The organism is Paraferrimonas sedimenticola (assembly GCF_002282855.1).
GTDB lineage: Bacteria > Pseudomonadota > Gammaproteobacteria > Enterobacterales > Shewanellaceae > Paraferrimonas > Paraferrimonas sedimenticola.
The window spans coordinates 288,358-403,700 of sequence record NZ_NRIR01000002.1 but is presented as its reverse complement, the minus strand read 5'-3'; the positions used below and the strand labels follow the sequence as shown (position 1 = coordinate 403,700).

Here is a 115,343-nt window from a genome sequence, read left to right as displayed (position 1 = left end):
AAACTGCACAAGATGCTGCACAGTATTGAAAACAAAAGCAAACCTTTACAGGCGGTGCGTTCGGGCCAACATTGGCAGGCACTGGTAGCAGAAGACAACGATATTAATCAGCAGGTCATCGAGGAGCTACTGCGGCGCTGGGGCATAGAAGCTCACCTGTGCAGCGATGGTCAGCAGGCCCTCAGTGCGATTCAAGAACAAGCGTTTGATCTGGTGCTAATGGACGTCGACATGCCCAAGCTCAACGGCCTGCAAGCCACTCAAGCGATTCGAGCATTACCGCAGGACAGTTATCGTACTATTCCGATCATCGCCATGACTGGTCACACCCAAGCCGACGACATCCACGCCAGTTTGGAAGCCGGAATGAATGCCCACGTCAGTAAACCCATAGACCCCCTGTTGCTAAAGAACACCTTAGAGCATTGGCTAGATACCTCGTTTGACGCCCAAACTCAGGTAGAGCAAGACACTTCGGATTGGCTCAGCCGGCTCGATGGCATCGACCTTTCTCGAAGTCTGGAGCGACTGGCCAACAATCGTCAATTGTTGGGACGCCTGTTGCGCCAGTTTGCCAGCAATTACAACTTATCCAAAGACGACCAGACCCAAATTATTAGTTCAGCCAACTCATCCCAACACAGTTGGCTACATACCTTAAAGGGCACGTCTGCCAACGTGGGCCTGCAAGCCGTTAGCGAGCAAGCACAGCGCCTTGAAAGCAAGCTTCAACAATCCCAATTAACCGAGTCTGATTGGACGCCACTTTGGCAAAGCCTCGAACGAGCTAGAACTCAAATACTGAGCTTGGCCCCGCCCCTAAACGAGATTAGCGACGTCCCCCTTGCAAGCGATGCTGAACAGCATTTACAGCGCCTAATCCATCTATTAGACGAAGACCTAGGCGAGGCTCAACAAGTGTTACAGCAATTGCCTCAGATAGCTCAGCGAGATCAAATTCAGTCTGCCCTCGATGAATTTGACGTCGAGAGCGCCCAAGTCCAGGCCAGCAGTTGGCTCGCCGAGATTAAGGACAGCTGATGCAAATTCGCACCAAGCTAATTGGACTGCTACTTTGCCTGAGTCTGTTACCTTTGGTGATTGTCGGTGCCACCTTGGTGCACCGCGCCCAAGAGGCCTTGGCTCGCACTGCCTTTACCCACCTTGAGTACGTGCGCGATAGCAAGAAAAAACGAGTACTGCGCTACTTTAATCGACTCGAATCAGAAGCCAGAGTGATTGCCAATAGCCAAGCTGTGGCGATACGCCTGCAGGCATTCGACCAAATCATGCAAAAAGGCGGCACTCAGACTCAGGAGTATCAAGAGCTAGACGCTCAAATTCGCTTTGTGTACGAGCAATTTCTGACCGAGTTTGGCTACCACGACCTGATGTTGATTAACCCCGCCGGCACCATCATCTACTCCACACGAGCCGATGAGAATTTAGGCGCCAATCTGCTGTCCAGCCCTCACCCGGACAACATCCTCGGCCAATCGCTGCCACAGGCGCTCAATAGCATAGTGATCACTGACTTCGGCTTCTACCCCGTGGGTTCGAATCAATTGCTCGGTTTTGTCATAGCCCCAATCAAACGCCAACAAGGCTATTTAGGGAGCCTGGTACTTAAGTTTACCCCGGACGATCTCAACGAAATCATGCAAGAGCGCACCTCTGCAATGGCCAGCCAAGAGGTCTATTTGGTGGGGCCGGACAAGCGCATGCGTAGCGACAGCTATCTCGACCCCTACAACCGCAGCGTGCGCGCTTCCTTTAGCGAGCCGCAAGCGGGTATCGTTGACACTCTCGCCAGTCAAAAGGCCCTAGCTGGAGAAACCGGTGAGTCCACAATCTTGGACTACCGCAATATTCCGGTGCTATCCGCTTACACACCAGTGCCTGTTGAGCAACAAACCTGGGCGTTAATCGCCGAAGTGGATGAAGATGAGGCCTATGCGGGCATCACTCGACTGGTCAACTTAATGCTGATGATTGGCGGCAGTGTGCTGGTCGTGGTGGTGCTGATATCGCCTTTTATAGCCACCGTCATTACCCGCCCTGTGACTTCGCTAACCCAATCCTCAATCGATATCGCTAAGGGCAATTTGGATGCCGAGGTCGAGCAACACTGGCGCGACGAATTTGGCATTCTCGCCAAAAACTTCAACGAAATGCGCGAGTCGATCAAAGAGCAAATTCAAACCATTCGCAGCCAAAAAGCTGAGCTCGATAAGGTCAACGAGGGGCTTGAGTCGCAAGTGCTGTTGCGCACCGCCGAGCTGGAGAAAAGCATTGAAGAGGTGCAAGCCGCGACTCAAGCCAAGTCAGAATTTTTGGCCAACATGAGCCACGAGATTCGAACCCCGATGAACGCCATTTTGGGAATGGCACACTTAGCGTTGCAAACCAAGCTAGATGACCGCCAGTACAACTACATCACCAAAATTCATCACAGCGCTAAGTTGCTGTTGGGGATCATCAACGACGTATTGGACTTTTCCAAAATCGAAGCGGGCAAGCTGACTTTAGAAGCGGTCCCCTTTCGCTTAGCCGATGTCATGGACAACCTGGCCAATTTGCTCGAAGCCAATTTGGCCGGACGCCCGATTCAGCTTGAGTTTGACGTGGCCAATAACTTGCCGCCAGTGCTTATCGGCGATGAACTGCGACTGACCCAAGTGCTAACCAACATAGGTGGCAACGCGGTTAAATTCACCCAACAAGGGAAAATCCAGATTCACGCGCAAATGTATCAAGACGATGGCGACACCGCTTTGCTGCACTTTAGCGTCAAGGATTCTGGGGTCGGAATGACAGATGCGCAAATGGGCAAGCTGTTTCGCTCCTTTTCTCAAGCAGACGCCTCAACCACCCGTAAGTACGGTGGCACAGGTTTGGGTTTGGCCATTTGCCAACATCTCACAGGGCTAATGGGAGGCGAGATTTGGGTGCGCAGTCGTCCCAACAAAGGCTCGACGTTTCACTTTACCGCCCGCTTTGGGGTGGCCAACCAAACACAGGCCCCGGTGGTTGAAGCCAGCGAACCCAGTGTGGATTTAACCGGCGCACGAGTACTGTTGGTGGAAGATAACGCCATCAACCAAGAATTGGCCCGCGAGTTACTCGAACAAAAAGGCGTGCAAGTAGTCGGGGCTGAACACGGCGGTCGAGCGTTAGAAGCGGTCAGAAATCAAGAGTATGATTTGATCTTAATGGACTGCCAAATGCCGCAAATGGACGGCTACCAAGCTACGCGCGCCATTCGTGAAATGCCAGGAATGGCCGACATTCCGATTATAGCTATGACTGCAAACGCCATGGTTGCCGATAGGGATAAGGCGTTTTCTGCGGGCATGAACGACTACATCACCAAACCTTTGGACGTCAATCAACTGTTTAGCTGCTTGGGCAAGTGGTTTTCGAGATACCGTCCAAGCGGTGTGCCACAGCCGCAAGCCCCTAGCTTAGATGTAGCACAGGGCCTGAGCCTGTTCGGCGGCAATCAAAGCTTGTATCAAGACTCATGTCAGCGCTTCACAGCTGAATTCGCCCCGTTAATTCAGGGAGATGTGCAACGAAATAGCGAACAGTTGCTATCTGCCGAGGAGCGCAATCGAATGCAAGCCATGGCCAGCGCCATTGGCGCAAAACACTTAGTAAAGGAATTACAACAAGGGGAACAGAGTCGAATAGTTGAGGCCTTAAGTCTCACACTTAAGGCCATTGAAAGCCAAATTAGCCAGCCTGAATAAAATCTTGCACTTGACCAATCATAGCGGCGTACAAAGCGCCGCCATCACGTTCGCGCAGCGCCTCGGCAGCCGAGGCTAACCAATCCCCCGCAAAGTGTTGCAAGAAACCTTTTGCCACTGCAACGTCGTGCTGTGCCAGTAACGCTGAGATCTCCAGCAATTCAGGCAAACTGCCCAGCATAGGCTCAAACTCATCGTCCTGACTCAAGCCCAACTTTTCGCAAATTTGCGCCAGTTGTTGTTGCTTGTCCGCCGCTTGCTCGCCGTCTAAGTAATCGCTCATATTCAGCGAAACACCGCTGTCACTGGCTTCAAACAAAGCGCGATAAGCAGCAACCGTTTCCACTGAGTAACCTGCATATTCAGCTTTTAAGCGCGAGCCTTGAATGGCGTCGATGGCTTGCAGCAAGTCGACGGTCTGCGGGTCCGGCAAAGCGAAGCACTCGGATAGGGCTTGCAACCAATCACTGTAGTCTTGAGTTTCCATTCTAACTCCTGCGCCTTATTGAGCTTTAAGCGCGTGTAGGCGAGCTAACTCGTCGCGCAGCTTGCCAAGCTGAGGCTTGTGCTCACAAATCTCTTCAACGGTTAGGCCCTGTAGCTCATGGGGGAATACCAACCACTGATCGGTTTCTTCCACGTAAAAGTCTGGATTGCGCTGAGTTTTGTTGTTGCTCGGCTTGAAGTAAGGGGTGGCAATTTTGATGTCGGGAGTGTTCTTACGACAATCGGCGTGCAAGTCTTGTATGACTTGGGCAATGCTCAAACCCGAGTCGTAGACGTCGTCCACAATCAGCAAGCTGTCTTCGGCATTCACTTGTTTTTCTATGTAGCGCAAGCCGTGAACCTTCACTTGCTTGCCCCGCTGGCCAATGCCAATGTAGCTACTGGTGCGAATGGCAATGTGGTCGGACTCTACACCTAACACATCCAACACTTCTTGAACGGCGATACCAACCGGTGCGCCGCCGCGCCAGACACCAACGATGAAATCAGGGCGATAGCCAGATTCAAAGATTTGAACGCCAAGCTTAAATGACACATCAAGCAATTCTTGCGCTGAAATAAAGTACTTTTCCACTACCGACCTCTACCGATTCTTGTGTTCAAGGATTCAATGGCGCGCAAGATTACCACAAAAGCCGCCGAGTTTTTGTTGTTTTCGGCGACCTTTAAGTGTTTTTTGGAACGAGCTAGGCTTGTTTCTGTCGGGCCGCGTAGGCTTCCAGCGCCAATACTAGCCCGATGGCGGCTAGCATGGCCAAAATCGCACTCATGGTTTGTGGGTCCTGAGCCAACTTGTCAGCGAACTCCCAAGGCAACAGGTTTTGCTCGGTCAAGGGTACTTGCTCGCCTTTGGAGTTGGTACGCCAAGTCAGGACTTCCTTCCAAGGCCACACCTTGCCCAAGGTGCCAATCATCAAACCGGTTAAGAAAATCAAGGTTAGATCACGAGCGCGCTTTAGCAACCAGGATAGCAGATGAGAGAAGGTCAGCAGGCCCGTCAATCCACCCACGGCAAAGGTCGCTATCACGACAAGGTCTAGCGATTTCACCGCACCGAGTACCACAGGATAGAGACCCAACAACAGCAAAATGAAGCTGCCCGAAATGCCCGGCAGAATCATCGCGCAAATCGCGATTGCACCGCCGATAAATATCGTAGGCAGTGAACCCGACAGTTGAATCGGATGAATAACGGTAATGCCGTACGCCAACACGGCGCCAGCAAGGCCAAACAGTGCGCTGTGCCACTGCCAGTTTTCGATTTGACGCAATATGTGCCAAACCGACACCAAAATCAGGCCAAAGAAAAAGCTCCAAATCAGAATCGGCTGAGTCACCAGTAAATGGCTAATGATTTTGGCAAAGGTAAAAATCGAGGTCAGGATCCCAGTGACTAACACAATCAAAAAGGTGCCATTGACGTGCTGATAACTGTCCACCAGCCCTTTGTCACGCAAGCGCCCTATCAGGCTCGGATTAATTCGGCGAATACTTTCAAGCAAAGTGTCATAGATGCCGCTGATAAACGCGATAGTTCCGCCAGAGACACCCGGTACCACGTCCGCCGCTCCCATTGCCATTCCCTTGAGATAGGTCGCAAACCATTTGCGAATAAATTGCATAACAAGTCCAGTGATCAAAAACTAATTTGTCGAGTATTATACGGAGCTAATTCGAAATCGCACCTTTGCAGGCGCGGTGACAGATGCATTGCTTTATAGCGTGGATCACGAAAAAACCGGCAATTTGCTACTGGCATGTGAGCTGGGCAATATTAACCCCTACTGATTTATCGTAGACTTACTGGCTAAATCGTTAAGAATTTAAAGGATGCGTCACCAATGACCGAACAAACCGCGACCGAGCAAAACCAAGAGCCAACCATGTACCAATTGGCTGACGAATTCATTGCTCTGGCTAACAAGCTGTCTCAACAACACAAAGACCTGGGTAAAACTGGTGCCGCGCTGCGCTTTGCCGCTGCTCGCTTCAACGCCTTTGAAGCCTCAGTAAAAACTCAAGAACTAGAAAAAGAAAAAGAGCACGCGCTAGAGTGGTTCTCAAACGAGTTCAAGCAAATGCTAGAAGTTAACTTGGACGACCACATTGCCATGGCCAAACGCCAGCAAGAAGAAGGCAACAAGTAAGTCCTTGGGAATGCCCAAATAGACATAAGCCGCTCGACTGAGCGGCTTTTTTAGGTCTGGGCTTTACTCAACCAGAAACAAAGCCCCAAACCACTTTGAGCGCTAGCCCAATCAATATCACACCAGAGATTCTATCCAACCAATGGGCCTGTCGGCGCAATCGCTCCAACACAGCACCGTGGGACAAGCCCAAAGCCACTAACGAGTACCACAGGCCGTCTACCACCAATGGAGTGGCTATCAAGGTCATTTGCTGCCCGGTGTGCAGACTGGCTTGCACGAAAGGGCCGAACAAGGCTACGAAGAAAAGTAATATTTTGGGATTGAGTACGGCGATAGCAAAACCATCGCGCGCGGCTTCCATTCGACTGGCGGACTCCCCAGAAGCCAGCTTGGCCGCGATCCCTTGCTTGGCACTTAAGGCTTGAAATCCTAGCCAGGCCAAGTAGGCCGCACCTGCTAGGCTTATCCCCTGAAACACCAGTGGTTGTTGCTGAATCATCCAACTTAAGCCCGCCACCGTTAGCGCCGCGTAAATGCCGATACCTAAGGCGTGGGTCCAAGCCGCAATTAATCCACTGTCTCTGCCGCCGGCCAAGGTGTGTCGCAGCACCATGGCAAGGCTCGGACCTGGGGACATAGCCCCTAGTGCACACACCATTAACAGCGGTAACCAATCAGTAAAACTCACGACTTCCCCTATTTCTTGTTATTGTTTTGCTGATCCTGATTGCGCGCCCAGGCGAAAAACAGCATCACTGGATAGGGAGCCATCATAAGCAAACCAATAGCAATTGCGCTAGCTATGATTAGCAGTCCGCCGATGGCCTGCCCCCAGTCCGTATACCAATAGCTAGCAAAGCCGGCCACCACCATGACCAAGCCACCCCAATGCACCAAATGTGCTAACTTTATCCACTTTGGCCAATTCACAGCTAACCTTACTCGACGATTTTCGCTAAACTAGCAAATTATCTAGCTTTGCCCATTGGGATTCCAGCACTAATGAAACGCCTAACGATTACCGCGCTATTACTCAGCAGTTTATTTGGTTGCGCCAGCCAATCCGATTCTGCTACTGAAGCTAAAACCCTTGATTTGCAGGGCAATTGGCATATCGAGTACATAGGAGACATGCCGGTTATCGATTACTCACCGGCAAAGGTGATGTTTCAGGAAGAAGGTAAACTCAGCGGCAATACCAGCTGCAACCAGTTCTTTGGTAGCTACCAGCAGCAAGGGGAAAGCCTAACTATCTCTCCGGCAGGCACCACCATGAAAGCCTGCGTCGATGCCTTGATGGAGCAAGAGCAGCGCACCATGCAAGCCTTGTCAAAAGTAACCCAAGCGCGCATGAACAAAGGTCGTCTAGAATTTTTGGATCAAGCCTCAGGTGTGGTGATGATCCTGACCAAAATGGATTAATCTCGCCTTTTAGGCCAAGAATTGCCCCTTGCCAGAGCGTGCTGAATTGGCATTAGCTCGCTCTCGAGGGCGCTCTCTTCGAAGCAAAAATCCCCAATACGCCTTGCCCACTCTATCGCTCCAATCCTGATCCGCCGAGCGCCCACAGCGAACGCATTCACCGGCCTGGCTGACCAGGTAAGCCCATACAAATAACCAGGCCCCCAAAGTCAGCACAGATAACAGTAAATGCAGTTTGTGCTTGTGCTCCAAACCTCGATGATGAGTGACCTGACGGCAGTGATTACAGTAACTTGAATGGCGGCGTTGATGAGACGTTTTTTTCATGACGGGCATACCCCAAAATTGCCTTGGGTTAAGTTTAGCAAAGCCCTGTGATAGAGTGCTGGCAAACGTCATTTACCAATTATTTTATGCTTACTGTCCGTCCTGCTACCCCAAAAGACCTCGCCGCACTTGTTGCTTTCAATCAGGCCATGGCCGCAGAGACCGAAGGCCGCCAACTACCCACTGAGGTATTGGAGAAAGGGGTTGGCACTCTGCTCAACGAACCTCAGCGAGGCTTTTATTTGGTGGCCCAGCGCGACAGCCAAGTACTAGGCTCGCTAATGGTCACCTTTGAGTGGAGTGACTGGCAGGCCAAAGACTATTGGTGGATCCAAAGCGTTTACGTGGCACCTCAAGCCAGACGACAAGGAATCTATCGCGCCCTCTACGACCAAGTGAAACAGCTGGCACAATCGCAAGCCGCCAGCTTTAGACTGTACGTAGAGCGGGACAATCTTGCCGCACAACAAACCTATCAAGCACTGGGCATGGAGCCTTGCCAATACCTGATGTACGAACAGAAGTCGGACCTTAGCTAAGAATTAGGATCCGGCTCGCAAAAACCTACTGTCGGTTTTGCGAGCAGCGCAAGTTTGGGGCTAAATCAAGCTCATACAATCCAGAAATTTTGATACAAGGTGTCACCTTCATACTATGTCGCAACAGCCGATCCTGACCATTAGAGTCGCCTCGCTTAACCCAGTTAAAATCGCCGCAGCCGAGCAAGCGTTTCGCCAGTTGTTTCCTGACAGTGTGCTGCACTGCCAAGGGCTCGCCACCGAATCCGGTGTCAGCGATCAACCCATGGACCAAGCGGAAACTCGCCAAGGTGCCCTCAACCGCATCGAAGCGCTGCAACAAGCGGCACCAGGGGTAGACTACACGGTGGCAATGGAAGGCGGTGTGGATGTGCTCGACGGCCAAGCTTGCACCTTTGCCTATATCGCGGTGGCCAAAGGTGAGCGCGTCAGTTGCACTCGCACCAGTGCCCTACCACTGCCCCAGGTCGCCTTTGACGCTTTGACTCAAGGTGAAGAGCTTGGCGATGTGATGGACAAACTGTTTAACGACCACAATATCAAGCAAAAAGGCGGCGCTATCGGCGTGTTAACCCAAGGGCAAACCAGCCGTCAAAGCGTCTATCAGCAAGCCTTGTTGATGGCCATGGCGCCATTTATAAACCCCGAGCTGTACTAACACTTTACGAGAAAGGCTAGCGAGCCTACCTTAGCTTAGATACATTAGCCAAAAGCTTACATTTTTTAGGGTAGCGCTATGATGCCAATGCGTCAGTTAGGCCGATCAAATTTAGAAGTCTCATCGATTTGCTTGGGAAGCATGACATGGGGACAGCAAAACTCACAGGCTGAAGCCTTTGCCCAACTGGACTTGGCCCACTCAGCGGGCGTCAATTTTGTCGACACCGCTGAGATGTATCCGGTACCGCCCACCCCAGAAACCCAAGGCGACACTGAAACCATTCTGGGTAACTACTTCCAACAAAAGGGCAACCGCAACGATTGGGTGGTGGCCACCAAAGTGGCCGCACCAGGCGGTGTGGATTACATTCGCCCCGACATGCACCTCAACTGGAATTCAATCCATCAGGCTTGCGACGACTCGCTGCGCCGGTTAAAAACTGACGTCATCGACTTGTATCAGGTCCATTGGCCCGATCGCAGCGCCCCCAGATTTGGCGAGTTGTACCATCAAAGCGGCAGTGCCAGCGACCAAACCCCGATTTTGGAAACCTTGAGCGCCTTGGCCGACTTGGTCAAACAAGGCAAGGTGCGTTATTTGGGGATCTCCAACGAAACCCCTTGGGGAGCGATGAAGTACTTGCAGCTGGCTCAGGTACACGAGCTGCCCAGGATCGTCTCAATTCAAAACCCCTACAATTTGCTCAACCGCAGTTTTGAAATTGGCCTGAGCGAGATAGCGCTTCAAGAAGACTTGCCTTTATTGGCCTATTCGCCGCTGGCATTTGGCACTTTGACCGGCAAGTACTTAGACGGTGCCAAGCCGGCTGGTGCGCGTTTGAGCTTGTTTGAGCGCTTTGTGCGTTACACCAAAACCGACAGTGCCATAAACGCCACCAAAGAATACGTACAATTGGCGCGGGACAACGGCTGGGATCCGGCGCAAATGGCGCTGACCTTTGTCAATCAACAAAGCTTCGTTGGTTCGAATATCATAGGTGCAACCAACCTCGAGCAGCTGCAAGCCAATCTGGACTCGGCGCAACTGGTGTTGCCCGATAGCATGCTGCAACAGATTTTGGTCCTCGGCGACAAATACAGAATACCCTGCCCCTAAGCGGCGCAAGCACAAGCTTGGTTGCATTCCACCGAGCTTTCACGCAGGATCAACGCTATTCTATTGAAACCCCTTTGTTTTGGCGTTCCCCTGCGTGAGTATGCAACCTCTCAAAGCTCTATTCCCGGCCCTCTCAGGCCCCGACAATTCGCTGGTGTATCTCGACAGCGCGGCGACCACTCAAAAGCCGCAAGTCGTGCTCGATGCCATGCAGGCGTTCTATCAACACCAAAACGCCAATGTGCATCGCGGCGCCCACGCGCTGTCAGTTAAGGCCACCAAAGCTTATGAAGGGGCTCGAGCGCGCATCGCCGAGTTTGTCGGCGTTAGCTCAGCAGCTCAAATCATCTTTTGTCACGGCACCACCCACGCGGTTAACCAGGTCGCTCACGGCTTGGCTCACACCTTTCAGTCCGGTGATCGCATTTTGGTGGATGGCGCGGCTCACCACGCTAACATAGTGCCATGGCAGGAGCTGGCCAAATCGCGCGGCGCGATTATTGAGCCGATCGTGCTAGACGAACTCGGGCGCATTGACTTAAATGCCTATCAGCAGGCGTTGAGTAACAAACCCAAGTTGGTGGCACTGAATCACGTCTCCAACGTATTGGGTCATCACAATCCTCTGGCCAAACTCATTCCGATGGCCAAACGCGCGGGTGCCATGACCTTGGTCGATGGAGCGCAGGCTGTCGCTCACCTGCCCGTTGACGTGGAGGCCTTGGGCTGTGACTTTTACGTATTCTCTGGGCACAAGATGTACGGTCCTACCGGCGTTGGGATATTGACTGGCACCTTAGCCGCCCTCGAGATGCTTCAGCCCTTGATGACCGGCGGCGAGATGATCAAGCAAGTGAGCTGGCAGGGTTCGAGCTTCACCAAGCTCCCCAACCGCCTAGAGGCCGGAACGCCACCCATCGCTGAAGTCATTGGCTTAGGGGCGGCAGTTGAGTTTTTACAGGGCCTAGATAGAGAGGCGATTGCCAAACAAGAGAGCCAGTTGCTAACAACGGCACGACAGGGATTGCAGCGTTTAGGCTTTACCAGTTACGGCGATCCCAACAACTGCCACGGCGCGCTGGCGTTCAACCTAGCCGGTGAGCACCATCAGGACATAGGCATATTGTTAGACCAGCAGCAGGTGGCTGTGCGCTGCGGGCATCACTGTGCCATGCCGTTAATGTCGCATTTAGGGCTCGCGGGTAGTTGCCGTTTATCCGTCGCTCTGTACAACGACCAAAGCGATATTGAGTTAGCCCTCGACGCGCTAGCACAAGCCAAGGAGTTACTGCATGGTTAGTCCCACCGAGCAGGATTTTCTGCAATTCAAGCAAGCCTTGCACGAAAGCCAACTCCAATGGTTAGCGGCACTCGACTCAGCCAGTAACTGGCAAGATAAATACCGGGCTATCTTGATGGCCGGTAAGGCGCTGCCCAAATGCCAACCTGAGTGGCGCACTGACTCGGCACTGGTTGAAGGCTGCGAAAGCCAGGCCTGGATGCACCACAAGTTGATAGCCGGCGAGCACCATTTCATACTAGACGCCGACGCACGCATCATTCGCGGCTTGATGGGACTTATGCTTTGCGCGCTGGAAAGTCAGGAACCATCGAACCAAAGCGAAACTACACTCGCCGATTGGATGCAGCGCCATCAACTGGAAAATCACCTAAGTCCCTCTAGAGCCAATGGTTTAATCGCGTTAGCCGAATCCATCCAGCAAGCCATCACAAACCCATAACAAGCCTTGAGTCACATTAACAGCTGAAGTACACTTGAGCCTCATTCGGTCAACACCTTGAGTCTCAAGTGGTTAACAAGCTCCAGCAAATCGGCTTAGCGTTACTGCTTTCTCTGTCCTTTCTGGTACAGGCTCAATCGGCGATCGCTCATCAGCACGACCTCGATGATTGGCACCCAGTGGTTGAGCGCTGCGAAAGCTGCTGCCACAAAGCCCACATAGACCACCTAGATATCACTCCCACTGACGAATTTGTTTCGTCCCAAATCGTAACTGACTTTTTTCAATCCAAATTTGCATTTCGCGATAGCGCATTTGAGTCTTTCACTGCCATTCGCGCTCCCCCTGTGGCCTAGGCCGCTTCGACTCCCATAACTATTAAACCTACTTTATCGCTGCGTTTTGCAGTGAGTTTCTATGCAATTTAATTGGAGAATTGATCCATGCTACGTGTAACTGCTTTGACTGCAGCCATTGCTTCTGTACTGGCCAGCGGTGCTGCCTTTGCTGAAAACCCTGTTGCCAACAAGACCCCTAAGGGCAATCTAACCAACCCTAACGTCAGCGTTGTACTTGACGCCTATTACCAAGACGGTGTGCGCGCTCTGGGCGAGCATTCAGAAGGCTTTAATTTGGGCCACAACGAATTGGCAATTTCGGCGGCGATTGACGATAAGTTCTACGGTAAGTTCACTACTGTACTGGAAACCCACGACGGTTCGACCGAACTAAACATTGAAGAAGCCTTCATTCAAACCCTGGCGATGCCGGCTGGCTTCTCAATTCGCGGCGGTCGTTTTCTTTCAGACATCGGCTACCTGAACCCACTGCACAAGCACACAGATAGCTTCGCTGAGCGTCCTATTGCGTACCGCGCTTTCCTAGGTAATCACTACTACGACGACGGCGCTCGCTTAAACTGGGTTGCACCGACTGAAACCTACTGGGTACTGGGTGCCGAGGGTTTCTCTGGTCGTCCGCTAACACCAGAAACTGACCACGATCACGAGCATGAAGAAGAGCACAGCTCCAGCAAGAGCAAAGTGCCTGTATTCACTGCCTACACCAAAATCGGTGGCGACATTGGTGAGAGCTCATCTTGGCGTATTGGTTTGAACTACCTCTACAACAAGAACGGCGCACGCATGCTTGAAGAGCACCACGACGAAGAAATGGAGCTCGATGGTGAACATGACGAGCATGACCACAGCCACAGTGCTGCCTACACAGGTGAAAACATGGCCGTCATCGACGCAGTATTCAAGTGGGCTCCAGGGGGTAACTACAAGTACAACCACCTGACTCTTTCTGGCGAGTACTTCCAAATTAACGATATCGTTAAGAAAGGCCATGAAGAAGAGCACCATGAAGAGGAAGAGCACGAAGAGCACGGTGACGAGCATCATGATGAGCACGGTGATAACAGCAAGAAGAACCACAAAGGCTGGTACGCTTCTGCGGTTTACCAATTCACCCCTAGCTGGTCTGCAGGCTTGCGTTACGGTCAAGTAGATGCCTACGAAATCCACGGCGACCACTTGGACAAGCAGCAATTGAAAGAAACCGACATTGCACTGAACTGGCACCCAAGCCACTTCTCAGTAGTGCGCTTCCAATACACCCATCAAAAGGGTACAAACTTTGAAGGCTTTAACAATGACAAAGTTTTTACCCTTCAATACGTAATGACCTTAGGAGCTCATGGTGCGCATCAATTCTAAGCCACTGTTTGCCCTGCTGCTGAGCCTGTTTTCAGGCTCAGCACTCGCGCAACTCAACCTGTTCGCTTGCGAACCAGAATACGCCGCGCTGTTTAAAGAGCTTGCTCCAGAAGCGAACGTTTATTCAGCGACAACCGCCAAACAAGACCCTCACCAGGTTCAGGCTCGCCCCAGTCTAATCAGTAAGCTTCGACGCGCCGACCTCGCTCTGTGCGCCGGTGCTGATTTAGAAGTGGGTTGGCTGCCAATGCTACAGATGAAAGCCAACAACGCCAAAATGCGTCCTGGTGGTGATGGCATGTTATTCGCCTCGGACTTTATCGACAATCTGGATCAGCGCGATTCGGTCAGTCGCTTTGATGGCGACGTCCACGCCGACGGCAACCCGCACATGCACTTTGACCCCTATCGTCTATTGCAAGTAGCCAAGGGAGTCAGCCAAGCCTTGGCTCAAACCGACCCGGATAATAGCGCCAGTTACCAGGCCAACTTGCAGCGATTTGAGCAGAAGTGGCAAAGTGCGATTAGCACTTGGGAGCAAAAAGCGGCACCGCTAAAAGGCACCAAGGTCATCGCTTATCATTCTAGCTTCCGCTATCTGTATCACTGGCTAGGCATGCAACAAGTGGGAGATCTGGAGCCTAAACCTGGCCTACCGCCGAGTAGCAGCCATTTAGCCAAATTGGTGAACATCGCCAAGGAGCAGCAACCAATGGCCATTTTGGTCACGGGTTATCAAGATCCTAGAGGTGGCGAGTGGCTGTCGAGTCGCACTCAAGTGCCTTTACTGATCCTACCTATGTCGGTCAGCGAAAAGGATGGCATTAATGATTTGTTCGACTTGTATGACACTGTCATCGATTCGCTATTAGCGGTGGAATAAATGATGGACTGGGAACTGCTCACCCTGTTGTTACCGGCGTTCGCCGCCGGTATTTTGGTGATTGCCACTCACGTACCGCTGGGCCAGCAAGTGCTAAAACGCGGGATCATTTTCATTGATCTTGCGATTGCTCAGGTGGCCGCATTGGGCAGCCTGTTGGTGCATGTCAGTCATGAACTTGAGCACTTGCCCTTTGCCAATCTTTTACTGCCTTTGATATGTGCTTTACTCGCGGCGAGTCTGATAGCCGCGATAGAAAAACGCCAGCCGCAAAAACTCGAAGCTTTAATCGGCTGTCTATACGTACTTGCGGCGGTCAGCGCCTTGTTGGTTGTGGCCCATGACCCTCATGGTGCTGAGCTGATTAAGCAGCTACTCAACGGACAGATCCTTTGGCTGACCTGGTCCCAACTGGCTTTACCGGCTGGCGTTAGCACGTTGGTGTTGTTGGCCATATGGCAACACCCCCAATGGCTCAGTGGTCGCGCCTTTTATCCCTTGTTTGCTCTGATTATTACGCTTTCAGTCGAACTCGTCGGAGTGTATCTGGTGTTCAGCTGCTTGATCATGCCTGCCTTAGCAGTAATGGCTAAGCGCAAAGCCATAGTGTTCGGCTACCTAATTGGTCTAGCGGCATTCGCCTTGGGCTTATCCTGTTCTGCTTGGTTTGATTTGCCAGCTGGCGCAACCATAGTCGTTTGTTTAGCGCTAGTTTCACTGGTGGCCAATATGGCGCTTAACCAAGCTCAACCGCAGCCAGACTGACAGACTTTAGTGGCAGCGGCATTGGCGTTGCCACTAAAGCTGTGTTAAAAGTGTTACACGCCTTGTTACGGAGAACTGAGTTTGAAGCCCCTACACTATTCCCCTTTCCCTCTGCTGAGTTGTGCAGCACTGTGCCTGACAGCGATGCCGTCCATCGCCGAAACCGCCGTTGATTGGCCATCCTTTGCTCAGCAACTTCAGTTTAAACAAGGGGTTGTATCCAACGTACGTGAATCGGGCAAGCACACAGGTGTGATTCAACTGACCAATACCGGTTCTCAAACCCTCCCCGCTGGCCAAAGTGACTGGAGCCTATACATTCACAATATCCGCTTCATTGATAAGGTCTTTAATGACAGCGTTGTCATCAAGCATATTCAAGGTGACTTGTTTCAGCTAACGCCCACTGCAAGCTTTGCTGGATTAGCTCCCGGTGAGCAACTTACAGTGGAATACCAAGGGGGCAATTGGGTCGCTAGCGAGAGCGATTTCATGCCAAGGGCCTTTTTGGTTGGCCCAAACGGTAGCGCCATTACCATTGCCAACAGCGATAGTGAAAACTACAACGATTTCGTCATTCCTTTCACGACCCAAGCTCAGCTCAAGCGCTATCCCGAAGACAAGTTCACCCAAGCTGACCTGGAGTGGCGCTATCAGCGCAATCAAGGCGCTTATGCCCAAACCAACACGGCGAGCCCTCGTCTGATCCCCAGCCCAAAATCAGTGTCAATAAACCCTGGTGAGACCCAGCTAAACGCCGATTGGCATCTCGAATACGACGCCAAGCTGACCGACAGCGCTGACTTGCTGTTAAGCGAATTAGCGCAACACCAAATCCAGTTATCCAATGCCAGCACAGCCGCCAACCGGCCTTTGAAGCTCAGCATAGATTCCAATCTTGCTGAGTCTGAATCTTACCGCCTGACTATCACTCAAGATGCCATTCAAATACGCGGGGCCGACAACGCCGGTGTTTACTATGGGGTGCAATCTTTACTGAGGCTGATTCCGTTGGACGCCAAGCACAGCGCAACGCTTCCCAACCTAGTTATCGAGGATGCCCCCCTGTATTCCTGGCGTGGCATGCACTATGACATCGGCCGTAACTTTCACGGAAAGCACGCCATCGCCCAACTCATCGAGCAAATGGGCCGCTATAAGCTGAACCGATTACACCTGCACCTAAGCGACGACGAAGGCTGGCGGCTGGCAATCCCAGGGCTTCCAGAGCTAACCGAAGTCGGTGGTAAACGCTGTTTTGACCTTAGCGAGCAAGCTTGTTTGTTGCCTCAACTGGGCAATGGTCCCCACGCCAACGCTGCCGGCAATGGCTATTTGAGCAAGGCGGATTTTATTGAACTGCTAACCCTGGCCAAGCGGCATCACATTCAAGTTATTCCCGAGCTCGACACTCCAGGCCATGCTCGCGCAGCTATCAAAGCCATGGAAGCCAGATACCAGCGTTTGAAGGCTCAGAATCAGCTTCAGGCAGCGCAGGAGTTTTTGCTGTCAGAAAGCGGCGATACTAGCGAATATTTGTCGGTACAAAACTACACAGATAACGCGATAAACGTGTGTCTTGAGTCCAGCTATCGCTTCATGGATAAGATCATCACTGAAGTACAGAAGATGTACCAACAAGCAGATGCCCCGTTGGATTGGTTCCATTTTGGCGGAGATGAAACCCCAAAAGGTGCATGGGAAGGCTCGCCTAGCTGCCAGGCGTTAATTCAAGACAAGAGCAACTCAGTGAATCAGGTGGCCGATCTCAAAGCCTACTTCTCTGCCCGCGTTAGTCAAATCGCCAAAGCCAAAGGTCTCAATTTAGCCGGTTGGGAAGACGGCCTGATGTACGACCAAACCCAGCCCTTCGCCCGCGAGCAATTCGCGACCGATAAAGTACTGGCCCACGCTTGGGATAACATTTGGGAATGGGGTGTCGCCGATCGCGCTTATCGCCTGGCCAATGCCGACTACCAAGTGGTGTTATCGTCAGTCACCCACTTGTACCTGGATCATCCCTACGAAGTCTCGCCACAAGAGCGCGGCTACTACTGGGGTGCGCGCTTTATCGACACGCAAAAGACCTTTGGTTTTAACCCTCTCGACCTATACGCCAACGCCGATTACACCCGTGCTGGCGATGCCATCACCGATTTGGTTAAGCTAGTCGGCCGAGAATTGCCCGGTTTACAAAAGCCGCAGAACTTATTGGGCATTCAGGGCCAGCTTTGGAGCGAAACCGTGCGTACCCGTGAGCAAATGCAAGCCATGGTGTTTCCACGCCTAGCGGCAATTGCCGAGCGGGCTTGGCATCAAGCCGATTGGCAAGGTAAGAATTTAGTGCAACAGCAACATGCCGATTGGGCGAGCTTTGCTCAGCGCATGGGACACTATGAGTTGCCGCGCTTGATTCAGGCGGGGATCCATCCGCGACTCCCGCTGCCGGGTGCCAAAGTCGTCGATAAACAACTGCTTTTGAATAGCCCATTTCCCGGTCTGACACTGGAATACAGTGTTGATGGCGAGCATTGGCAAAACTATTCCGCCAGTTCGAGACTGTCGGCGGATGGCGATTATTGGCTCCGCACCAGAGTTGCGGATAAAGTCAGTCGAGCTGCTCGCTACCAAAGCCAATAAACCTTGCAAGCTCAGGTGCCTAGGCCTATCATCGTGGCACTTTTTGCGTCTGCGAGGCGAATATGCAGGTTTTGGTGATTAGCCTGGCACAAGACAGTGCCCGTCGAGAGAACATTTCTAGCCAGTTACAACAGCTGGGGGTGTCCTTTGAGTTTTTCGACGCCGTCGATGGGCGTTTGGGAGAGCACCCCCTATTGGCACGCTATCACAAGCGTGAGTTTCTGCTAAATTACGGACGCGATGCCCAGCCAGGTGAATTGGGCTGTTATGCTAGCCATTTCCTGATTTGGCAGCGATGCGTTGAGCTTAACCAGCCGATTGCGGTACTCGAAGATGATATCGCCCTGTACGATAACTTCATCAAAGGCTTTGAGCTGGCCAAATCGCTCACCAATGAGTTGGGTTTTATTCGCTTAGAAGAGCCGGATCGCAGTTCTAAATGGCAGCTAGCTGGCGCAAACCAAGGCTTTGAGTTTCGCAAATTCATCAAGATGGCCCAGCGCACATCGGGCTACATGATAAGCCCAGCTGTGGCCAAAGCCTTTATCGACGCCAGTGAGCGTTTCGAATTTCCTGTAGATGTGTTCATTCGCAACTTTCACAAACACCAAATGCCGCTGTTCGATATCTCTCCGCCTATTTTGGGACAGAATCGCGACGAATTTGATAGCCACATTGGCTCTCGGAAACGCGGACAATCCAAAGGCATTGGGTTGCGTCTGCAGATTCTGCTTCGCAAACTGGCCAATATGGTCGGCATTGGACTAACCAACCTGAAACACTTATCTCAGCTCAAGCGCATTCGAGCCAATTGGAAGCAAGCTTCTTAAGCCCGCTCGGCAGCAAAGGCGATGGACTGCTCGATATGAGTCAGTCCGCGAGCAATCATAAACAAACGGTCCACGCCCAAGGCCACCCCTGCGCAATGCGGCAGCCCGTGAGCGAGCGCTGACAATAAATGTTGGTCAACCGGTTTTGCTGGTAATCCCGCCTGCACTCGCAACTGGTTGTCCTTTTCAAATCGCTTGGCCTGCTCATCAGCATCTTGTAGCTCGTGAAACCCATTGGCTAATTCAACCCCGCGGTAATACAGCTCAAAGCGCTCGGCCACTCGACTATCTTTGGGATTTAGCTTAGCCAAGGCCGCTTGCGAGGCGGGAAAGTCGTACACCAGCTGAGGTTGTTCAAGACCAATACTGGGTTCAACCACAAAGCTAAACAACAGCTGTAACAGAGTATCGCGGTCGCTATTAGCCACGGCGTCGCTCATTCCCAATCCCTCGCTACGCTGGCGCAAGGCTTGGTCGCTCGCACTGAGTGGGTCTAATCCGGTGTGTTCGATAAACAGTGCTTGATAGCTGGATTTCAGTGCCGGTCGGCAACCAAGAGTATGCTGGGCCAACGCGTCTACTTCGTCCATCAGTTGCCAGTGATCAAATCTCGGGCGATACCATTCCAACATGGTAAATTCTGGGTTGTGAAAACGGCCCCACTCTTCGTTGCGAAACGCCTTACTGATTTGATAGATAGCCGGAGCCCCGGCACACAACAAACGCTTCATGTGATACTCAGGCGAAGTTTGCAGGTACAAACAGCGCCCAGAATCCTGGCCCGGTGCCGCCAGCTCAGTCTCGAAGTTTTGCAGATGCAGATCCGTCACCCCTGCGTGCGCCAACGCGGGCGTTTCCACTTCTAGCACATCGCGTTCAGCAAAGAACTGGCGAATACTGGCGATGAACTGAGCACGAGCTTTTAGGGTGTCGATATCGATACTGGGTTGCCACTGTGACATTGAGGCCTCTTTTGAGACAAAAAAGCGGAGCTAAGGCTCCGCTTTCAATAAAACATTAATAAAAAACTTTGATAAGCGATTACTTGCGAACGCGTTCTACGTATTCACCGCTGCGCGTGTCAACTTTAACCACTTCGCCGATTGCGATGAACAGAGGTACGCGAACCACGGCGCCAGTGCTTAGAGTCGCAGGCTTACCACCAGTACCCTGAGTATCGCCTTTAAGGCCTGGGTCGGTCTCTACCACTTCAAGCTCAACAAAGTTGGGTGGAGTCACTGCGATTGGGTTTTCATTCCAAGTGGTCACGGTGCAAATGTCTTGCTCCACCAACCACTTTTCTTGATCGCCAATGGCCTTGGCGTCCGCCGCCACTTGCTCAAAGCTGCTGTTGTCCATGAAGTGCCAAAACTCGCCATCGCTGTACAAGTAGGCCAATTCGATGTCCATTACGTCAGCACGCTCTACCGATTCACCGGACTTGAAGGTTTTTTCTAGCACTTTACCGGAAATCAATTTACGGATTTTTACGCGGTTAAAGGCTTGCCCCTTGCCTGGCTTAACAATTTCGTTTTCGATAATATTACAAGGTTCACCATCCAGCATGATTTTTAGGCCAGATTTGAATTCGTTGGTGCTAACAGAAGCCATGTTTGTTCTCGTCTCAGGTACGTTAAGTCACTAATCGCAAAATGATAACCCGAATTCCCGCAAATTTGCACTCAGATTGGCAAAAAGAGTTAGCCCAATGTGTCACGGATCCCACCGAATTACTGACATTAGTGTCGCTCGATCCGGCAGATTACCAACAACACATCAAAGCCCGTCGTTTGTTTCCGATGCGCGTGCCGCGACACTTCGTCGGTCTGATGAAAAAAGGCGACCCAAACGACCCTTTGCTCAGGCAAGTTTTGCCCCTAGCCGACGAGTTTGTACAAGCCCCGGGATTCAGCACCGACCCCCTTCAAGAGCAGCAAGCCGCACAACCGGGTTTACTGCACAAGTACCAATCTCGCGTACTAGTGATGCTCAAAGGTGGTTGCGCGGTAAATTGCCGCTATTGTTTTCGTCGTCATTTCCCGTACCAAGACAACAGCATGGGCCAAGCTCAATGGCAACAGACCTTGGAATACTTAACGCGACATCCCGAGCTCAATGAAGTGATATTTTCCGGCGGCGACCCACTGATGGCCAAGGACGCTAAGCTTGAACAATACGCAAGGGATCTCGAAGCAATCCCCCACATCAAACGCTTGCGCATTCACACCCGCTTACCCGTGGTGATGCCAAGCCGGCTGACTGAGGCATTAACCCAAACCCTTTCTCAGTCGCGCCTGCAAACTGTACTGGTGCTGCATGCCAACCACCCAAATGAGATAAGCGCTCAACTTGCCGACAGCTTGCGCATGCTCAAAGCTTCTGGCGTGACGCTGCTCAACCAGAGCGTGCTGTTAAAAGGGGTTAACGACTCTCCCAAAGTACTGGCCGCCTTATCCGAGCGCCTATTCGACGCCGGCGTCCTTCCGTACTACCTACATTTGCTCGACAAAGTAGACGGCGCTCAGCATTTCGACCTGCCTCACGCAAGCGCTTTGGAATTAATGCAGCATTTGCTAAAATTACTCCCCGGATTCTTAGTGCCGAAGCTAGTCCGCGAAGAAGCCCATCAGAGCAGTAAAACACCGATAGACCTTGGTCCCTTGTAGTCGGCAAAGCTTCGAAAGAACTGATCCAACAGGTAGGGAAAACCGATCTATACGCCCGTTTGTACGTATTTAAACCGACGTCAAGCCATCGTATAATCAATTTTTGCTATCACCGTGGACGACGGCTACTCATTCGTATATTACTTTTAACAGTGTCACTGTAGGGCGCTAAACAGAGGAACCTTGTTATGTCTTTTATCAAAGCCAACATTGGCATCATTAGCGTTATGCTACTTTTAGCCGTGGCCATATTCGGTGGAATTTACTTAGTAGAAGAGTCGTTAGCCAATCAGACTGTCGAAATGTAAATCACAAAGCGGGCATCAGCCCGCTTTTGCTTTTCTGGGCGCCGGCGGGTGTTCAACAACCGACCACTGATCCATCAGATGGCTCATCAACATCACCACCAAACTAAAGATAGAGACTGGCAACGCCGGTAGCTGCCATTCAGGCCAAAAGTAAGACACAGCAAAACCGGCCGCCGCTAAGTAAAAGCTAACCACCTTGGTCATCACGATGCGGCCACTATTGGCCAACCAAGTATCGCAGTGATAGCAACGGATGTAGCGTTGCATTCCTTCAACTTGGTATTCGCTGACTTGGCTAAAGCGCAGAGTTTTGGCGCAGTGCGGACAAAACATAATCCACCGGTTTTGGTCAAAAAGGGGGCTTAGTCTACTGGTAGCGACCTTTCCCCGCAAATCTTTCCTTTCTAAAGCTCGTCACTTACACTGGGATTATTCACAATTTAATAACACGCGAAGGAAACGCTATGCCAATGGTCGTGCGCCAACTAGTTTGGCTTTTGGGAATCAGTTTGTTGCTTGTCACTGTGCAAGCTAACGCCAATAATCTGGATCAAGAATTAGCCCAGCTCGAAGCCCAAGCGCAAAGCGCTGAGTCTGATGGCCACTTTTTAAGTGAGTCGTTACAGCTGGCAGAGTTTCGCTTACAACAAAGCTGGAGTCGGTCTCGCAGTCAATTGTCAGGACAGTCCGGCGAGGCTGAATTACAGGCGCAGCTCGCCTGGCTAGGCCAATACGCTGGCTATTTAGACAAGCGCTTACAGGCTCTCAACAAAGCCTATGATAAAGCCCCCACCAACGACCTACTTGATGGTATCGTCCGCCGCTATCAACAAATGGATGCCTATTACCTCGCGCTGCTTGAGACCTTAGACTGGGCCGAGCAAGCCGGCATAGATACTCAAAACGAACGCGCTGCCCTCAGAAGCCAGCTAGACCAGAGAGCCGACCTGTTGGTGGACTATGCCATGTTCAGTCAGCAGAAACTGGACCAGCTGTCGGCTAAAATGGCACTACTACCAGCGGATCAACAATCAGAGTTAGCCGCCCAAAGCGCCGCGATCCGCTCACATCTCAGAGCCGTCGACGCCAGCTTATCTAAGAGCATTCCCTTGATGAATAGCTTGGGTCTGGACACCACAGGGTATCAACAGGCGCTGTTTACCATGACAGGTGACATCACTCAGGATGTTTTGAGTATTAATCTGGCGCAAAAACTGGCCAAGCAATGGTGGCAACAGGCCAAAAGCGAGCTCACCGAAAGCGGTCCTGGACTGGTGTTCAAGATTCTGGTGTTTGTCGCCATTCTCGCCGTGGCGGTTATCCTGTCGCGAGTGGCTGCCAAGCTGGTGCGCCGCGCCGTAAAAACTTCAAAGTTAAATTTCAGTCAGTTACTACAAGACTTTTTCACCAATCTGGCGGCTAAGCTGGTCATTGTGATTGGTGTGCTAATCGGACTGTCACAACTTGGGTTAGAACTCGGCCCCTTACTAGCGGGCTTTGGCATCGCCGGTGTGATTATTGGTTTCGCACTGCAGGACACGCTATCTAACTTTGCCTCGGGCATGATGATTCTGGTGTACCGTCCCTATGACGTTGGCGATCTGGTGATTGCCGCGGGCGTTACTGGCGTCGTCAGCCATATGAGCCTAGTTTCTACTACCATTAAAACACTGGACAATCAGCGCCTTATCATTCCAAACAATAAGATTTGGGGTGATATCATCAACAACATTACTGCCGAGAATCACCGACGCATCGACATGGTATTTGGCATCAGTTACTCAGACGATTTAGACCATGCTGAGCGCGTACTTCGCGATATCGTCGACAATCACCCTAAGGTGCTCAAGAGCCCGGAAGCCAAGGTAAAAGTCCACACACTAAACAACTCGTCGGTGGATTTTGTGGTACGCCCATGGGTTAAACCAGAGGACTATTGGGACGTCCATTGGGATGTCACAAAAGCGGTAAAACAGCGCTTTGATGCCGAAGGTATTTCGATTCCATTCCCACAAACGGATGTGCATTTGTTCAATGAAACTAAGCAAAGCTAGCGCCATTGCACTTGCCCTAATGCTGAGTTTTGGGGCCAGTGCAAATACAACGGAGCCAGAGCCCGATAACGCTCAAGCCAAAGACAGCGAGCCAAAGCCCGCCCCCTATTGGGGCGTGGCGATTGGTGTGCGCAACGCGCTTATTCCCTACGAGACCGCCGAGCGCACCGTGCTCGATGTGGTACCACTGCTGACCTATCGGGGGGAAATCTTTTACATCGAGGGAGTCGAAGGTGGAGCGCACCTTTGGGAAGATGAGGGACATCAAGTCAACTATTTTGCCAAGTACCGCTTCTTTGATATTCCGCGCCAATACCAAAACCAGTTTAGGGGCTCGGCGTTAGACCACGGCCTGCAGTACCGCTACGAAGCCGAGTGGGACTGGCACGCAGACGTGTCTTTACTCAGTGATACTCGCGGCAACTTCTCACTGTTAGGACGCGCCGGTAAGTACTTTAGATTTGGCCGACTAGACTTGCATACCTATTTAGAGTCGCGTTGGAAATCAGCCAGTTACAACCGTTTCTATTTCGCATTTAACCGAGCTGACACAAAAGCGGGCGTATCTATTGGCGGCGGTGTGGAAGCCAAATACAAGGTGTGGGACAACCTCCACCTTATCGGCCAGGCCGGCGTGACTCAGCACGAACGCGCGATTAAAGACTTACCCACGGTTAAGGTCAATCGTCAATTTGAAACTTACCTAGGCTTTGGTTTCTACCCGACAGAAAAACAACTCACCGAACCGTTCAAGGGCCACAAAGGGCATTTTGTGCGAGTGTCCCACGGTTGGGGAACCACATCCAATCTGGGTGACATTCTCGCCGGGAAGTGGGTAAAAGACCCGTACAACAACCAGCTAACCTCCGCGTTTTATGGCATTCCTATAGCCACTGAATTGCTTACCCTGCCGCTGGATGTGTACTTTACCTCGGGTCTGGCTTACCACTATGAATCCCAAGTGCAAAAGCGGGCTGTTGAAGGGGTTATTGCGCTCAAAGCCTTTGTTAACGTCAACTGGCCGCGAAAGTGGCGTTTTGGTGTGGCCCAAGGCTTGAGCTACATCAGTGATATCACCTACGTAGAAGGTTCAGAAATGGACCGCAAAGGGTATCGCCCGTCAAAGCTGCTTAACTATCTGGACTTTAGTTTGGGGATTAATCTAGGGGACTGGTTTTCAGCCCCTAGTCTAAACCCTTGGTGGGTTGGTGTTGCGATTCACCATCGCAGCGGCATCTTTGAGTCGAGTTCAGCCTTTGGCCGAATCGGTGGCGGTAGCAACTACAACACCTTGTTTGTGCAATACCACTTTTAATCAGAGCTAAGGGGCTTGCTCCAACCGACGAGATGCGGTCTGCGGCCGCGCTCGTCGCGAAGCTCAAAACGACATTGGTCCTGCTCAATTTGATAGCCGAAGCTGACTTTGGCTGGCAAAAACAACGGCAGTTTGAACTCCACGCCAATTTCACAAGCGCCACTTCTTTGAGCCTGCGGTAACTCGGCAACGCAACGAGCCTTAGACCACATGCCATGAGCCAAAATCTTATCAAAACCAAACTGTTTAGCCAGCAGTGGGTGAATGTGAATTAGATTGTAATCGCCACTGGCTTTGGCATAAGCGCGGCCGAGGTCTTGCGGCAATGGCCAGTTGCCCACGGGCTCCCAAGGCATATCCGATGCTCTTGGCGGACGAGCGCGCTTGCGTTTGCCGCCGGGGGCTTTGTACAAATAGGTCGAGTGGGCTTGCCATACCAACTCATCACCGGCGAAGGCTTTGGATACCAACTCAAACTCCAGCCCCGCATCACTCTCACTACTACCAGACAAGCTGCAACTTAGGCGCAAATTCTCATTCGTCGCCACATCGCGAAACTGCTGAATGGTATTTTTCAGGTGGATCATGCCCCACAGCGGAAAGGTAATCGCCGCATCGGTAAAGATTATTGCATGCAAGCGAAACACTTGAGTATACAAGTAGGTCGGTGGCAGGATGTCTCGGTTAGCTTCGAATCCGCACACGTGACAGTATTGATTGACCTTGGCCTGGTCCGCTTGCCAATGAGACAGGTTGACCTGGATCTCTGGTAGTGGCTTACCGTCCCAACCCGGCTTGCGAGCAAACAGAATTCTTCGGTAAACCGAAAACAAGGAAGGCAATTTGGTCAATTGAATTTGTTGAGACATAGTGTATCGATAAGGCCCACTGGCAATTTAGCAAACCCCTATTGTATCAGCGTCGCCAGATTTAGTGCAGTGAGCATTTTAAATTAATGGCTTAGCGTCACCAGCTAACCCCACAAGTCTGCGCAAAACAATCCACCACTTTTGCGCCTTTCTCACTGAGCATTTGTGGCATCGAATCGGGTCCCACCAGGTGCGCCGCACCAACCACCACAAACAGCTTGTTTTGCTTGGCACTTGTAAGTAGTTGCAATAAAGCGCTCACCATATCGCGATTGCGCTCCACTATGATTTTCTCAAACAGCTCGGGATTATCGCCAAATCCCGCTTTGACCAGCTCGGTCAATGCCGCTGGATCGCCACCGCCCCAAGCATCCAACAGCTCGCTGAGTTCTGCCGGTTGCGCTTCTAGGGCGTCCTTGAGCATCAGCAATTGAAGTTCCGCAGATAAACTGGAAAACATTTTAAATTGCAGCTCGGTACTTTCTAGCTCATAGCGTGGCAACTGAGCGTATCGATTGCTGATGTAGCTTTCGACGCCGTATTCCGGGGTCAGCCCTAATTCGCCAAAGCGCAGCATGGTAATCATTGAGGCTTGCATCCAAGGCTGCAGCACATCGATACTGGCGCACTCGCGTACATAATCTTCGCAAAAGCGCTGGCGCTTCTGCGCCACATCGTCGGGCAACTGCGGCTTACCCATGCCGTAGTTTTGCATTAACGTCGGTAAGTCGGCGTTCTCTATCAGCACTTCTAACACAATCGCTTCAGCGCTTTTCAGTTTAGCTTCAACAGCTGATGGCAATGGGTACATTTGCGCTCGCCCAACGTGCACCGAGCCCAACAAATAGGTGGTTTTCCCGTTTACCGTCACTTCAAAGAAGGGGGGCTTGGCATCGGTATCCGCCACGCCAGAAAAACTGGCCAAAGCGCTAAATAGAAAACCAATGAGTAGAACGCCCATCTTGCGAGTCATAGCCTTGCCCTTTTATACTTTGTGCCTTTGTTTCGCGCGCCTATTAGGAGGCCTAGATGGCAACAGATACTGTGCTTGCCCAAATTCGAGCCAGCCTGCAAACCGCCTACCGTCAAGTTCACGATGCTGATAAAACCTTAGAACAGCTCGGTCAAAAAGGCCATGCTAACTTCGGTAAGATCTTCAAAGCTGATCAAGGGTTTACTGCAGAATCTAACCGATTCATGCCTTACTTGGAGGAGGTAGTGTCGGACTACGACAAGCTAGCGGCCAGCGAGCAGCTTGACCCAGAACAGCTCAAACCTCTGGTTAGCAAGCTCGGGCTATTGCTCAATACTCTCGCTCAGTTCAAGCAACAATTATCCGGCGCACAAAAAAGCCAGTCATAACGACTGGCTCTTGCTAATTTGGGATTGGTTTAGCCTTGTTCCAACGCAGGCTGAACGGTTTTGCGTAACCACTCTTTTAGCATGCGGCCTTCGTAGTAGAAGGTATTGTGGTTGGCTTGCGGAGTACGCATTTTGGTGTCAAAGCCCAAGTCTTTAATGTCTTGCTCGCCTTCAACCACCACGTTGTCCCCTTCTTTCACTTGATAAGTGAAAGTGATGCGCGGCGGGTAGATGCCTTCAATCAGACGAATCTCGTTTGGACCCGCACCAAAGGTAGGACGAACATCACCGGCCAAATCTAGCTCGGTCACAGTCATGTGCAAGGTCTGCCCTTCTTTCAATACAGGGCGAGCGTCTTTCTCAAGCTGCTTGGTGATACGGTCAAATGCGCGCTTGGCGAAGCGGCTTTGAATGTCGTTCGCCGCGCGAACGTCACGGTATTCTTTGTGATCTTGCCAAGTCACGGTCACAGCGCCGCGCTCTACCACATAGGTGGGCTCAAAATCGTCTTTTGCATTGGCGCTAACACTCACAGCTACCAGTGCAGCGGCGGCTAGCCAGTTAAATAGTTTCATAACATTCCCCATTGCTCTCATGCCAGGTTAAGCACAGTCTATCCCATCGACACTGAACTCAGACTGAATAAATGTTAACCAACCCCAGTAACTTAAGACCCGTTTCTACGGGCAGTTGTTACAAGCCTTTACCTAATTGTGCGTCGACTCTGCGCGCTTTGCCAGTTTCGCCAACACTCGACTGGCGGCCACGAAACCAAAAGTCCCAGTCACTGGCGTCACAGCACCGAAACCGCTGGCACAGTCCATCCGCATCGAACCGCCATTTTGCGGCTTTTGCTGACACACTTGCCCATCGGCGCTGGGATAGGTGAGTTGCTCGGTGGAAAACACGCACTCCACCGAAAACTTGCGCTTGGGGTTCTTGCTAAAACCATGGTCTCGACGCAGTTGGTTACGCACTTTGGCCAGTAGCGGATCTTGATAAGATTTGGCTAGATCGCACACCTGCACCTGAGTTGGGTCCATTTGCCCACCGGCGCCTCCCACGCTAATCAACTTAATTTTGTAGCGCTTACAATAGGCAATCAAAGCCACTTTAGCCGCAACTGAGTCAATACAATCAACTACATAATCCGGTTTACTGGCCAGTACTTGGGCTAGATTGTCCGAGCTGACAAAGTCTTCAAATTGCGCCACTTTGCACTCTGGGTTGATTGCTGTGATGCGCTCGGCCATTACCTCAACTTTCGACTCGCCGATTGTGGAGCTAAGCGCATGAGTTTGGCGATTGGTATTGGTGATGCAAATGTCGTCCAAGTCCACCAGACTCAGATGGCCGATACCACTTCGGGCCAAGGCTTCCGCCGCCCATGTACCCACGCCGCCAATCCCAATCACCATTACATGGGATTGAGCAAACAGACTTAATGCATTGCGTCCATAAAGGCGACCTATGCCTCCAAATCGCATCTGGTAAGCTTCACTCACGGTTAAATCTCTCACTACATTTCGTCGCGGCATTATATCAGTCAAGCGGATTTTGGGGTGCAACATCCGCTTATTTTTGGCTCCATTTTCCTGCCTTTTTCGCGAGGATTCACACTTTAGATCATCTTTATATACATTTAACAAGCTTTCATAACAAGTTTTACATGAGGTGCTAATTTAGCACTTTTAAATTGAGAGGTTCACCACAAAAAGTGGTCTTTCGATCTGTAACAATGCGCTCCGAATTGGCGAGACGGATCAGGGAAAATCTTCGCCATTACAGCAATCTAGTTTTCGATTACATAGATTGAATAGAAAAATACCCCTTTAGGGGTGCTTTAGGAGCATAATGTGAAAAAATCACTTCTTTCTGCGTCAGTAGCTTCTCTGCTAGCCGCTTCTTCTTTCGCAGCTATGGCTGAAGGTCCAACCGTTTACGGTCGCCTAGACGTTTCTGTAACTAATTCAAACAACGGCATCGCTTCAATGCGCAGCGAAGACCGTGGTGTTGGCGGTACTGTTCTTGAGAACAACGCCTCTATGATCGGTATCAAGGGTGCGCACAACGTTGCTAAGGACCTTGACGTAATCTACAAAGTGGAAGTTGGTGCCAACGGCATGACTTCTAACGCGAGCAGCCCATTCAGCTCTCGTGCTACTTGGATTGGTGTTCAATCTGTTGCTGGTAGCGCCATCATTGGTCGCGAAGACTCGGTATTCAAGCAGTCTGAAGGCAAAATCGATGCTTTCGGTAACGGTAACTCAGATATCGACCGTCTGTTGCCAGGTCAAGGCCGTGAAGCTGACGTAGTAAACTACTACTCGCCACGCATCGCCAACCTAGTCACTGTTAACGGTTCATACGTACTGAACGACGGTAACGCTAAGTACGCTGACCGCGCTTACGCCCTAAACGCCACCATTGGTGACAAAGGCTTCAAAGAGCAAAAGTTCTACGTAGCCGGTGCTATGGTTGATGGACTAGAAGACATCAAAGCGGTACGTGGTGTTGCTCAAGGTAAAGTTGCCGACCTAACCCTTGGTTTACTTTACCAAAACTCTGAAAGTGCCATGCCTGGCGTTGATCGTAAAGGTCAAACCTATGTGGCCAGCGCAACTTACGCGATTGGCGACTGGTTGCTAAAAGCTCAGTACGGTCAAGACAACTCTGGCCTAGGTAACTTTGCGAAATTTGCATTTGTAGACCAAAACAAAAACAATGACCAGCGTGAGCAATTCCTGAAGGATATGAAAGACTTCGACCTGAAGCAGTTTTCTGTAGGCGCACACTACAACTTGTCTAGCAACGCCTTCTTATACGGTCAGTACACTCAGTTCGATGGTTCAACTACTCTAGTAGACAACAAAATCAACTTGGACGACAAGTTGGTTACCGTTGGTATCCGCTACACCTTCTAATCCAGAGTTTGGATTGTGAAAAAGGCGACCCTCGGGTCGCCTTTTTAGTGTCTGAAATTCGTGTAACTTATTTGCGCGTGAGGAAGTAGACAGTCTCACTCAAACGTTCAACCCCTTTCTTTAAAAACTTGGGGTTGTCTTGCAACACATCGGTCTCGCTCACCAATTCAATGTCAAAGTGCTCGCCTAAGTACTGCTCAACCCAGCACTGAGGCACGCTAAACGGAGGGCCGTCCATTTGCGCCTGAGGGTAGTCTAAAGTGATGAGCATCCCTCGACTGCCACTAGGGAGCAAACTGGCCAACTGGCGCGCATAATCGGCTCGCATCGACTCGGGCCAGGCAATTAATGCGGCGCGGTCATAAAAGGCGTCACAATCGCCAATTGAGGCCTGCTCCAGCGTATAGATGTCACCCTGAATCAATTCAATGTTTTGCGCCTGATAGCTTTGATGCTCGCCTTTAATTGTGCATTCGACGGCCAAGCCGGCTTCGTCAAAAAACTGCTCCACCGCAGTTTGGCTTAACTCACAACCAACCACACTCGCCTGTGTAGCCATCAAGTAACCCATGTCTAACGATTTGCCACACAAAGGCACAAACACTCGTGCATCTTTGCTCGCGCCCAGACGCGGCCAGTATTGCTCTAGTAGTGGGTTTACCCCGGGTAGGTGAAAGCCAATCTGCTGTTTAGACCAGCGTTGGTGCCAAAACTCGGCTTGCATAGACGCTCCTGCTTTATAAAAACAGGCTCCACTCTAGCGCAAGGCAAGCTCGGCTCACAAGAGGCAATGCGCCCTAGAAATCAGGCTAGGGCGGTGAGGGTTTTATTGGCTTTGGTTAACCAGCGACAATTATCGCATTGGCAGCTTTCGCGGTATTGATGGTCTAGATCCAGACTGGCGTCGATGAAATCCGCCGCTTTGAGAATTTGCTGCTGAAGGTCTTCAAGCGTCTTACTGTCTAAGTCAACGCATTGGTCATTGTGATTCACCCAACGACACTCGCTGCCCTGATGGCAAGTTTGGCAGCGCAAATCACTAAGATCGAAAAAGCCATTGTGGGGGCATTCACCCAGCTCCATCATCGCCAGCATTTTGCGGCGTGGGAAGTCTAAAAGGGCGATAAGTTCTGACTTGGGTACCGTCATGCTTGGCCTCCTTTGTTAGAGAAATAGTTAAAGCAATCCGATGTATTTCTTACTCTATATCGCCCCCAACAAAATTGGCGTGATCTGGGTCAAGAAGCCTAAATCAAGTGTTAGCCACCGTGCTTTCCGGCATTCCAGTTGGGATCCAATACCGCTTGCGCCATAGCCAGTGGGGCCTCTTCGAGATCCGTCGCCATTGAATCGTTCCAACGGTTTAAGAAGCCGTAAAGGCATACAGCACCTAAAATCTCGACGATTTGGTTTTCGCTCCAGTGTTGTTTCATACGCACCATCAAAGCTTCGTCGACCGCATTGGGCACACTAGCCGCCGCTAAAGCGTAATCTAACGCCACTCGCTCGGCCTCCGAGTAGAGCTCACTGGTTTGATAGCTCCACAACTCGGCCAATTTAGCATCATCAATGCCGTGAATTTGGGCGGCGACCAAACTGTGCGCCTCGCAGTAACGACAACCCACAGCGTTAGAGGCGAAGTGCGCTAACAAGCGTTTAAAGCCGAAGTCCACCTCACTGTCTTTGGACATCACCGCTTGAGTTAGCACCCCAAAACCCTTCACTATCGCCGGCTTGCGCTGCATAGTCAGCAAACTGTTGGGAATGAAGCCTAGAATATCGATAAAGATGGCAAAATCTTTCTCAAGCTCTGGGTGAAGGTCTGCTGCGAGCGGGGATAAGTGCGCCATGTGAACTCCTGTTTTTTGCGCCGTTAGAATTCACTAACTTGCCAGCTTGAGCAAATTTTGCAAGCTGTGCCAAAGTGCTTGAGTCTGGTTCGTTGCTGAGGCTTAATTGGAGCCATACCAGTGGCTTAGGAATATCACGTGGCCAAAGCACAGCTGCAGCATTTTTACATCTCTGAAGAGCAGTCTATATACCTGCTCAAAGCCGACGATGCGCGAAAACTCAAAGCGTGGACTCGGTTGTGCCGCCAGCAGTTGCACAAGCTGGGTTATCAGGATATTGAATTTATCGGCAAGGGCGCTTACGGCTTTGTGTTTTGTGGGCAGATAAAAGGCCAGCCAGAGCACGTGTTTAAGTTCTCCCGTATGACCTTGCCACCCGCGGTGCAACAACGCTTAGAAGAAGAGGCCTACATGCTAGGTCAACTGTCGCACCCCAATATTCCGGGAGCCATCGACTACGCCAAGGTCGGCCGCCAGAACATACTCGTTATGGAGCGCGGTCCGGGCATAGAACTCGACCAGTACTATTTGCGTTACGGCGCCCTATCCACCGAGCACATTCTCAACATCGCCCGCCAGTTGGCCGACGTGCTCCTGTATTTGCGCCACGACTGCGAACGCCCAATCGTTCATGGCGATATTAAACCTTCGAATTTGGTGTACCAAGCCGAGACTGGCAAGTTGTCCTTGATTGATTGGGGTTCTGCGGTATACGCCCAACAGGACACCCTGGGCCGAGCGATTTTTAGCAACGCGCTGATGGCCGACGATCAGTCGCAAACCAATGCTCGCATGGGGGATGTGTACTTTATCGGTGATGAGCAGCTTAACGGCGCATTGAGTTCACCGCGATTTGACGAACAAGGCGCCGCGGCAACCTTGTACGCACTGGCCTCGGGACAGGCCAGCCGCTTTGGTGCCAGCGTAGTCAGTCCCTTATCATTAGGCTTACCGGTTGAATTTGCCCGCATCCTCGCGGGAATGCTTAGTCCTGATACCAACGAGCGTCACCGTGCTGCCGATTACTTCTTTAACGCCATGGCTCGAAGTCACCTGTGGCACGTACCCGCACTACCGCAACTTGAGGTCCAATCTAAATTACCGGTATGGATACACCACAGCGCCCGCGAAGTGGAGTCGGTCAGCTATTCTTCGCGTAAGTCCTTTTTGCGAGAGAATCAGGCCGCCGAGCCCATCGCCGACATTAACGACTTTCAGCTCGACAAGTACTATCGCAACTTTTTGGCGGGTATGGGCGATAAGGAAAAAGGCTTCATCGCCGCGGTCAGTCGCCTTAGCCACTATCCCATGCTCGGCGGTTTGGTGTTGCGCTGGAAAAACCAACAACTGCTCATCGATTCCAGCCTTAGCCTTTACGACCCACAGTTAAAGCACGCCTTTAGCGAAGCGGTGAACAATATGGTCGATTTGGCTCGAGGTATCGACCGAGAGGGGGTATTTAAGGCGTGTTTCTTTAACGCTCGCGATACTCAGCACATCGAGCGCGAGTCCGCAAAGCAAGCGTTTATCGCGCCAGACGATTGCCAAATTCCTTTTGATGTCAGTGATGTGCCACTACTAGAAGACGAGAGCCGTCTGCACAGCTACTTTGAAGATGGCCCGGATCCGGACGAGAACCTTGCGTTACCGCCGGAAATCATGAGCGAACTCGGTCGAATCAATCAGATCCACCACACCGGCTGCATCATTTTCGAAGCCCTGCCAACCCACTTAAAAATTCACAGCTATTTGCGCTTGCTAAACCCACGCAAGCAAGCGGCGTTTCGCCAGTCGCTGGATAGAATTCTCAGTCATGTGGATAAAATCAAGGGCATTGGGGTTTCTGGCTTTATGAAACTGCCATACAAAAACACTCGAGAATTTGCCTTTCAACCGCAAACTCCCGAGCGCTTTTATCCCAAAAATCCAAAAGCCTATTTGGCTCAGCTGGACTGATCCACCGCGCCGCCCGCTAGCACATGGTCGAGGGTATCGAATAACTGCTGCAGCACGATAGGCTTGGTGATGTGGTCGTTCATGCCCGCCGCCAAACTCTTATCGCGATCACCACTCATGGCGTGCGCCGTCATCGCAATGATTGGCAATTGCTGCGCATCGTAGTGCTTACGTAGCTCTTTGGTTGCGGTCAAACCATCCATCACCGGCATTTGAATGTCCATCAGCACGGCGTCGTAATGGTTATCCGCCACCATTTGCAGCGCAATCTGGCCATTGTCCGCCACATCCACTTGGTAACCTGAACTACGCAAAAGCTCACAGGCCACTTGCTGGTTGATGATGTTGTCTTCCACCAGCAACAGATTAGCTTTGCAGTCCTTGTTCGACTCTTTTGGCTCTTCCACCACTTGCGCTTCAACAGGCTCAGGCTCAGAGAAAAGATCGACAATGGTATCGAGTAAATTCGACGGCTTAATCGGTTTTTGCAGTAAGCTGGCCACTCCGTGCTGATGCACTTCCTGTTGCAGCGGATCAGCGGTAAAGGCGGTCATCATTAAGACTTTTGGACGCTGCTTGATTTGTTCCGACTCAATTAATTTGTCCAGCTCGGCCAGCACGTTAAGGCCGTCCATTTCCGGCATCATCCAATCCAGCAGCATCAAGTCGTAGTCTTGTTTGGCCAAGCGATACAAGGCTTGCGCGCCGGAGCTGGCGACACTCACTTCACAACGGAAGTCTTTGAGCATGGTGGCGTAAATCTCGCTGGCACTGGGATTATCGTCCACCACCAATACAGACAAACCATTGAGGTAAGTCGGCAACACAGGTCGCGCTTCCACCACCTGCTCAGAACGGGCAAATGGAATTTCAAAGTAGAAGGTTGAGCCTTCACCCGGCTCACTTTCCACCGCGATGTTGCCACCCATCAGCTCCACTAGGTGCTTGCAAATTGACAGTCCTAACCCCGTACCACCAAACTGGCGCGTGGTTGAACCATCGGCTTGGCTAAAGGCGTCAAACAGACGCTGTTGCTGGTGTTTGTGAATGCCGACACCAGTGTCGCGAACCCAGAATTTAAGCGAAACTTGGCCTTGTTGCTGGGACACCATCTCGCAACCGAGCTCGATTTCACCTTGCGAAGTAAACTTAACCGCATTGGAGAGCAAGTTAATCAGAATCTGGCCCAAGCGCAGCGGGTCACCCATCAGGTGAAGCTCGGCGCTATTTGGCGCGTGCAATAGCAGCTCAATGCCTTTCTCTTGCGCTCGTAGCGCATTGAGATTAATGGCGTGATCCAAGACTTGATCAAGGGCGAAAGACACTCGCTCGAGCTCCAGCTTACCGGCTTCGATTTTGGAGAAGTCCAAAATGTCGTTGATGATCCGCAGCAGAGACTGAGCTGAGAATCCTGCTTTCTCAAGGTAATCGCTTTGTTGCGGGGTTAATTCGGTGCGCTGAGCCAGTTGCAGCATGCCGATAATGGCGTTCATTGGCGTGCGAATTTCGTGACTCATATTAGCCAGGAATTCACTCTTGTAGAGGTTGGCAGATTCCGCCTCTTGCTTGGCTTCTAGCAAGGCCTCTTCGTTGTTCTTTTGACGGGTAATGTCTTTGTGAGTGCCCACCATGCGCAGCGGTGAACCGTCCTCGGCAAACTCTACCACTCGACCACGCCCCAACAGCCACAGGTACTCGCCAGATTTGGCGCGCACTCGGTACTCCACTTCAAAGGCTTCGGTGGGTCGAGTCAAAAACTCTTCCACATAAGCCTCGCGAGCTGGCAGGTCGTCCGGGTGAATCATACTTTCCAGCGCGCTGATCAGCGGTGGGAATTCGCCGGGCTGGTAGCCAAGCATGGTGTAGTAAGACTCGTTGCAGATGATCTGTTCCGAGTCCATGTACCAATCCCACAGACCGTCTTCTACCGCGCCCATGGCCAATTGATAGCGCTCTTCGGATTGGCGCAATTGCTCCGCGGCATCGTGCTCACGAGTCACGTCGCGCCAAATAGAAATCAGGCCGAGCAACTCGCCACGGCGATTAGTAAATGGCATTTTCAGGCAATCAAACAACATAGGTTTGCCGGCGATTTCCATTTGCTTGAGCTGACGCAACGACGATTTCAGGGTCAAGACTTGACGCTCTTCCTCACGCACTTCGCTGGAGTTGTCCAGCGACTCAAATTCGTCAGCGCGACAGCCGACAATCTCGTTCTCGGTAAGCCCCATCATGCGCTCGGCAGACTTGTTACAGCCCAGGTAGCGCCCTTCTCGGTCCTTAAAGGCAATCGCCTCTGGCAGCGAGTCAATTAGGCTGCGCAGTAGTGCAAAGTCGCGCTCGCGACGCTCGGTCGTTTCTTTAAGGCTAGCGGTGCGCTCGGCCACCAGCGCATCCAAGCGCTTGTTTTGCTCGGCCAGGTGCAAGTTGTATTGTTGGTGTTCTTCAAAGATTCGACTGACTAGGGCAAACCATGGACGCCAGCCAGGGTCCACCATGGTCGGTGGCGCTTGCGGAGCCACCGCACAGTCTTCTAAGTGGGTCAGCAGCTTGGAAGCCGGCGATACAAACGTGCGGCGAGTCAACCAGTGAACCACGGTCACCAACACCGACAGCGCAATCACCACCATGAAAAAGCTCGACTCCAACTTGTCCCAAGCGTCCTTGTACAACTCGTCTACCGGCTGAATGTAGAGCAGCTTCCAAGGCGCATTCACTAGTGGCACCGCGTGAATGAAGTAGTTGTTGCGGATCATGCCACCTTTGGCATCCACCAACTCGGCTTCGGGAATAGAATGCAGCTCAGAGGGGATACGTTGACTGATGTGATAAACCCGATTGCTCTCGTCCTGACCAAAATCGCTGTGAGACAGAATATTGTTGGCTTGGTCCAACAAGATCACCGTACCTTGCATGCGAAAGTACTGGCGAATTTGCCACGCCAAACTGGCCAAGGTCATCTCAAGGTTGACCGAACCGATGAAATTCTCTTCGTGGTAAACCGGCAAACCTATGTTAGTCAGTAGCCCTTGAGCGCCGGCGGCGGTGTAGACTTCACTCCAAAACAGTTCGCGGTTGGGGTTTTGCGCCGGGGTGGCTTGCAGGAAATTGCGCTGGTTGAGTATCTGGGGGCGAAACGAAAAGTCGTCCTCGGTCACCGGATAGTTCACCATCATGTTTTGCTTGGAAATGTAGTAGATAGACGAGGCTTTAGGGGCGGTTTCCTTAGCTATCGGAAACGCCATCGCCAGCTCAAACATCATATCCATCTCAAGATAGAAGTCTTCGTCGCGATCACTAATTTCACCCACCCCTGTGATGCGACCTAGGTTGGCTCGAGCGCGCTGGATGTCGGGCGAGCCAGTGCGCGATTCAAACTGATTGCTGTCCGGGTAGTAGCTGATGAAATCCTGCATACGGCTGGTGCGGATCACCTGACCCGAGCGCAAGTGGTCTTCTGCCATTCGCTTAAGTCCTGTGATAGCACGCAGGCTGGACTCCAATAACATGTCCACCTGCAACACGTGCTGCTCAACCTGACTTTCGCGCTTTTCTATCAGTTGTTGCTTTTGGCCGTTAAACACCAAGTAAGCGCTAAACAGCGCTAGCACAATCACACCTATGTAGGTGTAAAACACCGCGCGGTTATAGCTTTTTTGAATGGGTAGCTTTAGCTGGGCTTCTTGACTGGGATTATTCATTACCTGAGCGTTTACCAAAAACCAATATCAAAGGCACAAAAACAAACTATGGGCACTATAGCCCACAGTCTTTTTAAGGATTAGGCTAGTTTACAACGCTTCTTCGGCAAATTCAGCCAATCTCGAACCTTGGGCACTAATTAGCCCAGCACAAGGGCCTACACCAGCTTCGCTTCGGCTCATAACTCCCCAAACTTCACAAAAACTGCCAACCACACAGACAGTTAGACCTTGATCTCAGTATTCGAACAGCACCCTACATATACTGACTAACTAGAGCTAAGAAAAACCGCCCTATCAAGGGCTAAAACGGTCAATGGAAAGCCGTCAAAGGAGCAGCATTGGGTAAACTGATCCGCCAAAAAATCACCCTAACCGGAACCGTGCAAGGTGTCGGTTTTCGTCCTTTTGTGTTCCGCTGTGCGGATAAATTAGGGCTAACCGGCAGCGTCCTCAACGACGCGTCTGGAGTGACCATTGAGGCGCAAGGCACACCTAGTGCATTGGATGCCCTGCAGCATGACTTAATGCACTCACTGCCGCCTTTGGCGATGGTTGACTCAAGAGCAACACACCCCCTAGCAATCAAGCCTGGTGAATCAGAATTTACCATAGTCAAAAGCCGCGATGAGTCGGCGCATCAAGTCGCCATCGCTTCAGATCAGGCCAGCTGCAAAGAGTGTCTTGCCGACGTATCCGACCCCAACAGCCGCTTCTTTCGCTATCCCTTTACCAATTGCACCAACTGCGGCCCGCGCTACACCATCATTCGCGATTTGCCTTACGACCGACCGAACACAGTCATGTCCAAATTCGAGATGTGTCCCGAGTGTTTGCGCGCCTATCAAGACCCTCTAAATCGCCGCTATCACGCGCAACCCATCAGTTGCCCAAACTGCGGCCCCAAACTGATTTGGCGCGATGGTGAGGGTAAAGCGCAAGAGTGCCAACAAGAGCAATGCATCGCTCGCGCTCGTCAGTTGCTGCTCGATGGCAAGGTGTTGGCGCTAAAAGGCTTAGGCGGATACCACTTGATGTGCGATGCCACCAACCCACAAGCGGTGGCTCGTCTGCGCCAACGCAAACATCGACCCGCCAAGCCACTGGCGGTCATGGTGTCCAATCGCGCCCAAGCCGAGAGCTTGGTCAGCGGAGACCCAGAAGAATGGCAAATGCTGACCAGCCAACTCAGACCGATTGTTATCATGAAGGCGCGAGACTCAAGCGTATTAGCCAAACAAGTCGCGCCGGATATCGATCGCGTCGGAGTGTTCTTACCCTACACTCCCTTACACCAACTCTTGCTAGACGCGGTTGACCGCCCGTTAGTGGCGACCAGCGCAAACCGCTCTGGAGAGCCTGTGATCCACAAGCTCTCACAGCTGATGAGCAAACTCGAGGGCATCTTTGATGGGGTGCTGGACCACAACCGCCCTATAGAAAACCCATGCGATGACTCTGTGGTGCAAGTGGTCAACGGACAACCCCAATGGTGGCGCGTAGCTCGAGGACTGGCACCGCTTTACCACGCCCTTGAACAGCCACTGGAGCGACCGATTTTAGCGGTCGGCGCTCACCAGAAAAATCGCTTGAGCGTCGCTTTTGGCAATCGTATCGTCCACAGCCCACACATTGGCGATTTAGACAACTTAGAAACCCTGGGCTACTTCGAGCGCACCTTGACGCAAGTCGAAAGCGCCTACCAAATCAAACCCCAAGCCTTGGTGCGCGATTGGCATCCGCAATACCTATCGAGCCAGTGGGCACAAGACTATTCGCAGACTCATGACGCATCCCTATACCAGGTGCAACACCATCACGCTCATGTATTAGCCGTGATGGCCGAGCACAAGTACTCGACATCTGTGCTGGGTTTTGCGTTTGATGGCACTGGCCTGGGCGAGTCCAATCAGCTTTGGGGTGGTGAGGTGCTAGTGGCTGACGTTGACTCGTTTGAGCGGCGCTATCACCTCAAGCCGGTACGCCTGATTGGTTCGGAAAAAGCCATACAACAACCCTATCGTGTGGCACTGGCCATGTTGTTCGAGTACTTGCCCTTGAACACTGTGCTAGCGCAAGGGTGGGCGCAGCACTTTGGGCAATCCGAAACCCAGGTGGCCCAGTTACACCAAGTGTGGCAAGCGGGCATCAACGCGCCGTACAGCAACTCTATGGGGCGTCTGTTTGACGCCATGGCCAGCTTCGCCGGTGTTTGCCAACAGAGCCAGTTTGATGGTCAAGCGGGAATGCGCTTGGAGGCCGCTGCCAGCGCCTGCTCCACCGAACAGGGTGAGCGCTTATCGCTGTCCATCAAAGAAGATGGTCTGCTTGATAGCAGCGACTTAATGGCTCGACTTATCGAACTGGGCCCCAATCAGATAGATGCGGCAAAGCTTGCTCGAGGATTTATTGAGAACTTAGCCAACACCATGGCCTCGATTGCCGCATTGCACCCCAAGCTACCGCTAGTATTCAGCGGCGGCGTGATGCAAAACCGTACGCTATTAGCAGCGCTGCATCGCGCACTTGGCGAGCACAGACAACGCTGGCTATGGCCAGAGAACACGCCCGTCAACGACAGTTGTATTGCTCAAGGGCAACTCTGGTATGCCATTCATCGCGAAACCACACACGGAGCTATAGCCAATGACAATTGATAGCTCGCGCTTTGTTTCACGGGCGTTTTGCCATTGCAAACGCACCTTACAGACTCTCGATTTTAAAATTCCAACGACAGTAGGAGAAGACCTATGTGTACCGATTGCGGCTGTTCATTAGAAGCCACCAAGCCTGGGCAGAAAGAAGACGCCAATGTTCACGCCAACCCGCAGCTCAACGACGAGCAAACGGTTAAGATGATCCATAAAATTCTGCACAAAAACGATCATCAAGCCGAACACAACCGCGAGCACTTTGAGCGCAATCAGGTTAAAGCCTACAACTTGATGAGCTCACCCGGCTCGGGCAAGACCACTCTGCTCGAGAGCCTCGGCCAGCACCTAGACCTGAAATTTGCGGTAGTCGAGGGCGATTTGGAAACCAATCGCGATGCCGATCGCTTAATTGCCGCCGGTGTAGAGGCGATTCAAATCCAAACCGGCTCCGCCTGTCACCTAGATGCCTTTATGGTGCACGACGGCTTGCATCACATCGACCTCGCGCCACTAGACATTTGCTTTGTGGAAAACGTGGGCAACCTCGTGTGTCCTGCCACCTACGATTTGGGGACGCATCGCAATCTGGTGTTGCTATCCGTCCCAGAAGGCGATGACAAGGTCGAAAAATACCCTGTGATGTTCCGCCAAGCCGACGCCGTGTTGGTGACCAAGACGGATCTGATGCCCTACTTTGACTTCAGCTTAGAGGAAGTCGAAAAGCACGTGCGCAAACTTAACCCTGACGCACCAATCTTTGCCATCTCAGTTAAACAACCCGATACCTTGCAACCGCTAATTGAGTGGTTACAGCAAGAGCAAAAGGCCTAATTCCATGTGTTTATCCATCCCCTCTAAAATTGTCGAGTTCAATCCAGAGACTTCGAAAGCCACTGTCGATACCATGGGAGTTCAGCGCGAAGTGAGTACCCACCTAATCGCGGAACCACTGCAAGTCGGTGACTATGTGTTGATTCACGTGGGCTTTGCGATGAGCAAGATTGATGAGGACTCGGCGCTTGAGAGCCTTGAGTTGTATCGAGAAATGATAGAGAAATCCGAGGCGCTGCATGACTGAGTCTAAGCCTATCGAAATGTCGCTGGACGCGCTTTACTCGGGGTTTCGCGACCCAAGCACCATAGCATCAATGATCGCCAAGATTAATCAAAAAGCCGAACAACTGACTCAGCCAATGCGAGTCATGGAAGTGTGCGGTGGCCACACTCACTCGATCATGAAGTACGGCTTGCCGCAAGCACTCTCGAACAAGATTCAGTTCGTGCACGGTCCCGGTTGTCCGGTGTGCGTGATGCCCAAAGAGCGTATCGATCACGCCATTGCTCTGGCTCAGCAAGAGAATGTCATTCTGGCCACCCTTGGAGACATGATTCGAGTGCCAGGCTCGCGCATGAGCCTGGCCCAAGCCCGCGCTCAAGGCGCTGAGGTACACGCTCTATACGACCCCATGCATGTCATCGAGCTCGCTCGCGATAATCCGCACAAGCGCGTGGTTTACTTTGCGATCGGTTTTGAGACGACCACTCCCATGACCGCTGTGGTCATCGAGCAAGCGATTGCGCTAAAACTCGACAACTTGCTGTTTCACGTTAATCACGTGCTAGTACCACCAGCGATGGATGCGGTAATGGCCGATGGCCAAGCCAATATCAACGCCTTTATCGGTCCCTCGCACGTGTCTGTGGTCACTGGTGCCAAAATCTATCGTCCGGCAGTCGAGCAATACAAAACGCCTTTGGTCGTGGCAGGATTTGAGCCAGTCGATGTTCTTGAGTCCCTGTTAATGTTGGTTGAGCAGCAGCTTGATGGCCGCGCTGAATTGGAAATCCAATATCGCCGCGCGGTAACCAATGAGGGCAACACCAGAGCACAAGAGTTGATCGACACCTACCTAGAGCCTCGCAGTGAATTTCGCTGGCGCGGCTTGGGCGACATCCCCCACTCGGCACTTAAGCTAAGAGCCGAATGGCAGCACCTAGACGCTGAAAACGTTTTCGCCGAGGTGTTACCGCAAACGCCGATTGACGATCACAAAGCCTGTTTGTGCGGAAAAATTCTCAAAGGCCTTGCCGGACCAAAAGACTGCAAGGTCTTTGGTCGTGGCTGCGATCCACAACGCCCGATGGGCTCGTGTATGGTGAGCTCAGAGGGCGCATGCAACGCCTACTACCGTTATGGACGCATTTCAGAGGAAATCGCACAATGAAACCCAAACACATTCAACTCAGTCATGGCGGTGGCGGTGACGAAACCAATCAGCTGATCCGCGACCTCTTTTTTCGCCACTTTAACAACGACATTTTGGCGCAAGAAGAAGATGCCGCGCGTTTGTCCTTCAATGGCGATGTCGCCTTTACCACCGACAGTTTCACCGTTACTCCAATGTTCTTTAACGGCGGCGATCTAGGCAAGATAGCGATTGCCGGCACCACCAATGACCTGGCCATGGCCGGCGCCAAACCCGAGTACCTCAGTTGCGGCTTTATCATTGAAGAAGGTTTGCCAATCGAGACTCTGGAAAAAGTGGTGGCTTCGATGGCCGCGGAACTGCAAACCAATCAGGCCAAAATCGTCTGCGGTGACACTAAGGTTGTCCCCAAGGGCGCCGCCGACGGTTTGTTTATCAACACCACAGGGGTTGGCCATTGCCACAGCAAACCCAGCTGGAAAGAACTGGAAGCAGGCGATGTGCTGCTTATTTCTCGCGACTACGGACGCCACGGCGCCTGTCTGTTGGCTGAGCGCGAAGGGTTTGACCTCTCTGGTGCGCCGGATAGTGATTGCGCCAGTCTTTGGCCCACGGTCGAGAAACTGCTAGCGGCAGGCATTCAACCCGTGGCGATGCGCGATGCCACCCGTGGCGGAGTGGCCGCTGTGCTCAATGAGTGGGCCCACGCCAGACAACTAGGTATTTCGGTAGACGAGAGCCAACTGCCAGTGGCACCCGAGACTCAGGGTGTGTGCGAGCTATTTGGTTTTGAGCCGCTTGAATTGGCCAACGAAGGCACTTTTGTATTGGCGGTAAAACCGGCCCAGGCCGAGCAAGCCTTGGCCTTACTGCAATCGATTCAGCCAAGCGCTGCCCGTGTAGGCGAGCTGGTTGAAGCCCATGCGGGCAAAGTGGTGCTGACCACGCCGTGGAACTCTAAACGGTACATGGAGATGCCCAAAGGCGAGTTATTACCTCGAATCTGCTAGCCCCTTGATTGTTGCTGCGCCGGTGTTGGGCGCAGCGACACTTTCAAAGACAAAAGGCGCTTAACACTTCCCGGTTGCGCGCCGCTCTCCGACCTTTCGCAAGCGTAAAACGCGAGCGCTATCACCCTATACTTGCGCAAATTAAGCGACAATTGAGCGTCTTCAATAATACCTTCAGGAAATCAACCGCATGCATGAGTATTCGATTGTTTTGGCTTTGCTCGACCAATGCCATCAGCAAGCTCAGCAACACCAGGCCGACTCAGTCAAACGCGTCAGTATCAAAGTCGGAGTACTCAGTGGCGTCGAGCCGGACCTACTAGCGACCGCATTTGATACTTTTAAGCTCGAGGGTATTTGTCGCGAAGCCGAATTAGAGATGCACATTCAGCCGCTAGTGCTCAAATGCAACGACTGCCAAAAGACCCAAACCATTGAAGAGTACAGCGTGCTTTGTCCTGACTGTGGAGGACGCAATACTCAGGTGGTGGACGGCGAAGATATGTACTTGATGCAGCTCGAGCTAGGACCAAGAGTGAGTGAAGCTAGCTTAACCGGCTAGCTTCGACTTTGTACTCCCTGTTTGCTCTAGCCTTATCTAGCACTAGAGCTTAAGCACGCCTAAGCTCTAGTGAGGCGGGAGATTTGACTGTAGACATTGGCTCGCCCCGAGCGACAAAACCCCACTAATGTCAGGTTGTTTTGTCTAGCCAGCGACACCGCCATCTCGGTCGGTGCTGATACCGCCAACAAAATTTCAATACCCGCCATCAGGGTTTTCTGCACCATTTCATAACTGGCTCGACTGGTCACAAGAATCGCGCCTCCGCGAAATTCCTTCGCACAAATATGGCCAATCAACTTGTCCAATGCCACGTGACGCCCAACGTCTTCAAACACACACTGGATTTCCCCGGAGCTCGAGAGGTAAGCCGCGGCGTGCGTCGCGCCAGTCATTTGATTAAGCGCCTGATTGTGCTTGAGTGTGGCAACCGCCGCATCAATTTTGTCCATATCCAAACTCTGCGTCGTTGGCAGCGCTTTAAACGGCTTGGAGAATCGCTCCAGACTCTCGGTGCCACAAATCCCGCAGCCGGTGCGTCCGAGCATATTGCGTTTGAGCGATTTTAATTTTTGCAAACAGCGATTGGCGATCTCAATGTGCAGTTCCACCCCGTGACAACTGGGTACAACTTCGATGTCGTGAATGTCTCTGTGATGCTCGATAATGCCTTCGGTCAAGGAGAAGCCAATTGCCAGCTCTTCAAGATCGTCATTAGTGCACATCAACACCACGTGCGACACTCCGTTGTATACCAGTGCCACCGGCGTCTCGACCACCAACAAGTCCTGCGAAGACTCCATTTTGCAATCTCGATAGCGATACACATTGCTGCTCAGGGCCAGCTTGGCTCGATCGGTGGCGTTGGCCTGATTGGCAGGTTCTCCATCGCTGCCTCGAGAGTGAACCTGAACGTCTTGCTGTTGTTCGCACACGCGCTCCACTAACATATTGATACCCCTAAATTTAAAATACTAAATTCTGTTGCACGCTCGGGGTCGCAAGAGTTAGAGAGCCTCGCCGATTAGCGACTAGCTGCTATAACTTTTTGAGGAAATCCCAAGTCGTTGCATGCGCGACAGCAAAGTAGTGCGCTTGAGCCCAAGTTTGGTAGCGGCGCCTCTTGGCCCAGCCACTATGCCGTTGGTCTCCTTAAGCACTGCGATGATTCGCTCTCGCTCTATATCTTGTTCGTCTTCAACGCTCTCTGGCGTTGCACTCTGACTCTCAGCTTGTTCCAGTTGGCGCGTCTCAGTGCTGGATAGCAGCGCTTTAAGCTCAGCGGCAGGAATGTTTAACACCTTGCCTTGAGTAGTCACCACGGCGCGCTCAATAACGTTTCTCAGCTCGCGAATGTTGCCAGACCAGGGCAATAGCGATAGCAACCTTAAGGTCTCGGACGGGATCGAGCTGATGTTCTTACCCATCTTCTTAGAAATCTTGCAGACGAAGTGCTTTGCCAGCAGCGGTATGTCTTCGCGACGCTCTCTAAGTGGCGGTAATTCAATCGGGAACACGTTCAATCGATAGTACAAATCCGAGCGAAACTCTTTGGTTCGCACCATGCTCAATAGGTCGCGGTTGGTCGCGGCGATTAAACGGGTGTCGACATTGATTAGCTTGTGACAGCCCACTCTTTCAAACTCGCTTTCTTGGAGCACTCGTAACAGCTTTGGCTGTAGGTCGATGGGCATATCACCCACCTCATCGAGAAAGAAGGTGCCCTTGTCAGCCAGTTCAAAGCGGCCTATGCGTTTGCTTAAGGCACCGGTGAAAGCGCCTTTTTCATGGCCAAACAGATCGCTCTCAAACAAACCGGTCGGTACCGAGGCGCAATTCATCTTGACCATTGCCTTGTCGTTGCGATTACTCAGCTGGTGAATGGCGCGAGCGATTAACTCTTTGCCAGTACCCGTCTCACCGAGAATCAACACGGTGCAGTCGCACTGCGCCACCATTTTCACCTTGGCCAGTACTTCCGCCATGGCTTGGCTGCGATAGACAATCTCGCCGATATCCTCATCCAGGGTTTCTTTAGGACACTCAACGGGTTCGTTTAGACGCGCGGTTTGGGCAATTTCAGAAGATAGGTGAAAGCTGTTGAGGCCCATCGCTGTGCGCGCCGCCACCTGCTCTAGCAGTTCGATATCGGCTCTTTCGAAATAGTGTTTATCGCTGTGACAAAACTTGATCGCTCCCCAAACGTGATCGCGAAAAATCAGCGGAAGCACACAAGCAGACTCCAATTTGCTGGCGATGATCTGCTCGCAAAACGGGTATTTGGTTTTGTATTTATCCAGGTGCTCTTTGCGAATCAGTAACGGCTTTCTAGAGTCGAATACAATCTCGAACGGCGATTCATGGAATTTAATGGTTCGAGTGGTTACTGATGGTTGATTGTCGCAGTGTTTGTCGTCTACCAACTGTAAATGGCTACTTGCCATGACATCAAAACAGAGCAGTTCTTCAGCCTGCTTACCCACGGACATCAAACTCAAATGTTTGATGTCGAAATGTTTTTGCATGAAGTGGTGCAGGCTCGCAGCCAGGCTGTCCAAGCTGTCTTGGGACAGCACCGCATTGGTGATATCCACCAGCACTTCGTTGTTCTTGCTCTCTTTGCGCAACCTGCGCTCTTTGCGCTTTGAGCTCTCCTTATCCATCACATTGCCAATACCAATGGCGACAATATTGGAAAGTTGTCTGAGCTTGTTGATGACCAATTGATCGAATTCATCAACTTGCGCGCTCAAATACTCAACCCAGCCAACAAGCTTTGAGTCGTTGAACAGGGGCACGCGGCAATAGCTAGAGAAGTTTAAGTATTTGCACTCTAGTGCGTCACAGGGGAAGTCTCTGCGAAAGGCTTCGTAAGGCAGAGTTACCACGCTGGTGCGGTCAGAAAACCGCTCTAACTCAAAGCGGTTAGCGAAGCGAACTTCACCATTGATAAAGCTGTATTCGGCAAAACACTCGTGATTGAGCTCATTTCGAGCAATGAGCACCAAATGGATTTGATTGACATTGCAAAACTGAAAGCGGTGCCCGTTAACGATCCGCAGCACTTCTTCCACGCTGGCCGCTTGTAGCACCTCTTGCGCAAGGTCAATAAATACCGGTTCCCATTTAGCGGATACTTCCTCCACCAAAGGTGTCATTTTTAACATTAGCTATGCTCTCACTCAGTTTTGTCGTCTTTACAACGTATTGTTTTTAGTACCGAACACTATGAACATTACCAAAAGCCAAAGTTAAATAATTGAGTTGTAGATAAGCTTGTCTACCGCTTTGCAAACCCAGCGACACGCGTTTTGCTTTTTATTATCTATGGCTAAAATCCGCGTTTGCTTGCCGTAAATTTTCAAACAAATGCGAGCTAGTAGTTGCCAGCGAAGCACTCGCCTCGCTGGCGACTAGCCGGGTTAACAGTTACTAAATAACCGCAGCCTCCTCTGTTTTTGCCGCTTTTTTAAGCTTGGCTTTAAGCGCGCTGTACTCAGACTTGACGTAGTTCTCCGCCCACACCTGATCGTCAATTCCCTCAATTTTCACGGCACAGTACTTGTACTCTGGTGTGAAGGAAATTGGGTCTAGATGCTCGATGGTCAACTCGTTACAAGCGCCAATCCACCATTGGTAGGTCATGTAGACAGTACCCATATTGACGCGCTCGTTGACCGCGACTCGAGTAATGACCTTACCGCGACGAGACGAGATCCAAACCAAGTCTTGGTCCGTTAGCGCTAAGGCGCGTGCGTCATCTGGGTGAACTTGTACATATCCAGGCTCATCCGCCAGAGTTTGCAACGCCGAGCAGTTACCCGTCATAGAGCGACAGGAGTAGTGACCGACTTCGCGTACCGTTGAGAGAACCAGCGGATAGTCGTTGTCCGGCTGCTCAATCGGCGCACGCCATTCGGCGGCAAACAGCTGAGCGCGTCCATTTGGCGTAGTGAACTTGGCGTTTTCAAACAAGAACGAGGTACCAGGGTGGTCTTCGGTTGGGCATGGCCATTGAATCGAGGCCAAGCCTTCCATTTTCTCGTAAGTCGCACCGGCAAATAGCGGCGCTAGGCTGCGCACTTCGTCCCAAATCTCTTTGGTGTTGTTGTAAGCCATGGGATAACCCATTTCTTCAGCCAACATGCAGAAGATTTCCCAATCGCGCTTAACGCCTTTAGGCGGCTCAATCGCCTTCGAGCTGCGTTGGAAACCTCGGTCTGCGCAAGAATAGACACACTCATGCTCACCCCAACTGGTGGCGGGGAAGATGACATCGGCCATTTCAGCGGTCTGAGTCATAAAGATGTCTTGTACAATCACCAACTCCATACCGCGAATGGTCTCGCGCAAGTGCGCCAAGTCCGCTTCGGTTTGAGCTGGATCTTCACCAAAGATGTAGTAGGCACGGCAGCTGCCGTCTTTCACTCTGTGACCTAGGGTCGTTAGGGTATAGCCTGGGTTAGGCGACAAAGGCACGCCCCAAGCTTTCTCAAACTTGGCTCGAACTTGGTCGTCATTGACGTTTTGATAGCCAGGATAGACGTTTGGCAGCATACCCATATCACAGGTACCCTGAACGTTGTTTTGACCACGCACCGGACCACAGCCAACACCGCGGCGACCGAAGTTGCCAGTAATCGCCGCAATTGAGGCAATGCCTCGAACCACGTCAACCGCTTGGCCAAACTGAGTCACGCCCATGCCCCAAAGAATCATGGATTCAGAGCTTTCTGCGTAGGTGCGAATGGCTTGGCGAATTTCTTCTGCTTTCAAACCCGTGATGGATTCCACATACTCAGGAGTATATTTCTTCACGGTTTGTTTGAATTCTTCGAAGTTATCCGTGTGCTCAGCAACGAATTCAGGTTTGTACAAACCCTCTTCGATTAAGACATTGGCGAAAGCGTTGATCAAAGCCATGTTAGAGCCGTTTTTCAATGGCAACCATTGATCGGCAATACGCGCGGTTTCCACTTTGCGAGGATCACAAACAATGATTTTCGCGCCGTTGGCTTTGGCTTTAAGGATGTGCTTGGCAACGATTGGATGCGAATCCGCAGCGTTGTAACCAAAAATTAGTAAGCACTTAGTATCTTGTATCTCGGTGATGGCATTGCTCATTGCACCGTTTCCAACTGTTGTTACCAGACCGGCAACTGAAGGGGCGTGTCACACCCTAGCACAGTGGTCGACGTTGTTCGTACCGATAACGGCACGCGCAAATTTTTGCATCACAAAGTTGGCTTCGTTACCTGGTCCACGGGCAGAGCCTGTGGTCATGATTGAATCAGGTCCGTAGCGCTTTTTAATGTCAGTCAGCTTATCCGCTGCAAACTTAATCGCCTCTTTCCACGATACCGGCTCTAGCTCAGCGTCTTTGCTGCGGCGGATCATCGGGCTTTTTAGGCGCGGGGTTAAAAGGTTAGTGTCTTTTAGGAAGTCCCAGCCGTAGTAACCTTTCAGGCATAGTTCGCCTTGGTTGGTTCGGCCATTAGCAGGCTCAGCGCCCACTAACTTACCGTTCTCGGTAATGAGATTTAGCTTACAACCAGTGCCACAATAGGGGCACACCGTAAGGGTTTTCTTCATTCCAATCTCCTGGATATTATGAATAGCAAAATCGAGATTCTGGTATTGGTTTATTAACTCGTTACCGTGCTAAGTGCTTCGGTCGCGGCCTGTTGACGCTTTTGTTTCATCAACTGGTCCATGTCAGTCGGCTCGATCACTCGAATAGCGCTAGTTGGACAAACTTCAACACAGGCCGGCCCTTCGGCTCGGTTGTTGCACAAATCGCACTTCAGCGCTTGAGCTTTAACGGTATTGAGTTTGAACAGTGGCGATGGGCCTTCTTGCTTGACCGGGAATGCCACCACGTTCATTGCACCGTAAGGACAGGCAATGGCACAGGTTTTACAGCCGATGCAACGAGATTGCATGACGTGCACCTGACCATTTTCACGATAGATGGCGTTGTTCGGACAAACCTTTTCACAAGGCGCGTCTTCACACTGCCGACACATTATGGGGGTGGTAACATCCCCATTTCTCACCAAATTCAGCCGTGGATAGAATTTGCTTGGATCAAGCGACTCTATCTGGCTCACTTCCTGGTGAGATAATACGCAGGCCACTTCGCATGTTCGGCATCCGATACATTGACTGGGGTCTGCAAACACAAATCGATTCATCAGTTCTTCCCTCTTCAATCGATCAACTAATTTTGGTAAAACCTCGGCTTTGCCAGCGTTCGGCAAGCGGTTTACCATCAACAAGAGAAACGGCCATGGGTCTCATTGAGCGTGACTCCTTAGCGACCTTGATAACTCTCATACCTGTAATAAAGCAGGAAATGTACCAGTTCCAACTCGCAACTCACCTAAAAAATAAAAACCAATAAAAACAGACAATTAACAGAATTGCTAGACGGTAATTGTTTGCAATACACAAGTGTTGTGACGAATTTTTCAGCGAGTGTCGTCACAGGTGTCGACACGGCTTCGACACTCCCAACCAACAAAACTCCAGACAAAAAAAGTGGCGAGACTGCCAAAGCAGCTCGCCACCAAATTGTGTCAAATAGCAGTGAGTCGAATATCAGATGGTCGCGTAACCGCCGTTGCCCTCCCAGGTGGGCAGTCTTTGATACAAGCCTTCCACCGCTTTGGTAACCATCTCAGTCATGGGGAAAGAGAAAGCCACAATCGCTGGCTGCACACCGACAAACTGAACTTCCGGTACAAAGGTCTTTAAGTCATCAATAAGGAAATTGAGCGGCAGGCTGTGAGTCGACATGATGAACATGTCGGCAATCGCGTCTGGGTCGATAACCCGTACCTCACCAGCCTGCTCACCGATTTCAGCGGCATCAAACACAATCACTCGCTCAGGTTGCAACTGACGAATTTGATGCACACAGTTTTCCGGTGCGCTGCCGCCATCTACCGCGACCCAATCGTCGATGGGCTGGGCATCCAATAGCTCAGCTAACAAAGGCCCGGCGCCGTCATCACCCATCATGCTATTGCCCACGGCAAGCAGTACATTTTTCGCTTTGGGTGAGCGCTCTTGTTGTTGATCGTGATTAGACATGGTTACCTCTCTCGCACCATTATGTACATATCAGGCTCGCGATAAATCTTGCCCAGGGCATCGATAAAATCGCGACTCAGCTTTTGGTATTGGCTCGACTGCTTGGCCAGAGCGGCTTCAAACGCATTGGCCAACATATGGATGTGCTCAGGAAAAATGGTGATTTCTCCAAACCTGAAAAAGCCTTCCATCTTGCGTCTAGCCGTGCCGCCCTCAGGCAGGGCTTCCAGCCAAGTTTTGTACTCGTCTCGCGAGCAGGTAATGACCGCCTTTAAGCAATCGACGATGCCCAAGTGATGGCCTATGGCGAGGCCATAGTACATCACTTGCTTGGCTTCCTCGGGCACATCGGTTTGCTCGTCGACAAACTTGCGACTCAAGGCGTAGAACAATACCTTATCCGACATTGGCAATCCCCTTAACTGGCTTCAACCGCTTCGGCCATCGAACTCGGCTGACCCATGCGTGCCAACACAGAACTGTTGATGCTGGTTATGATTTCGCTTAAACGCGGATCTTTCTTGTCGTCCAAGTAAGCGCGGATCTTGGCATCAACATTGTCTGGATCAGCGCTGGCAAGCACTTCCATAAACTCATCAGCAATGTCTTGGCCATAGCGATAACCGGCAAAGCGACGCGCTTCGCGTTCGATTAAGGTCTTGATCTCCAGCGGGATCCCCGTGTGCTTAAGCGTCGCGACTTCGCCAGGTTGCTCAGTGTGGTGCTCGGCTTTGAGCTTTTGGTCCAGTAGCCCAAGCGCCACCGCAAAGCCATAAATGGTCGCCGCGGGGGTTGGAGGACAGCCGGGAATATAAACGTCCACAGGAACAATCTTGTCGGTTCCGCCCCAGACACAGTAAAGGTCGTGGAAGATACCACCATCGTTACCACAGGCACCGTAAGACACCACAATTTTAGGGTCCGGAGCCGCTTCATAGGCGCGCAACGCAGGCATTCGCATGGAGCGAGTGACCGCGCCTGTGTATAGCAGAATGTCTGCATGGCGCGGTGATGCCACTACTTTGATACCAAATCGCTCGGCGTCAAACACAGGCGTAATAGCACCAAAGATCTCAATTTCACAGGCGTTACAACCGCCGCAATCCACTCGGTAAACATAAGCAGAGCGCTTGATGTCGTTGAGCAGCGTGCCTTTCATCTTAACTAGCTGCTCATCCACCTCTACCGGTACGGTTTGCGTGTGGTCATTGCCAACAATTTGCTTAATTCCTTTCATTGACAGTCTCCTGGCTCATGGTATTGCGCTGCATAAGTCCATCGCCTTCGAGCATATTGGCTTTGCGACGGCACTCTGGACAGGTGTTCAGTTGCTGTGTGCGGCTCTCTAGCTGTTCTGTAGGCAAACCCGCTTGGACTAACAAGTCCAGAGCGTACTTAACCGCTTTTTGTGGCGCAAACGCCACGCCACACTGCACACAAGAGGACAGTTCAAACACCGCCTCTTGGTACAAATCCGCTTTGTTACCCACCGCGAGTTCAAAGTCTTGTGACAGCTTAATAGCGCCGGTCGGGCAAACCTCTTCACAACGGCCACAATAGATGCAGCGCGCCAGGCTCAGCTGCCAACGACGGCTGTTATCCGCGGTATTGGTTTCCATGATCAGCGCGTTCGCTGGACAAGCTCGAGTACAGGCCGCGCAGCTGATGCACTGCTTTGGCTGGTACTCGGGTTTTCCGCGAAAATCGTCGCTTACCGGGTAAGGAGCAAAGGGATACTTAGCGGTTGACTCACCGGCTTTAGCAATGGTTTTTAGTAATTTAAACATGCTGCCTCCCTACTTAAATGGCGAGTTCTTGCGCTCGATGCTGTAGCGCTCAAACTCTTTGTAAGACACGGTTTTCGACTTGTTCTTGCGCTTGTCGACGATGGTGACTCGGTCAGTACAGGAGTAACAAGGGTCAAGACTGCCGATGATCAGTGGTGCGTCAGAGACTGTGTTACCGCGAAGCATGTAGCGCAACACAGGCCAGTTGGCATACGTGGCCGCACGGCAGCGCCAGCGGTACAGCTTCTGATTGTCGCCGGTCATGCTCCAGTGGACGTTCTCGCCACGCGGCGCTTCGGTAAAGCCCAGAGCAAACTTGTTTGGTTGATAGTCAAAGCCTTCTACTAGCAGTTTGCCAGCCGCCAGGTTATCTAGGCCCCACTCCACCATATTGAGTGAGTCGTATACCTCTTGAATGCGGATAACTACTCGAGCGGCGACATCACCCGTGTCGGCTTTTTGCAGCGACATTGGCATTTTGCCGTAGGCTTCAAGTGACTTGGCATGAACGGTACGCGCATCGCGATCAAAGCCGGCACCACGCACAGTCGGTCCTACTGGGCTGTAGTTGCGCGCCACTTCTCTATCCAACACGCCCACGCCATTGATGCGGCTTTCCAGATTAGGAGTGGCCAGCAGGAAGTCGACGATTTCTTCAAACTCACGGCGAACTTCGCGAACAATCTTAATCGCTTGTGAGCGTTGAGTGGCCAGAATGTCTCGGCGCACACCGCCAATTAAGTTCAAGCCGTAAGTTTTACGAGCACCGGTGAGCAGCTCTGCCAGCTCCATGGTCTTCTCACGAACCCTGAAGAACTGCATAAAGCCGGTGTCAAAACCAACGAAGTGACTGGATAGGCCGATGTTAAGTAGATGCGAGTGCAGACGCTCCACCTCAAGCAACACGGTGCGGATCATCTTGGCGCGCTCTGGCACCTCAATCCCAAGGGCGTTTTCGACACTATTGCTATAACCCACGCTGTGGGTGTAACCGCAAATGCCGCACACTCGGTCGGTCAGGAAGGCGACTTCGTTGTAGCCCATGCGAGTTTCGGCGAGTTTTTCCATGCCGCGATGGACGTAAAACATACGGTAATCAGCATCGACAATGTCTTCGCCGTCGACAAACAGTCTAAAGTGACCTGGCTCATCCGAGGTTACGTGCAGCGGACCAACCGGTACGATGCGGTTGGAGTCATCGCCCAGTTGATTGTCAAACGGATAGGTCTCATCTTCAGTGGTCGGCATCGGACGTTGACGGTAGTCCATCGCGTCTTTGCGCAATGGGTGTAGGTCTTCTGGCCAATCGTCCGGCAATACCAAGCGACGCTCATCCGGCAAGCCCACTGGTCTCAAACCGTACATGTCACGCACTTCGCGCTCACCCCAAACCGCTGCTGGCAGGTGTGGAGTAATCGATGGGAACTCTTGAGTCACAGGGTCCACTAGGATTTTCACCGTCACCCAGCTTTTCACTTCGCCTTCCATCGACAGTGCGTGGTAGACCGCGAAGTTGCCGTTGATGCTGCGCTCGTCGTTACCAAACGACACCGCCAGCCAGCCACCTTGCTCAAAGTACAGCCATTTCATGACTTCGATAAGCGAGGTTGGTTTTACCGTAATGGTTACCTGATTTTCCGCTTGCCACTCTTCATCGATGATGGCTGACGGGAAAAAGTGATGAACACCGGCCACGTAGCCATAGCCAATTTTGTCCTTTCTGGCGTAGCTCGCGTGACTGAACGAGCTGGATTGAATCCCTTCGTTAGTGGCATCGCTGCTTTGATAATTTGTATTTAAATCCACAGGATTTCCTCGCTTATTTCTGCGCTAACGGTAATTCAGCGATATCGGCCTTGGCCTGTTGCTGATTTTCATTTAAAGACTCGAACGGCAGGTTCAGCGAGTTCATTACGCTGGACTCTTGGCTGTCGAGGATGACAAGTGCTGCGCTGTCAACGCCTTTCAATGCAGATGCAGGGATTGCGGTACCCATAATCACCAACATCACTACGATGGCGGCCATTGGCGCTAAGGTCATAAAGCCCAGCTCGCCTCGTTCTACTTGTTCTGGCTTCTCGCCCATCACACATTGCGCCGCCATGTAGGCCAAACCGCCGAGTACAACGGTCAGAAGCAACAGCAGCAAAATGGCAAACCAGATGCGATCGGCGCCAATGGCCGCGGTCACCATGGTGAATTCGCTGACAAAGATGCTAAACGGTGGTACGCCACCTAGGGCTAGCGCGCCAACCACTACTAACACACCGGTCAGAGGGGCCACTCGCAAAATGCCCTTAACGATACCGATGTCGCGGGTGCCGTACTTCAATAGAATGTTACCGGCGCCGCAGAACATCAGAGTCTTGGCCAAGCTGTGGTTAATCACGTGCAATAGACCCGCGATAACACCCAAAGGACCCAGAGCAATCGCCAGCGTAATCAGGCCCATGTTCTCGACACTTGAGTAAGCCAACAGGCGCTTGATATCGCGTTGAGTGATGATGTAGAACGCAGCCACTGCCACCGACATAAAGCCGAAGATCAGCAACAGAGTTTGCGGGAATGCCGGTCCAATCGACTTGGCGGTGATGATGTAGTAGCGCAGTACAATCAACAGGGCACAATTCAGCAGGCCTGCAGATAGCAGCGCACTGACTGGGCTTGGCGCCTCAGAGTGAGCGTCTGGCAACCAAGCGTGCATTGGGAACAAGCCTACTTTGGTACCAAAACCAATCAGCACGAACACAAAGGCAAGGTGCACAAGGCTAGTATCCAGGGCCTGCGCGTTCTGGTGAATTTCGGTCCAGAAGATGGCGTTGGTTGGGTCGGCCAATACCGCACTGGCATTGGCGTAGGTCAGAATCGAACCAAACAAACCAAAGGCCAATCCCACAGTACAAATCACAATGTACTTCCAAGCCGCTTCGAGCGACGAGCGCTGACCGTAAAGGCCAACCAAGAACACAGAGCAGATAGTGGTAGCTTCAATCGCAATCCACATCATGATGACGTTGTTGGCCGTTACCGCGACTAGCATAGAGGCGATGAACAGGTTGAACAGGCCGTAATAAAGCGAGACCTTTTCACCCGACAACTCACCGTGTTTGTACTCGTGGTTGATGTAACCAATGGAGTACATGCCCGTGAGCAGAGATACCAGACCAAGCACCGCCAAGAACAAGCCTGACAGGCCATCGATGTAGAGCCAGTTATTTTGCGCCAGAATCGCGCCGTCAAAGAAAGCGGTTTTGGCCAGTGCAAAGGACAAGACGCAGATTGCGACCATTGATAAGGCGTGACAGCCAATCGCCAGTGAGCGAGCGCCTTTTCCGCTTTTAACGGTTGCAAAGGAGACCACTGACGCGATTAAGGGCGTCGACAGTAGCAACAGCAACATATCGGATGGAGACATCGTGATTACCCCTTAAGTTGATTCAGTTGATTCACGTCTAAGGTGTTCAACTTCTGATAGATTTGACGAGCCAAAATCACCATGAACAGCACGGCAAACACAGCGTCTGTGGTAATACCCACTTCAACTAATCCCGGCGCCTTGTTGGCCAGCAATGCCAGTACCAGTGACGAACCGTTTTCCATCAAGCAGTAACCAAACAACTGCTTGAGGATGTTTCGCTGGCTGACGATGCACAATAGACCTAAGAAAAAGTGGCCAACGGCAACCGCTAGCGCGGGTTTAAGGTGAGCCACTAGTGGCAGTGACACCGACTCGACTGCAAAGTAGCAAGTCACGGTAATCAAGCCGGCGATGGGAATTAACCAACCCAGGTGCAACACAGGGCGATCGGCGCTTGGGTCGCTCATTTTGCTCAAAGCGATGTACAAGATTGCCGGTAGCGCGATAACTTTGGTGACAAATGCCGTCATCGACCAGTGGTATAGCTCGGTAGCATCGACACTCTTGGCAATTGCCAAGAATGTCAGTACCAGCACTAGCGATTGCACTGAGTAGAGGATCGCAGCGGATTTGGCCTTTTTGGCGCCGATCACCATCACACTGGTGATGATGAGCAGGCCGGCCAGGTTATTGATTAAAATATCGGGATTCATACATTCTTCCTCAACTCAGCTACACCAGCCAATTGGCGGCAATTACGCTGGAACACAGCGACATGACAATCAGCACAAGGATCACGACAGTCATGGACGCAGGCAGTGGCTTAGCCGATTCCACTTGCTCAGATGGCTCGCCGATGACCGACTTACCGAACCAGTACAAAATCCAGCCAAAGCTGGCGACCGATTCAATCAAAGCCAGAATCATGATTGGCATTAGCCAGGTGTGAGTGGCGGTTAGTTCAAAGCCAGCGGCAAACAACGGGAACTTGCTAAAAAAGCCGTTAAATGGCGGCACACCAGTAATGGCTAGCGCGGCAACGCAAAAGCCCACCGCCAACAGTGGCGATTTCTTCACAACTCCTTTGAGTTGAGGCAGCAAGCGAGTGCCCATGCTGTAGCTAAAGGCGCCAGCGACTAAGAAGAACAAGCTCTTGGCGAAGGCGTGGTTGAAGATGTAAGTAATACCACCTTCAAAGGCCAACTGAGAGCCAAACACCGACAGCGACAATGCCAAGAAGATGTAAGCCAGTTGAGTGATGGTTGAGTAGGCCAGCAAACGCTTCATGTCGGTTTGCGGCAAGTACATCACGAAGCCGTAAATCAGAGTAATGATGGAGCCAACGACACCAACAATACCGATGATCTCAGGAATATCGCCGCCTTCCATGATGGCGCGAGCGAAGATGTACACACCCACTTTAACCATAGAGGCTGCGTGTAGGTAAGCACTGACTGGGGTCGGTGCGTTCATCGCATCTGGTAGCCACATGTGTAATGGCAACTGAGCAGACTTAGCCCAAGCGGCAAACAAAATACCCAGGAATACCAGAGTTTTAGTGGACTCATCTAGGCTGGCCAACGCGCTAACCGCAAAGGTACCGGTATTGGTGAACACCAGCGCCGCTGCAATGAACAAGCCGATAGAGCCGACGTGAGTGACCAACAGTGCCTTTAGCGCTGCTTTTAGCGACTTAGAGGACTGGTAGTAACCAATCAGCGACCAAGAACAGGCACCGGTTATCTCAAAGAAGAACAACTGGCCAAGAACGGTCGATGACAATACCAAGCCTGCCATGGCGCCGATGAAAATCAGCAAGAAGGCGTAGTAGCGTGGTAGGCCCGTGTGCGGATGCTCGCGGTTGCCTTGCGACATATACCCCAAGGAGTACATGGTAACCAGCAAACCCAACACCACCACAGCGACTGTGATTAGCGTGCTGACCTTATCTACCGTCAAACCAAACAGTTCTACATCGCCAATCGAAATCAGGGAGTAGTGGATGCTGGCTTGGTCGCCACCTAACAAGGTGGCCGCCAATCCAATGGCCGCGACCGATGCGATACCAGCGAAGAACTGACACACCCACTTGGCTGTGTCGCTAGGGACCAGCACCGTGAGTATCGCACCGACGAAAGGCGCTAAGATAGTGAGTAAAGCAAGTGTTTCTAACGTCATTGTGCTCGCTCCCTATAGGCCAATAATGTAGAAAATGAAGCCAAGCACAGCGATGCCAAATCCAACCCAAGTGAGATGATGTGTTTTGAGGAAACGAGTCCGCGCAACACTGTTTTCAATCACACCTGCGATGAGGAACACCACGAATAGCTTGGCCAGAAGAATTGGCGTGGCCATCAGCACACCGCTGAAACTCAGCTCGGCCGCTTTGCCAAAGGGAATGAAAATCGCTAGGAACAGCTGCGCAACCACCAGTTGCTTCAGACCCAAGGCCAGTTTGACCATGGCAAAACCAGCACCTGAGTACTCGGTTAGCGGGCCTTCTTGCAACTCTTGCTCAGCTTCAGCGCTATCAAATGGCAGCTTGCCCATTTCGATAAACACCGCAAAGGCACAAGCAGCGCCGGCCAGTAGCACAGCACCAGGAACCGCCCACTCTTGAGTGGCCATGAAGGTACTGATGTAACCCAAGTCGAAAGTACCGGCAGACAGTGCCATGGTGAAAATCGACAACATTAGAATGGGTTCTACTAAGACCCCTAAGGTCAATTCACGGCCTGAGCCAACACCGGCGAACATGCTGCCCGAATCCAACCCCGACAACGCGAAGAAGAAGCGGAAGATGGCAAACAGATAGATATCTGTGATGACATCACCAGCAATTGGGAACGGCGAGCTGTTGGTCACTGTCGGCAGTGCCATACCAACCAACAACATGGTCGACATCAGCACCAAAGGCATGACCTTGAACACTAGCCCGGACGAGTTTGGCGCTACCTCTTGGCGGCGCAGTAGTTTGGCAATATCGCGGTAGTCCTGAAGCAGACCAGGGCCTTTACGCGAGTGCATCTTGGCGCGCAAGACACGCGTAAAACCGGTTGCCATGGGAGCCAAGGCCACCATCATCAATGCCTGAATCAGTGCTAAAGCAATCCATTCAGGACTTGGCATTTCTAACGCTTGCATTAGCTCACCCCCATGTTAAGTGGAACGAAAAGCAGCACCAGCAGAGCGATGATGATATACATGCAGTAAGCACGGAAATCACCAAACTGCAGATGCCCAACCCATCGACCTATGCGCTTCACAAGGCCCAGCGTGGGTAGAATGATCTTGTTGTCGAATTGCGGCTCTATCGAACTGGCGCCTCGAGTCGTGCTAGCCAAAGATTTGGCCATCAAAGGTGCAGGGTCGATTTGTTTGCGGATTCGGTACAAAGGCGCAAACATAGAGCGCAGCGGTTGGGTGAAGCCACCAGCGGATACCGACATCTTGTTTTCGTAGCCATAGCCACAAGCCCAAGGATCGCCGCCGTCGCGGTTGGCCAACTTCGGTCCTTTGAAAATCGCCAGAATGGCAATTGGCACCAAAAAGAGTGCGCCCAGAGCAATGGTGATAACCGGAGTGGATAGAATGGCTTGGCTTGGGTCGCTTGGGATAAGCGCCATGCCTTGAGTCACGTTCAGCACTTGAGTGTCGACTAGCGCGCTGGAAACTCCAGAAATCACAGGAGCAATCCAAGGTGAAGCCACGCCCAGTACGATACACAGTAGCGCCAAGCTGCCGGTACCGAAGGTCATGCTCAGTGGCACTTCAGTGGCCTTAGTCGCTTGCTCACTGCGAGCACCGCCGGTAAAGCAGATACCGAACACTTTAACGAAGCACATACAAGCCAGAGCACCGGTAATCGCCAGCATGACGACAGCAATTGGTGCCGCACTTTGCATGGCAACACCACCTTCGCGGCTCATGGTCAGCAGCGATTGGTAGATAAACCACTCACTGACGAAACCGTTAAGCGGTGGTAGTGCAGAAATCGCCATGGTACCGATCAAGAAGGCAATCGCGGTTAGCGGCATTAGCTTGGCCAAGCCACCCATTTTTTCCATGTCCTTGGTGTGCACGCGATAAATTATCGAGCCAGCACCTAAGAAAAGCAGTCCTTTAAACACCGCGTGGTTTAGTAGGTGATACAAACCGCCTAGCAGGCCCAAAGTCGCTAGCACAGGCATGTCTTTGGCAATACCAATCATGCCAATACCCACGCCAATCAGGATGATGCCGACATTCTCAACCGTGTGGTAAGCCAACAGGCGCTTGATGTCGTGCTCTGCCAGTGCGTAAAGCACGCCCAATACAGAAGACACACAACCAAAGGCAAGTACCAAGTAACCCCACCAGGCCAACTCAGCACCCAAGAAGTCGATGCTGACTTTGATGATGCCAAACACACCAATTTTGACCATGACACCTGACATCATTGCCGATGCGTGTGACGGTGCTGCGGGGTGAGCTTGCGGTAGCCAGCCGTGCAAGGTAATCATGCCGGCTTTCGCGCCGAAGCCGAAGAAGGCTAGCAAGAAGACTGCCGATGCTTGAGCGTCAGTCAGCTGAGCGTTGGCAAAGTCCGCAAAGTTCAGACTGCCGGTTTCGCGGTACAGAATGTAGAAAGCAATCATGATCAGCACTGAGCCAGCATGCGCAATCAAAAAGTACTGTAAACCTGCGCGAACGCCTTTTTCGTTTTGCTCAGCGATAACCAAGAAGTAAGAGGCTAGCGACATCATTTCGAAAAAGACAATGAAGTAGAAGGCGTTGTCGCAAACCACCAGAGCAACCATGGAAGCGATAAAGCTATTCATGAAGAAGCCCATGGCCCACGCGCCCTTGTTGAAGTACTCCTTCATGTAGGAAATGGAGTAAATCGAGGTCGCAACCACCAGCAGAGAAATCACCATCAGCATGAAAGCTGATAGCGGATCTAGGCGAATCACAAAGTCAGAGAAGTAAAACGGACTGTAAACCGACTTAACAATGACATCACCGGATAACAGGGTAGGTAGCGCGGCAATAACACCTGCGACACCCGCCGCTGCGCCGACTAAACCGGATAACTTAGTAGCGATAGACTCTTGCTTGTAAAACAACAAAGAGCCGAACGCGGCACCTATGTATAACAAGACAGATAAGAGTAACCAATCAAGCGAGGTCATGACTGTTCTCCTTGTTTAGCTTGGCGCGCAACTCGGCGCTGCTTGCACCGTTTTGATTGCCTAGCAAGTTGATGTCCGCGCCACTGCAAGCCGCTTGCTCGCGCTTGCTCTTCGCCGCACCAGCGACTTGCTTCTCGTTGGCGAAGAAGATCGCCTGAGTTGGACAAGCAGCAGCACAAGCTGGGCCCTCAGGGTTGCTCTGGCAAAGGTCGCATTTGATAGCGATGCTCTTAACGCCAGGCTCCCAAGCCAGAATGTCTTTACCAAAACAGCTCGGTGTCGAGGTTGACGGGTTGCTGGAGTGAATATTGGATGGAATGTGGACGTCGTAGCTGTTGGCCAGCCCAATCGGACGACTGCCATCGAGCGAAATTGCGCCGAATGGGCAAGCAATCGCACACAAGGTGCAACCCACGCAGTTGGTTTCGTTCAGATGAACCATACCGTCTTTCTGGGTAATGGCATTAACAGGGCAGACAGTGGCACATGGAGCGTCTTCGCAATGTCGACACATGACAGGTGCGGTTGCACTGCCGTGCCGCATGACGGTCAATCTAGGTTTGGATTGCAGTCCTTTCGCCTTATGCACTGAAGAACACGCTGCCATGCATGTCCCGCATCCAATACACTGCGTAGGATCTGCAATGAGAAAACTATTCATATTTAGCCTTAATCTATTGCAGTACTTGCAGTGTCTATTACAAGTTGCGCACCAAGTCTGAAAACCAGCTTCACACTTCTGGCAAGAAAGACTACAACTCATTGTTTCTATTGAATTATTTTTTGGCGACAAGTTGAAAAGATTTGACGTTTTGGCGTTTTAATAAGGGGATTTTGGTGTCGAAATGGAGCCTTTCGACACTAGTGTCGACAGCCATCGAAAGCCGATGACACTTGTTGTTTTGAGTTGAGAAATGGCCCTTAGAATGACGGTGCCGATGCGCATCGCACATCGGCTTGTCGCCCTGTCATCCACAAGGCAATTTGAAGGAGTCGGTCAGTGAGAGTTTGGCAGAAGTGCTATAAGCACTTGAGTACCACTCGATCGTTTTCCACCCGTCTCACCCAGCCATCTCGCTCCATGCGATTAGCCAGCGGAATGGAGTATTTGCGACTGAGTTGGCTACGGTCTTTTATGTGTGCCATCGACAAGCGTTGATTCACTCGACAATCCGCTAAAACGTCTTGCACCAGTTGGTCGTACAACTGGGAGTCGTAATAAATGCTGTCATCTAACAAGGTGACATATTTGAGTCGGGCGAGGTTTTTAATCAGCTTTTTATCCAAGCCAATTAACTCCTTGTCCGCGACAACACCCGTGCGTTCGGCCTGTCTTACCTTGGTCAACAAGGCTTGGCTCGACGGACACAAATCGTCCTCGCTTTGCCCTTGGCCCGCCACCCAGGTTTGATAACTCAGATGAATCTCACCGTCTTGCTTTAACTGTTGCAAGGCTTGTTCGACGATGACCTTGTCGAGTCTGAGACGACTGCAAAACTCAACGGTAGAGATCGCCGCCGCCGGTTGCGCCAGTAATGTCGCAATTTGCGATTGGGCTTGTTCTACCGTGCTTTGCAACAGATAGTGGCTTGCCGTTTCAATCAATGGCAAGGCTTTTGCCAGTTCTGACGCCTGAGTTGGGTCATAGCTTTGTTTATCGATCAGTCCGTGCAACTCTAACTGCAATCGATAGTAATCAGGCGCATCAAAATCGCGCGTCAGTTGGTTGAGCAAACGGTACAAACTGCGCCGTTGCCACCTTTGGGTAGCCTCAAGCCAAACGATTCGCCCACCCGCTATCAGCTTGCTGCCGCCCTGTTGAATGATGGCTAAGGGTTGGCCAAAGTAGCCACTGACATCCTGTTGCAGCTGCAAACGAACCAGCTGAGTGTCACTGATTGGAATCATTTGCGCCAATCCGTTCCAACTGCCAATGGCCACTTCAACCTGGGCGCTTTTCAAGCGTGTGTTGCTACGATTAAGACGCACCACCAACTCGCGAGCGGGTCGTTGCCATTCAGCACAAGTGGTCAAACAGTCGCCGCGACCGATAGAGCGATAGTTAACCCCCTTGACGCCTACCGCCACACGACAGCTGCCGCTGACGCGGTCGACGGGACGATTGTAGCTTTGTAGGTTTCGCACCTTGACCTGTTGCTTGCTTGGCTGCAGGGTCATTCTATCCCCCACCGCCAACTCACCACCGACCAGAGTTCCGGTGACCACAGTACCTACGCCAGTGACGCTAAAGCTTCGATCTACATACAGATGACAATTGCGGTCAGCCGCGGTTGTGCTCTGCTCCTCATGCTCGCAGACCTCTTGGCCGCAATCCAACGCCAACTGATCGGTAATCAAGCGCTTGAGAGAGTCGATATTTTGGCCGGTGTGGGCGCTGACGCAAATCACCTCTGGAATTTGCTCGCAGGTGTCTAACACGCGTTGCAAACATTCATCCTCGAGCTCGGCCAATCGCTGCTCATCCACCAGATCTGCCTTGGTAATGCACACCAAGACTCTGGCTTGGCTCATGGCCTCAGCGACTTCTAAGTGCGCCTGAGTCATGGGCATCCAGCCTTCATTAGCTGCCACCACTAACAGCACCAAGTCGATACTCCACAAGCCAGCGACCATGTTGCGGATATAGCGCTCGTGCCCGGGCACATCAATCACCCCTATCCTTTTACCCTGGTCGCTTTGAAAATGGGCAAAACCGAGATTTTGCGTCATACCGCACGCTTGCTCGTGGCGGCGCGCGGTCATAATGCTTGTCATGGCGTAGACCAAGGCCGTTTTGCCGTGATCAACATGCCCAGCAAGCGCCACCACTGACGCGCTTGAGGCTGTGCTTTGGGAATCTGTTATCGAAGCTTGAGTCATTTTGTAGCGCCTTTATTGACTGTCCTGAGTCGGTTGTTCGCCATCTAGAATTGGTGCCAGCTGAGCACGCAGCAACTCAAAATCGTCATCACTGACGCTGGACAGGTTGAGCATAAAGCGCTCCTTGCTGACCACGCCAATCACAGAGATTGGGCAGTTGCGTAGGGTTCGGCTTAGGACTTTAGGATTGCCCTTAACCACCACACCAAAGCCTGGGTAGTCGGTATCAGGCAGAGTGCCGCCGCCGACTACTGCGTCCATGGCTATCGCTTCGAGCTGATGTGGAAATTCGCGCTGCAACGACTCGGCTCGACGCTGGGCACCGGACAGTTGCGCAAGCATGCGCTGGGAGACGCCTTGGCCTGATACTTGACGGTTGAGTTTGGCTATCAACAGCTCTTCGAGTAGTGACAGAATAATGCGACCAGGACGAAAAGCGCGCATCATGGGGTTGGTCTCTAACTTGCGAATCAAGTCGCCTCTACCACACACTATGCCCGCCTGCGGCCCGCCGAGAATTTTATCGCCTGAGAAGCACACCAGATCCGCACCTTGCTTGAGATAACGCACTATGCTCTTTTCTTGCGGACAAAAGTCTTCATCGCTGACGCCTGAGCCTTGGTCGACCGCGAGTACAACCCCCTCGGGCAGTCGCTCTCTTAGTGCCTTAATATCTACCGACTGGGTAAAGCCGCGAATAGCAAAGTTGGATTGATGCACCATTAACACCATGGCTGTGTTGTCGGTAATCGCATCGAGATAATCGTCACAGGTGGTGATATTGGTGGTGCCAACCTCCACCAACTTGGCGCCGGACATGGCTAAGATGTCGGGGATCCTAAACCCACCACCAATCTGAATCTGCTCGCCTCGAGACACAATCACTTCCTTACCCTGTGCCAGCGCCAGCAACAGCAGATACACAGAACAAGCGTTGTTGTTGACCACCAGCGCATCTTCGCCGCCGGTAAGGCTTTGCAGCAGCGTTGGCAACAAGCCTTTGCGTTGGCCTCGTTTGCCCTCAGCTAAGGCTAGTTCTAAATTGCAGTAATGGGTGTTGGTCTGCTTAGCCGCCTCCCACAGGTCTGGATGGATCGGCGAACGGCCTAAATTCGTGTGAATGATAGTCCCGGTAGCGTTGATCACTCGTTGCTGACGTACTCGCATGAGTTTATCTAAACGAGCGCACACCGCATCATTGACCTTTGCGGGCTCAAGCGAGATAGCGCCTTTGCCAGCGCGCAGCTCAGCAAACACCGCTCGCACCGCGTTAGTCACCACAGGGCGGCTGAGCTTGGCCACATAGGGCTGAATAAAATCTTGACTGAGAAACTTATCAATTTGCGGCAGTCGCGCCTGCGAGTTGCCCTGGCGAGTGACTTTACTCTTCGGCCGCTCGGGCGTAGCCGCGAAACTCTGGGCGTGGGGCAGTTCGCGCTTGTCGGTCAGAGGCGAACAATTGGAGCAAAAAGCTGGCATATCTCAAACACCGTCTAAAGACTTAAAAATGGGTTAAATGTTTTGAGCGGTGATTTTGTTGAGCAGTGATTCTGCAATGGTGAGTGCGAAACCATCAAGCATGTTTCGATGGGCACTGACACGCTGGGAATTTGGCGGAAGAGGCAGGAATCGAACCTGCCAAAGCCTATTAGGCTCACATCGGTTTTGAAGACCGAGAAGGCCACCAGACCTCATCTACTTCCGCACTCTGATACTCAGTATATCCAGCTTTCCAATCACTTCTTTGACCCTGGTCGCAAACCTGCTAGTAGCTTATGACCAAGTTCAAATTACTCAACAAATTCAATCGCTAATATTCACTAGCAAGCACGGCTTGGCAGTGCGCTAGCGCAACTCAATTGCGTGTGACTTGGTCGCTGCGGTGAGTTCTCCAATACACACAGGAGTGATTCCGCGCTTGGCTAACAGCTGGCGTAATTCTGGCTCGTGCTGGGCCGACACACTGACAAGCAATCCCCCGCTGGTTTGAGGATCGCAAAGAATGTGCTTTTGACGGTCGCTAAGCGGAGCAATCAACTCGCCGTAGCTGTCAAAGTTGCGCAGCGTGCCCCCCGGAACACAGTTTTGCTCGAGATATTTATCCAGGTTGTCCATTAGTACAATGGCGTCGAAATCCAGCTGAGCCGTGAGACCTGCGCCTTGGCACATTTCGATCAGATGACCTGCTAAGCCAAACCCTGTTACGTCGGTCAGCGCATTGACCCCGGCAACCTCCGCGATTTCCACACCTATGGTGTTGAGCTCGGTCATGGCATTAATGGCTTGCTGAATGTCCTCTGTGGTTGCCAGCTTTTTCTTTTGCGCGGTTGATAGAATGCCAACACCCAAGGGCTTGGTCAGGTAAAGTCGGTCACCGGCCTGAGCGCTGTTGTTAGGCTTCAAGTTTTCTAGAGCAATTCGCCCGGTCACCGCTAAGCCAAATATCGGCTCAGCAGAATCAATGCTGTGCCCACCGGCCAGCATAATCCCAGCTTCAGCGCATTTTTGGCGTCCGCCCTCAATGACCTGTTGCGCGACTTCCGGTGCAAGGCGAGATACCGGCCAACCCAGAATTGCCAGCGCCATACAAGGGCTTGCGCCCATGGCGTAAATATCACTAATGGCATTAGTGGCAGCGATTTGACCAAAAGTGTATGGGTCGTCGACTATCGGCATAAAAAAGTCAGTGGTGCTAACAATGCCTGTGTGGTCATCCAACTGATAAACAGCGGCATCATCTCGGCTGCTATTGCCCACTAAAAGCTTAGGGTCGATAAATTCGGCAACTGACGAGGACAGTATTTTGGTCAGAACCTTGGGAGAGATCTTGCAGCCACAGCCCGCGCCGTGACTAAATTCGGTGAGTCGGATTGTCTCGAGTGTCATAACAACTCCATCATAGCCAGTGACATGGGACACTGGTCGCGCCTTATTTCAAACTGAAATATTTAAAAGAGAAAGCGTTAACTATCTCTTTTCCAGTACCAAACACCGGCGATAATAACTACGCCAACTAATAAAGGAAGAATGTCATAGGCATGGTGAAATAGTCCCAAACCACCATGTCCTTCATGGGCAAACGCGATATTAGGCAGCCCAGCTACCATTAAGCCAATTAATTTTTTCACGGATATTTCCTGATTAAAATTTAATAAAAAATAAATTTAATAAAAAGTATTTAAAAGGTTATTAAAATATTCACAAAGGTTGCTCGAAAACATTTCGAGCAACCTATTAGTAGAATTATTACCTTGCGCTTTGCTTGGTTACATTCACAGGCTCTTCATTGCTCTGAGCCAATTTTTGTAGAGCAATTTCAGGTTTGCGATAGATCATCCAATAAGCGAAACCAACCATTAGACCACCGCCAATAACGTTACCAATGGTCACGGGAATTAGGTTGGCAAAAATAAAGTTGCTCATGGTAAGGTCGGCAAATTGGCTTGCCTCGTAACCTGTCATGGTCCAGAACTCTGGCGGCGCAAAGTTATAAATCATGATGCCGGTTGGGATCATAAACATGTTGGCGATACTGTGCTCAAAGCCTGATGCAACAAACATGCTGACCGGAAGGATCATCACCAACACCTTGTCAGTATTGCTACGGCAAGAGAAAGTCATCCACACCGCAAGACAAACCAAAAGGTTACACAAGGTGCCTAGAATCACTGCTTGCATGAAGCTGTGATGAATCTTGTGCTGGGCGACTTTCATGGCATTAATGCCCCATTCACCGCCGTTGCCCATGTACAGGCCAGCGAAGAAGATGACAACCACGAAGAACAGCGCACCAACAAAGTTGCCTAGGTATACTGTGGTCCAGTTCTTGGCTAACTGACCATTGGTGAGGCGATTACTCGCTCTCGCGACCACTGTCAGCACCGTAGAGGTAAATAGCTCACCGCCACAGATTACGACAAGAATAAGGCCTAGGCTAAACGCCAGACCACCGACAAACTTGGTCATTCCCCACGGCGCATCGCCCGCGCCTGTGGTGACCGTGATATAAAAAACAAACGCGATTGAAATAAAGACACCCGCCGACATGGCTAAGAAAAACGCCTGTAGCGGTTTCTTGGTGGCTTTTCCTACCCCGACATCTTCTGCTTTTTTGGTCATTGCCGGTGGCAATAACGAGTCAAAAGGATTGCTGTCCATGTACACCCTCCTTAGGTTGCATCTATGGCTTTTGTTTGGTTTTGGCGGCTAGGCCAATTTTCGTTGTTGTCGCCGACTTGCATCATCGACGTCTTTTTTTTTCGGTACCAATTCCACTTGGTAACCTTGTGGTTGCAACAGCAATGCCAACTCCATTTCGCAAACTCAAAACACTGTTTTTATTGGCTTTTTATCGTTTACCGCGAGTGTGTAGATTGAGCTGTGAGACTTGTGTCGACACTAATGACGACACACCAGCCGCCGTGTCGTCATTGACCCTAGCTCAGTGTCGCAACCCTGTCGTACTCAATTTGTTTGGATTCAATCAGGCTCACTACCTGATCACGCAAAGCGGTATCGATGCGAACACAGTAGCCGCAGTCAGAGGACAAATGCCTTGGCACTGGAATGATTCGACAATCCAGCTGATGCTTTTGCAGCAGCTTGTTGGTCCAAATTGCGTAGTTGTTGGAGAAAAACAGTACCGCGCTATGACTACTCATCAGCTACCTCTTTTAACGCTGCGATTAATCGTTCAACACACGCTGGCGTGGTATAAATTCCAAAGGAGATCCGGACCGCGCCTTCGGGAAAAGTCCCCATGCTGCGATGAGCCAGCGGTGAGCAATGCAAACCAACTCGAGTTTGAATGCGATAGCGCTCTGCCAGAACTAAACCCAGCTCTGAGCAACTGACACCCGCGAGATTAAAAGAGATGGTGCCAGTTTGAATCTGTTCCCAATCCACATAAGTCTGCAAGCGAGCGATGGACTTAGCGCCTAGATAAAAGGCCTCGGTCAGCGCTCGTTTGTGCGCGTAAACTCGCTCAATACCGTACTCGCTAAGCGCATCAAGGGCGGCGTTTAACCCAGCGATTGCTGGCATGTTGTGGGTGCCACTCTCGTACTTATCCGGCAGAAAATCCGGTTGACAAATATCGTCTGAGCGGCTGCCGGTGCCACCGAAGGTCAAAGGTTTTAGGCGCTTGATGTCAAAACTGTCGTTGATCATCAACACCCCCAACCCCATAGGCCCGAGCAAGCCTTTGTGCGCTGGAAAAGCGACAAGATCAAGACCCAAGGTCGCCATGTCTAACGGCACCACACCCATGGCCTGGGAGGCATCGCAGATGGATATCAAGCCCTGGTGCTTTGCAAAGCGCGCCAACATTGATAGCGGTGCGCAGGTACCAAATACGTTGGACGCCCAGTTGAACACCAGCGCTTTGGTATTCGATTGCACACAGGCTCGCAGACTCGCCTCGCTTAGCTCGAATTGCTCGTCAGCCTCAACAATACTCAGCTCAATATCACCGCGTTGCTTGAGCGCCATCAAAGGTCGAATCGTGCTGTTGTGCTCAAAGCTAGTGGTAATCACGTGATCACCTGGCTCGATACACCCGAGAATTGCGGTATTCAGTGCGTCGGTGGCCGAAGCGCTAAACACCGCACGCATCGGATTGCTAACCCCGCAAAGACTCGCTAGCTTTTCACGAACCTCAAACAAAGTGTTGCCCGCTTCAACCGCCCCCTGGTAATAGGCGCGACCGGAACTGGCACCGACTTGCGTCATGTATTCACATACGGCGTCAGTCACCGACGCCGGTTTGGGAAACGAGGTCGCGGCGTTGTCGAGATAAAGCGCTGCTGAGGTCATGGGGCGTGTCACCTACTTAGACTGTAACGAGTAGGGCATACAAACCCGAGGGCTTGCATGCCGTCACAGCGCTAATCCAGATTGATTTTGGCGCGGGCGCTGAACGCCAATCCCAAAATGAAAATGAAGCCTAAGATCACCGCATAAGGCGCAAATTCGGTGACGCCTTTGGGCGAACTGGCCAGCATAAAGTTGTGCGCAAAAGCCGCGCCAATCACCATTCCAATCACGAAGGTAGCCGCATCGCCATCACCCTCGCCTGCCTTGATCAACTGGCGCCCTGGACAGCCGCCAGCCATCACGAACGCACAACCGGCCAAGGTCATTCCAATGAAGTTCCACAAGCTATTGGTATGAGCAATAGGTTGCCCCTCAAAACCTGGGTTAAACTGGCCGAGCATCAAGTTGGCGATGAAAGCGAAGAACAGCAAAGATAAAACACCGGAAATCAGGTGAAAGTCTTTGGCAACGAAAACGTCGCGAATTGCACCCATGGTGCAAAAGCGACTTCTCTGAGCCAGAGCGCCAATCACAAGACCCGCGCCAAGACTTAGCCATAGAGGTGCATGCATCGCGCCTGGACCTTTCTCGCTGGCAAACACCACGCCATTGCCAAACTCAGGGGTGACAATAGCCAGCACTAACAAGCCGAACATGACCAAGGGGAACGCCAGACCTGCAGCACGGCTAGCCACCTGTTTCCGCCCTAGCGAAAAGCCTTGCTTGATAAAGTAAGTGCCAATTAGGGTGCCACAAATTAGCCCGAGAAAACCAAAGATGGCATTGCCATCGCCACCCGCTAACCGCAGCAGGGTACGCCAAGGACAACCCAAGAAGACCAGCGCGCCAATCATGGCAAAGGCACCCAACAACAAGCGGATCATGGGTGCGCTGCCGGCGCGAGGGGAGAACTCTTTGGCACTAAAGGCGGCAAGCATGGCGCCGAGTACTATGCCAAAAATCTCTGGGCGCAAATATTGAACCACAGACGCTCGGTGTAAACCCAGTGCCCCGGCGATGTCGCGCTCAAAACAAGCGACACACACGCCCATGTTGGGCGGGTTGCCCATAAACTGCATCAATGCCGCAATTATACCAATGACGGCACCGACTAAAATGATGCTCTTCTTTGTAGTAAAGAATTGACTCATAACAATCCCCAGAAAACTAAAATTAATAAATCGATGAGAGGAGGCCAATGTCGCTTGGTGACTACTTAGATATTCGAATTAGGCTATCAACAAGCTAATGAAATCGGCGTTAGCGAAGGAAAATTAATACCTAGAATAAAATAAGAAACTAGGACAACAAAAAGCAATCTCAATACTAATTCGCTAATGACCAATCACTTGTAAAAAATGCGAACCCTAACCCACTCATTATTCAAAATCATAATAACTGCATTTATTAATAATTAATGCTTAAGCTTCGACAAGTGTGCGATAGACAACACTAAGAAAAACCTATGTAGATTGGCAAATGCTGTAATACATAAAAACCGAATAAAACACGTTTATGGCAAAGGTTTAAGATGCCTTAACGCAAACCAATTGCTACAGGGGAATCTATTTTGCTGACGATTTATTAGTCAAAAGTGTTTGCTAGCCGCCAAAATTTATTAGCCACAATGCTGCGCTTGGTTAGAGGACGAAAGATAACGTCGTGAAACCTTGTCAATCACAACGTTAAAACAGGCGGTGATACCGATAAGAACGATGGCGTCACTGTATCGAATCTCAGCAAAGTTACTGTCGATGTAAAAGCCCAAGGCCATGATCCCCAACATGCCAAACACTGCGGTCTCACGCACGATTATCTCAAAGCGGTAAAACAGTAAGGCCATCAAGTTGGGATAGACGCTAGGCAGCACTCGGTAGTGAAACTGATTGCAGCGTCCAAAGTTAACTTGACTGGCGGCCAACTTGTCACTCTGGCGCACCGCCAAATAGGCCACCACAGCGCCGTTGTGAATGGCCAACGCCAGAATGGCGGGAAGCATTGACGGCCCCAATAAGATCAAGAAAGCATAGGCCATCACGTATTCGGGTACCGAGCGCCCGATTAACAGCACAAACTGCCCTAAATAAGCGAAGGGCTTGGGCAACAATTGACGACTGGCGATCCCATGACCGGTTAGGGCTAACAGATGGGTAAGCGCTAAGGCAAGCATTGCCAACACAATAGTGACCTGCGCGCCGGGTATGGCTTGCTCGACAACAATTTCACTAAACCAAGCGCCCAAAGACCCTAAGTCCACCGCCAACAGGCTAGACGCAGCCGCTATCGCCGGTGGCACCACATCTTGAGTAAGAAATCGAACAATCAAGCCTGCATCGAGTGAAGGTATTTCAGCCAAAGTGAAAAATGCCAAGCCCAAATACACAGGTATTAAGCGAGGACGACACCAATAACGAATGCCGCCAATCATGGCGATAAACAGCATCAGCAAGGCCATACCCTCATGGTAATTCCCCTGTCGAAAGGCGGTTTCTAGGTAAAAACCTATGGTGGGCATACCGATAAAGCCCAACACCGCGCTACTGCGCAGAGCGCACTCAAACCGATAGCGCACGTAGGACAACAACTGCGGCATGACCAATGCTATTTTGGCGTACAAGTATCGACTGCAGCGATCGCTGTTTCTCGGTGTGCTGGTCAGTGGCGCATCGCTCGATTGGCGTAAAATATCGCTAAAGACACGCGCGAATGTTGCGCCAAAGGGCAAAGTTAACGCCAGAATCCCAGTCAGCGGCGATAAGCCAAACACTTGTAAGAACAGCAAAGCCCAGAAAAGCTCGTGAACCGCTCGAGTCAGCGAGCACAAAGTAGAAATCACAGGGTGGGTGTAGATCAGCGCTAGCGGCGCACCAAGCACTAGCCCAAAAGCCACCCCAAGCACGGCGAAGTTGACTGTTTGTAGGATCGCCGCAAACAGGTATTCAGTGGCAGTGAAATCCGGTGCCAATAACCCCTGAAGCATGCGATGCAACTCAGTCCAAGGATCGTAACTAATGATTTCTAAGTCACTAAAAGGCAACAAGGCAATGGCTATCAGCCAAATCACCAAGCTGAGTTTTTGCCAGTGACCAGGCCAGTAGCGAATGCTGTTAGAGGTGTGCTCGGGCCTAGCTATCTTCCCCCAAAGGCGTTTTAGTACTTGTTGCAAGCCTTACCTCAGTGTCTTGTCTTTTCTGGAGTAGCGACAGTTAGTGACCCTGCCTCAAACCCGTGTATCGAATCCGTGTATCGAATCCGCTAGCAGGCGATTTTTAGACGAGTGACATCCGATTGATAGAGGGCTTCTACCTCGCACTTATCGACTTGGTCACTTGGGCTATCTATCACAACTCGCCCTCGACTCAGCGCGATGACTCTATCAAAGTGACTCAGTGCTAGCTCGCGGTCGTGCACCACCATGATTACGCTGGTATGCAGTAGGAATAGCTGCTCAATTAAACGGCGCGCCATCAAAGGGTCAAGCGCTGAAAATGGCTCATCGCCAATGAACACTGGTTGGCGTTGATACACAGCGCGAGCCAAGGCCACTCGCTGCCTTTGCCCGCCCGACAGAGTGTCGACTTTTTTGGTTAGTGCTTGATCCAACTCCAAGCGGTCGCACAAACTCTGAATCGCGGTTAAATGCTTACTAAAGGGCCGAATCAAATTTATCAGGTTGTACCACCACCCATGCCGCGCCAACGCGCCCATGTATACGTTGTGGTAAAGACTGAGGTTGTCTACCAGCCCCTGCTCTTGCGAACACAGCGCCGCTTGATGCTCAAGCTCCTTGTGTATGTAGTGCAGCAAGCTGGACTTACCGGCGCCCGAAGGGCCGATAATCGCAACCTTGTCTCCCTGCTCAATCGCCAAATTAACGTCGAACAAGACTTGATGCCCGCGTTCGCCGCTGCCTGAGGAGGCAGCGGTGCAATCGTAGAACAGATCAAGGTTGCGAATAGTCAGCATTAGTCAATCAAACCGATTTGTTTGGCCACATCTTCCACTGGCTGGTAGTCAGCGTTAGTGGCTTCGACAAAGGAAGAGCGCGGGAAACTCTTGAGTAAGTCTGGATTTTTCATATCCAGCAATGCCGCCTTTACCTTGCCGGTGAAAGCTTCGCCATACTTAGCATCGACATCGGCACGAATGGTCCACTGATAGTCGGGATAGGTTGGAGTCTCCCAAATCACTTTGACCTTGTTTAGGTCAATTTTGCCCTCTTCTAGCTCGCGCTCCCACACTTTGTAATTAACCGCACCGACTTGGTAGGCACCGGCTTGGACTTGAGCAATAGTGCGACTGTGATCGCCAGAGAAACCGACTCGCTTGAACGCTTTTTTAGGCGTGGTTTCAAGGTGTTTCTCAATGAAGTACTGTGGCATCAAGCGACCCGAAGTCGAGCCTTTAGAGCCAAAGGTAAAGCTAGTGCCACTGATATCCGGAAACTCTTTCGAGGCATCAATATCCGCGCTGTGGTGCGCAATGATGTAGCTTTTGAAGAACTGGTCTTCGTAGCCTTGCGCAATCGCTTGCGAACCTTCAACTAACTTACGCGCTTGCACGCCGGATAAGCCACCAAACCAGGCCAACTGAACTTGGTTATTTCTAAACGCGGTCACCGCCGCTGAGTATGACTTAACGGGAACGTACTCGACATCGACACCCAGTTGCTGCTCCAAGTACTCGGCAACTTTCTCAAAGCGGGTGCGCAACTGACTCTCATCGGCGTCGGGAATTGCAGTAAAGGTAAAGGTCGCCGCTTGGGCAAACGCCATTGGCACTAGGGCCAGTAATGAGGCTCCGCCAAGCTTGGCGATACTGGTAAATTTGAAAACTGGCATTGTGACTCCTGTTGGGCTGCATCTAAATCAGACTGCTTTAATAGCGATTGGCAGCCGTGTTACAAAGGTGAAAAATAGGTTTGTTGATGTTTACTATAGGGGTCACTGATATTGCTTTGAATGACTCAAGTCTACTTTTGAAAATAGCCACAAATGGATTGAAATAATTGCAGGACTAACTCACAAAAAGGCCAACCTGCGTTCATAACAATATAAAAAGCTTATAAAAAATAAGAACGCGCATTTTTTTGTTGTGTGGGAATGTGCCGAGCTTGTATGAAGCCGGATGAATCCTACCGCGTGAATGGTGGTTCGCATTCAAATTGGAAACAAAGCAAGGACAAGCACTACCAACTTTCACCGCAAAAAAACGCGCCCCAGAAAAGTTTCTGGGGCGCGTGATCTTAAGTGTCAGTTATCGCTTAGGCCTGCAACGAGTTGAGAAGGTAACGAGTTGACGAGTACAGGTTCAACCTACTCACTTTTCCACAGGAAATTGTCCAAGTTCAATGGCCGCGGCTCAGCGCTAGGCTTTGCGTGCTTTTCCAGTAGCTCCTCTATGTACTGTTGAATCGACTCGTCACTCCAGCCCACTGGCCCAGCGGCAAATCCAATAAGTTGACCCTTACCATCAAATACGATCGTTGACGGAACAAGCTCTGTTGGCTTGTCCAGTTGCGCCTCAAACTCGGGCGCAAGCCAGGTCTGGTATTGTTCAAAGCCTTTGCTTTTGAGAAACGACCGGACGTAGTCTGAGTTTTGATCGATTGAGATCGGAACTATGGCAAACGGCTTGTCTTTATTAGCTGACGCAAACGTCATCAACTCGGGAATTTCATCAACACAGGAAGAACACCAGCTCGCCCAGAGATTCACCACCACCAGCTTTCCCTTGTACTGCTCTAGGCTAACTCGACTTCCGGACAAGTCGCTATAAACTGTCTGCGGCAATGATTTGGCCCACTGCATTTGGGTGTAGGATTCGATGACTTTGGCAGTACCTAGCTGATTGTTTGGTTCGCACGCGTTAACGACTGAAATGGCGCATTGGCTGATAGCCAATATCGAGAAAATCAGGGCTTGTTTGATTGTTGTGGTTTTCATTGTGGGATTTCATCTCGCTAATAACTCAATCGATTGAACAGGCGCTGTGGCCCCATAAACAAGACAAATCGATTGGTTAACTCTAGCGACCCTTGCTGCTGGTTCCCGAGAAATCCAAACGGATTTTGAGGACCTATATCGAGTGTGAAACAATCGGATTTGAAGCTGCACCATGCTAGGTTAGCCAGTGTCCGAATGGGCTGCCGTGACGCCAATCACTAGTACAAAAAAAACTGTGGGCGCGAGATCCCACAGTCTTTTAAAAGGCTTGAGTTAAGTTACAGACGCTCTTCGGCAAACTCCGCTAGTCGCGAGCGTTGCACGCCATTTAGGAACACATTGGCACTGCCCTCAAAGTCCTTAAACCGCTCCACGATATAGGTCAGACCCGAGGTAACCGCAGTCAGGTAGTTGGAATCAATCTGCGCCAAGTTGCCCGAGCACACCAGCTTACTGCCCTCGCCCATACGAGTAATGATGGTTTTGATTTGAGAGGCGGTTAGGTTTTGGCATTCGTCCAAGATTACGAAGGAATTTTGAATCGAGCGACCGCGCATAAAGTTCACCGACTTAAACTGAACATTGGCCTTTTCCATGATGTAGTTCATGCTACCGGTCGGATTCTCATCGTGCTTGTGCAGTACTTCCAAAGTGTCGGTAATTGCCGCCAACCAAGGCGCCATTTTCTCCTCTTCGGTGCCAGGCAAAAAACCAATCGACTCGGCAATCTCTGGCGTATTGCGCGTCACAATCACTTTCTCGTACTGATTTCGCTCCACCACGGTTTCAAGTGCGGCCGCCATGGCCAACAGGGTCTTACCACAACCGGCGGGACCGGTGAGCACTACCATGTCGATATCCGGGTCGAGCAAGGCCTGCAGCGCCATTCCTTGATAAATATTCCTTGGACGAATACCCCAAGCATCTAGGTGCATCAAACGCTCGCGACCAAAGTCGATAAGATCCACGGTTTCATCGTCAATTTTGGCGACTCGAGCACAAAAATCACTGTCTTCGTCGATTAAATACTGATTGGTAAACAGAGGTTCATCCGCCAGCACACTGCGAGGCAGTTTATGGTGGGTGTGACGCCCCACCATCTCGGTATTGCACTCGCCGAGTTTATCCCAAAAATTACCCTCGAACTGACGAAAGCCCGTGGTCAAGAAGCGAATGTCGTCGATTAGCTGGTCGGTGCGGTAATCCTCCACCAGCTCCATACCCGCGCCTTTGGCTTTTAGGCGCATGTTGATGTCTTTGGTCACTAGCACCACCTGACGCGGTGCCAGCGTCTGCTGCAAGTGCAGCGCAGCGTTAATGATTAGGTTGTCGTTGTGATCCCCTGGCAGTGACTGCCCGGGCGAATGAATTTGATGGTCTGGGAAAATGGCAAGGCTGCCACTGACGTCGGGCTGATTGTCGCGTGCTTCAATTGGCACACCAGCGACTATCTCTTCTGGGGTTGCACCCCCAAGCAAGTTTTCAAGGGTTCGAATCGCCACGCGTGCGTCGCGGCTAACATCGCGCTTGCGGTCTTTGATCTGGTCCAGTTCTTCGAGAACTGTCATGGGTACTACGACATCGTGCTCTTTGAAGGAATACACGGCGAGAGGTTCATGCAGCAATACATTGGTATCCAGCACGAACAGTTTTCTAGCGTTTGGGTCCATAGCGCCTCCACGGTTGACTCTGATTATCGCCTTCCTGGTGAATCCGTACTTCGCGCAGCCTCCTCTTGTTCTATTATTGTTGGGTAACTCCAACATGACAGAAATGCTCGTCCCATACCAGAGTAAAAAAAGAAAATTTTTTAATGGTTGCAAATGAGCGCTTTGCGTTAAGATACGCGCCTTTTTTATCGCACCTCAACATGACAGATAAGAGACGTACAACCCAATGTCGATAGCTCCATTTGCCCTTGGACAACGCTGGATCAGCGATACCGAATCCGACCTAGGCCTAGGTACAGTAGTCGCTCTAGAAGGGCGCACAGTCACCTTGTTATTCCCAGCCACCGGTGAAAACCGCTTGTTCTCTGTACAAGATGCGCCCCTGACTCGTGTGATGTTTAACCCTGGCGACCAAATCCAAGGTCCCGAAGAGTGGCAGCTGACCGTCGAGAGTGTCGAAGGCGAGCCCGACGATCTCTTGACCTATCACGGCGTGCGCAGCGACGACCAATCTCAAGCCAGCCTGCGCGAGACCCTGCTCGACTACAATATTCGCTTTAACAAACCTCAAGACCGCTTGTTTGCCGGCCAAATCGATCGCATGGACCGCTTTGTGCTGCGTTATCGTGCTCAGTGCATGCGCCATCAATCGCAATCGTCCGACTTACTTGGTATGCAGGGCGGGCGCGTTGGTCTGATTCCGCATCAATTGTGGATCGCTCACGAGGTGGGACAACGTCACGCGCCTCGAGTATTGCTAGCGGACGAAGTGGGCCTTGGTAAAACCATCGAAGCTGGCATGATTTTGCATCAGCAATTGCTTACCGGCCGCGCCGAGCGCGTGTTGATTTTGGTGCCGGATAGTTTGCGCCATCAGTGGCTGGTAGAAATGATGCGTCGCTTTAACCTGCACTTTAGCGTGTTTGACGAAGAGCGCTGCGTTGAAGCCTATGCCGAGTACCACAATCCCTTTGAGTCGGAGCAGCTAGTGATCAGCTCGCTTGAGTTACTACGCAAAAAGCAGCGATTAGACCAAGCTCTTGAAGCCGATTGGGACCTGTTAATTGTCGACGAAGCCCATCATTTGGAATGGTCAGAAGAGGCACCATCGCGCAACTATCGAATCGTTGAGCAATTGGCGCAAGAAATCCCTGGCGTCTTGCTGTTAACCGCAACGCCAGACCAATTAGGCCATCAAAGCCACTTTGCCCGCTTGCGCTTACTCGACCCAGACCGCTTTTACGACTATCAGGCCTTCACCGAAGAAGAAGCTCAATATCAAGACGTCGCCAATGCCGCTGATGCCCTGATGCGCGACGATGCTCTCTCGAGCGCCGAAGCCAAACAGCTAGACACTCTGCTAGCGGATCGCGACATTAGCGATGAGATTGCCGCGATAAACGCTAACCCCAGCGACAGCCAAGTCGCGCGCGAAACCCTACTGCGTCAGTTGTTGGACCGTCACGGCACCGGCCGCATTCTGTTTAGAAACTCGCGTAAATCGGTACAAGGCTTCCCACAACGAATTTTCAAGCCTTACCCGCTCGCGCTGCCGGAGCAATACACAACCGCAAATCGCGTAGCCGCTATGATGGGTGCTCAGCAAAACGACGAGCAACGCGCCATGCAAGCCTTGACGCCTGAGAGCATTTACCAGGAGTTTGACGCCGCCGGCGCAGCTTGGTGGAAGTTTGACCCCAGAGTGGACTGGCTGATCGACTTCTTGCGCAATCATCGCAGCCAAAAAGTGCTAGTAATTGCCGCTAAAGCCGAAACCGCATTAGCGCTTGAAGAAGCGCTTCGCACCCGCGAAGGGATTCAGGCCACCGTATTCCACGAAGCCATGTCAATCATCGAACGCGATAAAGCCGGTGCCTACTTCGCTCAAGAAGAAGGTGGTGCACAGGCGCTTATCTGTTCGGAAATCGGTTCCGAAGGGCGCAACTTCCAGTTCGCCAGTCACTTAGTGCTGTTCGACCTACCGCTCAACCCGGATTTGTTAGAGCAGCGCATCGGTCGTCTAGATCGCATCGGTCAGCGCAACGATGTCACCATTCACTTGCCGTATTTCGCCGATTCTGCCCAGCAAAAGCTGATGGACTGGCACCACAAAGGCATCAATGCCCTTGAGGACACTTGTCCTTCTGGACACATACTGTTCCAGCAATATGGTGAATTGCTACTGAGCCAGTTGGCCGATGGTGATGATGCTGGTTTTGACGAATTGATTAAGCTGACTCAAGCCCGTCACGCCGAACTGACTCAAGCAATGGAGCAAGGTCGCGACAAACTGCTCGAGCTTAACTCTCACGGTGGCGCGCTAGCACAAGAGTTGGTCGAGCGAGTACAGCAAGCGGACGACAATTTGGACTTTGTCGGCTTCACTCTGCGCCTGTGGGACATCATTGGCGTCAATCAAGAAGACCGTGGCGAGAACGCGCTAGTACTGACCCCAACTGACACCATGCTGTTCCCAACCTACCCAGGGATGCCGGAAGACGGCGTTACAGTGACCTTTGAGCGCGATACCGCTCTATCTCGCGATGACATTGCGCTGATCACCGAAGAGCATCCTTTGGTGCAAACCGGTTTGGATTTGGTACTTAGCTCAGAAACTGGCTCCACCAGCGTGGCTTTGATGAAAAACAAAGCCTTGCCAGCCGGTACCATTTTGTTGGAGTTGGTGTACCTGGCCGAGGCGTCGGCGCCAAAATCCAGCCAGTTGTTCCGCTATTTGCCAACCACCCCTATCCGCTTATTGCTGGATAAGAACGGTGACAACCTGTCGGACAAGGTGGACTTTGATACCCTCAACCAACAGCTGTCGCCGGTAAATCGCCACATTGGCGCCAAGCTGGTCAGCGCCTCTCAAGTCTTAGTGCACCCACTGTTGCAGCAAGCCAATGAGCAAGCTCAAGCCGCCAAGGCCGACATTGTCGCGCAGGCCAAGGCTCGCATGCAGCAGGCGCTAGATGGTGAGCTCGAGCGCTTAACCGCATTGAAGCAGTTTAATCCGAACATTCGCCAAGCCGAGTTAGACCACCTAACTCAACAGCGCCAGGAGCTCGATGGCTACATGGAGCAGTGTCAGCTGCAACTGGATGCCATTCGTCTGATTTTGGTCAGTCATCAGTAATTGAAGCGAGTCAACAAGGGCTGTGGCAATTTGCAGCCCTTGCGCTTATGCTTAGAAAAACAGTCAATTAGGATGATCTCATGAAGCTGAAGCTGGCTTTTTTCTCTCTTGCCCTACTGGTGAGTGGATGCGCCTCCAACTCGCCGGTGACCGACTACGACGTCAACTATGACTTTGCCGCGGTCAATCAATTCCAGTGGCAATCACCGGCGGAAGTGAGCAACCCGCTGACCCATGAAAAGGTCAAGGACGCCATTATCAACAACCTCACCCAAAAAGGTTTGTATGAAGCGGATCCTTCAGCGATCAAAGTCACCGCATACAATCAACTGATTGAAAAGCCGAAAAATACCGGATTCTCGGTGGGAATTGGCGGCGGTAGCTACGGCAGTTCTGGTGGTGTTGGTGGCAGCGTGCGCGTCCCAGTTGGCGGCAATAGCGAAGTTCACCAGTTCGTGCGTATCGACTTTGTCTCCAGCGCCAATCAAAAGTTGATTTGGCGCGGCGAAGCCAGCCGAGCTTGGGTCGATGGCGACAACGCCGACAAGAAGCAACAAATCATCACTCAACTGGTCAACGACATTCTGGCCAAATTCCCACCGGATAACGACTAGTCTCAACTCTGGCCTGATGCTCATCAGGCCAATTAGACCCAGCTCGCAGAAATTCGATAAATAGGTGCTTCGCCGAATATTCGCAGCTAAACTCTAGGCGCATCACACTTCCCTATCACGACTCACAGGACAACAATAATGATTGGAACTCCCTTAGCGGCCCATAGCCGTAAGGCCATGCTTTTGGGCAGCGGCGAACTTGGTAAAGAAGTCGCAATCGAACTGCAGCGCTTTGGCGTCGAAGTGATCGCCGTCGACCGCTATCCCAATGCGCCTGCAATGCAAGTGGCCCATCGCAGCCATTGTATCGACATGCTCGATGGCGACGCGCTGCAAGCACTGATCGCGGCAGAAAAGCCGGACTGGGTGATTCCTGAAATTGAAGCGATTGCCACCGACAAGTTGGTTGAGCTTGAAGCTCAAGGGCAAAAGGTGGTGCCCACCGCCAAAGCCACTCAATTGACCATGAATCGCGAAGGCATTCGCCGCTTGGCTGCTGAGACCTTGGGTCTACCGACTTCCTCTTACGCCTTTGTCGACACCCTAGAGGAAGCCCAGAAAGCCATTGAGTCCATTGGCTGTCCTTGTGTGATAAAGCCGGTAATGAGTAGCTCAGGCAAAGGCCAGTCGGTGATTAAATCCAGCGCGGATATCGAATCGGCCTGGCAATACGCACAGGAAGGTGGTCGCGCTGGTGGCGGTCGCGTCATCATTGAAGGTTTTGTCGACTTTGATTATGAAATCACCCTACTCACCGTCAGTGCGGTCGACGGTATTCACTACTGCGCGCCTATCGGCCACCGCCAACAAGACGGTGACTATCGCGAGTCGTGGCAGCCACAAGTCATGTCCGACAAAGCACTGGCTGAGTCGCAACGAGTGGCCAAAGCGGTAGTGGAAGCACTAGGCGGTTACGGACTATTTGGCGTCGAGTTGTTTGTGAAAGGCGATCAAGTATATTTCTCTGAGGTATCTCCACGTCCACACGATACCGGCATGGTGACCTTAATCAGTCAGGATTTGTCGGAATTTGCTCTGCACGTGCGCGCAATTTTGGAATTGCCAATCCATCAGATTGAGCAAGTGTCAGCGGCGGCATCGGCGGTGATTTTGCCGCAAGGCCACTCCAAAGACATCAGTTTTGGTAACTTGGCTCAAGCCCTAGCGCAGCCGAACACTCAACTGCGCCTATTCGGCAAGCCGGAGATCCAAGGACAGCGCCGCCTAGGTGTCGCCCTTGCCAAGGCTGCGACCACTGACGCGGCAGTCGAACAAGCGGTCAAGGCCGCAGCCGCAGTTAAAGTGACTTTCAACGACTAAAACTCGTTTTTAGAAAGTGAATTGAAAGCCCAGGTTCGCCTGGGCTTGCAGCATAGTGCTCCCGCGAACTTTCCAGATACAACCGTTCTCACCGTCGCAGAACAAACTCTTATCCGAGTTCAATACAGTGGCAAATCCCTGCACTTCAGCAAACAAACCAAAGTAGTGGTTGAACTGGTACATAGCGCCACCGGCAAGGCCAAATGACAACCGAGTTTCATTGGAGACGTTACCGCCTGGCCTGAATTGGGTCGCCCCTGCACTGGCACTCACATAGGGCTTAAACGGACCGTCGCTAAAATACAGCGAGCCACCGATGTGGTAATAGTTGAGAGTTAGCTTTTGCCCAGCCGGGCTGGCTTGTTCGCCGGACTGCTGAAACTCAGTATCTTGAGTGCTGAGCAGCAAATACACAGCGCCGGGATCTTTGGTTAACACACCCAGCTTGAGCCCGAAGTTTTGCGTCTCTTTAATCTTAAGAGTTTGGCGCACCTCGTCTTGAGTGTTCTGCAGGTCGATATTACCGCCGGCGCTGTAGCCCGCCTGAGGTGCGATGAAGAAGTCTCGGCTCAACGCCGAAGTACTCACTGAACTTGCCAGCAGGCCTATCATGATGAATTGCCAACGCATCGTATCCCTCCGCAATTTGAGGCTGTCACATAAGGCTGTTAACTCGGGCTGTGATGGCGCTTAAGCACCTCATAAGCCGCTTTAATATCCTGCGTCTTTTGCTTGGCTATGTCCATCATTTCATTAGGTAATCCTTTAGCTACCAACTTGTCGGGATGATGCTCGGACATCAGCCTGCGATAAACTCGTTTGAGTTCGGGGAAACTAATGTTCCGGTCAACACCGAGCACTTGATAAGCGTCGTCGAGAATCGCCTGCTCAGAGCGCTGCTCGCCGTATTGGTGAGCTCGTTGTTCTGCCTGCCATCGCGACAACAGCTGACTCAACTCGCTCGGTGAAAAGCCAAGGGTTAGCGCAATCAGCTGCAACAGTTCGCGCTCATCGTCTTGCAGGCGGCCATCCGACAAGGCGGTTTGAATTTGGATCTCTAGAAACATTTGTAATAAAGCGGTGCGTCCAAGGGACAAACGGCGCAAGTCCTTGAGCACAGACTCCACTTTAAACCCGGCACTTTTGCCATTGCGAAACGCCGCTTGAGCCTGGCGACGTTTGTCACCGCTAAGGCCCAGCTGGTCCATCAGATGATTGGCCAATGCTATGTCTTGTTCAGTGACTCGACCGCCTTTTTTGGCCATATGCCCCATAACAGCAAAGGTGGACATGAAAAACAATTCACGGCGGCTGCCTGAGCCAAATAGGGAATTGCCCGAACGGCTGTCGTACAGATGGCCCAACCAAAAACCTATGACCGCGCCGACAATTCGACCGGCCATAAAGCCGATAATGGTACCAAATAGCTTACCCCACATGGGCAGTGTCCTCTGACTGTCCGACTAACCGTTCGCGCAGTGCGGTCAAACGCTCTAGCGTACCCACGTCGCACCAGTAATCGCTAATAACACTGGCAGCGATACGTCCCTCGACCAATGCATCGGCCCAAATTTCTGGTAGACGAATCGAGGTCACCTCCAAGCCTTCAAACAAGGATGGGTGATACACGCCAATCCCACTGAAAGTCAGACTGTCGTCACCTTTAGGGCGCAAGAGGCCATCGGCCACGCTAAAATCCCCCTGCGGATTGTGCTCAGGATTTGGCACCAGTAACAGGTGAGCCAGTTGCTGTCCTTGCAGTTGCGGTAACTGGACGAAATCGTACTCGGTATACACATCACCATTAATGACGGCAAAAGGGGCATCGCCCAGTTGCGACAACGCCTTGATGACCGCCCCTCCAGTTTCGAGAGCGGGCTGCTCGGCCGAATAATGAATCTCGACCCCATGACCGTCACCACTGCCAAATGCCGCCACGATTTGCTCGCCTAAGTGGGCGTGATTAATGACTAATTGCCTGATACCGGATTCGGCGAGTTTATCGATGTGATGCTTTAGCAAACTTTTTCCACCCACATCCACTAAGGGTTTTGGAGTGCTGTCGGTGATAGGTCTCAAACGCTCGCCGCGCCCAGCGGCAAGAATCATGGCTTTCATTGTCTGGCCTCCCAGGTCGGGATCACTGTGTGCTCAATGAGTTCGCTAAGCGCTGCTAACTCTTGATAGTCCGCAGCCACGTCGCGAATGTAAGTCAGGGTTAAAGCCACGTCTTTCAGATAGCCGGCTTTGTTATCGCGTAACTTCAGACGACAAAAGATACCCGCGGCTTTGAGGTGCCGCTGAATGCCCATCCAATCGAACCAACGGTAGAATTGCTGATAAGTGACCTGCTTTGGCAGCTCGCCGGTTTGGCGCATTTGCTCGAAAATAGCGTGCTTCCAAATTTGCACTTGCTCTGGTGGCCAAGCCCGATAGCAATCCCGTAGCAAAGACACCAAATCATAGGTGATTGGCCCTGTAACCATGCCTTGAAAGTCAATAACGGCCAGCTTCTTTTGAAAGCGCATCAAGTTGCGACAATGAAAATCGCGATGCACACCGCATTGAGGTTGCTCAAGCGCACTCTGAACTAATAAAGCTTTGGCCTGCTCTAAGCTATGCTTTTGCTCAGGGCTAAGCTGCAGCTGCAGATAGTTTTCGACCAGCCAGGTGTCAAACAAGCTCATTTCAAACTCGAGCATTTTGCCATCGTACTTAGGTAGCTGAGTACCACGCACCGAGTCGATGGTTCGAATTGGCGGTAATAAAGCAAGTGCTTCGTGATAGCGAGCATCGACACTTTCTGAGTGCAGCTCGTCGCCTAACAAGGTATCGCCCAAATCGCTGAGCCACATGAAACCTTGGTCTGGGTCAAAACGCAACACTTGAGGCACGGTTATACCTCGTTGCTGCAGCTCGAGAGCGACATTGACAAACCACTGGCAATCTTCGACCTGAGGAGGCGCATCCACTGCGATGTAGCTAGCCCCTTGATACTGAAAACGAAAATAACGTCTAAAGCTGGCGTCACCGGAAATTAGGCTAGGAGTTGGCGGAGGCTCACAAAAATTGGCTAACCATGTTTGTAAAGCGTCGAGTCGTGCGTCCAATCGCGGATTCCTCAATAGCGGTATGGCAAAAATTGCTTTATCATAACCTACTTGCCCGGTTAATTTCCGACAAAAGCTGTCAACACAATCGACGGCTCGGGGCTCGCCCCCCGTGGATTCTACCAACAACAACTAAAGCAAAGGTTAATCGATACGTTAGCATGCATCGCCGGCAGCTTAACACGCTTCAGTGGGTGCTGATTCTTAGCGCCTTGCCCATTCGTTCTGTCTTCGCGGCCGACAGTGACAATCACTGTCGAGTATTACCACCGCCAAAAGTCCTACAGAAACTGGAGCAAACCACCAATACCCAAACCGATCCTCAAGCGCCTAACAGCGAGGATGACGCACAAGCGCCGATCCAAGTGAGTGCAGAAAAAAGTGACGCTGTATTAGGCGATTACGCCGAGTTTAACGGAAACGTGCGCTTCAATCAGGGCAACCGTCACATCTCAGCGGACAACGCTCGTGTGGATCAACAGAGCGAACGTCTAGATGCCAGTGGCAATCTGATATTCGCCGATAAGATGTTCACCATCACTGCCGAGTCGTTAACTGCCGAAGTCGCCACTAATGAGGCGACGCTCAGCCAAGCCAGTTATTGGCTCAATGGCAAGCAAATTCACGGTGACGCTGAGCAACTGCAAGTCACCGCGGAAAGTGACTTGATTCTCAATGGGACTAACTTCACCACTTGTCCACCTGAGTCGCAGTCTTGGTTACTAGAAGCGCAAAAAATTGAGATCGACAGCTCAGAGGCCTGGGGCAAAATCTGGGGAGCAAAATTGCGCCTATGGGACGTCCCTGTGTTTTACATGCCCTACATGACGATCCCAGTTTCAGACCAGCGCAAGTCAGGCTTTTTGTTTCCCAGTTTGAGTACCAGCACTACCAATGGTGTCGAAGTCGCTCTGCCTTATTATTGGAATATATCGCCCCAGTTTGACGCCACTATCACGCCCCATGTGATGACCAATCGCGGCTTGTTCTTAAAAACCGAGTTCAGGTATTTGGCCGGTGAAGACCAACGTGGTCAGATCAATATCGAATACCTACCCGATGATCGCAAGCTGGCAACCAAACCAGACCGGTACCTGTATCACTTCAATCACTCGGGCAAGATCAACGAAGACTGGCGTGTTTTGGCTAGCTTTACTGATGTGTCGGATAACAACTACTTCAACGATTTGAAGTCCGATGTTAGCCGCTCAACCGACAACCAGTTGATGCGCGTCGGTGAAGTCAGCTACTTCCAACCCAATTGGAACGTCAGCGCTAAGGTTCAAGACATTAAGGTTTTGGGTGAAAACGAAGTGCCGCACCAGGTGATGCCTCAGCTCACCTATACCTACAACCAGCCCGCACTGGGCTATGGCACTGACTTTGAGTTTTACTCGGAGATGACAAACTTTGCTCACCGCGACTCGGGTATGAATACCGCCACGCGTTTGCACTTCGAACCCACCGTACGCCTACCTTACCAAACACCATCAGGCTCCTTGATTGGTGAAGTGAAGCTGATGCAGACTTTCTACGAGCAAAACGACCCAATGAGGCAGCTCAACGAGTCGGTCAGTCGAACCATTCCGCAGGTTCGCATTCACGGTAAAATGAACTTGGAGCGCGACACGACCTGGTTTGAAGCGCCCTATCGTCAGACCCTTGAGCCCCAGATGCAATATTTGTACGTGGGCTATCAAGACCAATCTGGCATTGGCTTATATGACACTGGGCTTTTGTACGACGATTACTACGGCTTGTTTCGCGACCGCCGCTTCTCGGGTTTAGACCGAATTGCCGATGCCAATCAGATAACTCTAGGTGTCACCAGCCGCTGGTTTGATGAAGCCAATGTCGAAGCCGGTAAAATCAGTCTGGGTCAAATTCAGTACCTTAGAAACAGCAGAGTCAGTTTGACCAATGAAGTACAAGATCAGTCGGTTTCAAGCAGCGCTCTGGCCGCCGAATTTGATTTCCGCTTGGTAAACGACTGGTATTGGAGCTCAGCGGTTCAATACAACACCACGTTTAGAAGTGTGGCTAGAGGCCAGACGTCATTGGATTTTCGTCCACACACCAACAAGTTATTCCAGCTAAACTACCGTTATGTGCCGGATATCGCCGATGAAGTGGATATTTCGCAAGCCGGTGTCCGTGCAGCGTGGCCGATTCGTGAAGATCTGCACTTTGTTGGAAACTTTTACTACGACATGCGACTCAAAAGAGCAGTAGAGACTTACGCCGGTTTTCAATACGAGTCCTGCTGTTGGGCGATTCGACTCGCTTATCGACACTACTTGAAAACCAATTACGAAGACCCGAACTTGCCGCCAATCTCGCCACGCGAAACCTTTGAAAGTGGCATCTATCTGAACTTTGTTATTAAAGGTTTGGGTGGCAGCGGTCCGTTGGGTATTAGCGATATGTTGGACGAAGGTCTGTTTAACTACCGTCGTCCGCTGTATCTGAAAAACTAACCAAAAGCTGATACAGTGAGACACACTTTTGGGGCGCACAGTGCGATGCGAGCCCAAACAAGAAGTTCAGGATTGAAGTTGATGAAATTGAAAATTACTCTCGCCGCCGGTTTGATGAGCATTGCCAGCCTTGTTAGCGCTGCGCAGTTAGACCGAGTTGCGGTACAAGTCAACGAAGGCGTTATTTTGCAAAGCGAAATCGATGCCATGGTGACCAATGTAAAATTGAACGCTAAGGCGCAAGACCAATCGCTGCCTTCTGACAACGCTCTGAAAACTCAGGTCACCGAGCGTCTGATCCTTACCACACTGCAAATGCAGATGGCCGAGCGTATGGGCCTGCAAGTGGGTGATCTTCAGCTTGACCAAATGATCGGCAATATCGCTCAAGAACAGAACATGAGCGTTGACCAAATGCGCGAAGCCATTGAAGCCGAGGGCGGTAGCTTTGCCGCTTATCGCGAGCAATTGCGCCAGGAAATTACTCTAGGCGAAGTACAGCGTATTCAGGTTCGCCGCCGAATTCAGGTGTCGCCTCAAGAAGTGACAAGCCTGGTTGCCATGATTGAAGAGCAAGGCATGCAGGAGTCCGAATTCCACGTGGGCCACATTCTGATTGAAGTGCCATCAAACGCATCATCGTCTCAACTGGAATCGTCTAAGCAGCGTGCCGAGAAGACTTTAGAATTGTTGAAAGAGGGCGCCGATTTCCGCCGCACCGCGATTGCCGCTTCCGGTGGTCCAAAAGCGCTTGAAGGCGGTGATTGGGGCTTTATGAATGTCAACGAAATGCCGACCTTGTTCGCCGAGCTAATGAGCGGTGCTAAAAAGGACGACATTCTTGGCCCAATTAAGTCTGGCGCGGGTTTTCACATCGTTAAAGTGTTTGATATTCGCGGTCGCGAAACCCAGGAAATTGTCGAGGTGAACACTCGCCATATTCTGTTAAAGCCATCGCCTATTTTGTCTGAAGAGCGCGCCAAAGAAATGCTAGAGTCCTTTATGGACCAAGTGAAAGCAGGTGATGCGCAGTTTGAAGACATCGCCCGTCAATATTCAGAAGATCCAGGCAGCGCGCTGAAAGGCGGTGAGCTGGGATGGTCTGACCCAAGCATTTATGTACCGGCGTTTAAAGACAACATCGAGCGTTTAGAGCCTGGCGAGTACAGTCCGGCCTTCCGTTCAAGCCACGGCTGGCATGTGCTACAAGTGATTGACCGTCGCACCACAGATGCGACCGATCAGTTTAACAACGACCGCGCCTATCAATTGATTTATCGCCGTAAGTACAACGAAGAGCTGAACAACTGGCTCAACGAAATGCGTGGCGATGCCTACATCGAAATCATCGAACCTATGCAGCGCAGAGGCTAATTTTCAGTGACTTTACGTATCGCGGTAACTCCTGGAGAGCCAGCTGGCATCGGACCCGACTTGGTGGTGCAACTGGCTCAACGCGATTGGCCTGCTGAGTTGGTAGTTTGTGCTAACCCAGAGCTGATTCAAAGCCGAGCCAAGCGTTTAGGCCTGCCATTGGACCTACGCCCCTATCAACCAGGGCAAGCACCGCAGCCACAAGCGGCCGGTACACTAACCATTGCGCCATTTCATTTGGATGGCGAGGTTGTCCCTGGCCAGCTAAACGAGGCCAACTCGGCTTACGTCGTGGATACTTTGGGCTTTGCCGGCGAAAAGAACATGTCTGGCGAGTTCGATGCAGTCGTCACAGGTCCGGTGCACAAGGGCATTATCAATCGCGCCGGTATCTCGTTCAGCGGCCACACCGAGTTTTTTGCCCATCAGGCCGGATGCACCGACGTGGTGATGTTGCTGGCCACCGAAGGGTTACAAGTTGCTCTGGTCACCACCCACATTCCACTGGCCTATGTGTCAAAGGCGGTGACTCGCGATCGGCTGCACAAGATCATTCAGATTCTGCACAAGGACCTGGTCAATAAATTTGCCATTGAGAAACCGCGCATTTACGTGTGCGGACTTAACCCTCACGCTGGCGAAGACGGTCATTTGGGACGCGAAGAAATTGATGTCATTTCGCCCGCGCTCGAAGAAATGCGCGAATTGGGCATAGATTTGGTCGGGCCATTGCCTGCAGACACCCTTTTCCAACAAAAATACCTAGACGACGCCGATTGCGTGCTTGCTATGTATCATGATCAGGGCTTGCCTGTGCTAAAATCACGGGGCTTTGGCAATTCGGTAAATATTACCCTCGGGTTGCCATACATCCGCACCTCGGTCGACCACGGAACCGCGCTTGAATTAGCCGGTAGTGGCAAAGCTGACCTGGGTAGCTTTGTCTGCGCCCTTAATCGCGCCATCGAATTAGCAAGCAAGAGTCAATGAGCAACAAAGTCCATCTCGGTCACCACGCCCGTAAGCGTTTCGGCCAAAACTTTTTAAATGACGATGCCATCATAGGTCGTATCGTCGCCGCTATTTCCCCAGATAACGACCACACCATGGTCGAAATTGGTCCGGGTCTTGGCGCTATTACAGAGCCGGTAGCGGAGAAAATCGACTGCTTGAATGTGGTCGAGCTCGATAAGGACTTGGTAGCGCGGTTAACCAGCCACCCTTTTTTGGGACCTAAGCTCAATATTCATCAAGGTGATGCGCTCAAATTCGACTTCGGCCAACTGGTCGAAGAAGGCAAGTCAATGAAGGTGTTTGGCAACCTGCCGTACAACATCTCAACGCCACTGATGTTCCACTTGTTCGAGTACGCCGAGCACATTGAGAACATGCACTTCATGTTGCAAAAAGAAGTGGTATTACGCCTGTCTGCCGCGCCTGGGACTAAGGCCTATGGTCGTTTGACGGTAATGGCTCAATATCACTGTCAGGTGATTCCAGTGCTTGAAGTACCACCGGGTTCGTTTGTGCCGCCGCCAAAGGTCGACTCTGCCGTGGTGCGCCTGGTGCCTTACAAGGACAATCCGCATCCATGCCAAGACCTTGCGAAATTGCACCACGTCACCAGCACCGCATTTAACATGCGCCGCAAAACCTTGCGCAACAACCTCAAAAAGCTTTTCAGCGACGAGGACTTTACGCAGCTGGGTGTCGACGCCACCCTGCGCCCCGAACAAATCACTGTAGCGCAGTACGTTGCGCTCGCTAACCTGTTAAGCCAACGCTAGGAGCTCCGGCATGACCTCACTGTTAGCACAGGATGTGAAAATCAGCGTGGTCACAGAGTACGTGCCACAGCAGTCGCAGCCTGAAGACGACAAGTACCTGTATCAATACACGATTACCATTGCCAACCAAGGTGCAGTGGCGGTGACCTTATTATCCCGCCATTGGTTGATCACCGATGGCAACGGTAAAGTCAACGAGGTGCAAGGCGATGGGGTTATTGGCAAAACGCCAACCATAGAACCAGGCGAGTCCTTCACCTACACCTCAGCGGCAATGCTGGAAACTCAAATGGGTACCATGCAGGGCTGCTACACCATGAATTGCGAACTCGAAGAGCGTTTTCAGGTCACTATTCCTGTGTTTCGACTCGCGGTGCCAGGCATTGTCCATTAAGCCCGTGCAAAGAGTTCGACGAGATGGCTAATTATTATGTGGGTGATATTCAGGGCTGTTTTGACGAACTCGAGCGCTTGCTAGCCAAGGTTGAATTTAACCCGTCTAAAGATAATTTATGGGCTAGCGGTGATTTGGTTGCACGTGGGCCAGATTCACTCAAAACCCTGCGCTATTTCGAAAAGCACCAAGGGGCTGTCCACACAGTGCTGGGCAATCACGACCTGCATTTGCTGGCAGTGGTCGCCAAACTAAAACGCGCCAAGCCCTCAGATCAGCTCGAGCCTCTACTTCAAGCCAAAGACGCGCCTAAGCTGATTGATTGGTTGCGGCGCCAGCCGCTCATTATTCGAGATAAACAACAGAAGTTAGCGCTGACTCACGCTGGTATCCCACCGCAGTGGCGAATAAAAGATGCCCAAAACCAAGCCGCCGAAGTACAACAAGTCCTCGCCAGCCCAGATTACTTGAGCCTGATTCGCGCCATGTACGGCAATGAACCGGCTCGCTTCAACCCCAAAGACACCGAAATAAACCGCTGGCGTTACACCATTAACGCGCTAACGCGAATGCGTTTTCTCACTCCGAAAGGAGATTTGGAGTTTGAGCACAAACTCGCAACCGCCAGCGATAGCATGCTAATTCCCTGGTTTAAATTCCCGCGTAAACCCAGAGGCAGCCGACTGCTGTTTGGCCACTGGGCAGCCTTGCAGGGAAAAACCGACCGGGAAGACATTCTCGCCTTGGACACAGGGTGTGTATGGGGCAATGAGCTAACCCTGTGGCACAGCGAATCCAATCAATTTATTCGACAAGCGTCACTAAAAAGCTCAAGAAAAATAATAACAAGCCGATAACTTAGAACTACCGAAAAACCAAGGATTACAGCAATGGCCATGAAAGTCAGTGTCGCTATGCGAGCCGTCGGCGGCTTTGTCTTAGTTACTCTCTTATTGCTGGTGTTAGGTGCCGCTTCGCTTATCACCGTGGACGGAGTTAAGGACAACAGTTCACAACTTCAACAAGTCAATATGCCGGCGATGAAAGCCAATGTCAGCATTAACACACTGCTCGCCGATCAGCAGCGCGTGCTGCTTACCGCCGCAAATAGCCAATCGTCCGATCAACTGAGTAGCTTAAGCACTCGCCTAAACAACAACCAAGGCGAACTCGACAGTTTGCTTGTGGATTTAGGCCAGATTTTGTCGCCTTATCAAGCTCTGGCCAGCGAGCTCGAGCCTGTGGTGCAAAACAACGACACCTTTAAAGGCAAAGCACAGCAACTGGTGCAAACTCGCGAGCGCATCATTGCTCTGGAAAACCAGCTGCAAGCCCAGTCGGTAGCGATCGAGACACAGTTGGAAGAAACCACCGACAGCCTATTGGATGTGTTGGACCTGGAATTTAGCGACAATGCTGCCGAGCTGAAACTCGCGGATCACGCCGCCGCCATCGATGCCTTACTGATTCGCTTGAGCGAAGCTCAAAAAGCGCTATTGCTGCAGACCACAGTGACTGGCACAGAGCAAATTGCTCAAGAGCTGAGTTTTTTGTACGCCGATTTTAACGGCCGTTCAAACATGCTGCTGCAAGACGCCGAAGCCACCGATTGGGTGGATGCCAGCGAAACCTTAGTTGACTCGGTTAACGCTACCCTTGAATTGTTCCAAGGCGGCTCTGCATTGCAACCAACCCACAAACAGAAAGTGAATCTGTTGACTCAAGCCGACACCATGATGAACGAGCTGGAGTCGCAGGTCGCTCAGTACACTCAATCCCTCGGCCAACTGGCCGACACTTTGAACTTGGCCACCGACAAAATCGGTAGCAACACGATAGACGCGATTAGCTCGGCTCAAACCCTGACCACTGTGGTGATGGTGGCAGCAATTGTAGTAGCCGTGGTAGTCGGCTACTTTACCGTGCGCCCCATCGTACTGAACCTGCCAAAAATTAACGAAGCCTTCATGGTTTTGGCCAGCGGAGATCTCAGCCACACCTTACCGGTGAAGGGCAAAGATGAGTTTGCCGAGCTGTCGGCCAACTGCAACCAACTGTCCGGTCGTCTTAAAGAGCTGATCATGGCGATTCAAGACCGCGCGGGACAACTGGCCGCAGCGGCCGAGCAAACCGCCACTGTGACCGAGCAAACTGCTAAAGGTATTCAGGTTCAAAAAGATCAGATGAACTTGGCAGCCAGTGCGACTCAAGAGCTAAATGCCTCTGCACAAACGGTCGCCGCCAATGCCAACGACGCTCTAGGCGAAATTAAGATGGCCGATGAAGAGGCAGAGAACATCGCCCGTTTGGCCGACGAAAACAAGAACACCATTTTGGGACTGGCCGACGAAGTGGCCCAAGCCTCTAATGTGATTAATCAGCTGCACGAAGACTCAGCCGCCATTGGCTCGATTCTAGACGTGATTCGCGGTATCGCAGAGCAGACCAACCTACTGGCACTTAACGCCGCCATTGAGGCTGCTCGCGCCGGTGAGCAAGGTCGAGGCTTTGCGGTAGTCGCCGATGAAGTGCGCAACCTGGCCCAGCGCACTCAAGATTCCACTCAAGAAATTCAGCAGATGATTGAAGCGCTACAGCAAGGTGCTCAACAAGCGGTTGCTGCGATGCAAGCCGGCCGTCGTCAAGCCGACTCTTGTGTGGAGAAACAAATGGAATCGGCGCAAGCGCTGACTGTGCTAACCGACGCTGTGCACCAGGCCTTTGAATCCGGCTCGCAAATTGCCCACGCCGCCAAAGAGCAGCATCAAGTGAGCCAGCAAATCGCCGAGCGCTTAGAGCAAATTGCGCAAATCTCTGAGGAGAGCAGTGTCGCTTCCGAGCAGACCAATCAGTCGAGCTCGCAAGTGGCCCGCTTGGCCGAAGAGATGCGTGGCTCTGTGTCTGAATTCAAAGCCAGCTAAGCTAGCTTCCAAGCATCAAAAAGGCCGCTTGCGCGGCCTTTTTTAATGGGCTTTTGGCTTTGTTAGCCTTGCTGAGCTGGGCGCTCGTAAGTGCAAAACTGATAGCTCAAACCTTTGTCATTGGTGTGCTGGCTTTGCTCAATACATTGCCAGCTACCGTCGTCCCACTCAGGGAAACGAGTATCCCCTTCTGCGGCTAAATCGATGTGAGTCAGATACAAACGCTCGGCAAAGGGGAGCATCATGCGATATAGCTGGCCGCCACCGATGATCATCAACTCTTCGATGTCACCGTGCGCCTTTGCTATCTCAACCGCTTGCTCGACCGAACTGGCAACGCTTACACCGTCTGGGGCGTAGTCGCTTTGGCGACTGATCACCAAGTTCAAACGACCAGGTAGTGGACGACCAATCGACTCAAAGGTCTTGCGCCCCATCACCACAGGCTTACCCATAGTTGTGGCTTTAAAGTGTTTGAGATCTTCGGGCAAATGCCAAGGCATTTGATTGTCTTTGCCAATCACTCGGTCGTGCGCCATGGCGGCAATCAGTGCAATCCGCATTGCGATACAGCTCCTTGTGTGTGGTTAGCGCTCGTAGATCACTTCCACATCGTAATCGTCATCGTCGTCCCAGTCATCGTCATCATCGTCGTCGAAGTCTTCTTCGACCACAACCGACTCTTCCATACTGGACTTGTGGTAAGAGTCCCACTTGAACTCGACTTTCTGCTCACCTTCTTCTTCGTCACTGTCTTTTGGCAGCGTGTCGAGGAAGTACAGAATCTGTTTGGCCAGTTCATCGGTACCTTCGCGATTGTACGCCGAGATGCAGTGAACTTCACCTTCCCATCCAATCGCTTCGATGATGCTGTCCATTTTCTCTTGCAGCTCTTCTTCAAGAACCAAGTCGGTCTTGTTAAACACCAACCAACGCGGCTTTGATGCCAAGGCTGGCGAGTACTTCTCAAGCTCAGCGATAATGGCTGTGGCGTTCTCCACGGGATCGGCACCGTCAAAAGGTTCGATGTCGATCAAATGCAGTAATACACGACAACGCTCTAGGTGTTTCAAGAAGCGAATACCTAAGCCAGCGCCATCAGCCGCACCTTCGATAAGCCCGGGAATGTCGGCAATCACAAAGCTGCGACCCGGCTCTGGATTCACCACACCGAGATTTGGCACCAGCGTGGTAAACGGATAGTCAGCGACTTTCGGCTTGGCTTTGGATACCGAACGAATAAAGGTCGACTTACCGGCGTTAGGCATGCCCAGCAAACCCACATCCGCAAGCAGCATTAGCTCAAGACGCAAGCTGCGAATTTCACCTGGGGTACCCAGCGTCTTTTGACGAGGCGCACGGTTGGTGGAACTCTTAAAACGAGTGTTACCCAAGCCGTGGAAACCGCCTTTGGCGACCATTAGCTTTTGACCGTGCTGAGTTAAGTCGCCAACCACCTCATCGGTGTCCTCATCGACAGCGCGTGTACCAACAGGTACCGATAGCACTAGATCTTGACCGCGTTTACCTGTGCAATCAGAGCCACGCCCGTTTTCGCCGCGCTCAGCGCGATGAAAGCGCTCAAAGCGGAAATCGATTAGGGTATTTAGGTTTTCGTCTGCCAGCAGGTATACATCACCGCCGTCGCCGCCATCGCCGCCGTCAGGACCACCGCGAGGAACGTATTTTTCACGGCGAAAACTAACACAGCCTGAGCCACCATCGCCGGCTTCGACGCGAATTTTGGCTTCATCTACAAACTTCATGAAATCTCCATGCTGGCATTCGAATTCACTTAAGTGATGACTTAAGCTGTTGAACAAGTAATCGAATTATATGTGCAAGGGTTGGCTTACGCCAAAAAGAAAGCCCCGCTTAACAGCAGGGCTTACTCGAAATCTCAGGTCTCGAAATTAGTCAGCGATGATGCTAACGAATTTGCGGTTTTTAGGACCTTTTACTTCGAACTGTACTTTGCCGTTGGCAGTAGCAAATAGAGTGTGGTCTTTACCACAACCTACGTTGTCACCAGCGTGGAATTTAGTACCACGTTGACGAACGATGATGTTACCAGCCAATACAGACTCGCCGCCGAAACGCTTAACACCTAGGCGTTTGCTTTCTGAATCGCGACCATTTCGGGTAGAACCACCAGCCTTTTTATGTGCCATGAGTAATGTCTCCTATTAAGCGTTGATGCCAGTAATTTTCACTTCAGTGAACCACTGACGGTGGCCCATCTGCTTGCGAGAGTGCTTACGACGACGGAACTTAACGATCTTAACTTTATCGCCACGGCCGTGAGTTACTACTTCAGCAGTAACCTTTGAACCTTCAACGTAAGGTGCACCAACTTTAACGTCTTCGCCGTTAGCAACTAGCAAAACGTTATCAAATTCAACGGTAGAACCGGTTTCAACTTCCAGTTTCTCCAAGCGAAGGGTTTGGCCTTCGGCTACGCGGTGTTGCTTACCGCCACTTTGGAAAACAGCGTACATAGCTATTTAACTCCACAATAGATGCACAAATCAGCGTCATTGGATTGAACCTGAATTGCGACTTAAATTTATAGACAATGGCCGCGGATTATACGTACAAGATTGGCATCCCGCAAGCAGTATTTAGAAAAGATCAAACTAGAGTTCAATGTTAGCACAGCCGCTCGCTTATAGGGCTGTGTTGAGCTTAGATTTAAGGTACCATTGCGCAAACTATAGTTTCGCATTTTTGCTAACGAAACCAACGCAACTGCGAAGCAAATAAACAACAGATTCAGAGCAGGTTATGGACCTACAAGCCATTCAACAACTGACCGACCAAGACATGAACCAGGTCAATCAGTTGATCATCGAGCAGCTACAATCCGACGTGGCGCTTATCAATCAACTCAGCTTCTATATTATTAGCAGCGGCGGCAAGCGCATGCGTCCCATGCTGTGCACCCTAGCAGCTAATGCAATGGGCTATGACGGCGATAAGCACTATAAGCTGGCGGCGATTGTTGAGTTCATCCATACCTCGACTCTGCTACACGACGACGTAGTCGACGAGTCTACTTTGCGTCGTGGTCGTGAGACCGCCAATGCTCTGTTCGGCAACAGCGCCAGTGTCTTGGTTGGCGACTTTTTGTACACTCGCGCTTTCCAATTAATGACCGAATTGGAAAGCCTAGAGATTCTAAGCGAACTCGCCAAAACCACCAACATTTTGGCCGAAGGTGAAGTGTTGCAGTTAATGAACTGTAACGACCCAGACACCACTGAAGAAAGCTACATGCGGGTGATTTACTGTAAGACCGCCAAGCTGTTTGAGGCCTGCACCCGTTTGGGCGGCATGCTGGGTGGTGCCAATATCGAAGAGCAAAAAGCCCTAGCGGATTTTGGCACCTATTTGGGTACCGCCTTCCAACTAGCCGACGATTTACTCGATTACACCGCGGATGCCGACGAACTGGGCAAGAATATCGGTGACGATCTCGCCGAGGGCAAACCCACCCTGCCGCTAATCTACGCTATGGCCAACGGTACGCCAGAACAAAGCCAAATGATCCGCAGCGCAATTGAGAATGGCGATGGCACCGAGGTAGTGGACCAGGTAGTAGAAGCACTTCAGCAAAGCGGCGCTTTGGACTACACAGCTAAAATTGCTCGCCAGGAAGCAGAAAAAGCCAAGGTCGCATTAGATATCATTGCCGATGGCCCGCACAAAGAAGCGATGAAAGCGTTGGCGGATATTGCAGTGAGTCGCTCTCACTAAGATTGAATTTTGAATATAGGAAAGCCGCTCATGTGAGTAATGCCGATCGTTTTAGATAGTTGACCGATCTTGGCAGTACCGCATAATCGGCCACAATCTTTTATTGCGGCCGATTTTTTATGTCTGAATTTTCCAAAGAACTCCAAGTAACCGCTGAGTTTTGCCACGACCGACCTACCGATGTTTTCAGCAAGCATATTCCAATGGAATGGGTTGAAGAAGCCGTTAAACAAATGGGTCGAGCATCCCTTAGAAAACGACGATTTCCTGCTGAGCAAGCGGTTTGGTTAGTGCTAGGTATTGGGCTTCAGCGTAATCGACCGATTCAAAATGTCTGTGATAATTTGGAGTTAGCTTTTCCTGATGCCGATGGTGAGCTCTCACCCATGGCTACCAGCAGTATCATCAAAGGTAAGGAGCGTTTAGGCTCTGAGCCCATGCGCTATTTATTCAAGACCACTGCCGAACAATGGGAAAAGCAATCCGAGTGCGATGAAGTTTGTGGGCTTAGATTGATGAGTGTCGATGGTACCTACTTCAAGACTCACAACACTGAAGAAAATCAGTCGTTTGGGTTTGTCCAAAAAGGAGCGGCTTTTCCGAGCGTCTTGGCTGTTACTCTAATGTCCACGAGTAATCACCTTCTGTCAGATGCGGCTTTTGGACCGGTCACCAACAGTGAAATATCCTATGCCCAGCAGCTTGTTGGGTCTGCACCGGATGATTCTTTGACCTTGTTCGATAGAGGGTTCATGTCTGCTGAGTTGCTCACCAGCTGGGCCGGAGCAGGCAGAAACTCCCATTGGTTAATTCCTATCAAAGAAAAAGCTCGCTACGAGATAACCGAGAGCTTTTCTGAATACGACCATCTCATCGACATGCCGGTATCTCCACAGGCTCAGCGACAAGCGCCTTACCTAGGTGAAAGCTGGCAAGCTAGGCTTATCCTTATCCCTACGCCCCAAGGTGATATCAAGGGATTTATCACTTCGTGTGTTTGCCCTGAAAAATACCCGTTTGAAGCGCTGGTAAAAGTCTATTGGCAACGCTGGGAGATAGAGCGTGGATATGGCGAGTTAAAACAGTACCAGCTGCAAAACAAACCTACGCTTCGTAGTAAAAAGGCCGACGGGGTCTACCAAGAAGTATGGGGCATACTCACTAGCTATAACATCGTCCGACTCGAAATGGCCGAGATAGCAAAACAACACCAAGTCGAGCCCTTGAGAATCAGCTTTATTGGAGCACTCTTTCTCATCATGGACGAGATGATATGGTCAAGTAACACCCGCACTCCAGGAGCAATACCTAAGCATCTCAAAACTCTAAGGGAAAATGGAAAACGGTTGATACTTCCGAAAAAGCGGAAGCGACCCGCTTATCCTAGAGCCGTACTCAACAAGCACAAGAAGTACCCATGTAAAAAAGCCACTCGCTCTTAAGCGAGTGGCATTACTCATTTGAGCGGCTTTTTTGTGCTTGTTGATTCTGCTCCGGTACAGACTTCAGCATACACCCGGATACAAAAAGGGCAGCTAGCCGTACTAACTACCCTTTCTCAAAATCACTTCATTACAGGAACGATTAACCTAGAGGTACAATCTGATCCACATCGAATTTCAGCGAGCACCAAGCAACGTCATCCCAATTCACTGTCGCAGGGTCGATAGCAGTTTGATCGTCCATGCCTTCTAGCGGCTGGAAGAATGCATTGCGCAAGCTGGTACCGACTAAGTCAGTTTTTACAAGAATACGCGCACCTTTGTTACGCTCAAACTTAACTTGCTCTAGTGAATCGTACTCGTAGTATTCCAATACTGCTTCGCCCTGCATAACAGCAGCTTGACAAGTATTGTTGTTACTAATAGTCATGCCGGAAGTTTGCTTGCCAGTATCCTTATCGATGTCTAGGCCGAATCCAAATACAGCAATATTAGGGCGTTGAACGATGTTGCCTTCAGCGTCTTTTTCTTCGCGAACAGTGGCGATGGTCTTAACACCCAAAGAGTTACCGTATACTCGATGCTCTTTACCGTTATCCGGGAACATGGTGTGGATGTTTTCACGACTTGGCGAATTACAAGCTTCTTCTAGGGTAGTTGCCGCTTCTGGATAGTAATCTAGGTAGTTCGGATCCATGTTTTCCAGCTCAACCCAAATCTTAGTCTTGCCGTTCATGCGTTGGCTCAAGAACTGAGGATCCGAGTATGAAGCGGTTCCGTAGAAGTAGTTCGCACCCGATGCGAAAGTGATGTCGCCCCAAGGACTTTCTGCTTTGTTGGTCACCTGTGCTGGGTGACAGCTCTGACAATCTTTATCGTCTTTCCAGTTGCGAACCTGGTGTTTAGGATCGGCTTCAATCTTGCCTTGGTGACAGCTTAAGCAAGCATCAATACCCATGTGAACGGTTTCAGAAGAGGCTAATGCACCATAGGCCGCAAACTGCGCTGGAGCAGATGCATTCGGATCGACATAATCAAACTTGATACCGATATTGTCACACTGCTGCTGGAAGGTGCTGATGTAGCTCTCAGCCTTCGCCGCTAGCGCAACTGTCTCTTGAGTTAATTCGTCGTTCTGAGCAGTTAGATCCGCGATCTGTTGCTCTAATCCTGAAGTGTCGGTGTCATCGCTACAACCGGCAAGACCAAGTGTGATACTTGCTGCTAAAGCAGTTACTAATAGTTTTTTGTTCATCATTACATACCACTAATTATTGTTTTTCTGCGTACTAAATCGAAACAACCAATAAACTGTCGCAGCCCATTTATTGGTTTTTTAAAAACTTTTGAAATGCAGAACTTTTGTGTACAACAAGTCCTTCATCGCCCTGTTCAATTAAAAGAATCGCGAGGCCGTATTTCTCAGCCATCTCCAAAGTGAATTTGCTTCCAAGCACAAATGAAGCAGTCGCTAAACCATCCGCCGTCATGCAGCTTTCGTGGATAACTGTGGCCGAAATGATTTTGGTCTCGACAGGTCCTGCCGCTCTTGGATCCATAATGTGGTGAATATACTGACCATCGCTTTCGTAGAACTGTTTGTAATTTCCAGAAGTCGCAATTCCGACATCTGACACTGATAGCTCTATATTCGCGAGGGACTCTATAGGAGACCCGATAACAACAGGCCAAGGTTGATGTTCGCTTTTTTGCCCGTGTACTCTGAGCTCGCCGCCAATATCTACGACAAAATTCTTTACCCCATGGGCCAGCATGTAGTCAGCAACACGGTCTACTGCATACCCCTTGGCGATGGCTGAGAGGTTTATCTGGGTACCAGGCTTGGTTTTACGGACTGAATTCCCGTTAAGTTGAATGTTCTCGATGCCGACCAATTCGTTTGCTGCCATCACGGCTCTGTAATCTGGAGCAGTGAATCGTTTGCCTTGTTCGCCAAAGCCCCAAGCGTTAACTAGCGGCCCGACGGTAACATCGAGTGCTCCGCCAGTAATCTCGGCTAAGCGAATGGCCTCTTTTAAAACGACAACAAACTCACGCGACATTGCGACAGGCTCAGTACTCCGGCTTCGGTTGTACTGAGAGATCTCGGAGTGTTTTCTCCAAGTTGACATGGATTGGTTAACAATCTCGATTTCGGCTTCGATGCCGGCGTGAATCTCAGATTGTGAGGGAATCTCACCAGTCGCCAGATATCGCACCGAATAGTCGGACCCCATGGTCTTGCCTTGAATCAGCTCAATGCGCTTATCCGCAGCATTAAGCGTACTGCTTAATAGACACAGGCAGCAAAAGACAAAACAAAGGGAAATAGAGCGAACTAACAACATCAAGGCTTCCAAACATCGGGATTAGCCCAGAGTTTGCCTTGATTAGCTAAATACAAAAGTTAGCGTTTTAGTGAAAGTGATGTGGATCACTGGCGGGGATCTAGAAACCTTTGTGCATACCAAGTCATAAAATCACGTGTTTACTGGTAACAAATCAGCATCACAAATCAACAAACAGTAGCAGCAAATTTTGGGAACAAAAATGCCCGCTAAAAAGCGGGCATTTTCTAGCCAGAATGCGGCTTAGCTTTGAACAAACTCAATACCCAATTGGATATCACCTTTCAAAGTGTCCAGCATTTCGTCGCGAGCTTTGACTTCGAAATCGCTCAACTCGCCGTAAGGCAATACTGCTTCAACGCCGTCTTTGCCAAGCTTAACTGGCTGCGCGAAGAACTGAGAGTGTTCTCCCTCGCCTTCGACGTAAGCGCACTCGACAACGTTATCTTCGCCTTGTAGGCCTTTGATCAATGACAGGCCAAAACGACATGCCGCTTGACCCATGGAAAGGGTTGCAGAACCACCGCCCGCTTTGGCTTCTACCACTTCGGTACCAGCATTTTGAATGCGGTGAGTCAGAGCAGCCACTTCTTCGTCGCTAAACTCAACGCCTTCTACTTGAGAAAGCAAAGGCAGAATAGTCACACCAGAGTGACCACCGATGACGTTCAAACGCACCTTGTCGACGTCCAGACCTTTGGCTTCGGCAATGAAGGTTTCAGCGCGAATGACATCCAAAGTGGTTACACCAAATAGCTTGCGCTTGTCATAAACGCCAGCTTTCTTAAGCACTTCGGCAGCGATAGCTACTGTGGTGTTTACCGGGTTGGTGATAAGACCAATCAAAGCGTTCGGACAGTTATCAGCAACTGCTTGAATCAGGCTGCGCACGATACCAGCGTTGATGTTAAACAGGTCAGAGCGGTCCATGCCTGGCTTGCGAGCAACGCCAGCAGAGATAAGTACAACATCAGCACCTTTAAGTGCAGGAGAGGCGTCTTCGCCAGCGTAACCTTTCACGCTAACGTCAGTTGGGATGTGGCTAAGATCGGCAGCAACACCTGGAGTAACAGGGGCAATGTCGTACAAGGCCAACTCAGAACCTTTAGGAAGACGGTTTTTCAGCAGTAGAGCCAGAGCCTGGCCGATACCGCCAGCAGCGCCCAATACAGCAACTTTCATACTTATCTCCAATTATCCGTGGATATCATTATTCTTGCGTCGCAAATGTGATGCCGATCGCAGCTTTTGGGTGTGGCCAAACCTTACTGGATCAAGGCATAAAGTGCAATCAATCCCAGCGGCAATCAGGTCAAATTTCGTTCAAGGTGGAAACTTAAATGAACGCATAACTATTCAATAAGGTTAACTAATGTTTGACAGATATGCATAAACTGGGCAGGATCACTCGAAAAACTGAATAACAAAAGGCAGATATGCGTACTCAATCCAACCAGGACGACCTGATTAAGGCCTTTAAAGCGCTGCTAAAACAAGAGAAGTTTGGCTCGCAAGGGGAAATCGTAAACGCCCTGCAAGCCCAAGGCTTCGCCAGCATTAACCAATCCAAAGTGAGCCGTATGCTCAGCAAGTTTGGCGCGGTGCGTACTCGCAACGCCAAACAAGAAATGGTGTATTGTTTGCCGGCCGAACTCGGTGTGCCGACTGCAGGAAGCCCGCTGAAAAACCTAGTGATCGACGTCGACCACAACAACGCCATGATAGTGGTGCGTACCAGCCCAGGTGCCGCCCAGCTGATTGCTCGCTTGCTCGACTCAATTGGCAAAGCCGACGGCATTCTTGGCACCATCGCCGGCGATGACACCATTTTCATCGCACCAGCGGACGCCAGTCGCATTCAGCACACCCTAGAAACCGTGTGCGAGTTGTTTAACTTCAGTCGTTAATCAAAGCACCAAAACAACAAAAGCGAGCCATCCGGCTCGCTTTTGCGTTTTCGAAAGACCTTAGTCGTCGGCAAAACTGTCCAGGAAATCTAGGCTTGGCGCAAAAAAGGCCGAACCGGTTACCGCTTGAGTAAAGTCCATCAAGTGATCGTAATGACCTTCGCCATCACCGTGCACCATAGACTTCAGCATGGCCTCAAAGTTATCTGAGTTACGGCACAGGGAAATAAAGAACAATCCCTGGGTTGCGACACCACCAAAAGGCATGCTTTGACGCAGAATTTCCATCGAGTTTCCGTCGCTATCCTTGAGGTTCACGCGCTTAACATGACTGGTCAGTGGCTTGTCCGCCGAAGCGTACTCAATGTTGTCTTCTTTGGTTCGACCGATAATGTCTTCTTGCTGCTTCACCGGTAAACGGTTCCAACGAGACAAATCATGGACAAACTTTTGGGTGTGAATATAGCTACCACCAGCAAACTGACGGTCTTCTTTGTCGACAATCGCCACCTCAGCGCGGTGACTGCCTTGAGGATTCTCTGTGCCATCCACAAAGCCGGTTAAGTCTCGGTTTTCCAAGAAGCGGAAGCCACGCTCTTCGTCAACCAGGGTCATCAAGCCTGACAGCATGTTGACCACTTGATTGGCCACCAGATGGTTGATGTCATAACGGTCACAGCGCAAATGAACAAACAAATCGTACTCGAATGCCGGTGCTTCGCGGTGTTCCTTGCTCATGCTTGGAAACGGCTTAAGACCTAGCGGGCGCGCACCCGGGTAAAGGGTATCCCAATAATTCGCCCCAACCGCCAAAAAGCCATTAAACGCAGGCTCTGTGTACTGGTCGGTGAGCTCTTCGATAAAACGAGCCACACTGGCGAGGCAGGGACGTAGTTCTTGCTCCACGCCCTCTTGCGCGTGAAACATAAGATACACACTGTGCAAGTTGCCCTCGGCGCACAGACCCGATTGTTGTCGTGCCATTTTTACTGCTTCCATTGATTCATCCAATGATTATTTTGTCGGCATTATCACAGGTTGTTGACGATTTTACTGCCAACAAGATCAAACTTAGTAACCCGCTGCCTGTCCGTCTTTGCGACTCTCAGAAGCACCAGCATAAGCGCCATTGTCATCGCGGCGAATCGCTTGATAACCACCATAAGGCCCTACTGCGTCTTTCAGCACATGGCCTTTCTCCATCAAGCCACGACGAAATTCCCAAGAGTACCCAGACTCCAGACTCACCACACCACCATCGGTCATCTTCTCGCCCGTTGGTTGGCTCGAGCCTGTGTGTAAAATACGCGGTGCATCACCGGCTTCCTGCAGATTCATGCCAAAGTCGACCATGTTGATCAGCACTTGAGCGTGCATCTGTGGTTGCGTGGCACCACCCATCACGCCATAGCTTATCCACGGCTTGCCGTCTTTGGTGATAAACGCCGGAATAATGGTGTGAAATGGACGTTTGCCCGGCGCATAGGAGTTTAGGTGACCAGGCTCCAAGTTGAACATTTCACCTCGGTCTTGCAGTACAAACCCTGTGCCTGTTGGCGTCATGCCCGAGCCCATGCCGCGATAGTTAGACTGAATCAGTGACACCATATTGCCGTCTTTATCGGCGGTGGTTAAATAGATGGTATCGCCGTGCAGCAACGCAGGATTGCCCGCTTCAACCGCTTTCATCGCCTTATTGGGGTCAATCAGCTTACGACGCTCGTCGGCGTACTTGGCCGACACCAACTCCATCACTGGAATGTCGTGAAAATCAGGGTCGGCGTAAAATTTGGCGCGATCTTCAAAGGCCAATTTCTTAGCTTCGATAAACAAGTGAGCAAACTCAACGCCAAAACGGTCCATGCTGGCAATGTCGTAGCCTTCTAGGATTTTTAGGATTTGCTGAGCGGCAATGCCCTGACCATTAGGCGGTAATTCCCACAGAGTCACGCCGCGATAATCCGCAGGCACTGGCTCAACCCATTCGCCCTTGTGGCTCTCCAAGTCTTTGTAGTTCAGGTAACCATCGTTGTCTTTCATGTAGCTGTCGATGGCCTTGGCAATATCGCCTTTGTAAAACGCATCACGACCATCGCGAGCGATCAGACGATAGCTATTAGCTAAGTCGGGATTCTTGAAGATCTCGCCAGTGGCCGGCATGCGACCGTTAGGCATGAAGGTCTCAGAGAAGTTTGGGAACTTGGACAATTTGGGGGCTGAGCGATTGAGATAATAGGAAATCAACTCAGATACGGGAAATCCAGCCTCAGCATAGTCGATTGCCGGTTGCAGCAAACGCGACATTGGCAACTCGCCAAATTTATCGTGCAGCGCAAACCAAGCGTCCACTGTACCAGGAACCGACACGGGCAAAGGACCGTGGGCCGGGATCGAGGTTAAGCCCTTGTCTTGGAAATCTTTGAGGGTGAGCGACAAAGGTGAGCGGCCAGAACCATTGTAGCCATAAAGCTTTTTGTCTTTGGCGCTCCAGACGATGGCGAATAAATCGCCACCGATACCACAGCCGGTTGGCTCCATTAACCCAAGCGCGGCGTTGGCAGCAATCGCGGCATCCAGCGCAGACCCACCTTCTTTAAGCACGTCTAGACCAATTTGAGTGGCCAGCGGTTGGCTGGTAGCCACCATGCCGTTGGTACCGTATACCTCTGAGCGACTGGCGAATTCGTGGCCTGTCACGCGGTCAAACGCACTGACCGAAAAACTGATAAAGCCAATTAAGGCAATGATTAGTCTCATGTTCCCTCTTGTTCTTGTGCTGCCTATTGTTGTGAAGCCAATCTAGCACTGACAAGGTGGAAAATCACTCAAAGTTAGGCTTTGGAAACATTCGGGAACAAAACTAAGGGGTGAGCATGAGTCGACAAGGAGACGCTTTGTCCCAGCTCTAGCTGGGTCTGTTGCGAGCGCACCTGCAATTTGTGCTCGGCCAACTCTACCGTGTAGTAGCAATAATTGCCTAAGAAACGGCGCTCTCGAATGACCGCAGGGCCTTGCTCACTGGGAGCCAGTTGAATTTGTTGAGGACGCAGCAACAGACGCATGTGCTCGCCTTGAGCGGCAGCCAGCTTGCGACTCGAAGTTACCAAACCAAGCGGAGTTACCACTTGGTTTTCCGAGTGCACTTCGGCTTCCAGATAATTGCCTTGCCCCAAAAACTCAGCCACGTAAGGTTCTGCTGGCTGGAAATAGAGCTGCTCAGGCGTACCGGTTTGAACAATGCGACCCTGTTTAAATAGCGCTAAACGGTCGGCAAATTCAAAGGCTTCGTCTTTTGAGTGAGTCACAAAAATGGCGGTCACTCGTTGCTGCTTGAGGATCTCGCGGATCTCCTGCATCAACTGGCTACGAACCTGAGCGTCAATGTTCGAGAAAGGTTCATCGAGCAAGAGTACATCCGGCTTGTAAGCCAGCGCACGGGCAATAGAAACCCTTTGCTGCTGACCACCAGAGAGCTCGTGTGGGAATCGCTCGCCTAGACCATCGAGTTTAACCAACTCAAGCATCTCCGCCACCCGTTGTTGGCGCTCGACTTTCTTAAGCGACTTGAGGCCAAAACCAATGTTATCGGCAACGCTTAAATGAGGGAACAGAGCATAGTCTTGGAAAATCATGCCCAAGCCGCGCTGCTCAGATGGCAACATAAAGTCGACACTCGAGAGCAAACGCTCTCCAACGCAAATTTTGCCAGAACTAATTGGCTGTAATCCGCAAATGGCTCTAAGAAGTGTGGTTTTACCGCAACCCGAAGGACCTAATAACGCCAAAATCTCACCTGACTCAACCGTTAGACACAGGTGGTCTAACACGGTTTTGTCCTGATACTGACTAGAGACTTTGGTAACGCTTAATTTGGCCATAATTCTTAACTTACACCCTTAACCGATCGCACCCTCAACCGATAGCACGCTTAATGGTTGGCTTGCTCTAACGAGCGGTTCAGTAAAATAATGGGGATCAAACCCACAATCACAATGACGATGGCAGGCAGAGCGCCCTGCTCTAACATTTCATCCGAGACAAACTGGTACACATAGGTCGCTAGGTTTTCAAAGCCGATGGGACGCAACAACAGAGCCGCCGGCAATTCCTTCATGCACTCGATGAATACTAGCAAGCTACCCGCCAACACGCCTTTGCGCAACAAGGGCAGGTGCACTCGGCCAAACAAACCCGCGGGACCACAACCCATACTAATGCTGGCCATGTCCAATGACGGAGAAATGCGCTTATAGCTATTTTCGACACTACCCACAGCAATCGCACAAAAGCGCACAGTGAAGGCCAGAATCAAGGCCAAAGCACCACCGGATAACAGTAACCCAGGTCGCTGCCACTCTAGGAAGTCTGCGAGATCGTTGATGGCAAAATCCATCGCCGTTAATGGGATAAGTACCCCAATGGCTAAAACGGTACCAGGAATGGCGTAACCCATGCTGGCGATTCGAGGGGCTGCCGAGTCGAGCGGACGCGGCGAAATGCGTCGCACGAAATTCAACGACAGCGCAATCGCTGCACACAACAGCGCCACTAGCGCCGACATCCACAGGCTGTTAAAGCTGTACTGGAAGAATTCAGAATTCCAAGAAGAGTCGAAATAGGCGATAGCGTAATCCAGCAACACGGCAAATGGCAGTACAAAGGCCAACGCCAATACCAGAGTGCAAACTCCAGTCGCACCCCACGCATGCCAGCCTTTGAGCTGATAGGCGAAATCTGCCGGCTTATCGTCTTGCTTTTGATAGTGTTTTTGCTTGCGTCGAGCCCAGCGCTCAAAGCCAATTACCGCGAATACCGCCAAAAGCGTCACACAAGACAATTTGGCGGCGGCACCCAAACTACCTAGCCCAAGCCAGGTGTCGTAGATGGCTGTGGTTAAAGTCGATACGGCAAAGTAATTCACAGTGGCAAAATCAGCGATGGTCTCCATCGCTACCAAACTCGCACCGACGGCCAACGCCGGGCGAACCATGGGCAAACTCAAACGTATAAAGCTCTGCCAGGCATTACACCCCATGATTCTGCTTGCTTGAACTAGGTTGACCGACTGCTCTAAAAACGCGGTTCTCGCTAGCAAGTAAACATAGGGGAATAGCACCAAGGCCATCATGATGGCAGCGCCACCTAGGGAGCGGACTTCGGGGAAATAGTAATCGGCTGGGCTGGTGTAACCCATCACATCCCGCAGCAGGCGCTGCACGGGACCGGCATAATCCAGTAGGTCGGTATAAACGTAAGCCACCAAATAGGCCGGCATCGCCAGTGGTAGCAACAAAGCCCACTGAAACAGTCGATGTCCTGGAAAACGGCACATGGCCACCAGCCAAGCCAGCGGCGTACCGATGAGCAAACTGCCCAGTACCACCAGAGCCACAAGCACGACTGTGTTGGACACGTAATCCCACAATACGGTATCGAGCAGATGTGCGAATACCGCCTCGTCGGGCAATAGGCTTTGTCCGACTAAAGCTAACAGTGGTAATAAAAATACCGTTGCTAACAATAAGCCCGACGCACTCCAGCGTCGGGCCAATCCATGGATCACTTGCTACCTCTGTTTAAGGTCTATAAGTCGAACTTCACCTTGTTCAACAGTTTCACTGCCTGTGAGTGATGCTCGGCCAATTTCACGATGGCCAGGTCATCCGCTTTGAACTCGCCCCATGACGCTACCATTGCTGATGCAGGAACGTCGGTTTTAACTGGGTACTCGAAGTTGACTTCAGCATACTGCTGCTGCGCTGAACTTGATGATAAAAACTCGATCAGTTTTACCGCAGCTTCTGAATTAGGGCTGTATTTTGTCATAGCTACGCCAGAAACGTTAACGTGAGCGCCGCGATTTGACTGATTTGGGAAATTGATCACGACCGCATCCGCCCAAGCTTGCTGATCGGGGTTTTCCATCATCTTACCCAAGTAGTATGAATTGCCGATAGCATAGTCACACAAGCCCTCTTTTACGGCCTTTACCTGAGCGCGGTCGTTACCTTGGGGTTTTCTGGCCAAGTTGGCTTTCAAACCTTGCAGCCAAGCTTCTGTGTCAGCTTCACCGTGGTGTGCAATCATCGAAGCGACTAGCGATACATTGTACGGATGCTGGCCCGGACGCATGCAAATCTTTCCCTTGAACTCAGGCTTTGCCAAATCTTCATAGTCAATGGCTGCAGGTCCGACCCGCTCTTTCGACGAATAGACGTTGCGCACTCGGCTGGTCAGTGCAAACCATTGACCGTCCGGGTCGCGAAACTGAGCAGGAATGTTCTGATTTACCACATCGCTGTTCACCGATTGAACCAGCTTCATGTCTACCAATTCCATCAGACGAGAAAAATCTGAGGTCAAAACAATGTCCGCAGGAGACAAACGACCTTCGCGCTTCAAGCGCTCAGCGATACCCTTCTTGGCAAACACCACCTCGACGTCAATGCCGGTTTGCTTAGTAAAGTCTTCTAGAATTGGGTCAACTAAAAATGCCTGACGATAAGAATAAACCGTCAGTTTGTCCGCTGCCCATGAAGTTCCAGTAACCAAAATTAGACCGGCTGCTGCCAGAGTTTTGCGCCAACTTGCCATTCTCAACGACCTCAAATCCATTACAAATGTAAACTATTCTCAATTGCATTGAGATTACTTGAGAATCCGAACATAGGCAAATCTTTCCCGATGATTTTTGGCAATTTTGTTTACTCGTTAGCAAAAAAAAGCCCCGCATTGCGAGGCTGTCAAAATAGAGACTAACTGACGGAAATTGTTTGAGTTTAGCTACCCGCTTTGACGCTAACAAACTCTGGGTAGGCATCGATACCGCAATCCGAAGCATCCATACCCTGGTACTCTTCTTCTTCGCTGACGCGAATGCCATAGGTTACTTTTAGCAAGTACCATACTGCGAAAGAAGCAGCGAATACCCAGCCAAAGATGACTGCAGCGCCAAATAGCTGACCGCCAAAGGTCGCGTCTGCGTTACTCAGAGGCACGGCCATCAGGCCAAACAGACCAGCAACCCCATGCACTGAAATTGCGCCCACCGGGTCATCGATTTTAATGCGGTCAAAACTCACGATTGAGAACACCACCAATCCACCAGCTAGCAAACCAATTAAGGCCGCCATCTGCAGACTTGGCGATAGTGGGTCGGCGGTGATCGCTACTAGACCAGCCAAGGCGCCGTTGAGAATCATGGTGAGATCCGCTTTACCCCACACTAAACGGCAGACAATCAGCGCAGACACCGCACCAAAGGCCGCAGCTGAGTTGGTGTTTACAAAAATCTTAGCCACGGCCGAAGCGTTTTCAGCGTCAGATACCATCAGCTGTGAACCGCCGTTAAAGCCAAACCAACCCATCCACAGAATGAAGGTACCCAAGGTGGCCAACGGCAAGTTGCTACCTGGAATTGGATTCACCTGACCGTTCGCGCCGTACTTACCCTTACGCGCCCCCAGTAATAGAACCCCAGCGATTGCAGCAGCAGCACCGGCCATATGGACGATACCCGAACCAGCGAAATCTACGAATCCAGCTTGAGAGACAAAGCCACCCCCCCAGGTCCAGTACCCCTCAATCGGGTAGATTACGCCAGTAAGCACCACAGCAAACGCCAGGAAAGCCCACAGTTTCATACGCTCAGCAACAGCGCCTGAAACGATCGACATTGCAGTGGCCACAAACACAACTTGGAAAAAGAAATCTGACTCTAGCGCGTGGTCAGCATCTTCGGCTTGTGAACCAATAAGCGCACCAAAGCTTGGCAACCAGCCACCTTCGGTGTTGTCGACATACATAATGTGATAGCCCACTAATAAATACATGATGCAAGCTATCGAATAGAGACAGACGTTCTTAGTCAGAATCTCAGTGGTATTCTTAGAGCGCACAAGGCCCGCTTCTAACATGGCAAAGCCCGCGGCCATCCACATCACCAGCGCACCGGAAATCAAGAAGTAGAAAGTATCTAGGGCGAATCGTAGTTCTTTTACTGTTAGGCCCAATTCGGTTAGTTGTTCCATTGTGCTCCTCCTTAAATCGCTTCGACGTCCATCTCACCAGTGCGAATGCGCACCACCTGAGACAGTTCGGTCACGAAAATTTTGCCATCGCCAATCTTGCCGGTTTTTGCCGCAGCAATGATGGCTTCTATCAAGGCGTCAACCGAGTCGGTATTTACCGCGATCTCCAGTTTCACCTTAGGTAGAAAGTCCACCTGATACTCAGCACCTCGATACAACTCGGTGTGTCCTTTCTGACGACCAAATCCTTTCACTTCGGATACGGTCAAGCCATCGACGCCAATTTCGCTAATGGCTTCGCGAACGTCGTCTAACTTAAACGGCTTAATGATTGCGGTAACCAGCTTCATGATTTCTCCCATTTCCATGGCAATATTGTTTGCTGGTATGACTAATTCAATGACTGCGCCAACTTTTCAACCAACTGTTAAATAACAAGTTTTTAGCATACGCACCAAAATAAATGCACCACTATGGTGCATAAATATTCACTGCGCACCAGAGTGTGGCAGGCGACAGAGCAAGGAAATTTAGGATTAAATCAGGGGTTTGGCGCGAGAGGCTTTCGTTTGAGCTCGGCGTTTCTTACTGTCCACTCGACGCCGTTGCGATGCCTTGGTTGGCTTGGTGGCGATGCGTTTTTTCTGAACCACAGTGACGCTTTTTAACAGCTCAGTGAGCTGGGTTAACGCCGTTTGGCGATTGTCGAATTGGGAGCGAGAGCCTTGAGACTTGATGATCACTTTACCCGCGGCGCTGATGCGATGATCGCTCAGGGCTAATAAGCGCTGCTTGTAGTAATCCGGTAGTGAGCTGGCGTTAATATCAAATATCAGCACCGCAGCGCTCGAGGTTTTGTTGACGTGTTGGCCTCCAGGCCCTTGCGCGCGCACGAACTGCCATTGCAATTCGTGCTCCGCCACACTGACTTTGTTGGAGACCTTAATCACTGTTTGTCCGTTGTATTATTTTGCAAAAGTTAGGTAGCAAAAGCTAGGCGGTGCCGCCTACGGTCATGCGATCCAGCTTCAAGGTGGGCTGACCCACGCCAACCGGCACGCTTTGACCGTCTTTACCACACACGCCCACACCAGGGTCGAGGTTCAAGTCGCTACCTACCATGGAAATCTGCGCCATCGATTCTGGGCCGTTACCAATTAAAGTAGCGCCTTTGATGGGTTGAGTGATCTCACCGTTTTCAATCAGATAAGCTTCGGATGCGGAGAACACAAACTTGCCCGAGGTAATATCCACCTGACCACCGCCAAAGTTTGGCGCATAAATGCCCTTTTCGACCGAGCTGATGATGTCTTTTGGATTCGACTCACCCGGTTCCATAAAGGTGTTGGTCATGCGCGGCATCGGCAAGTGCGCATATGACTCACGACGACCGTTACCTGTGCTGGCTACACCCATCAGTGACGCGTTGTGCTTATCGAACATATAGCCTTTCAGCTCACCCTTCTCGATAAGTACCGTGCGCTGGGTTTGCGTGCCTTCATCGTCTACCGACAATGAACCGCGGCGGTCTGCCATGGTGCCATCATCAATAACTGTCACCAAAGGTGAAGCTACCATTTCGCCGATGCGACCACTGAAGGCCGAACTGCCTTTGCGGTTAAAGTCGCCTTCCAAACCATGGCCCACCGCCTCGTGTAGCAGCACGCCAGGCCAGCCTGAGCCCAATACCACTGGCATTTCTCCAGCAGGCGCATCGACCGCGGTCAGATTGACCTGCGCCATTCGCACCGCCTCGCGGGCATAATGGAACGCTTGCGGTAAACCATTGGCATCACTGACTAAGAAATCACTGTAATCACGACGCCCGCCGCCACCGGCACTGCCGCGCTCGCGCTTATCGCCATCCACCAAGAGCACACTGCAGTTGAGTCGAACCAGAGGTCGAATATCCGCGGCAAGGGTGCCGTCAGTGGCCATCACCAGCACTCGCTCAAAGACGCCCGATAGACTTAAGCTAACTTGCTCAATGCGCGTATCTAAAGTGCGAACATAGGCATCAAGGTCTCGCAGCAGTTGAATCTTTACTTGGTCTTCGAGGGACTCAATCGGGTCTTCACCCTGATAGCGCGCCGGTGCTTTACGCGCTTGGTAGGCTTGCACCTGAGCGCCGCTGCCTGCGTGGCTAATACCCCGAGCGGCAATCACAGAATCTTTGAGCGCTTGTTGAGAGACATCGTCAGCGTAGGCAAAACCGGTTTTTTCTCCAGCAATCGCTCGCACACCCAAGCCTCGCTCAATGTGAAAGCTACCGTCTTTGATAATGCCGTCTTCAAACACCCAAGTTTCGTGGCGACTGTCTTGCAGAAAAATATCGGCAAAGTCGACTTGGTGCTTTGAAATCACACCCAACTGTTGATGCAAATGGTCTAGATCTAGCTCGCCTGGGGCGAGTAATTGCTGCGATAAGGTTTCTATCATAATCTCACTGCGATGGTTTTGAGCGGTCAGTTTTTAGGACGCGCCAAGCAAAAGCGTTTGTGACTCTGTACAGGC

The 115,343-nt window shown here is 51.3% G+C and carries 106 protein-coding genes and 1 tRNA gene (2 of these 107 only partly in view); 40 read left to right on the top strand and 67 right to left on the bottom strand.

What is annotated here, in order from left to right:
• Positions 1 to 1,041 carry the final stretch of an AAA-like domain-containing protein gene (locus CLC93_RS05190; RefSeq protein ID WP_095504882.1) on the top strand. The gene continues 2,340 nt to the left of window position 1, outside the view, so only the last 1,041 of its 3,381 coding nucleotides appear in the window; the start codon falls outside the window, past its left edge; it ends in the stop codon at positions 1,039 to 1,041.
• Positions 1,041 to 3,752: a hybrid sensor histidine kinase/response regulator gene (locus CLC93_RS05185; RefSeq protein ID WP_095504881.1), complete on the top strand. Its 2,712-nt coding sequence runs from the start codon at positions 1,041 to 1,043 to the stop codon at positions 3,750 to 3,752. Before CLC93_RS05190 ends, CLC93_RS05185 begins: the two co-directional genes overlap by 1 nt.
• Here CLC93_RS05185 and CLC93_RS05180 read toward each other — a convergent pair.
• The 3 genes from CLC93_RS05180 to CLC93_RS05170 all read right to left on the bottom strand — a co-directional run bounded on the left by CLC93_RS05180 (position 3,736) and on the right by CLC93_RS05170 (position 5,881).
• Complete coding sequence (locus tag CLC93_RS05180) at positions 3,736 to 4,239, bottom strand: hypothetical protein (RefSeq protein WP_095504880.1); 504 nt, start codon at positions 4,237 to 4,239, stop codon at positions 3,736 to 3,738. The two genes, CLC93_RS05185 and CLC93_RS05180, sit on opposite strands and share 17 nt — an antisense overlap.
• A gap of 15 nt (positions 4,240 to 4,254) precedes the next feature.
• Positions 4,255 to 4,833 carry a phosphoribosyltransferase gene (locus CLC93_RS05175; RefSeq protein WP_095504879.1) on the bottom strand — a complete coding sequence of 193 codons (579 nt, stop codon included), beginning with the start codon at positions 4,831 to 4,833 and terminating at the stop codon, positions 4,255 to 4,257.
• A gap of 112 nt (positions 4,834 to 4,945) precedes the next feature.
• A complete protein-coding gene (locus CLC93_RS05170) occupies positions 4,946 to 5,881 on the bottom strand; it encodes a polyprenyl-phosphate transporter (RefSeq protein ID WP_095504878.1) in 936 nt (311 codons plus the stop codon).
• Positions 5,882 to 6,100: 219 nt separating this feature from the next.
• On the opposite strand from CLC93_RS05170, the gene CLC93_RS05165 reads away from it, so the two are divergent.
• Positions 6,101 to 6,406 (top strand): DUF3144 domain-containing protein, encoded by a 306-nt coding sequence (locus CLC93_RS05165; protein ID WP_095504877.1) that lies wholly within the window; start codon positions 6,101 to 6,103, stop codon positions 6,404 to 6,406.
• A 67-nt stretch (positions 6,407 to 6,473) separates the two neighbouring features.
• Here CLC93_RS05165 and CLC93_RS05160 read toward each other — a convergent pair whose 3' ends face one another.
• Positions 6,474 to 7,097 carry a LysE family translocator gene (locus CLC93_RS05160; protein WP_095504876.1) on the bottom strand — a complete coding sequence of 208 codons (624 nt, stop codon included), beginning with the start codon at positions 7,095 to 7,097 and terminating at the stop codon, positions 6,474 to 6,476.
• Between the two features lie 8 nt (positions 7,098 to 7,105).
• Entirely contained in the window at positions 7,106 to 7,339 is a 234-nt protein-coding gene (locus CLC93_RS05155; protein WP_141237344.1) for a hypothetical protein, read from the bottom strand.
• 72 nt (positions 7,340 to 7,411) lie between these two features.
• Between CLC93_RS05155 and CLC93_RS05150 the strand changes: the two genes are divergently transcribed.
• On the top strand, positions 7,412 to 7,831 hold the full coding sequence (locus CLC93_RS05150; RefSeq protein ID WP_095504875.1) for an META domain-containing protein: 420 nt from the start codon (positions 7,412 to 7,414) through the stop codon (positions 7,829 to 7,831).
• Positions 7,832 to 7,840: 9 nt separating this feature from the next.
• Here the strand turns inward: CLC93_RS05150 and CLC93_RS17590 are convergent, their stop codons facing one another.
• A complete protein-coding gene (locus tag CLC93_RS17590; protein WP_141237343.1) occupies positions 7,841 to 8,158 on the bottom strand; it encodes a hypothetical protein in 318 nt (105 codons plus the stop codon).
• Positions 8,159 to 8,244: 86 nt separating this feature from the next.
• Here CLC93_RS17590 and CLC93_RS05145 point away from each other — a divergent pair, with 86 nt between their 5' ends.
• The 11 genes from CLC93_RS05145 (at position 8,245) to CLC93_RS05095 (ending at position 19,055) form a co-directional block, all read left to right on the top strand.
• Positions 8,245 to 8,697 (top strand): GNAT family N-acetyltransferase, encoded by a 453-nt coding sequence (locus CLC93_RS05145; RefSeq protein WP_095504874.1) that lies wholly within the window; start codon positions 8,245 to 8,247, stop codon positions 8,695 to 8,697.
• A gap of 115 nt (positions 8,698 to 8,812) precedes the next feature.
• The gene (yjjX, locus tag CLC93_RS05140) at positions 8,813 to 9,355 is read left to right on the top strand and encodes an inosine/xanthosine triphosphatase (RefSeq protein ID WP_095504873.1); all 543 of its coding nucleotides are present in this window, start codon (positions 8,813 to 8,815) and stop codon (positions 9,353 to 9,355) included.
• 81 nt (positions 9,356 to 9,436) lie between these two features.
• Positions 9,437 to 10,474 carry an NADP(H)-dependent aldo-keto reductase gene (locus CLC93_RS05135; protein WP_095505025.1) on the top strand — a complete coding sequence of 346 codons (1,038 nt, stop codon included), beginning with the start codon at positions 9,437 to 9,439 and terminating at the stop codon, positions 10,472 to 10,474.
• 100 nt (positions 10,475 to 10,574) lie between these two features.
• Positions 10,575 to 11,774 carry an aminotransferase class V-fold PLP-dependent enzyme gene (locus tag CLC93_RS05130; RefSeq protein ID WP_211286815.1) on the top strand — a complete coding sequence of 400 codons (1,200 nt, stop codon included), beginning with the start codon at positions 10,575 to 10,577 and terminating at the stop codon, positions 11,772 to 11,774.
• Positions 11,767 to 12,216, top strand: coding sequence for a SufE family protein (locus CLC93_RS05125; protein WP_095504871.1), 450 nt, complete (start codon positions 11,767 to 11,769; stop codon positions 12,214 to 12,216). Before CLC93_RS05130 ends, CLC93_RS05125 begins: the two co-directional genes overlap by 8 nt.
• A 68-nt stretch (positions 12,217 to 12,284) precedes the next feature.
• Complete coding sequence (locus tag CLC93_RS05120; RefSeq protein WP_095504870.1) at positions 12,285 to 12,572, top strand: hypothetical protein; 288 nt, start codon at positions 12,285 to 12,287, stop codon at positions 12,570 to 12,572.
• An 87-nt stretch (positions 12,573 to 12,659) separates the two neighbouring features.
• A complete protein-coding gene (locus CLC93_RS05115) occupies positions 12,660 to 13,937 on the top strand; it encodes a hypothetical protein (RefSeq protein ID WP_095504869.1) in 1,278 nt (425 codons plus the stop codon).
• Complete coding sequence (locus CLC93_RS05110; protein ID WP_095505024.1) at positions 13,921 to 14,820, top strand: metal ABC transporter solute-binding protein, Zn/Mn family; 900 nt, start codon at positions 13,921 to 13,923, stop codon at positions 14,818 to 14,820. The genes CLC93_RS05115 and CLC93_RS05110 overlap by 17 nt, the downstream gene beginning before the upstream one ends.
• Complete coding sequence (locus CLC93_RS05105) at positions 14,821 to 15,585, top strand: metal ABC transporter permease (RefSeq protein ID WP_095504868.1); 765 nt, start codon at positions 14,821 to 14,823, stop codon at positions 15,583 to 15,585. It begins immediately after the preceding gene.
• 81 nt (positions 15,586 to 15,666) lie between these two features.
• Positions 15,667 to 18,225 carry a family 20 glycosylhydrolase gene (locus tag CLC93_RS05100; RefSeq protein ID WP_141237342.1) on the top strand — a complete coding sequence of 853 codons (2,559 nt, stop codon included), beginning with the start codon at positions 15,667 to 15,669 and terminating at the stop codon, positions 18,223 to 18,225.
• Positions 18,226 to 18,287: 62 nt separating this feature from the next.
• Positions 18,288 to 19,055: a glycosyltransferase family 25 protein gene (locus CLC93_RS05095; RefSeq protein WP_095504866.1), complete on the top strand. Its 768-nt coding sequence runs from the start codon at positions 18,288 to 18,290 to the stop codon at positions 19,053 to 19,055.
• On the opposite strand, the gene epmA is transcribed toward CLC93_RS05095, so the two are convergent.
• Positions 19,052 to 20,017 (bottom strand): elongation factor P--(R)-beta-lysine ligase, encoded by a 966-nt coding sequence (gene epmA / locus CLC93_RS05090; RefSeq protein WP_095504865.1) that lies wholly within the window; start codon positions 20,015 to 20,017, stop codon positions 19,052 to 19,054. The two genes, CLC93_RS05095 and epmA, sit on opposite strands and share 4 nt — an antisense overlap.
• 79 nt (positions 20,018 to 20,096) lie before the next feature.
• On the bottom strand, positions 20,097 to 20,666 hold the full coding sequence (efp, locus tag CLC93_RS05085; RefSeq protein ID WP_095504864.1) for an elongation factor P: 570 nt from the start codon (positions 20,664 to 20,666) through the stop codon (positions 20,097 to 20,099).
• A 41-nt stretch (positions 20,667 to 20,707) separates the two neighbouring features.
• Between efp and epmB the strand changes: the two genes are divergently transcribed.
• Positions 20,708 to 21,721: an EF-P beta-lysylation protein EpmB gene (gene epmB / locus CLC93_RS05080; protein WP_095504863.1), complete on the top strand. Its 1,014-nt coding sequence runs from the start codon at positions 20,708 to 20,710 to the stop codon at positions 21,719 to 21,721.
• Positions 21,722 to 22,044: 323 nt separating this feature from the next.
• Here epmB and CLC93_RS05075 read toward each other — a convergent pair whose 3' ends face one another.
• The gene (locus tag CLC93_RS05075; RefSeq protein WP_095504862.1) at positions 22,045 to 22,362 is read right to left on the bottom strand and encodes a hypothetical protein; all 318 of its coding nucleotides are present in this window, start codon (positions 22,360 to 22,362) and stop codon (positions 22,045 to 22,047) included.
• A 131-nt stretch (positions 22,363 to 22,493) separates the two neighbouring features.
• Here CLC93_RS05075 and CLC93_RS05070 point away from each other — a divergent pair, with 131 nt between their 5' ends.
• Together CLC93_RS05070 and CLC93_RS05065 are read left to right on the top strand one after the other, a co-directional pair.
• Positions 22,494 to 24,083, top strand: a complete 1,590-nt coding sequence (locus tag CLC93_RS05070) for a mechanosensitive ion channel family protein (RefSeq protein ID WP_095504861.1) — start codon at positions 22,494 to 22,496, stop codon at positions 24,081 to 24,083.
• Entirely contained in the window at positions 24,064 to 25,398 is a 1,335-nt protein-coding gene (locus tag CLC93_RS05065; protein WP_169902821.1) for a MipA/OmpV family protein, read from the top strand. The genes CLC93_RS05070 and CLC93_RS05065 overlap by 20 nt, the downstream gene beginning before the upstream one ends.
• Here the strand turns inward: CLC93_RS05065 and CLC93_RS05060 are convergent.
• Both CLC93_RS05060 and CLC93_RS05055 read right to left on the bottom strand, forming a co-directional pair.
• Complete coding sequence (locus CLC93_RS05060) at positions 25,395 to 26,267, bottom strand: MaoC family dehydratase (protein WP_095504859.1); 873 nt, start codon at positions 26,265 to 26,267, stop codon at positions 25,395 to 25,397. The genes CLC93_RS05065 and CLC93_RS05060 overlap by 4 nt on opposite strands.
• 97 nt (positions 26,268 to 26,364) lie before the next feature.
• The gene (locus CLC93_RS05055; RefSeq protein WP_095504858.1) at positions 26,365 to 27,240 is read right to left on the bottom strand and encodes a TraB/GumN family protein; all 876 of its coding nucleotides are present in this window, start codon (positions 27,238 to 27,240) and stop codon (positions 26,365 to 26,367) included.
• 56 nt (positions 27,241 to 27,296) lie between these two features.
• On the opposite strand from CLC93_RS05055, the gene CLC93_RS05050 reads away from it, so the two are divergent.
• Positions 27,297 to 27,629, top strand: a complete 333-nt coding sequence (locus tag CLC93_RS05050) for a prephenate dehydrogenase (RefSeq protein WP_095504857.1) — start codon at positions 27,297 to 27,299, stop codon at positions 27,627 to 27,629.
• Between the two features lie 29 nt (positions 27,630 to 27,658).
• Here CLC93_RS05050 and CLC93_RS05045 read toward each other — a convergent pair whose 3' ends face one another.
• Positions 27,659 to 28,204, bottom strand: coding sequence for a DUF3016 domain-containing protein (locus CLC93_RS05045; RefSeq protein ID WP_095504856.1), 546 nt, complete (start codon positions 28,202 to 28,204; stop codon positions 27,659 to 27,661).
• Positions 28,205 to 28,336: 132 nt separating this feature from the next.
• Positions 28,337 to 29,134 carry a tRNA cyclic N6-threonylcarbamoyladenosine(37) synthase TcdA gene (tcdA, locus tag CLC93_RS05040; protein WP_095505023.1) on the bottom strand — a complete coding sequence of 266 codons (798 nt, stop codon included), beginning with the start codon at positions 29,132 to 29,134 and terminating at the stop codon, positions 28,337 to 28,339.
• Between the two features lie 351 nt (positions 29,135 to 29,485).
• Between tcdA and CLC93_RS05035 the strand changes: the two genes are divergently transcribed.
• Positions 29,486 to 30,553: a porin gene (locus CLC93_RS05035; RefSeq protein ID WP_095504855.1), complete on the top strand. Its 1,068-nt coding sequence runs from the start codon at positions 29,486 to 29,488 to the stop codon at positions 30,551 to 30,553.
• A gap of 67 nt (positions 30,554 to 30,620) precedes the next feature.
• On the opposite strand, the gene CLC93_RS05030 is transcribed toward CLC93_RS05035, so the two are convergent.
• The 3 genes from CLC93_RS05030 to CLC93_RS05020 form a co-directional block, all read right to left on the bottom strand.
• Positions 30,621 to 31,277, bottom strand: coding sequence for a thiopurine S-methyltransferase (locus CLC93_RS05030; RefSeq protein ID WP_095504854.1), 657 nt, complete (start codon positions 31,275 to 31,277; stop codon positions 30,621 to 30,623).
• Positions 31,278 to 31,357: 80 nt separating this feature from the next.
• On the bottom strand, positions 31,358 to 31,702 hold the full coding sequence (locus CLC93_RS05025) for a hypothetical protein (RefSeq protein ID WP_095504853.1): 345 nt from the start codon (positions 31,700 to 31,702) through the stop codon (positions 31,358 to 31,360).
• Positions 31,703 to 31,812: 110 nt separating this feature from the next.
• On the bottom strand, positions 31,813 to 32,403 hold the full coding sequence (locus tag CLC93_RS05020) for a carboxymuconolactone decarboxylase family protein (protein ID WP_095504852.1): 591 nt from the start codon (positions 32,401 to 32,403) through the stop codon (positions 31,813 to 31,815).
• A 138-nt stretch (positions 32,404 to 32,541) separates the two neighbouring features.
• Here CLC93_RS05020 and CLC93_RS05015 point away from each other — a divergent pair, with 138 nt between their 5' ends.
• Positions 32,542 to 34,359: a protein kinase domain-containing protein gene (locus CLC93_RS05015; RefSeq protein ID WP_095504851.1), complete on the top strand. Its 1,818-nt coding sequence runs from the start codon at positions 32,542 to 32,544 to the stop codon at positions 34,357 to 34,359.
• Here CLC93_RS05015 and CLC93_RS05010 read toward each other — a convergent pair.
• Positions 34,347 to 38,060 (bottom strand): response regulator, encoded by a 3,714-nt coding sequence (locus tag CLC93_RS05010; RefSeq protein WP_095504850.1) that lies wholly within the window; start codon positions 38,058 to 38,060, stop codon positions 34,347 to 34,349. The two genes, CLC93_RS05015 and CLC93_RS05010, sit on opposite strands and share 13 nt — an antisense overlap.
• Positions 38,061 to 38,401: 341 nt before the next feature.
• On the opposite strand from CLC93_RS05010, the gene hypF reads away from it, so the two are divergent.
• The 6 genes from hypF to hypA all read left to right on the top strand — a co-directional run bounded on the left by hypF (position 38,402) and on the right by hypA (position 44,493).
• Complete coding sequence (gene hypF, locus CLC93_RS05005) at positions 38,402 to 40,717, top strand: carbamoyltransferase HypF (protein ID WP_095504849.1); 2,316 nt, start codon at positions 38,402 to 38,404, stop codon at positions 40,715 to 40,717.
• Positions 40,718 to 40,810: 93 nt separating this feature from the next.
• On the top strand, positions 40,811 to 41,545 hold the full coding sequence (gene hypB, locus CLC93_RS05000) for a hydrogenase nickel incorporation protein HypB (RefSeq protein ID WP_095504848.1): 735 nt from the start codon (positions 40,811 to 40,813) through the stop codon (positions 41,543 to 41,545).
• Between the two features lie 4 nt (positions 41,546 to 41,549).
• Positions 41,550 to 41,792: a HypC/HybG/HupF family hydrogenase formation chaperone gene (locus CLC93_RS04995; RefSeq protein ID WP_095504847.1), complete on the top strand. Its 243-nt coding sequence runs from the start codon at positions 41,550 to 41,552 to the stop codon at positions 41,790 to 41,792.
• Entirely contained in the window at positions 41,785 to 42,939 is a 1,155-nt protein-coding gene (gene hypD, locus CLC93_RS04990; protein WP_245837087.1) for a hydrogenase formation protein HypD, read from the top strand. The genes CLC93_RS04995 and hypD overlap by 8 nt, the downstream gene beginning before the upstream one ends.
• A complete protein-coding gene (hypE, locus tag CLC93_RS04985) occupies positions 42,936 to 43,931 on the top strand; it encodes a hydrogenase expression/formation protein HypE (protein ID WP_095504846.1) in 996 nt (331 codons plus the stop codon). The genes hypD and hypE overlap by 4 nt, the downstream gene beginning before the upstream one ends.
• 190 nt (positions 43,932 to 44,121) lie before the next feature.
• Complete coding sequence (hypA, locus tag CLC93_RS04980) at positions 44,122 to 44,493, top strand: hydrogenase maturation nickel metallochaperone HypA (RefSeq protein ID WP_095504845.1); 372 nt, start codon at positions 44,122 to 44,124, stop codon at positions 44,491 to 44,493.
• 59 nt (positions 44,494 to 44,552) lie between these two features.
• On the opposite strand, the gene fdhD is transcribed toward hypA, so the two are convergent.
• The 29 genes from fdhD to CLC93_RS04840 form a co-directional block, all read right to left on the bottom strand.
• The gene (gene fdhD / locus CLC93_RS04975) at positions 44,553 to 45,443 is read right to left on the bottom strand and encodes a formate dehydrogenase accessory sulfurtransferase FdhD (RefSeq protein ID WP_095504844.1); all 891 of its coding nucleotides are present in this window, start codon (positions 45,441 to 45,443) and stop codon (positions 44,553 to 44,555) included.
• Positions 45,444 to 45,524: 81 nt separating this feature from the next.
• Complete coding sequence (locus CLC93_RS04970) at positions 45,525 to 47,660, bottom strand: sigma 54-interacting transcriptional regulator (RefSeq protein WP_095504843.1); 2,136 nt, start codon at positions 47,658 to 47,660, stop codon at positions 45,525 to 45,527.
• Positions 47,661 to 47,925: 265 nt separating this feature from the next.
• The gene (gene fdhF, locus CLC93_RS04965) at positions 47,926 to 50,085 is read right to left on the bottom strand and encodes a formate dehydrogenase subunit alpha (protein WP_095504842.1); all 2,160 of its coding nucleotides are present in this window, start codon (positions 50,083 to 50,085) and stop codon (positions 47,926 to 47,928) included.
• Between the two features lie 53 nt (positions 50,086 to 50,138).
• Entirely contained in the window at positions 50,139 to 50,519 is a 381-nt protein-coding gene (locus CLC93_RS04960) for a 4Fe-4S dicluster domain-containing protein (protein WP_245837085.1), read from the bottom strand.
• Between the two features lie 574 nt (positions 50,520 to 51,093).
• Positions 51,094 to 51,588: a hydrogenase maturation peptidase HycI gene (gene hycI / locus CLC93_RS04955; RefSeq protein ID WP_095504841.1), complete on the bottom strand. Its 495-nt coding sequence runs from the start codon at positions 51,586 to 51,588 to the stop codon at positions 51,094 to 51,096.
• A gap of 2 nt (positions 51,589 to 51,590) precedes the next feature.
• Positions 51,591 to 51,995 (bottom strand): formate hydrogenlyase maturation HycH family protein, encoded by a 405-nt coding sequence (locus CLC93_RS04950; protein WP_095504840.1) that lies wholly within the window; start codon positions 51,993 to 51,995, stop codon positions 51,591 to 51,593.
• 11 nt (positions 51,996 to 52,006) lie between these two features.
• Complete coding sequence (locus CLC93_RS04945; protein ID WP_095504839.1) at positions 52,007 to 52,825, bottom strand: NADH-quinone oxidoreductase subunit B family protein; 819 nt, start codon at positions 52,823 to 52,825, stop codon at positions 52,007 to 52,009.
• Positions 52,812 to 53,375 carry a formate hydrogenlyase complex iron-sulfur subunit gene (locus CLC93_RS04940; protein WP_095504838.1) on the bottom strand — a complete coding sequence of 188 codons (564 nt, stop codon included), beginning with the start codon at positions 53,373 to 53,375 and terminating at the stop codon, positions 52,812 to 52,814. The genes CLC93_RS04945 and CLC93_RS04940 overlap by 14 nt, the downstream gene beginning before the upstream one ends.
• A gap of 9 nt (positions 53,376 to 53,384) precedes the next feature.
• Positions 53,385 to 55,181, bottom strand: a complete 1,797-nt coding sequence (locus CLC93_RS04935) for a hydrogenase large subunit (RefSeq protein WP_281254652.1) — start codon at positions 55,179 to 55,181, stop codon at positions 53,385 to 53,387.
• Positions 55,182 to 55,194: 13 nt separating this feature from the next.
• On the bottom strand, positions 55,195 to 56,790 hold the full coding sequence (locus tag CLC93_RS04930) for a hydrogenase 4 subunit F (RefSeq protein ID WP_095504837.1): 1,596 nt from the start codon (positions 56,788 to 56,790) through the stop codon (positions 55,195 to 55,197).
• A gap of 5 nt (positions 56,791 to 56,795) precedes the next feature.
• A complete protein-coding gene (gene hyfE, locus CLC93_RS04925) occupies positions 56,796 to 57,446 on the bottom strand; it encodes a hydrogenase 4 membrane subunit (RefSeq protein ID WP_095504836.1) in 651 nt (216 codons plus the stop codon).
• A gap of 19 nt (positions 57,447 to 57,465) precedes the next feature.
• Positions 57,466 to 58,911 (bottom strand): hydrogenase 4 subunit D, encoded by a 1,446-nt coding sequence (locus CLC93_RS04920; RefSeq protein WP_095504835.1) that lies wholly within the window; start codon positions 58,909 to 58,911, stop codon positions 57,466 to 57,468.
• Positions 58,912 to 58,923: 12 nt separating this feature from the next.
• Entirely contained in the window at positions 58,924 to 59,877 is a 954-nt protein-coding gene (locus CLC93_RS04915; RefSeq protein WP_095504834.1) for a respiratory chain complex I subunit 1 family protein, read from the bottom strand.
• Positions 59,877 to 61,904, bottom strand: a complete 2,028-nt coding sequence (hyfB, locus tag CLC93_RS04910) for a hydrogenase 4 subunit B (RefSeq protein WP_095504833.1) — start codon at positions 61,902 to 61,904, stop codon at positions 59,877 to 59,879. Before hyfB ends, CLC93_RS04915 begins: the two co-directional genes overlap by 1 nt.
• The gene (locus tag CLC93_RS04905) at positions 61,891 to 62,511 is read right to left on the bottom strand and encodes a 4Fe-4S dicluster domain-containing protein (protein ID WP_245837083.1); all 621 of its coding nucleotides are present in this window, start codon (positions 62,509 to 62,511) and stop codon (positions 61,891 to 61,893) included. Before CLC93_RS04905 ends, hyfB begins: the two co-directional genes overlap by 14 nt.
• Before the next feature lie 413 nt (positions 62,512 to 62,924).
• Positions 62,925 to 64,784 (bottom strand): selenocysteine-specific translation elongation factor, encoded by a 1,860-nt coding sequence (selB, locus tag CLC93_RS04900; protein ID WP_095504831.1) that lies wholly within the window; start codon positions 64,782 to 64,784, stop codon positions 62,925 to 62,927.
• Between the two features lie 12 nt (positions 64,785 to 64,796).
• Positions 64,797 to 66,263: an L-seryl-tRNA(Sec) selenium transferase gene (selA, locus tag CLC93_RS04895; RefSeq protein ID WP_095504830.1), complete on the bottom strand. Its 1,467-nt coding sequence runs from the start codon at positions 66,261 to 66,263 to the stop codon at positions 64,797 to 64,799.
• 132 nt (positions 66,264 to 66,395) lie between these two features.
• Positions 66,396 to 66,487: transfer RNA gene (locus CLC93_RS04890), tRNA-Sec, on the bottom strand.
• A 142-nt stretch (positions 66,488 to 66,629) separates the two neighbouring features.
• Positions 66,630 to 67,670, bottom strand: coding sequence for a selenide, water dikinase SelD (gene selD / locus CLC93_RS04885; RefSeq protein WP_095504829.1), 1,041 nt, complete (start codon positions 67,668 to 67,670; stop codon positions 66,630 to 66,632).
• 77 nt (positions 67,671 to 67,747) lie between these two features.
• Positions 67,748 to 67,912: a hypothetical protein gene (locus CLC93_RS17705; protein ID WP_169902818.1), complete on the bottom strand. Its 165-nt coding sequence runs from the start codon at positions 67,910 to 67,912 to the stop codon at positions 67,748 to 67,750.
• Positions 67,913 to 68,030: 118 nt separating this feature from the next.
• Entirely contained in the window at positions 68,031 to 68,942 is a 912-nt protein-coding gene (focA, locus tag CLC93_RS04880; protein ID WP_095504828.1) for a formate transporter FocA, read from the bottom strand.
• A gap of 278 nt (positions 68,943 to 69,220) precedes the next feature.
• Complete coding sequence (locus tag CLC93_RS04875) at positions 69,221 to 69,445, bottom strand: putative Se/S carrier protein (protein WP_095504827.1); 225 nt, start codon at positions 69,443 to 69,445, stop codon at positions 69,221 to 69,223.
• Positions 69,438 to 70,598, bottom strand: a complete 1,161-nt coding sequence (locus tag CLC93_RS04870) for an aminotransferase class V-fold PLP-dependent enzyme (protein ID WP_095504826.1) — start codon at positions 70,596 to 70,598, stop codon at positions 69,438 to 69,440. Before CLC93_RS04870 ends, CLC93_RS04875 begins: the two co-directional genes overlap by 8 nt.
• A gap of 71 nt (positions 70,599 to 70,669) precedes the next feature.
• Positions 70,670 to 71,749: a YedE family putative selenium transporter gene (yedE, locus tag CLC93_RS04865; protein ID WP_095504825.1), complete on the bottom strand. Its 1,080-nt coding sequence runs from the start codon at positions 71,747 to 71,749 to the stop codon at positions 70,670 to 70,672.
• Positions 71,750 to 72,216: 467 nt separating this feature from the next.
• On the bottom strand, positions 72,217 to 73,764 hold the full coding sequence (locus CLC93_RS04860) for a PhnE/PtxC family ABC transporter permease (RefSeq protein WP_245837082.1): 1,548 nt from the start codon (positions 73,762 to 73,764) through the stop codon (positions 72,217 to 72,219).
• A gap of 89 nt (positions 73,765 to 73,853) precedes the next feature.
• Entirely contained in the window at positions 73,854 to 74,564 is a 711-nt protein-coding gene (locus CLC93_RS04855) for an ATP-binding cassette domain-containing protein (RefSeq protein ID WP_095504824.1), read from the bottom strand.
• Positions 74,564 to 75,373, bottom strand: coding sequence for a putative selenate ABC transporter substrate-binding protein (locus CLC93_RS04850; protein WP_211286814.1), 810 nt, complete (start codon positions 75,371 to 75,373; stop codon positions 74,564 to 74,566). The genes CLC93_RS04855 and CLC93_RS04850 overlap by 1 nt, the downstream gene beginning before the upstream one ends.
• A 540-nt stretch (positions 75,374 to 75,913) precedes the next feature.
• A complete protein-coding gene (locus CLC93_RS04845) occupies positions 75,914 to 76,543 on the bottom strand; it encodes a TlpA family protein disulfide reductase (RefSeq protein ID WP_095504822.1) in 630 nt (209 codons plus the stop codon).
• Positions 76,544 to 76,821: 278 nt separating this feature from the next.
• Positions 76,822 to 78,213 (bottom strand): PhoH family protein, encoded by a 1,392-nt coding sequence (locus CLC93_RS04840; protein WP_095504821.1) that lies wholly within the window; start codon positions 78,211 to 78,213, stop codon positions 76,822 to 76,824.
• 226 nt (positions 78,214 to 78,439) lie between these two features.
• Between CLC93_RS04840 and rapA the strand changes: the two genes are divergently transcribed.
• From rapA to purT, 3 genes are all read left to right on the top strand, one after another.
• A complete protein-coding gene (gene rapA, locus CLC93_RS04835) occupies positions 78,440 to 81,349 on the top strand; it encodes an RNA polymerase-associated protein RapA (RefSeq protein ID WP_095504820.1) in 2,910 nt (969 codons plus the stop codon).
• 80 nt (positions 81,350 to 81,429) lie between these two features.
• Positions 81,430 to 81,963 (top strand): DUF4136 domain-containing protein, encoded by a 534-nt coding sequence (locus CLC93_RS04830; RefSeq protein ID WP_095504819.1) that lies wholly within the window; start codon positions 81,430 to 81,432, stop codon positions 81,961 to 81,963.
• Between the two features lie 138 nt (positions 81,964 to 82,101).
• Positions 82,102 to 83,283, top strand: a complete 1,182-nt coding sequence (gene purT, locus CLC93_RS04825) for a formate-dependent phosphoribosylglycinamide formyltransferase (RefSeq protein ID WP_095504818.1) — start codon at positions 82,102 to 82,104, stop codon at positions 83,281 to 83,283.
• A 9-nt stretch (positions 83,284 to 83,292) separates the two neighbouring features.
• Here purT and CLC93_RS04820 read toward each other — a convergent pair whose 3' ends face one another.
• From CLC93_RS04820 to CLC93_RS04805, 4 genes are read right to left on the bottom strand one after another with little or no spacing between them, the layout of a single operon-like run.
• Positions 83,293 to 83,913 (bottom strand): outer membrane beta-barrel protein, encoded by a 621-nt coding sequence (locus CLC93_RS04820; RefSeq protein WP_095504817.1) that lies wholly within the window; start codon positions 83,911 to 83,913, stop codon positions 83,293 to 83,295.
• A 38-nt stretch (positions 83,914 to 83,951) separates the two neighbouring features.
• Positions 83,952 to 84,728 (bottom strand): co-chaperone DjlA, encoded by a 777-nt coding sequence (gene djlA, locus CLC93_RS04815; RefSeq protein WP_095504816.1) that lies wholly within the window; start codon positions 84,726 to 84,728, stop codon positions 83,952 to 83,954.
• Positions 84,712 to 85,401 (bottom strand): N-acetylmuramate alpha-1-phosphate uridylyltransferase MurU, encoded by a 690-nt coding sequence (murU, locus tag CLC93_RS04810; protein ID WP_095504815.1) that lies wholly within the window; start codon positions 85,399 to 85,401, stop codon positions 84,712 to 84,714. The genes djlA and murU overlap by 17 nt, the downstream gene beginning before the upstream one ends.
• Positions 85,398 to 86,393 (bottom strand): aminoglycoside phosphotransferase family protein, encoded by a 996-nt coding sequence (locus tag CLC93_RS04805; protein WP_169902816.1) that lies wholly within the window; start codon positions 86,391 to 86,393, stop codon positions 85,398 to 85,400. The genes murU and CLC93_RS04805 overlap by 4 nt, the downstream gene beginning before the upstream one ends.
• A gap of 161 nt (positions 86,394 to 86,554) precedes the next feature.
• Between CLC93_RS04805 and lptD the strand changes: the two genes are divergently transcribed.
• Genes lptD through CLC93_RS17700 form a run of 7 tightly spaced genes read left to right on the top strand, consistent with a single transcriptional unit; the run spans position 86,555 to position 95,346 of the window.
• Complete coding sequence (gene lptD / locus CLC93_RS04800; RefSeq protein ID WP_095504813.1) at positions 86,555 to 88,870, top strand: LPS assembly protein LptD; 2,316 nt, start codon at positions 86,555 to 86,557, stop codon at positions 88,868 to 88,870.
• A 45-nt stretch (positions 88,871 to 88,915) separates the two neighbouring features.
• Complete coding sequence (surA, locus tag CLC93_RS04795) at positions 88,916 to 90,244, top strand: peptidylprolyl isomerase SurA (protein WP_095504812.1); 1,329 nt, start codon at positions 88,916 to 88,918, stop codon at positions 90,242 to 90,244.
• Between the two features lie 6 nt (positions 90,245 to 90,250).
• The gene (pdxA, locus tag CLC93_RS04790) at positions 90,251 to 91,234 is read left to right on the top strand and encodes a 4-hydroxythreonine-4-phosphate dehydrogenase PdxA (RefSeq protein ID WP_095504811.1); all 984 of its coding nucleotides are present in this window, start codon (positions 90,251 to 90,253) and stop codon (positions 91,232 to 91,234) included.
• The gene (rsmA, locus tag CLC93_RS04785; RefSeq protein WP_095504810.1) at positions 91,231 to 92,031 is read left to right on the top strand and encodes a 16S rRNA (adenine(1518)-N(6)/adenine(1519)-N(6))-dimethyltransferase RsmA; all 801 of its coding nucleotides are present in this window, start codon (positions 91,231 to 91,233) and stop codon (positions 92,029 to 92,031) included. The genes pdxA and rsmA overlap by 4 nt, the downstream gene beginning before the upstream one ends.
• Before the next feature lie 10 nt (positions 92,032 to 92,041).
• Entirely contained in the window at positions 92,042 to 92,425 is a 384-nt protein-coding gene (gene apaG / locus CLC93_RS04780; RefSeq protein ID WP_095504809.1) for a Co2+/Mg2+ efflux protein ApaG, read from the top strand.
• 23 nt (positions 92,426 to 92,448) lie between these two features.
• Positions 92,449 to 93,282 carry a symmetrical bis(5'-nucleosyl)-tetraphosphatase gene (locus CLC93_RS04775; RefSeq protein WP_095504808.1) on the top strand — a complete coding sequence of 278 codons (834 nt, stop codon included), beginning with the start codon at positions 92,449 to 92,451 and terminating at the stop codon, positions 93,280 to 93,282.
• A 33-nt stretch (positions 93,283 to 93,315) separates the two neighbouring features.
• The gene (locus CLC93_RS17700) at positions 93,316 to 95,346 is read left to right on the top strand and encodes a methyl-accepting chemotaxis protein (protein WP_095504807.1); all 2,031 of its coding nucleotides are present in this window, start codon (positions 93,316 to 93,318) and stop codon (positions 95,344 to 95,346) included.
• Positions 95,347 to 95,408: 62 nt separating this feature from the next.
• On the opposite strand, the gene folA is transcribed toward CLC93_RS17700, so the two are convergent.
• The 4 genes from folA to rplU form a co-directional block, all read right to left on the bottom strand.
• Complete coding sequence (gene folA, locus CLC93_RS04765) at positions 95,409 to 95,909, bottom strand: type 3 dihydrofolate reductase (RefSeq protein WP_095504806.1); 501 nt, start codon at positions 95,907 to 95,909, stop codon at positions 95,409 to 95,411.
• 24 nt (positions 95,910 to 95,933) lie between these two features.
• A complete protein-coding gene (cgtA, locus tag CLC93_RS04760; RefSeq protein ID WP_095504805.1) occupies positions 95,934 to 97,112 on the bottom strand; it encodes an Obg family GTPase CgtA in 1,179 nt (392 codons plus the stop codon).
• Between the two features lie 147 nt (positions 97,113 to 97,259).
• Complete coding sequence (rpmA, locus tag CLC93_RS04755) at positions 97,260 to 97,517, bottom strand: 50S ribosomal protein L27 (RefSeq protein WP_095504804.1); 258 nt, start codon at positions 97,515 to 97,517, stop codon at positions 97,260 to 97,262.
• Between the two features lie 15 nt (positions 97,518 to 97,532).
• Positions 97,533 to 97,844 carry a 50S ribosomal protein L21 gene (gene rplU / locus CLC93_RS04750; protein WP_095504803.1) on the bottom strand — a complete coding sequence of 104 codons (312 nt, stop codon included), beginning with the start codon at positions 97,842 to 97,844 and terminating at the stop codon, positions 97,533 to 97,535.
• Positions 97,845 to 98,130: 286 nt separating this feature from the next.
• Between rplU and ispB the strand changes: the two genes are divergently transcribed.
• A complete protein-coding gene (gene ispB / locus CLC93_RS04745) occupies positions 98,131 to 99,102 on the top strand; it encodes an octaprenyl diphosphate synthase (protein WP_095504802.1) in 972 nt (323 codons plus the stop codon).
• 119 nt (positions 99,103 to 99,221) lie between these two features.
• On the top strand, positions 99,222 to 100,544 hold the full coding sequence (locus CLC93_RS04740) for an IS4 family transposase (RefSeq protein ID WP_095504801.1): 1,323 nt from the start codon (positions 99,222 to 99,224) through the stop codon (positions 100,542 to 100,544).
• A 142-nt stretch (positions 100,545 to 100,686) separates the two neighbouring features.
• Here CLC93_RS04740 and CLC93_RS04735 read toward each other — a convergent pair whose 3' ends face one another.
• The 3 genes from CLC93_RS04735 to mdh all read right to left on the bottom strand — a co-directional run bounded on the left by CLC93_RS04735 (position 100,687) and on the right by mdh (position 104,074).
• Complete coding sequence (locus CLC93_RS04735) at positions 100,687 to 101,802, bottom strand: SadB/YajI family lipoprotein (protein WP_095504800.1); 1,116 nt, start codon at positions 101,800 to 101,802, stop codon at positions 100,687 to 100,689.
• 67 nt (positions 101,803 to 101,869) lie between these two features.
• Positions 101,870 to 102,892, bottom strand: a complete 1,023-nt coding sequence (locus CLC93_RS04730; RefSeq protein ID WP_095504799.1) for an FAD:protein FMN transferase — start codon at positions 102,890 to 102,892, stop codon at positions 101,870 to 101,872.
• 243 nt (positions 102,893 to 103,135) lie between these two features.
• Positions 103,136 to 104,074: a malate dehydrogenase gene (gene mdh / locus CLC93_RS04725; RefSeq protein WP_095504798.1), complete on the bottom strand. Its 939-nt coding sequence runs from the start codon at positions 104,072 to 104,074 to the stop codon at positions 103,136 to 103,138.
• A 254-nt stretch (positions 104,075 to 104,328) separates the two neighbouring features.
• On the opposite strand from mdh, the gene argR reads away from it, so the two are divergent.
• Entirely contained in the window at positions 104,329 to 104,799 is a 471-nt protein-coding gene (gene argR, locus CLC93_RS04720) for a transcriptional regulator ArgR (protein WP_095504797.1), read from the top strand.
• 60 nt (positions 104,800 to 104,859) lie between these two features.
• Here argR and CLC93_RS04715 read toward each other — a convergent pair whose 3' ends face one another.
• From CLC93_RS04715 to CLC93_RS04670, 10 genes are all read right to left on the bottom strand, one after another.
• Complete coding sequence (locus CLC93_RS04715; protein WP_169902844.1) at positions 104,860 to 105,783, bottom strand: Dyp-type peroxidase; 924 nt, start codon at positions 105,781 to 105,783, stop codon at positions 104,860 to 104,862.
• A gap of 87 nt (positions 105,784 to 105,870) precedes the next feature.
• A complete protein-coding gene (ggt, locus tag CLC93_RS04710; protein WP_095504795.1) occupies positions 105,871 to 107,556 on the bottom strand; it encodes a gamma-glutamyltransferase in 1,686 nt (561 codons plus the stop codon).
• Positions 107,557 to 107,630: 74 nt separating this feature from the next.
• Positions 107,631 to 108,677 (bottom strand): ABC transporter ATP-binding protein, encoded by a 1,047-nt coding sequence (locus CLC93_RS04705; protein WP_095504794.1) that lies wholly within the window; start codon positions 108,675 to 108,677, stop codon positions 107,631 to 107,633.
• A 50-nt stretch (positions 108,678 to 108,727) separates the two neighbouring features.
• Positions 108,728 to 110,362: an ABC transporter permease gene (locus tag CLC93_RS04700; RefSeq protein WP_095504793.1), complete on the bottom strand. Its 1,635-nt coding sequence runs from the start codon at positions 110,360 to 110,362 to the stop codon at positions 108,728 to 108,730.
• A 20-nt stretch (positions 110,363 to 110,382) separates the two neighbouring features.
• Positions 110,383 to 111,393 carry a Fe(3+) ABC transporter substrate-binding protein gene (locus CLC93_RS04695; RefSeq protein ID WP_095504792.1) on the bottom strand — a complete coding sequence of 337 codons (1,011 nt, stop codon included), beginning with the start codon at positions 111,391 to 111,393 and terminating at the stop codon, positions 110,383 to 110,385.
• 185 nt (positions 111,394 to 111,578) lie between these two features.
• Positions 111,579 to 112,829, bottom strand: a complete 1,251-nt coding sequence (locus tag CLC93_RS04690) for an ammonium transporter (RefSeq protein WP_095504791.1) — start codon at positions 112,827 to 112,829, stop codon at positions 111,579 to 111,581.
• A gap of 11 nt (positions 112,830 to 112,840) precedes the next feature.
• On the bottom strand, positions 112,841 to 113,179 hold the full coding sequence (locus CLC93_RS04685) for a P-II family nitrogen regulator (protein ID WP_095505018.1): 339 nt from the start codon (positions 113,177 to 113,179) through the stop codon (positions 112,841 to 112,843).
• Between the two features lie 186 nt (positions 113,180 to 113,365).
• Positions 113,366 to 113,779, bottom strand: a complete 414-nt coding sequence (gene arfB, locus CLC93_RS04680) for an alternative ribosome rescue aminoacyl-tRNA hydrolase ArfB (RefSeq protein ID WP_095504790.1) — start codon at positions 113,777 to 113,779, stop codon at positions 113,366 to 113,368.
• 43 nt (positions 113,780 to 113,822) lie between these two features.
• A complete protein-coding gene (gene tldD, locus CLC93_RS04675; RefSeq protein ID WP_095504789.1) occupies positions 113,823 to 115,268 on the bottom strand; it encodes a metalloprotease TldD in 1,446 nt (481 codons plus the stop codon).
• A gap of 26 nt (positions 115,269 to 115,294) precedes the next feature.
• On the bottom strand, positions 115,295 to 115,343 hold the 3' end of the coding sequence (locus CLC93_RS04670; RefSeq protein ID WP_095504788.1) for a carbon-nitrogen hydrolase family protein. The gene runs 782 nt beyond the window's last position; the window shows 49 of its 831 coding nt (coding positions 783-831); its start codon lies off the right edge, out of view — the gene reads right to left on this strand; it ends in the stop codon at positions 115,295 to 115,297.

Excerpts from the sequence above, each read along its gene's own strand:
- CLC93_RS05185 (WP_095504881.1), top strand. The coding sequence starts at position 1,041 with ATGCAAATTCGCACCAAGCTAATTGGACTGCTACTTTGCCTGAGTCTG.
- CLC93_RS05180 (WP_095504880.1), bottom strand. The coding sequence starts at position 4,239 with ATGGAAACTCAAGACTACAGTGATTGGTTGCAAGCCCTATCCGAGTGC.
- CLC93_RS05170 (WP_095504878.1), bottom strand. The coding sequence starts at position 5,881 with ATGCAATTTATTCGCAAATGGTTTGCGACCTATCTCAAGGGAATGGCA.
- CLC93_RS05165 (WP_095504877.1), top strand. The coding sequence starts at position 6,101 with ATGACCGAACAAACCGCGACCGAGCAAAACCAAGAGCCAACCATGTAC.
- CLC93_RS05150 (WP_095504875.1), top strand. The coding sequence starts at position 7,412 with ATGAAACGCCTAACGATTACCGCGCTATTACTCAGCAGTTTATTTGGT.
- CLC93_RS17590 (WP_141237343.1), bottom strand. The coding sequence starts at position 8,158 with ATGAAAAAAACGTCTCATCAACGCCGCCATTCAAGTTACTGTAATCAC.
- CLC93_RS05145 (WP_095504874.1), top strand. The coding sequence starts at position 8,245 with ATGCTTACTGTCCGTCCTGCTACCCCAAAAGACCTCGCCGCACTTGTT.
- yjjX (WP_095504873.1), top strand. The coding sequence starts at position 8,813 with ATGTCGCAACAGCCGATCCTGACCATTAGAGTCGCCTCGCTTAACCCA.
- CLC93_RS05135 (WP_095505025.1), top strand. The coding sequence starts at position 9,437 with ATGCCAATGCGTCAGTTAGGCCGATCAAATTTAGAAGTCTCATCGATT.
- CLC93_RS05130 (WP_211286815.1), top strand. The coding sequence starts at position 10,575 with ATGCAACCTCTCAAAGCTCTATTCCCGGCCCTCTCAGGCCCCGACAAT.
- CLC93_RS05125 (WP_095504871.1), top strand. The coding sequence starts at position 11,767 with ATGGTTAGTCCCACCGAGCAGGATTTTCTGCAATTCAAGCAAGCCTTG.
- CLC93_RS05115 (WP_095504869.1), top strand. The coding sequence starts at position 12,660 with ATGCTACGTGTAACTGCTTTGACTGCAGCCATTGCTTCTGTACTGGCC.
- CLC93_RS05105 (WP_095504868.1), top strand. The coding sequence starts at position 14,821 with ATGATGGACTGGGAACTGCTCACCCTGTTGTTACCGGCGTTCGCCGCC.
- CLC93_RS05095 (WP_095504866.1), top strand. The coding sequence starts at position 18,288 with ATGCAGGTTTTGGTGATTAGCCTGGCACAAGACAGTGCCCGTCGAGAG.
- epmA (WP_095504865.1), bottom strand. The coding sequence starts at position 20,017 with ATGTCACAGTGGCAACCCAGTATCGATATCGACACCCTAAAAGCTCGT.
- efp (WP_095504864.1), bottom strand. The coding sequence starts at position 20,666 with ATGGCTTCTGTTAGCACCAACGAATTCAAATCTGGCCTAAAAATCATG.
- epmB (WP_095504863.1), top strand. The coding sequence starts at position 20,708 with ATGATAACCCGAATTCCCGCAAATTTGCACTCAGATTGGCAAAAAGAG.
- CLC93_RS05075 (WP_095504862.1), bottom strand. The coding sequence starts at position 22,362 with ATGTTTTGTCCGCACTGCGCCAAAACTCTGCGCTTTAGCCAAGTCAGC.
- CLC93_RS05070 (WP_095504861.1), top strand. The coding sequence starts at position 22,494 with ATGCCAATGGTCGTGCGCCAACTAGTTTGGCTTTTGGGAATCAGTTTG.
- CLC93_RS05065 (WP_169902821.1), top strand. The coding sequence starts at position 24,064 with ATGAAACTAAGCAAAGCTAGCGCCATTGCACTTGCCCTAATGCTGAGT.
- CLC93_RS05060 (WP_095504859.1), bottom strand. The coding sequence starts at position 26,267 with ATGTCTCAACAAATTCAATTGACCAAATTGCCTTCCTTGTTTTCGGTT.
- CLC93_RS05055 (WP_095504858.1), bottom strand. The coding sequence starts at position 27,240 with ATGACTCGCAAGATGGGCGTTCTACTCATTGGTTTTCTATTTAGCGCT.
- CLC93_RS05050 (WP_095504857.1), top strand. The coding sequence starts at position 27,297 with ATGGCAACAGATACTGTGCTTGCCCAAATTCGAGCCAGCCTGCAAACC.
- CLC93_RS05045 (WP_095504856.1), bottom strand. The coding sequence starts at position 28,204 with ATGAAACTATTTAACTGGCTAGCCGCCGCTGCACTGGTAGCTGTGAGT.
- CLC93_RS05030 (WP_095504854.1), bottom strand. The coding sequence starts at position 31,277 with ATGCAAGCCGAGTTTTGGCACCAACGCTGGTCTAAACAGCAGATTGGC.
- CLC93_RS05025 (WP_095504853.1), bottom strand. The coding sequence starts at position 31,702 with ATGACGGTACCCAAGTCAGAACTTATCGCCCTTTTAGACTTCCCACGC.
- CLC93_RS05020 (WP_095504852.1), bottom strand. The coding sequence starts at position 32,403 with ATGGCGCACTTATCCCCGCTCGCAGCAGACCTTCACCCAGAGCTTGAG.
- CLC93_RS05010 (WP_095504850.1), bottom strand. The coding sequence starts at position 38,060 with ATGAATAATCCCAGTCAAGAAGCCCAGCTAAAGCTACCCATTCAAAAA.
- hypB (WP_095504848.1), top strand. The coding sequence starts at position 40,811 with ATGTGTACCGATTGCGGCTGTTCATTAGAAGCCACCAAGCCTGGGCAG.
- CLC93_RS04995 (WP_095504847.1), top strand. The coding sequence starts at position 41,550 with ATGTGTTTATCCATCCCCTCTAAAATTGTCGAGTTCAATCCAGAGACT.
- hypD (WP_245837087.1), top strand. The coding sequence starts at position 41,785 with ATGACTGAGTCTAAGCCTATCGAAATGTCGCTGGACGCGCTTTACTCG.
- hypE (WP_095504846.1), top strand. The coding sequence starts at position 42,936 with ATGAAACCCAAACACATTCAACTCAGTCATGGCGGTGGCGGTGACGAA.
- hypA (WP_095504845.1), top strand. The coding sequence starts at position 44,122 with ATGCATGAGTATTCGATTGTTTTGGCTTTGCTCGACCAATGCCATCAG.
- fdhD (WP_095504844.1), bottom strand. The coding sequence starts at position 45,443 with ATGTTAGTGGAGCGCGTGTGCGAACAACAGCAAGACGTTCAGGTTCAC.
- CLC93_RS04970 (WP_095504843.1), bottom strand. The coding sequence starts at position 47,660 with ATGTTAAAAATGACACCTTTGGTGGAGGAAGTATCCGCTAAATGGGAA.
- CLC93_RS04960 (WP_245837085.1), bottom strand. The coding sequence starts at position 50,519 with ATGTGTCGGCAGTGTGAAGACGCGCCTTGTGAAAAGGTTTGTCCGAAC.
- hycI (WP_095504841.1), bottom strand. The coding sequence starts at position 51,588 with ATGTCTAATCACGATCAACAACAAGAGCGCTCACCCAAAGCGAAAAAT.
- CLC93_RS04950 (WP_095504840.1), bottom strand. The coding sequence starts at position 51,995 with ATGTCGGATAAGGTATTGTTCTACGCCTTGAGTCGCAAGTTTGTCGAC.
- CLC93_RS04945 (WP_095504839.1), bottom strand. The coding sequence starts at position 52,825 with ATGAAAGGAATTAAGCAAATTGTTGGCAATGACCACACGCAAACCGTA.
- CLC93_RS04940 (WP_095504838.1), bottom strand. The coding sequence starts at position 53,375 with ATGTTTAAATTACTAAAAACCATTGCTAAAGCCGGTGAGTCAACCGCT.
- CLC93_RS04930 (WP_095504837.1), bottom strand. The coding sequence starts at position 56,790 with ATGTCTCCATCCGATATGTTGCTGTTGCTACTGTCGACGCCCTTAATC.
- hyfE (WP_095504836.1), bottom strand. The coding sequence starts at position 57,446 with ATGAATCCCGATATTTTAATCAATAACCTGGCCGGCCTGCTCATCATC.
- CLC93_RS04920 (WP_095504835.1), bottom strand. The coding sequence starts at position 58,911 with ATGACGTTAGAAACACTTGCTTTACTCACTATCTTAGCGCCTTTCGTC.
- CLC93_RS04915 (WP_095504834.1), bottom strand. The coding sequence starts at position 59,877 with ATGCAAGCGTTAGAAATGCCAAGTCCTGAATGGATTGCTTTAGCACTG.
- hyfB (WP_095504833.1), bottom strand. The coding sequence starts at position 61,904 with ATGACCTCGCTTGATTGGTTACTCTTATCTGTCTTGTTATACATAGGT.
- CLC93_RS04905 (WP_245837083.1), bottom strand. The coding sequence starts at position 62,511 with ATGGCAGCGTGTTCTTCAGTGCATAAGGCGAAAGGACTGCAATCCAAA.
- selB (WP_095504831.1), bottom strand. The coding sequence starts at position 64,784 with ATGACTCAAGCTTCGATAACAGATTCCCAAAGCACAGCCTCAAGCGCG.
- selA (WP_095504830.1), bottom strand. The coding sequence starts at position 66,263 with ATGCCAGCTTTTTGCTCCAATTGTTCGCCTCTGACCGACAAGCGCGAA.
- selD (WP_095504829.1), bottom strand. The coding sequence starts at position 67,670 with ATGACACTCGAGACAATCCGACTCACCGAATTTAGTCACGGCGCGGGC.
- focA (WP_095504828.1), bottom strand. The coding sequence starts at position 68,942 with ATGGACAGCAATCCTTTTGACTCGTTATTGCCACCGGCAATGACCAAA.
- CLC93_RS04875 (WP_095504827.1), bottom strand. The coding sequence starts at position 69,445 with ATGAGTAGTCATAGCGCGGTACTGTTTTTCTCCAACAACTACGCAATT.
- CLC93_RS04870 (WP_095504826.1), bottom strand. The coding sequence starts at position 70,598 with ATGACCTCAGCAGCGCTTTATCTCGACAACGCCGCGACCTCGTTTCCC.
- yedE (WP_095504825.1), bottom strand. The coding sequence starts at position 71,749 with ATGAGTCAATTCTTTACTACAAAGAAGAGCATCATTTTAGTCGGTGCC.
- CLC93_RS04855 (WP_095504824.1), bottom strand. The coding sequence starts at position 74,564 with ATGCTGACTATTCGCAACCTTGATCTGTTCTACGATTGCACCGCTGCC.
- CLC93_RS04850 (WP_211286814.1), bottom strand. The coding sequence starts at position 75,373 with ATGGCGTTTGCCCAAGCGGCGACCTTTACCTTTACTGCAATTCCCGAC.
- CLC93_RS04845 (WP_095504822.1), bottom strand. The coding sequence starts at position 76,543 with ATGAAAACCACAACAATCAAACAAGCCCTGATTTTCTCGATATTGGCT.
- CLC93_RS04840 (WP_095504821.1), bottom strand. The coding sequence starts at position 78,213 with ATGGACCCAAACGCTAGAAAACTGTTCGTGCTGGATACCAATGTATTG.
- rapA (WP_095504820.1), top strand. The coding sequence starts at position 78,440 with ATGTCGATAGCTCCATTTGCCCTTGGACAACGCTGGATCAGCGATACC.
- CLC93_RS04830 (WP_095504819.1), top strand. The coding sequence starts at position 81,430 with ATGAAGCTGAAGCTGGCTTTTTTCTCTCTTGCCCTACTGGTGAGTGGA.
- purT (WP_095504818.1), top strand. The coding sequence starts at position 82,102 with ATGATTGGAACTCCCTTAGCGGCCCATAGCCGTAAGGCCATGCTTTTG.
- CLC93_RS04820 (WP_095504817.1), bottom strand. The coding sequence starts at position 83,913 with ATGCGTTGGCAATTCATCATGATAGGCCTGCTGGCAAGTTCAGTGAGT.
- murU (WP_095504815.1), bottom strand. The coding sequence starts at position 85,401 with ATGAAAGCCATGATTCTTGCCGCTGGGCGCGGCGAGCGTTTGAGACCT.
- lptD (WP_095504813.1), top strand. The coding sequence starts at position 86,555 with ATGCATCGCCGGCAGCTTAACACGCTTCAGTGGGTGCTGATTCTTAGC.
- surA (WP_095504812.1), top strand. The coding sequence starts at position 88,916 with ATGCGAGCCCAAACAAGAAGTTCAGGATTGAAGTTGATGAAATTGAAA.
- rsmA (WP_095504810.1), top strand. The coding sequence starts at position 91,231 with ATGAGCAACAAAGTCCATCTCGGTCACCACGCCCGTAAGCGTTTCGGC.
- apaG (WP_095504809.1), top strand. The coding sequence starts at position 92,042 with ATGACCTCACTGTTAGCACAGGATGTGAAAATCAGCGTGGTCACAGAG.
- CLC93_RS04775 (WP_095504808.1), top strand. The coding sequence starts at position 92,449 with ATGGCTAATTATTATGTGGGTGATATTCAGGGCTGTTTTGACGAACTC.
- CLC93_RS17700 (WP_095504807.1), top strand. The coding sequence starts at position 93,316 with ATGGCCATGAAAGTCAGTGTCGCTATGCGAGCCGTCGGCGGCTTTGTC.
- folA (WP_095504806.1), bottom strand. The coding sequence starts at position 95,909 with ATGCGGATTGCACTGATTGCCGCCATGGCGCACGACCGAGTGATTGGC.
- cgtA (WP_095504805.1), bottom strand. The coding sequence starts at position 97,112 with ATGAAGTTTGTAGATGAAGCCAAAATTCGCGTCGAAGCCGGCGATGGT.
- rpmA (WP_095504804.1), bottom strand. The coding sequence starts at position 97,517 with ATGGCACATAAAAAGGCTGGTGGTTCTACCCGAAATGGTCGCGATTCA.
- rplU (WP_095504803.1), bottom strand. The coding sequence starts at position 97,844 with ATGTACGCTGTTTTCCAAAGTGGCGGTAAGCAACACCGCGTAGCCGAA.
- ispB (WP_095504802.1), top strand. The coding sequence starts at position 98,131 with ATGGACCTACAAGCCATTCAACAACTGACCGACCAAGACATGAACCAG.
- CLC93_RS04740 (WP_095504801.1), top strand. The coding sequence starts at position 99,222 with ATGTCTGAATTTTCCAAAGAACTCCAAGTAACCGCTGAGTTTTGCCAC.
- CLC93_RS04735 (WP_095504800.1), bottom strand. The coding sequence starts at position 101,802 with ATGATGAACAAAAAACTATTAGTAACTGCTTTAGCAGCAAGTATCACA.
- CLC93_RS04730 (WP_095504799.1), bottom strand. The coding sequence starts at position 102,892 with ATGTTGTTAGTTCGCTCTATTTCCCTTTGTTTTGTCTTTTGCTGCCTG.
- mdh (WP_095504798.1), bottom strand. The coding sequence starts at position 104,074 with ATGAAAGTTGCTGTATTGGGCGCTGCTGGCGGTATCGGCCAGGCTCTG.
- argR (WP_095504797.1), top strand. The coding sequence starts at position 104,329 with ATGCGTACTCAATCCAACCAGGACGACCTGATTAAGGCCTTTAAAGCG.
- CLC93_RS04715 (WP_169902844.1), bottom strand. The coding sequence starts at position 105,783 with ATGGCACGACAACAATCGGGTCTGTGCGCCGAGGGCAACTTGCACAGT.
- ggt (WP_095504795.1), bottom strand. The coding sequence starts at position 107,556 with ATGAGACTAATCATTGCCTTAATTGGCTTTATCAGTTTTTCGGTCAGT.
- CLC93_RS04705 (WP_095504794.1), bottom strand. The coding sequence starts at position 108,677 with ATGGCCAAATTAAGCGTTACCAAAGTCTCTAGTCAGTATCAGGACAAA.
- CLC93_RS04695 (WP_095504792.1), bottom strand. The coding sequence starts at position 111,393 with ATGGCAAGTTGGCGCAAAACTCTGGCAGCAGCCGGTCTAATTTTGGTT.
- CLC93_RS04690 (WP_095504791.1), bottom strand. The coding sequence starts at position 112,829 with ATGGAACAACTAACCGAATTGGGCCTAACAGTAAAAGAACTACGATTC.
- CLC93_RS04685 (WP_095505018.1), bottom strand. The coding sequence starts at position 113,179 with ATGAAGCTGGTTACCGCAATCATTAAGCCGTTTAAGTTAGACGACGTT.
- tldD (WP_095504789.1), bottom strand. The coding sequence starts at position 115,268 with ATGATAGAAACCTTATCGCAGCAATTACTCGCCCCAGGCGAGCTAGAT.